The sequence below is a fragment of the Streptomyces sp. NPDC037273 genome (assembly GCF_055603625.1).
The window spans coordinates 1-94,153 of the sequence record NZ_JBVJVO010000005.1 but is presented as its reverse complement, the minus strand read 5'-3'; the positions used below and the strand labels follow the sequence as shown (position 1 = coordinate 94,153).

General features: G+C 69.5%; 92 protein-coding genes, 1 tRNA gene and 5 pseudogenes. 51 read left to right on the top strand and 47 right to left on the bottom strand.

Annotated elements, in window-relative coordinates; all coding sequences use genetic code 11:
- Positions 1-132: 132 nt before the first annotated feature.
- Together ACZ7G1_RS15370 and ACZ7G1_RS15365 are read right to left on the bottom strand one after the other, a co-directional pair.
- Positions 133-1,647, bottom strand: a complete 1,515-nt coding sequence (locus ACZ7G1_RS15370) for a hypothetical protein (protein ID WP_470874752.1) — start codon at positions 1,645-1,647, stop codon at positions 133-135.
- Between the two features lie 131 nt (positions 1,648-1,778).
- Positions 1,779-4,142 (bottom strand): SpoIIE family protein phosphatase, encoded by a 2,364-nt coding sequence (locus ACZ7G1_RS15365; RefSeq protein ID WP_470874753.1) that lies wholly within the window; start codon positions 4,140-4,142, stop codon positions 1,779-1,781.
- Between the two features lie 280 nt (positions 4,143-4,422).
- Between ACZ7G1_RS15365 and ACZ7G1_RS15360 the strand changes: the two genes are divergently transcribed.
- From ACZ7G1_RS15360 to ACZ7G1_RS15345, 4 genes are all read left to right on the top strand, one after another.
- Positions 4,423-5,382 (top strand): MurR/RpiR family transcriptional regulator, encoded by a 960-nt coding sequence (locus ACZ7G1_RS15360; RefSeq protein WP_470874755.1) that lies wholly within the window; start codon positions 4,423-4,425, stop codon positions 5,380-5,382.
- A 330-nt stretch (positions 5,383-5,712) separates the two neighbouring features.
- Positions 5,713-6,792 (top strand): LacI family DNA-binding transcriptional regulator, encoded by a 1,080-nt coding sequence (locus ACZ7G1_RS15355; RefSeq protein WP_470874757.1) that lies wholly within the window; start codon positions 5,713-5,715, stop codon positions 6,790-6,792.
- A gap of 214 nt (positions 6,793-7,006) precedes the next feature.
- On the top strand, positions 7,007-9,046 hold the full coding sequence (locus ACZ7G1_RS15350) for an outer membrane protein assembly factor BamB family protein (protein WP_470874758.1): 2,040 nt from the start codon (positions 7,007-7,009) through the stop codon (positions 9,044-9,046).
- A gap of 29 nt (positions 9,047-9,075) precedes the next feature.
- Entirely contained in the window at positions 9,076-9,912 is an 837-nt protein-coding gene (locus ACZ7G1_RS15345) for a heparin lyase I family protein (protein WP_470874760.1), read from the top strand.
- A 117-nt stretch (positions 9,913-10,029) separates the two neighbouring features.
- Here the strand turns inward: ACZ7G1_RS15345 and ACZ7G1_RS15340 are convergent, their stop codons facing one another.
- The 3 genes from ACZ7G1_RS15340 to ACZ7G1_RS15330 all read right to left on the bottom strand — a co-directional run bounded on the left by ACZ7G1_RS15340 (position 10,030) and on the right by ACZ7G1_RS15330 (position 13,062).
- Positions 10,030-10,239 carry a DUF6243 family protein gene (locus ACZ7G1_RS15340; protein ID WP_470874762.1) on the bottom strand — a complete coding sequence of 70 codons (210 nt, stop codon included), beginning with the start codon at positions 10,237-10,239 and terminating at the stop codon, positions 10,030-10,032.
- Between the two features lie 44 nt (positions 10,240-10,283).
- Positions 10,284-10,697, bottom strand: coding sequence for a cytidine deaminase family protein (locus ACZ7G1_RS15335; protein ID WP_470874764.1), 414 nt, complete (start codon positions 10,695-10,697; stop codon positions 10,284-10,286).
- A gap of 88 nt (positions 10,698-10,785) precedes the next feature.
- Positions 10,786-13,062 (bottom strand): MMPL family transporter, encoded by a 2,277-nt coding sequence (locus ACZ7G1_RS15330; RefSeq protein ID WP_470874766.1) that lies wholly within the window; start codon positions 13,060-13,062, stop codon positions 10,786-10,788.
- A gap of 175 nt (positions 13,063-13,237) precedes the next feature.
- Here ACZ7G1_RS15330 and ACZ7G1_RS15325 point away from each other — a divergent pair, with 175 nt between their 5' ends.
- The 7 genes from ACZ7G1_RS15325 to abc-f all read left to right on the top strand — a co-directional run bounded on the left by ACZ7G1_RS15325 (position 13,238) and on the right by abc-f (position 20,070).
- Positions 13,238-14,410 (top strand): sensor histidine kinase, encoded by a 1,173-nt coding sequence (locus ACZ7G1_RS15325; RefSeq protein ID WP_470874767.1) that lies wholly within the window; start codon positions 13,238-13,240, stop codon positions 14,408-14,410.
- A complete protein-coding gene (locus ACZ7G1_RS15320) occupies positions 14,385-15,047 on the top strand; it encodes a response regulator (RefSeq protein WP_381779677.1) in 663 nt (220 codons plus the stop codon). Before ACZ7G1_RS15325 ends, ACZ7G1_RS15320 begins: the two co-directional genes overlap by 26 nt.
- A gap of 134 nt (positions 15,048-15,181) precedes the next feature.
- Positions 15,182-15,781, top strand: a complete 600-nt coding sequence (locus ACZ7G1_RS15315; RefSeq protein ID WP_470874769.1) for an SMI1/KNR4 family protein — start codon at positions 15,182-15,184, stop codon at positions 15,779-15,781.
- 67 nt (positions 15,782-15,848) lie between these two features.
- Complete coding sequence (locus ACZ7G1_RS15310; protein ID WP_470874771.1) at positions 15,849-16,253, top strand: GntR family transcriptional regulator; 405 nt, start codon at positions 15,849-15,851, stop codon at positions 16,251-16,253.
- Positions 16,250-17,146: an ABC transporter ATP-binding protein gene (locus ACZ7G1_RS15305; RefSeq protein ID WP_470874772.1), complete on the top strand. Its 897-nt coding sequence runs from the start codon at positions 16,250-16,252 to the stop codon at positions 17,144-17,146. Before ACZ7G1_RS15310 ends, ACZ7G1_RS15305 begins: the two co-directional genes overlap by 4 nt.
- Positions 17,143-18,153: a transporter gene (locus tag ACZ7G1_RS15300; RefSeq protein WP_470874774.1), complete on the top strand. Its 1,011-nt coding sequence runs from the start codon at positions 17,143-17,145 to the stop codon at positions 18,151-18,153. The genes ACZ7G1_RS15305 and ACZ7G1_RS15300 overlap by 4 nt, the downstream gene beginning before the upstream one ends.
- 261 nt (positions 18,154-18,414) lie before the next feature.
- Positions 18,415-20,070: a ribosomal protection-like ABC-F family protein gene (gene abc-f, locus ACZ7G1_RS15295; RefSeq protein ID WP_470874775.1), complete on the top strand. Its 1,656-nt coding sequence runs from the start codon at positions 18,415-18,417 to the stop codon at positions 20,068-20,070.
- A 73-nt stretch (positions 20,071-20,143) separates the two neighbouring features.
- On the opposite strand, the gene ACZ7G1_RS15290 is transcribed toward abc-f, so the two are convergent.
- Together ACZ7G1_RS15290 and ACZ7G1_RS15285 are read right to left on the bottom strand one after the other, a co-directional pair.
- The gene (locus ACZ7G1_RS15290) at positions 20,144-21,547 is read right to left on the bottom strand and encodes a sulfatase family protein (protein ID WP_470874776.1); all 1,404 of its coding nucleotides are present in this window, start codon (positions 21,545-21,547) and stop codon (positions 20,144-20,146) included.
- Positions 21,548-21,877: 330 nt separating this feature from the next.
- Complete coding sequence (locus ACZ7G1_RS15285; RefSeq protein ID WP_470874777.1) at positions 21,878-22,447, bottom strand: helix-turn-helix domain-containing protein; 570 nt, start codon at positions 22,445-22,447, stop codon at positions 21,878-21,880.
- A 138-nt stretch (positions 22,448-22,585) separates the two neighbouring features.
- Here ACZ7G1_RS15285 and ACZ7G1_RS15280 point away from each other — a divergent pair, with 138 nt between their 5' ends.
- The 4 genes from ACZ7G1_RS15280 to ACZ7G1_RS15265 all read left to right on the top strand — a co-directional run bounded on the left by ACZ7G1_RS15280 (position 22,586) and on the right by ACZ7G1_RS15265 (position 26,384).
- Positions 22,586-23,365 carry an ABC transporter permease gene (locus ACZ7G1_RS15280; protein WP_470874779.1) on the top strand — a complete coding sequence of 260 codons (780 nt, stop codon included), beginning with the start codon at positions 22,586-22,588 and terminating at the stop codon, positions 23,363-23,365.
- Positions 23,362-24,078 carry an ABC transporter ATP-binding protein gene (locus ACZ7G1_RS15275; protein ID WP_470874781.1) on the top strand — a complete coding sequence of 239 codons (717 nt, stop codon included), beginning with the start codon at positions 23,362-23,364 and terminating at the stop codon, positions 24,076-24,078. The genes ACZ7G1_RS15280 and ACZ7G1_RS15275 overlap by 4 nt, the downstream gene beginning before the upstream one ends.
- Positions 24,079-24,199: 121 nt before the next feature.
- Positions 24,200-25,243: an ABC transporter substrate-binding protein gene (locus ACZ7G1_RS15270; protein WP_470874783.1), complete on the top strand. Its 1,044-nt coding sequence runs from the start codon at positions 24,200-24,202 to the stop codon at positions 25,241-25,243.
- Positions 25,244-25,274: 31 nt separating this feature from the next.
- Positions 25,275-26,384 (top strand): aryl-sulfate sulfotransferase, encoded by a 1,110-nt coding sequence (locus ACZ7G1_RS15265; protein WP_470874784.1) that lies wholly within the window; start codon positions 25,275-25,277, stop codon positions 26,382-26,384.
- Between the two features lie 75 nt (positions 26,385-26,459).
- Here the strand turns inward: ACZ7G1_RS15265 and ACZ7G1_RS15260 are convergent, their stop codons facing one another.
- The 9 genes from ACZ7G1_RS15260 to ACZ7G1_RS15220 form a co-directional block, all read right to left on the bottom strand.
- On the bottom strand, positions 26,460-28,157 hold the full coding sequence (locus ACZ7G1_RS15260) for an ABC transporter family substrate-binding protein (protein WP_470874785.1): 1,698 nt from the start codon (positions 28,155-28,157) through the stop codon (positions 26,460-26,462).
- A gap of 111 nt (positions 28,158-28,268) precedes the next feature.
- Positions 28,269-30,392, bottom strand: coding sequence for a dipeptide ABC transporter ATP-binding protein (locus ACZ7G1_RS15255; RefSeq protein ID WP_470874787.1), 2,124 nt, complete (start codon positions 30,390-30,392; stop codon positions 28,269-28,271).
- The gene (locus ACZ7G1_RS15250; RefSeq protein ID WP_470874926.1) at positions 30,389-31,315 is read right to left on the bottom strand and encodes an ABC transporter permease; all 927 of its coding nucleotides are present in this window, start codon (positions 31,313-31,315) and stop codon (positions 30,389-30,391) included. The genes ACZ7G1_RS15255 and ACZ7G1_RS15250 overlap by 4 nt, the downstream gene beginning before the upstream one ends.
- 7 nt (positions 31,316-31,322) lie before the next feature.
- On the bottom strand, positions 31,323-32,306 hold the full coding sequence (locus ACZ7G1_RS15245; protein ID WP_470874788.1) for an ABC transporter permease: 984 nt from the start codon (positions 32,304-32,306) through the stop codon (positions 31,323-31,325).
- Between the two features lie 295 nt (positions 32,307-32,601).
- Positions 32,602-33,807 carry an alpha/beta hydrolase fold domain-containing protein gene (locus ACZ7G1_RS15240; RefSeq protein WP_470874790.1) on the bottom strand — a complete coding sequence of 402 codons (1,206 nt, stop codon included), beginning with the start codon at positions 33,805-33,807 and terminating at the stop codon, positions 32,602-32,604.
- 181 nt (positions 33,808-33,988) lie between these two features.
- On the bottom strand, positions 33,989-34,663 hold the full coding sequence (locus tag ACZ7G1_RS15235; protein WP_470874792.1) for a response regulator: 675 nt from the start codon (positions 34,661-34,663) through the stop codon (positions 33,989-33,991).
- Positions 34,660-36,003, bottom strand: a complete 1,344-nt coding sequence (locus ACZ7G1_RS15230) for a sensor histidine kinase (RefSeq protein WP_471204144.1) — start codon at positions 36,001-36,003, stop codon at positions 34,660-34,662. Before ACZ7G1_RS15230 ends, ACZ7G1_RS15235 begins: the two co-directional genes overlap by 4 nt.
- Positions 36,004-36,427: 424 nt before the next feature.
- Positions 36,428-36,859 (bottom strand): hypothetical protein, encoded by a 432-nt coding sequence (locus tag ACZ7G1_RS15225; protein ID WP_470874795.1) that lies wholly within the window; start codon positions 36,857-36,859, stop codon positions 36,428-36,430.
- A 290-nt stretch (positions 36,860-37,149) separates the two neighbouring features.
- A tRNA-Glu gene (locus ACZ7G1_RS15220) sits at positions 37,150-37,268 on the bottom strand.
- Positions 37,269-37,442: 174 nt separating this feature from the next.
- On the opposite strand from ACZ7G1_RS15220, the gene ACZ7G1_RS15215 reads away from it, so the two are divergent.
- Positions 37,443-37,904, top strand: coding sequence for a hypothetical protein (locus tag ACZ7G1_RS15215; protein WP_470874797.1), 462 nt, complete (start codon positions 37,443-37,445; stop codon positions 37,902-37,904).
- 38 nt (positions 37,905-37,942) lie between these two features.
- Here the strand turns inward: ACZ7G1_RS15215 and ACZ7G1_RS15210 are convergent, their stop codons facing one another.
- On the bottom strand, positions 37,943-38,344 hold the full coding sequence (locus ACZ7G1_RS15210) for a DUF5958 family protein (protein ID WP_470874799.1): 402 nt from the start codon (positions 38,342-38,344) through the stop codon (positions 37,943-37,945).
- Between the two features lie 436 nt (positions 38,345-38,780).
- Here ACZ7G1_RS15210 and ACZ7G1_RS15205 point away from each other — a divergent pair, with 436 nt between their 5' ends.
- Positions 38,781-39,167: a hypothetical protein gene (locus ACZ7G1_RS15205; protein ID WP_470874801.1), complete on the top strand. Its 387-nt coding sequence runs from the start codon at positions 38,781-38,783 to the stop codon at positions 39,165-39,167.
- Positions 39,168-39,503: 336 nt separating this feature from the next.
- Here the strand turns inward: ACZ7G1_RS15205 and ACZ7G1_RS15200 are convergent, their stop codons facing one another.
- The 4 genes from ACZ7G1_RS15200 to ACZ7G1_RS15185 form a co-directional block, all read right to left on the bottom strand.
- On the bottom strand, positions 39,504-40,241 hold the full coding sequence (locus ACZ7G1_RS15200) for a VOC family protein (protein ID WP_470874803.1): 738 nt from the start codon (positions 40,239-40,241) through the stop codon (positions 39,504-39,506).
- 324 nt (positions 40,242-40,565) lie between these two features.
- On the bottom strand, positions 40,566-40,940 hold the full coding sequence (locus ACZ7G1_RS15195) for a hypothetical protein (protein WP_470874805.1): 375 nt from the start codon (positions 40,938-40,940) through the stop codon (positions 40,566-40,568).
- Positions 40,941-40,956: 16 nt separating this feature from the next.
- Positions 40,957-41,328 carry a hypothetical protein gene (locus tag ACZ7G1_RS15190; RefSeq protein ID WP_470874807.1) on the bottom strand — a complete coding sequence of 124 codons (372 nt, stop codon included), beginning with the start codon at positions 41,326-41,328 and terminating at the stop codon, positions 40,957-40,959.
- Positions 41,329-41,434: 106 nt separating this feature from the next.
- A complete protein-coding gene (locus ACZ7G1_RS15185) occupies positions 41,435-41,740 on the bottom strand; it encodes a hypothetical protein (RefSeq protein ID WP_470874809.1) in 306 nt (101 codons plus the stop codon).
- A 525-nt stretch (positions 41,741-42,265) separates the two neighbouring features.
- Between ACZ7G1_RS15185 and ACZ7G1_RS15180 the strand changes: the two genes are divergently transcribed.
- Together ACZ7G1_RS15180 and ACZ7G1_RS15175 are read left to right on the top strand one after the other, a co-directional pair.
- Positions 42,266-42,853 (top strand): GNAT family N-acetyltransferase, encoded by a 588-nt coding sequence (locus ACZ7G1_RS15180; RefSeq protein WP_470874811.1) that lies wholly within the window; start codon positions 42,266-42,268, stop codon positions 42,851-42,853.
- A 100-nt stretch (positions 42,854-42,953) separates the two neighbouring features.
- Positions 42,954-43,052 (top strand): annotated as a pseudogene (locus tag ACZ7G1_RS15175) (IS5/IS1182 family transposase); the annotation flags it as partial.
- 98 nt (positions 43,053-43,150) lie between these two features.
- Here the strand turns inward: ACZ7G1_RS15175 and ACZ7G1_RS15170 are convergent.
- Complete coding sequence (locus ACZ7G1_RS15170) at positions 43,151-43,897, bottom strand: hypothetical protein (protein ID WP_470874928.1); 747 nt, start codon at positions 43,895-43,897, stop codon at positions 43,151-43,153.
- A gap of 128 nt (positions 43,898-44,025) precedes the next feature.
- Here ACZ7G1_RS15170 and ACZ7G1_RS15165 point away from each other — a divergent pair, with 128 nt between their 5' ends.
- Positions 44,026-44,163 (top strand): hypothetical protein, encoded by a 138-nt coding sequence (locus ACZ7G1_RS15165; RefSeq protein WP_470874812.1) that lies wholly within the window; start codon positions 44,026-44,028, stop codon positions 44,161-44,163.
- Between the two features lie 189 nt (positions 44,164-44,352).
- Positions 44,353-44,667, top strand: coding sequence for a hypothetical protein (locus ACZ7G1_RS15160; RefSeq protein ID WP_470874813.1), 315 nt, complete (start codon positions 44,353-44,355; stop codon positions 44,665-44,667).
- A gap of 470 nt (positions 44,668-45,137) precedes the next feature.
- Here ACZ7G1_RS15160 and ACZ7G1_RS15155 read toward each other — a convergent pair whose 3' ends face one another.
- The 4 genes and pseudogenes from ACZ7G1_RS15155 to ACZ7G1_RS15140 form a co-directional block, all read right to left on the bottom strand.
- Complete coding sequence (locus ACZ7G1_RS15155; protein ID WP_470874938.1) at positions 45,138-45,530, bottom strand: hypothetical protein; 393 nt, start codon at positions 45,528-45,530, stop codon at positions 45,138-45,140.
- Positions 45,531-45,675: 145 nt separating this feature from the next.
- A pseudogene (locus ACZ7G1_RS15150) lies at positions 45,676-46,252 on the bottom strand (helix-turn-helix domain-containing protein); the annotation flags it as partial.
- Between the two features lie 104 nt (positions 46,253-46,356).
- Positions 46,357-46,740 (bottom strand): hypothetical protein, encoded by a 384-nt coding sequence (locus ACZ7G1_RS15145; RefSeq protein WP_470874814.1) that lies wholly within the window; start codon positions 46,738-46,740, stop codon positions 46,357-46,359.
- A gap of 288 nt (positions 46,741-47,028) precedes the next feature.
- Positions 47,029-47,322: a hypothetical protein gene (locus ACZ7G1_RS15140; protein WP_470874816.1), complete on the bottom strand. Its 294-nt coding sequence runs from the start codon at positions 47,320-47,322 to the stop codon at positions 47,029-47,031.
- A 305-nt stretch (positions 47,323-47,627) separates the two neighbouring features.
- Between ACZ7G1_RS15140 and ACZ7G1_RS15135 the strand changes: the two genes are divergently transcribed.
- Positions 47,628-48,020: a hypothetical protein gene (locus ACZ7G1_RS15135; RefSeq protein ID WP_470874930.1), complete on the top strand. Its 393-nt coding sequence runs from the start codon at positions 47,628-47,630 to the stop codon at positions 48,018-48,020.
- A 78-nt stretch (positions 48,021-48,098) separates the two neighbouring features.
- Here ACZ7G1_RS15135 and ACZ7G1_RS15130 read toward each other — a convergent pair.
- The 3 genes and pseudogenes from ACZ7G1_RS15130 to ACZ7G1_RS15120 form a co-directional block, all read right to left on the bottom strand.
- Positions 48,099-49,555, bottom strand: a pseudogene (locus ACZ7G1_RS15130) (catalase).
- A gap of 339 nt (positions 49,556-49,894) precedes the next feature.
- Positions 49,895-50,788, bottom strand: coding sequence for a class I SAM-dependent methyltransferase (locus ACZ7G1_RS15125; protein ID WP_470874818.1), 894 nt, complete (start codon positions 50,786-50,788; stop codon positions 49,895-49,897).
- Between the two features lie 178 nt (positions 50,789-50,966).
- Positions 50,967-51,554: a helix-turn-helix domain-containing protein gene (locus tag ACZ7G1_RS15120; RefSeq protein ID WP_470874820.1), complete on the bottom strand. Its 588-nt coding sequence runs from the start codon at positions 51,552-51,554 to the stop codon at positions 50,967-50,969.
- Positions 51,555-51,645: 91 nt separating this feature from the next.
- Between ACZ7G1_RS15120 and ACZ7G1_RS15115 the strand changes: the two genes are divergently transcribed.
- From ACZ7G1_RS15115 to ACZ7G1_RS15105, 3 genes are all read left to right on the top strand, one after another.
- Positions 51,646-52,023, top strand: coding sequence for a hypothetical protein (locus ACZ7G1_RS15115; RefSeq protein WP_470874822.1), 378 nt, complete (start codon positions 51,646-51,648; stop codon positions 52,021-52,023).
- 295 nt (positions 52,024-52,318) lie between these two features.
- Entirely contained in the window at positions 52,319-53,938 is a 1,620-nt protein-coding gene (locus tag ACZ7G1_RS15110) for an MFS transporter (protein ID WP_470874824.1), read from the top strand.
- 253 nt (positions 53,939-54,191) lie between these two features.
- Positions 54,192-54,710: a DUF2716 domain-containing protein gene (locus ACZ7G1_RS15105; RefSeq protein ID WP_470874826.1), complete on the top strand. Its 519-nt coding sequence runs from the start codon at positions 54,192-54,194 to the stop codon at positions 54,708-54,710.
- Positions 54,711-55,029: 319 nt separating this feature from the next.
- On the opposite strand, the gene ACZ7G1_RS15100 is transcribed toward ACZ7G1_RS15105, so the two are convergent.
- Entirely contained in the window at positions 55,030-55,761 is a 732-nt protein-coding gene (locus ACZ7G1_RS15100) for an NUDIX hydrolase (RefSeq protein WP_470874828.1), read from the bottom strand.
- A gap of 485 nt (positions 55,762-56,246) precedes the next feature.
- Here ACZ7G1_RS15100 and ACZ7G1_RS15095 point away from each other — a divergent pair, with 485 nt between their 5' ends.
- Both ACZ7G1_RS15095 and ACZ7G1_RS15090 read left to right on the top strand, forming a co-directional pair.
- Complete coding sequence (locus ACZ7G1_RS15095; protein ID WP_470874830.1) at positions 56,247-57,308, top strand: hypothetical protein; 1,062 nt, start codon at positions 56,247-56,249, stop codon at positions 57,306-57,308.
- Between the two features lie 105 nt (positions 57,309-57,413).
- Complete coding sequence (locus tag ACZ7G1_RS15090) at positions 57,414-58,613, top strand: peptidoglycan-binding domain-containing protein (protein WP_470874832.1); 1,200 nt, start codon at positions 57,414-57,416, stop codon at positions 58,611-58,613.
- 362 nt (positions 58,614-58,975) lie between these two features.
- On the opposite strand, the gene ACZ7G1_RS15085 is transcribed toward ACZ7G1_RS15090, so the two are convergent.
- Positions 58,976-59,878 (bottom strand): LysR family transcriptional regulator, encoded by a 903-nt coding sequence (locus ACZ7G1_RS15085; RefSeq protein ID WP_470874834.1) that lies wholly within the window; start codon positions 59,876-59,878, stop codon positions 58,976-58,978.
- 192 nt (positions 59,879-60,070) lie between these two features.
- On the opposite strand from ACZ7G1_RS15085, the gene ACZ7G1_RS15080 reads away from it, so the two are divergent.
- Positions 60,071-60,364, top strand: coding sequence for a DUF1330 domain-containing protein (locus tag ACZ7G1_RS15080; RefSeq protein ID WP_470874836.1), 294 nt, complete (start codon positions 60,071-60,073; stop codon positions 60,362-60,364).
- A 318-nt stretch (positions 60,365-60,682) separates the two neighbouring features.
- Here ACZ7G1_RS15080 and ACZ7G1_RS15075 read toward each other — a convergent pair whose 3' ends face one another.
- Complete coding sequence (locus tag ACZ7G1_RS15075; RefSeq protein ID WP_470874838.1) at positions 60,683-61,777, bottom strand: NUDIX hydrolase; 1,095 nt, start codon at positions 61,775-61,777, stop codon at positions 60,683-60,685.
- A 168-nt stretch (positions 61,778-61,945) separates the two neighbouring features.
- A complete protein-coding gene (locus ACZ7G1_RS15070) occupies positions 61,946-63,715 on the bottom strand; it encodes an ATP-binding cassette domain-containing protein (protein ID WP_470874932.1) in 1,770 nt (589 codons plus the stop codon).
- 895 nt (positions 63,716-64,610) lie between these two features.
- Here ACZ7G1_RS15070 and ACZ7G1_RS15065 point away from each other — a divergent pair.
- From ACZ7G1_RS15065 to ACZ7G1_RS15055, 3 genes are all read left to right on the top strand, one after another.
- On the top strand, positions 64,611-64,838 hold the full coding sequence (locus ACZ7G1_RS15065; RefSeq protein ID WP_470874840.1) for a hypothetical protein: 228 nt from the start codon (positions 64,611-64,613) through the stop codon (positions 64,836-64,838).
- 13 nt (positions 64,839-64,851) lie between these two features.
- A complete protein-coding gene (locus ACZ7G1_RS15060; protein ID WP_470874842.1) occupies positions 64,852-65,223 on the top strand; it encodes a fic family toxin-antitoxin system, toxin component in 372 nt (123 codons plus the stop codon).
- 158 nt (positions 65,224-65,381) lie between these two features.
- The gene (locus ACZ7G1_RS15055; protein WP_470874844.1) at positions 65,382-66,074 is read left to right on the top strand and encodes a DUF4241 domain-containing protein; all 693 of its coding nucleotides are present in this window, start codon (positions 65,382-65,384) and stop codon (positions 66,072-66,074) included.
- Between the two features lie 76 nt (positions 66,075-66,150).
- Here ACZ7G1_RS15055 and ACZ7G1_RS15050 read toward each other — a convergent pair whose 3' ends face one another.
- Entirely contained in the window at positions 66,151-67,101 is a 951-nt protein-coding gene (locus ACZ7G1_RS15050; protein WP_470874846.1) for an RNA-binding protein, read from the bottom strand.
- Between the two features lie 356 nt (positions 67,102-67,457).
- Here ACZ7G1_RS15050 and ACZ7G1_RS15045 point away from each other — a divergent pair, with 356 nt between their 5' ends.
- Complete coding sequence (locus ACZ7G1_RS15045; RefSeq protein ID WP_470874848.1) at positions 67,458-67,703, top strand: hypothetical protein; 246 nt, start codon at positions 67,458-67,460, stop codon at positions 67,701-67,703.
- 191 nt (positions 67,704-67,894) lie between these two features.
- Here ACZ7G1_RS15045 and ACZ7G1_RS15040 read toward each other — a convergent pair whose 3' ends face one another.
- Positions 67,895-68,668, bottom strand: a complete 774-nt coding sequence (locus ACZ7G1_RS15040) for a glycosyltransferase family 2 protein (protein ID WP_470874850.1) — start codon at positions 68,666-68,668, stop codon at positions 67,895-67,897.
- A gap of 206 nt (positions 68,669-68,874) precedes the next feature.
- Between ACZ7G1_RS15040 and ACZ7G1_RS15035 the strand changes: the two genes are divergently transcribed.
- Positions 68,875-69,051, top strand: a complete 177-nt coding sequence (locus ACZ7G1_RS15035; RefSeq protein ID WP_470874852.1) for a hypothetical protein — start codon at positions 68,875-68,877, stop codon at positions 69,049-69,051.
- Between the two features lie 374 nt (positions 69,052-69,425).
- Entirely contained in the window at positions 69,426-70,151 is a 726-nt protein-coding gene (locus tag ACZ7G1_RS15030) for a dienelactone hydrolase family protein (RefSeq protein WP_470874854.1), read from the top strand.
- A gap of 54 nt (positions 70,152-70,205) precedes the next feature.
- On the opposite strand, the gene ACZ7G1_RS15025 is transcribed toward ACZ7G1_RS15030, so the two are convergent.
- Both ACZ7G1_RS15025 and ACZ7G1_RS15020 read right to left on the bottom strand, forming a co-directional pair.
- Positions 70,206-70,817 carry a 3'-5' exonuclease gene (locus tag ACZ7G1_RS15025; RefSeq protein ID WP_470874856.1) on the bottom strand — a complete coding sequence of 204 codons (612 nt, stop codon included), beginning with the start codon at positions 70,815-70,817 and terminating at the stop codon, positions 70,206-70,208.
- A 202-nt stretch (positions 70,818-71,019) separates the two neighbouring features.
- The gene (locus ACZ7G1_RS15020) at positions 71,020-71,634 is read right to left on the bottom strand and encodes a hypothetical protein (RefSeq protein WP_470874858.1); all 615 of its coding nucleotides are present in this window, start codon (positions 71,632-71,634) and stop codon (positions 71,020-71,022) included.
- A 326-nt stretch (positions 71,635-71,960) separates the two neighbouring features.
- Here ACZ7G1_RS15020 and ACZ7G1_RS15015 point away from each other — a divergent pair, with 326 nt between their 5' ends.
- From ACZ7G1_RS15015 to ACZ7G1_RS15000, 4 genes are all read left to right on the top strand, one after another.
- Positions 71,961-72,323 carry a helix-turn-helix transcriptional regulator gene (locus tag ACZ7G1_RS15015; protein ID WP_470874860.1) on the top strand — a complete coding sequence of 121 codons (363 nt, stop codon included), beginning with the start codon at positions 71,961-71,963 and terminating at the stop codon, positions 72,321-72,323.
- Between the two features lie 81 nt (positions 72,324-72,404).
- Entirely contained in the window at positions 72,405-72,863 is a 459-nt protein-coding gene (locus ACZ7G1_RS15010) for an STAS domain-containing protein (protein ID WP_470874862.1), read from the top strand.
- An 85-nt stretch (positions 72,864-72,948) separates the two neighbouring features.
- Positions 72,949-73,224, top strand: coding sequence for a hypothetical protein (locus tag ACZ7G1_RS15005; protein ID WP_470874864.1), 276 nt, complete (start codon positions 72,949-72,951; stop codon positions 73,222-73,224).
- 24 nt (positions 73,225-73,248) lie between these two features.
- Positions 73,249-73,578 carry a hypothetical protein gene (locus ACZ7G1_RS15000; protein ID WP_470874866.1) on the top strand — a complete coding sequence of 110 codons (330 nt, stop codon included), beginning with the start codon at positions 73,249-73,251 and terminating at the stop codon, positions 73,576-73,578.
- Positions 73,579-73,732: 154 nt separating this feature from the next.
- Here the strand turns inward: ACZ7G1_RS15000 and ACZ7G1_RS14995 are convergent, their stop codons facing one another.
- From ACZ7G1_RS14995 to ACZ7G1_RS14975, 5 genes are all read right to left on the bottom strand, one after another.
- Entirely contained in the window at positions 73,733-74,479 is a 747-nt protein-coding gene (locus tag ACZ7G1_RS14995) for an amino acid ABC transporter ATP-binding protein (RefSeq protein WP_470874868.1), read from the bottom strand.
- Entirely contained in the window at positions 74,476-75,363 is an 888-nt protein-coding gene (locus tag ACZ7G1_RS14990; protein WP_470874870.1) for an amino acid ABC transporter permease, read from the bottom strand. The genes ACZ7G1_RS14995 and ACZ7G1_RS14990 overlap by 4 nt, the downstream gene beginning before the upstream one ends.
- 10 nt (positions 75,364-75,373) lie before the next feature.
- Positions 75,374-76,249: an ABC transporter substrate-binding protein gene (locus tag ACZ7G1_RS14985; protein ID WP_470874872.1), complete on the bottom strand. Its 876-nt coding sequence runs from the start codon at positions 76,247-76,249 to the stop codon at positions 75,374-75,376.
- A 147-nt stretch (positions 76,250-76,396) separates the two neighbouring features.
- Positions 76,397-77,239, bottom strand: coding sequence for an SAM hydroxide adenosyltransferase (locus ACZ7G1_RS14980; protein ID WP_470874874.1), 843 nt, complete (start codon positions 77,237-77,239; stop codon positions 76,397-76,399).
- Between the two features lie 390 nt (positions 77,240-77,629).
- The gene (locus tag ACZ7G1_RS14975; protein WP_470874876.1) at positions 77,630-77,929 is read right to left on the bottom strand and encodes a hypothetical protein; all 300 of its coding nucleotides are present in this window, start codon (positions 77,927-77,929) and stop codon (positions 77,630-77,632) included.
- Between the two features lie 321 nt (positions 77,930-78,250).
- On the opposite strand from ACZ7G1_RS14975, the gene ACZ7G1_RS14970 reads away from it, so the two are divergent.
- Positions 78,251-80,014: a sulfatase gene (locus tag ACZ7G1_RS14970; RefSeq protein WP_470874878.1), complete on the top strand. Its 1,764-nt coding sequence runs from the start codon at positions 78,251-78,253 to the stop codon at positions 80,012-80,014.
- 159 nt (positions 80,015-80,173) lie between these two features.
- On the opposite strand, the gene ACZ7G1_RS14965 is transcribed toward ACZ7G1_RS14970, so the two are convergent.
- Positions 80,174-80,737 carry a CGNR zinc finger domain-containing protein gene (locus tag ACZ7G1_RS14965; protein WP_470874880.1) on the bottom strand — a complete coding sequence of 188 codons (564 nt, stop codon included), beginning with the start codon at positions 80,735-80,737 and terminating at the stop codon, positions 80,174-80,176.
- 93 nt (positions 80,738-80,830) lie between these two features.
- On the opposite strand from ACZ7G1_RS14965, the pseudogene ACZ7G1_RS14960 reads away from it, so the two are divergent.
- Both ACZ7G1_RS14960 and ACZ7G1_RS14955 read left to right on the top strand, forming a co-directional pair.
- Positions 80,831-81,313 (top strand): annotated as a pseudogene (locus tag ACZ7G1_RS14960) (NAD(P)-dependent oxidoreductase); the annotation flags it as partial.
- Positions 81,308-81,721: an NAD-binding protein gene (locus tag ACZ7G1_RS14955; protein WP_470874934.1), complete on the top strand. Its 414-nt coding sequence runs from the start codon at positions 81,308-81,310 to the stop codon at positions 81,719-81,721. The pseudogene ACZ7G1_RS14960 and the gene ACZ7G1_RS14955, both read left to right, overlap by 6 nt.
- A 90-nt stretch (positions 81,722-81,811) precedes the next feature.
- On the opposite strand, the gene ACZ7G1_RS14950 is transcribed toward ACZ7G1_RS14955, so the two are convergent.
- Positions 81,812-82,879: an Lrp/AsnC family transcriptional regulator gene (locus tag ACZ7G1_RS14950; RefSeq protein WP_470874882.1), complete on the bottom strand. Its 1,068-nt coding sequence runs from the start codon at positions 82,877-82,879 to the stop codon at positions 81,812-81,814.
- A 104-nt stretch (positions 82,880-82,983) separates the two neighbouring features.
- Here ACZ7G1_RS14950 and ACZ7G1_RS14945 point away from each other — a divergent pair, with 104 nt between their 5' ends.
- Both ACZ7G1_RS14945 and ACZ7G1_RS14940 read left to right on the top strand, forming a co-directional pair.
- On the top strand, positions 82,984-84,186 hold the full coding sequence (locus tag ACZ7G1_RS14945) for a M20 metallopeptidase family protein (RefSeq protein ID WP_470874884.1): 1,203 nt from the start codon (positions 82,984-82,986) through the stop codon (positions 84,184-84,186).
- Entirely contained in the window at positions 84,183-85,604 is a 1,422-nt protein-coding gene (locus ACZ7G1_RS14940; protein ID WP_470874886.1) for an MFS transporter, read from the top strand. Before ACZ7G1_RS14945 ends, ACZ7G1_RS14940 begins: the two co-directional genes overlap by 4 nt.
- 57 nt (positions 85,605-85,661) lie before the next feature.
- On the opposite strand, the gene ACZ7G1_RS14935 is transcribed toward ACZ7G1_RS14940, so the two are convergent.
- Positions 85,662-86,021 carry a DoxX family protein gene (locus tag ACZ7G1_RS14935; RefSeq protein ID WP_470874936.1) on the bottom strand — a complete coding sequence of 120 codons (360 nt, stop codon included), beginning with the start codon at positions 86,019-86,021 and terminating at the stop codon, positions 85,662-85,664.
- 226 nt (positions 86,022-86,247) lie between these two features.
- Between ACZ7G1_RS14935 and ACZ7G1_RS14930 the strand changes: the two genes are divergently transcribed.
- From ACZ7G1_RS14930 to ACZ7G1_RS14920, 3 genes are all read left to right on the top strand, one after another.
- Complete coding sequence (locus tag ACZ7G1_RS14930) at positions 86,248-87,084, top strand: LysR family transcriptional regulator (protein WP_471204166.1); 837 nt, start codon at positions 86,248-86,250, stop codon at positions 87,082-87,084.
- A 39-nt stretch (positions 87,085-87,123) separates the two neighbouring features.
- The gene (locus tag ACZ7G1_RS14925; RefSeq protein WP_470874890.1) at positions 87,124-87,726 is read left to right on the top strand and encodes a DUF6000 family protein; all 603 of its coding nucleotides are present in this window, start codon (positions 87,124-87,126) and stop codon (positions 87,724-87,726) included.
- Between the two features lie 523 nt (positions 87,727-88,249).
- Complete coding sequence (locus ACZ7G1_RS14920) at positions 88,250-88,738, top strand: GNAT family N-acetyltransferase (protein ID WP_470874892.1); 489 nt, start codon at positions 88,250-88,252, stop codon at positions 88,736-88,738.
- A 205-nt stretch (positions 88,739-88,943) separates the two neighbouring features.
- Here ACZ7G1_RS14920 and ACZ7G1_RS14915 read toward each other — a convergent pair whose 3' ends face one another.
- Positions 88,944-89,780 (bottom strand): alpha/beta fold hydrolase, encoded by an 837-nt coding sequence (locus ACZ7G1_RS14915; RefSeq protein WP_470874894.1) that lies wholly within the window; start codon positions 89,778-89,780, stop codon positions 88,944-88,946.
- The gene (locus tag ACZ7G1_RS14910) at positions 89,777-90,370 is read right to left on the bottom strand and encodes a TetR/AcrR family transcriptional regulator (protein WP_470874896.1); all 594 of its coding nucleotides are present in this window, start codon (positions 90,368-90,370) and stop codon (positions 89,777-89,779) included. Before ACZ7G1_RS14910 ends, ACZ7G1_RS14915 begins: the two co-directional genes overlap by 4 nt.
- A gap of 173 nt (positions 90,371-90,543) precedes the next feature.
- Here ACZ7G1_RS14910 and ACZ7G1_RS14905 point away from each other — a divergent pair, with 173 nt between their 5' ends.
- The 5 genes and pseudogenes from ACZ7G1_RS14905 to ACZ7G1_RS14885 form a co-directional block, all read left to right on the top strand.
- Complete coding sequence (locus ACZ7G1_RS14905; RefSeq protein WP_470874898.1) at positions 90,544-90,915, top strand: DUF6193 family natural product biosynthesis protein; 372 nt, start codon at positions 90,544-90,546, stop codon at positions 90,913-90,915.
- Positions 90,916-91,465: 550 nt separating this feature from the next.
- Entirely contained in the window at positions 91,466-92,302 is an 837-nt protein-coding gene (locus tag ACZ7G1_RS14900; RefSeq protein WP_470874900.1) for an esterase/lipase family protein, read from the top strand.
- A 263-nt stretch (positions 92,303-92,565) separates the two neighbouring features.
- Positions 92,566-92,787 (top strand): hypothetical protein, encoded by a 222-nt coding sequence (locus ACZ7G1_RS14895; RefSeq protein ID WP_470874902.1) that lies wholly within the window; start codon positions 92,566-92,568, stop codon positions 92,785-92,787.
- A 97-nt stretch (positions 92,788-92,884) separates the two neighbouring features.
- Positions 92,885-93,466 carry a hypothetical protein gene (locus ACZ7G1_RS14890; protein WP_470874904.1) on the top strand — a complete coding sequence of 194 codons (582 nt, stop codon included), beginning with the start codon at positions 92,885-92,887 and terminating at the stop codon, positions 93,464-93,466.
- A 76-nt stretch (positions 93,467-93,542) separates the two neighbouring features.
- A pseudogene (locus ACZ7G1_RS14885) lies at positions 93,543-94,065 on the top strand (IS5 family transposase); the annotation flags it as partial.
- Between the last annotated feature and the right edge of the window lie 88 nt (positions 94,066-94,153).

Genomic DNA, 94,153 nt, shown 5'->3' with positions numbered 1-94,153 from the left:
TTCCACCCCCCCCCCCCCCCCCCCCCCCCCCCCCCCCCCCCCCCCCCCCCCCCCCCCCCCCCCCCCCCCCCCCCCCCCCCCCCAAACCCCCCCCCCCCCCGCCTGTCGTCGTCCTCCGACCGGAGGCGCGGCTCAGAAGCGGAAGCGCGCCTTGATCGGGTAGTGGTCCGACTCACCCGCGTCGGCCGTCACGTCGCAGGAGACGACGGTTCCGGCGGACGGACCGAAGAGGTAGTCGATCTTGATGCTGCGGGTCGCCAGCGGCTTCGTGGCCCGGCCGTCACGGGGCCGCGCGGCCGACAGGCCCTCGTCGCACTCCTTGTCCGCGGCGTAGGCCGAGCTCAGGACGTCCTTGGGGAGGTCGGGAGAGGCGGAGTCCGGCGGGATGGAGTTGAGGTCGCCGCCGTACACGGTCCGGTACCCCGGCTGGGTGTACGCGTGGACGATCTCCTGGAACTTCGCGGCCTGCTCCTTGCGCTTCGACCCGTCCGCGTCGTCCTCCGGCAGGCCGGCGCTGAAGTGAGCCGTGCAGAACTGCAGCGCCTGCGCGGGGAGTACGGCGCAGATCGCGGTGCGCTGCTCCATGCGCACCCACTCGGTGCCGATGGTCTTGTTCTGCGGCGAGGGCAGGTCGTACGAGGTGTACCAGACGTTGGCGTCGGGCACGGCCAGGCCGATGCCGTACGAGCCGCGGTCCTTCCAGCCCGAGGCCGACGAACCGGCGTTGTCACAGGTGCGGGCGGCCTTCACCGAGGAGTTGTCGACGTTGTACTTGATGGGGGCGAACCGTACGTCCCACCCGGTCCCCGTCCTCGATTCCAGCCACGTCTCGATGGGCTTGGCCTGTGACTCGCACATCTCCTGGAGGAAGATCGCGCGGTATTGCTGGGCCTCCGCGGCCGTCCCCAGCCGGTCGGTGATCTGCGCACCGAGGGAGGGGCCTTCCACCCGGTGGTTGCCACAGGCCGAGTTGTGGTTCGCGCAGACGTTCCACGACATCACGCGGAAGTCGGCGGCCGGAGCGGGGGAGGCGGGTGCGGGCCGTCCTCCGGCGTCGGCGGCGTTCTCCTCGCCCAGGTAGACGAGCTGGAACTTCTGCCACGAGCCGACGGAATCGCCGCGGGCCCGCAACAGCCCCGCGTCGCCGCCGGGGTCCTGCACCTCGGCGGTCACGTACTTGTAGCCGTCGTTCGTCGCGGCCTTCAGCGCGTACGTGCCGTCGGCCTGCTTCTCCAGCTGGATCTTCTCCCAGCCGCCGACGGTGGTTCCCCGGGCGCGGAGCAGGTTCTGGTGGGTGCCCGTGTACCCCCGCTCGGTGGTCACGTAGTTCCCGTTCGCCTCCGAACGCAAGGTGGTCGACCACCCCTTGTCGTCGGTGTGCAGCGTGAACTTCTCCCACGACCCCAGGTCCGCGAGCGTCGGAGCCACCTTCCGGGCGCGCAACATGGCTTCCGTGCTGCCCGTGTTGTCGACCTCCACGGACACGTAGAGCCCGCCCGCGCCCACCGACTTGAGCGCGTACTTGTCGCTCGCCGTCACGGGCACCGGCCGCGACTCCACCGCCGCCTGAGCCTGCACCGGCGTCATCGCGATCACCGCGAACAACGCCGAACACAGCACCGCCCATCGGCGCACTGTCTTTCTCATGCCTTTACCTCGCCTAGGGCCGGGAATTGCCAAGCGGCGCACGATACGGCGCGTCGGCGCCCCGGGCAAAGGCCGAGAGCGGTATCCGTCAGGTCCCATGCCCGACTCGGTCCGCCGCGGGACCGGGAGCTTCACCCTCCCGGGAGGGTCTGCTCCGTCCAGATCGTCTTGCCGTGCGCGGTGTAGCGGCTGCCCCAACGGGTCGTCAGCTGGGCGACGAGGAAGAGCCCCCGGCCGCCCTCGTCGGTGGCGACGGCCCGGCGGAGACGGGGCTGGGTACTGCTCGGGTCCGACACCTCGCAGACCAGCACGCGGTCGCGCACGAGGCGCAGGGTGACGGGCTCGCCCGCGTACCGCATGGCGTTGGTGACGAGCTCGCTGACGATGAGCTCGGTGCTGAAGAGCAGCTCTTCCAAGTCCCAGGCCTTCAACTGGGCTTGGACGTGGGCGCGCGCCTCGCTCACGGAGGAGAGATCCGCCGGGTACTCCCAGAACGCGGTGGACTCCTCGGCCACGGCACGCGTGCGGGCCAGCAGCAGGATGATGTCGTCGCCGGGGTTCTCGGCGTGCGGACTCCGCGCCAGGAGGGCGTCGCCGAGGGCGGCCGGCGTCCCGCGCGTGTCCCGCAGCGCGGCCAGGTCCGCCTTCAGGCGTTCCGAACCGGCGGCGGGGTCCCGCCCGAGCAGACCGTCGGTGTAACAGACCAGCGTGGTCCCCGGGGGCAGGGTCACGGTCGTGACCTCGAAGGGGAGGTTCCCGACGCCGAGCAGCGGTCCCGGCGCGAGGGGCACGAAGGACACGTCGCCTTCGGGGGTGATGAGGGCCGGCGGGGGATGGCCGGCCGAGGCCATCCGGCAGGTACGGTCGACCGGATCGTAGACGGCGAACAGGCACGAGCCGCCCACGCTGTCCGGCCGCTCCGCCTCGGTCCGCATGCGCCGGACCAGGTCGTCGAGCCGGGTCAGCAGCTCGTCGGGCGGCAGGTCCAGATCCGCCAGCGTCTGCACCGCGGTGCGGAGGCGGGCCATGGTCGCCGCGGCCTCAAGGCCGTGGCCCACCACGTCGCCGACGACGAGCCCGACCCGCAGCGAGGACAGGTCGAAGGCGTCGTACCAGTCGCCGCCCATGCTCGCCGAATCGTCGGCGGGCAGGTAGAAGCCCGCCGTCTCGGCGGCCGTGCTGCGTGTGGCGGCCGGCGGCAACAGGCTGCGCTGGAGGACGGCCGCCGTCTGGTGCTCGCGGGCGAAACGGAAGGCGTTGTCGAGGGCGGTCGCCGTCCGCGCGCACAGGTCGTGCATCAGCGAGACGTCGCCCTCGTGGAACGGACCGGGCGTGCGGGTGCGGTACACGGAGGCGTAACCGTAGAAGCGCCCGCCTCGGTACAGCGGGCAGCCGAGGCCCGCGTGCATGCCCTCGGGCATGAACCTGCGGACCAGCTCCGGGTCGTCGCCGAGGATCCGCCGGGCGAGCCGGTCGTCCGTGACGAACACGTCGCCGACGATCCTCGCCGCGTTCTCCGGCGTTTCCGTGATGCGTGGCACGGACTCGCCCACCTGGATCAGAGCGGCCGGCCATCCGCCGTCGGCGGCCCGCACCGCCACCCGGCGCGGCGCGGACGCCTCCTGCCCCGGGTAACCGGGCGGCGGTTCGCGGCCCTCCAGTACGGCCTCGGGGTAGTCGACCGTCGCGAAGTCGCCCAGGGCCGGCACGAGCACCCCCGCGAGGTCCCGCGCCACCTCGACCATGTCGAGCGACTGGCCGATCTCGAAGGCCCGGCGGTAGGCGTCGCCGACGTACGGGTCCGATCCCGTGATCCCGGCTGCCTCGACCATGAGGCCCAGCGGCGTGCCGAGGAGGTCGTCGATCCGGAAGCAGGACACCGACAGCGCCGTGGCCCCGGTACCGGGCTCCAGGTCGTAGACGCGGGAGGCCAGCGGCGTCCCCGTCTCGGCGACCCGCTCGAAGGCCGCCCGCGCCGTACCGCTTCCGTCCCGGGCGGTGAGCCGGCCCAGCCAGTCCTCGTCCGCCCCGCGCGGGCGGAACGCCTCCATGGCCGCGTTCGTCCGTACCAGCCGCCCCGCCATGTCGAACTGGGCGACACCGAGACCGTCCTGGGCCAGCAGCGCCCGCGCGATGTCCCGGTCCTGGTCCCAGCCGTCGGACGCGCCGGGCACCAGCATGAGCACGAGCCGTTCGGCCCAGCCGTCCGCCTCCGCGATCCGGACCTCCGCCTCGACGATCCGCCCCGACCGGTGCGGAAGCCGTGTCCGGTACACGGCAGCGGAGGTGTTCCGGTACGTCTCCGCCCCGCCCAGGAACTCACCGGCCGCCCGGCCCGCCACCTCCTGGCCGGTCCAGCCGAGCAACCGCTCCGCGGACCTCGACCACCACACGATCCGGCCGTCCGCGTCGACCAGCGCGGCCGCGACGCCCTCGAGGACGGAGCCGGCCCGCGGACGCGAGCCGTCGCCCTCCGCCAGGTTGCCCGGTCCCACACGCTCTCCTCGTCAGCCAGGGAGTTCCCGCCCCTCCCTGCCAGGATGCGCCCGCTCCACCGGACGGGCACCTCCGGGAGAGCCGTACGCCGGTAAAGCCAGCCGGACCGGCCGCCAACACCCCACGGGAGGCGCGCGCCCTGATGCCGGCACAGCTGCGCGGCCGTTCGCCTCCCGCCGGGCGGACCCGGCGCGCGCCGGGTCCGCACTCTCGGGCTTCGCGGTGGTCCGGGGCACGTGAACTATCTTGGGCGGCAGCGAGACGAGAAGGAGACATGCCGTGGCATCCGGGCAGCAGGCGCGCGCACAGGCAGCCGCGATCACGCCGGGCAGGCGCTCGTCCGAGGCGGAGGCCGGGGCGGCGGCGGGGGAGACGGCCGGGGAGGCGGCTTCTCCCGCCGAGCGGTTGCAAGGGCTGTTCGGCGGACACCGGCTGTCTCCCGGGCAGCGGCGCATCGCCCAGTTCCTGACCGATCACCTCACCGAGGCGGCCTTCCTGTCCATCACCGAGCTCGCGGAGCGCGTCGGGGTCAGCCAGCCGTCCGTGACCCGGTTCGCCTCCTCGCTCGGATTCAGCGGCTACCCGGCGCTCCGCGAGGCGCTGCAGCCCATCGCGCTCAGCGCGGTCGCCGGTGTCTCGGGCGAGCAGGGGGAGCGGCACCGCAACGAGCTCCAGTCGGCGATCGACGCGGAGATCGAGAACCTGACGTCCCTGCGGCGGACCCTCGCCGACCCCGAGCGGATCGTCGGCATCGGCCGCGAGCTGGCCCGGTCCGTCCCCCTGACCGTCGTCGGCCTGCGGATCTCGGTCTCGCTCGCCGAGTACTTCGCGTACGCGGCCCGGCGCATCCACCCCGACGTCCGGGTGGTGACACGCGGCGGCAGCGTCGCCTACGACGGACTGCTCCAGGCCCGCGAGGCGGGCGGCACCTGGGTACTGGCCTTCGCCATGCCCCGGCACGCCAGGGAGACCCTCGCGCTCGTCCGTGCCGCCCGCGGCGTGGGACTGCGCGTCGCACTGGTCACGGACCTCGCGCTCGGGCCGCTCGCCGGCGAGGCCGACGAGGTGTTCACCGTGGGCACCGGCTCGCGCCTCGTCTTCGACTCGTACGCCGCTCCGGGAGTGCTGTCCGCGGCCATCCTCCAGGCCATGGCGGACGCGGATCCGGAGCGCACACAGGCGCGCCTCGAGAAGTACGAGCAGGCGGCGGAGCAGCACGATTTCTTCCTGGACGACTGACCCTCGTGATCATCCGGAACCCGGGGCGATCCAGAATGAAAATTTTCATGCCCTTGCTTACTTGACGGTATATATATTTACTAGAGAGGCCCCAAGGGCCCGAACCGAACATCGAAGGTCGCCCCCTCCTCCTCGGACGTCCCAGATGTTCCGTCGGCCCGAGCCGCGTTCGTCGCGAACGCTCCGCGGTGGCTCCGATCAACCCCTGGGTCGGAGCCGCCGCGCAGGGCCACACCCCCTCGACGCCGCCCGCACCCCACGCAGCTGTTGCTACCTTTCACTTGTCGAGTGAAAGCACATGGCTTCGCTCACGACGAGAGGGGGACGTCGGTGCTGACGGAAGAGCGGCGCGAGATGCTCCTGCGCCTGATCGAGCGCCGGGGGTCGATCAAGGTCAAGGACGTAGCGGAGGAGATCGGTGTCTCCGCGGTCACCGTCCGCCAGGACGTCCGGGAGCTGGCGGCCCGCGGGCTGGTGCTCCGGGTGCACGGAGGCGCCATGTCCTCCACCGCCGCGCAGGCGACCGACGCGACCGGCCCCGCCGCCCCGACGACCCCGGCGCGGCAGGGGGATTCCTTCGGGCTGGTCGTTCCGCCGGGCGCGTACTACTACCCCGAGATCATCCGTGGCGTGCAGGACGCGGCACGCAGGAACGGGGTACGCATCGTCCTCGCGGTCTCCGGCGAGACGCTGGCGGACAACCAGGAGCAGGTGAGGCGGCTGGTCGCGGGAGGCGCCGACGGCCTCCTGCTGATGCCGCGCGCGGGCCTCGAACCCGCGGGCCCGGCCGAGGGATGGCTGGACGAGGTCGACGTACCCGTCGTTCTCGTGGACCGCAGGTCCGGTGAGTGGGGCGGCCGGGTCGAGCAGGTCGCGTCGGACCACGCCCACGGCGCGGGCCTGGCGGTCCGGCACCTCGCCTCGCTTGGGCACCGGCGGATCGCGCTGGTCGCACGGGCCGAGAGCCCCAACACCCCGCTGATCCGGGAAGGTTACGCGGAGACCTGCCAGGCCCTGGGTCTCGCGGCGGGCCCCGAGTTCGCCATCGAGCCGACCGACGGAACGGTGTCGGCCCCATGGCTCGACGAGCTCGCGCGGGCGGTCGAGTCGGGCGAGGTCCGGGCCGCCCTGGTCCACAACGATCTCGACGCCGTCGCCATGGTCGGCCTCCTCCAGGCGCGCGGCCTGCGCGTACCCGATGACCTGGCCATCGTGACCTATGACGACGAGGTCGCGGAGCTGAGCGATGTCCCGCTCACGGCGGTGGCGCCGCCCAAGCGGGCCGTGGGGGAGTGGGCGGTCGACCTGCTGCGCCGGCGCCTCGCCGAGCCGACCGCACCCCTCGCCGAGCTGCTGCTCCGCCCGGAACTGCGCGTACGGAAGTCCAGCGGGACGCTCGCGGAGGGGTGAACGCGCGTAGAGCGCGACGGAGAAGTCGACAGCACATCGCACTCGCTGCTTTCGTTTGCTTTCGAGTGAAGCGAAAGCATTGACGAGGCTGCGTTTACCGGCGAATGATTCCGGTCATCCCGAACCGGGACCGGCCGGTCTCCGCCGTGCACCCCGCACGACGACGGCTCCTCCGCGCTCCGCGTCCCCGCACGACGAACCAAGGAGTTCCCCCATGCCTCACTCCCCATCGGTGAGCCGGCGTCAGCTGCTCATGGCGGGAGGCGCCTTCGGGCTCACCGCCGCCGCGACCCCACTGCTCACGGCACCCGCCCAGGCCACCACCTCCGCCGCCCCCGCCCAGGCATCCTGCGCCACCGTCACCATCACCGACCTCGGCCCCGGCATCGAACAGTTCGCCCTCATGAGCGCGCTCCAGGTCGGCGACACCGTCTACATCGGCTCCCGCAACCTCGAACCGACCCAAGTGATCGCCTTCCACCTGCCCACCCGCACGGTGGTGGCGCAGACCGTCCTCGGCACGGGCCACTCGATCCAGGCGCTCGCCGCCGACTCCACCGGCAGGTACCTGTACGCGGGCATCCTCACCAAGGCCGACGAGGGCAAGCCGAACCTCTTCCGCTGGGACCTCACCACCCCGGACAAGCCCGCCGTGGGCGTCGGCCGCACCGAGGACCGCGACATCCGCGACCTCGCCGTCGCCCCCGACGGCACCGTGTACGCGGTCGGCGGCATCCCCGGCAAGGCCCCCGCGCTGTGGATGTACGACCCGGCCACCGGCAAGGTGACCAAGCTCGGCGTACCCGACCCCAAGGCCACCCTGGCGAGGGCCGTCGCCGCCACCGACACGACCGTCTTCTTCGGCGCCGGCAGCACGCTGGCCGGCGGCGACGGCGCGAGCAAGGCCTCCCTGTACGCGTACGACCGAGCCGCGCGCACCTTCCGGAACGTGACGCCGCCGGAACTGGAGAGGGACCCCAGCCTGCGCGACCTCGTCGTCTCCGGCGACCACCTCGTCGTCAGCACCTCGGGCTCGACCGAGCTCGCCAAGCTCGCCGTGCTGGACCTCGCCGACCTCTCCTCGTACAGCGTGACCCCCACCTCCGGCAAGGTCGTCAAGAACCTGACCGCGAACGGTGACACCGTCCACTTCGCCACCGACACCGGCCTGTTCCGCTACGCGACACGGACCAAGGCCATCAGCGCCGTCGGCTTCGACGGCGACCTCGGCGAGATATGGGGCCTCGACCACGTCGGCGGCACCCTCACGGTCGTCTCGGGATACGGCTTCGTCGGCGAGATCGACCTGGCCACCGGCCGCTCCGTCGTCACCGACCTCGGCCAGGCCGGCGCCCCCGTCACCCCGCAGACCACCATGGGCATAGCCGCCGACCACCGGTTCGTCTACGTCGGCGGCAACAACGGCATCGCCCGCCACGATCTGCGCACCGGCAAGGTGATCAACCTCCGCGCCCCCGGCGAGGCGAAGGACGCCGAAGTGCTCGACGGAGTGCTCTACACCGGCCAGTACAGCTCGCAGGGCATGTGGACGTACGACCCCGTCAAGGGCGGCCAGCCCCGCCAGCTCGCGGCCTTCCCCAGCGAACAGAACCGCCCACTCGACGTCTGCTACGACCCCGTCAACGAACTCCTCCTGGTCGGCGCCCAGTCCGACACCGAGGGCGGCGGCTCCCTGTGGACCTACTCGCCGAAGACGGGCAAGAAGGCCGCGTACATCAACCCGGTCGACCCGACCCAACTCGTGCGAGCCGTCACCACCCGGGACGGCGTCGCCTACCTCGGCGGCGACAACCCCACCACCCAGGGACCGCCCGGCACCCTCGTCGCCTTCGACCCGGCCGCCGGCCGCGAACTGTGGCGCATGGACCTCCCCGCCCCCCTCACCACGGGCACCGCAGCCCTGGCCGTCCGCGGCCGCCACCTGTACGCACTCACCCGCAAGGGCGGATTCCTCGTCATCGACCTCCCCCACCGCCGGGTCGTCCACACCGCCGACCACCGCGCCCTCTGTCCCGGCTTCGCGGCCATGGTCACCAGCCGCGGCCTCGTCTACGCCGTCTCCGACACCACCTTCTTCCGCTTCGACCCCAAGACCTTCGCCGTCACCACCGTCGTCGCCGGAATCAACGGCGCCTGGTACAGCGGCCCCCACGTCAACGCCGACCACCACGGCCGCCTCTACACCATGCGCGGCCGCAACCTCGTCCGCGTCGAAGACAGGCCGGTGCACTGACGATGAGAACCCCGACCAGGCGCTCCCTCATGACCGCCGCCCTCACCGGGACCCTCGCCACGACCGGCCTGGCCACCGCCCGGGCCGGCGAGAACGGCGACATCCCGGCCGCCCCCGACCCCTCCTGCCCCGCCGTCGACGGCCCGTCACCCCTGCTGACCATCGACTACCGGACCGGCACGCTGAACTCCGGCATCCCGAACCTGACCACCACCCACGCCACGGCCGCCGACGCCTCGTACATCGTCCCGTCCGGCCCGGACCACGCCATCGCCCACAAAGTCACCCTCGGCGACCCCGCCTACGTCTCCGACGGAGCCCCACGCAGCGAAAGCGCCACCAACGACGTCCACGAAGGAAAGTTCATCGTCGGCGACGAACAGCGCTACGAGTTCAGCCTGCTCCTCAAGGACTGGCAGCCCTTCACCCCCGGGGACTCCGAGAACGGCGACATCATCTTCCAGGGCAAACACGCCGGCGGAAACCAACCCTCCTTCTACCTCATGACCAAACGCAACAGCATCGCCTTCCGGTCGCCCCTCCTGAACCTCCAGGCCATCGTCGTCACCGACTTCCGCCCCCACATCAACGCCTGGATGCACTTCCGCGTGGACGTCCGCTGGACCGACGACGCCACCGGCTACTACAAGGTCTCCACCCGCCTCCCCGGCGAATCACAATTCACCCCGCGCCAGACCTACGACAACGTGAAGACCTTCCACCCCGTCAACCCAGCCGACTTCGGCTACCTGAAGTGGGGCCTCTACCGCCCCGGCCACTCCCTGGCCAACGGAGACGTCCCGACCCGCATCGTCCACCACGACGACATCCGCATCCTGGACCTCTCCGAGCCCTTCGCGGAATGATCCAGGGAAGCCCCCGCCACACCCCCACAGCCGCTCCACGGCAGCAGGGCCCGGACCGATCACTCCGGTCCGGGCCCTGCCCCACGGCGCCGCCACAGGCGGCAACCGTCACCTCCGTCAGGCGTCGTCGCCGCTCGCCTGCTCGGCCGCCTCGGCCGCGCGTGCCTTCTCCCGCATCTTCCGCACCAGCTCCGCCTTCTGATCAGCCGCGACGCCCCGATCGAAGTTCCGATGCGGCCCGTTGTTCTGCCGCTCGGCCCGCGACAGCCTCTTCCGCTGTCCGCCGCCCTGGCCCACGGGATTGTTGATGTTCTTACTGTCGGTCACGCGTTCTCCCAGTAGACGGTCCCAGCCCCCACCGAGTGTCCTGACTACTCGGCGTCGAGCTGGTGGTCGGCCCAGACATACGTCTCAGGCAGCAAGTCGATAATAGGCACGGATCGCAGCCGGTCGTCCGCCCCGACGATCACCCTGAGCCCGGGAAAGTAGTCGAGCAGCACCTGACGACACCGCCCACACGGCGGCACAACCCCGCGTCCCCGGTCACCCACCGCCACCATGGTCTCCAGCTCGTACGCCCCCTGACCCGCCGCCGCCCCGATCACCACCAGCTCAGCGCACGGTCCCCCCGTGAAGTGATACGCGTTCACGCCGGTCACGATCCGACCATCCTGCGCGCGGGCCGCCGCCGCCATGGTGTGGTTGTCGCCGCGACAACGCGTCCGAGCGACTTCCTCCGCCGCCTGGATCAGCTCGTGGTCGACGGGGTGGTTCTGCGTGGTCATCTTCATCTGCCTTCTTCGGGTGCCAGGCGACGTTCGCCTGTTCGACGAATCCGCGCAAGCGATTATCGGCGGCGGCCGGAAGAGGCAGTTACAGGTCGGCCAGCCGTCGCGGGGCCCCGCCCATGGCGTCCGCGTCGCTGTCGTCGGCGTCGGCGTCGGCGGCGTTGTCGGGGCCGCTGGGAAGGATCCGGTCCAGCCACTTCGGAAGCCACCAGTTGGTGCGGCCGAGGAGGGTCATGGTCGCGGGTACGAGGACCATGCGGACGATGGTGGCGTCGATGAAGATCGCGGTGGCGAGGCCGAGGCCGAACATTTTGGTGGAGGGGTCGTTGGCGACGGCGAAGGAGAGGAAGACGGCGACCATGATGAGGGCGGCCGAGGTGATGATCCGGGCGGTGCGGGAGACGCCGTCGATGATGGCGGTGGCGTTGTCGCCGGTGCGCAGGTATTCCTCGCGGACGCGGGAGAGGAGGAAGACCTCGTAGTCCATGGACAGGCCGAAGAGGATGGCGAAGAGGAACATCGGGATGAAGGAGACGATTGGAACCGTCGCTTCCAGGCCGATGAGTGCGCTTGCCCAGCCCCACTGGAAGACCGCGACCATGATGCCGTAGGCCGCGCCGATGCTCAGCAGGTTCAGGAGGACCGCTTTGAGCGGTACGAGGACCGAGCGGAAGACGAGCAGCAGGAGCAGGAAGGACATCGCCAGGACGGTGGCGACCAACAGGGGGAGGCGTTCGGTGGTGCGTCGGCCGACATCGGACAGGCTCGCGGCGGCGCCGCCGACGTGGGCGCGGGCCGGGCCGGGCCCGATCGCCGTGGGCAGGACGTCGGTGCGGAGCCGGGCGATGGTGTCGGTGGTGGCCTTGTCCTGAGGGCTGGTGGTCGGGAACACCACGAGGGTGGCGATGCCGGTGGCCCGATCGATCTGTGCGGGCGCGACGGATGCGATGCCGGGATCCGCCGAGACCCTTGCGGCGAGCCGGTCCAGCACGCCCGGATCACCGGCGGGGTCCGCGGCGATGACGAGGGGACCGTTGGTGCCCGGGCCGAACCCCTCGGCGACGAGGTCGTAGGCGCGGCGCTCGGTGCGGCTGGTGGGCTGTGAGCCGTCGTCGGGCAGGCCGACGCGGAGGCCGAGCACGGGCAGCGTGGCGGTCAGCAGGAGCCCCGCCGCGCCGATCGCGTACGGCACGGGGTGACGGCTGACGTGGCCGATCCAGCGCCGCCAACCGGCGGGAGCGGCGTCCGCCGCTGTGTCCGGCTGTGATGCGAGTCGGCCCGGCTTCCTGGTCCGCAGGGCCCGGCCGATCCGGCCGGTCCGGGCCAGGCGTGGGCCGGCGGCGCCGAGGAAGGCCGGCAGCAGGGTGACCGACGCGAGCACCATGATCAGGACGACGAGCGAGACGGCGAACCCGCCCACCGTCATGAAGGGCACGTTCGCGACCGCCAGGCCGAGGATCGATACGACGACGGTGCCGCCGGCGAAGACCACGGGCCGCCCCGCCGTGGCGACCGCTCGCCCCGCCGCCTCGCGGGGATCGAGCCCGCGCGCGAGGTACTCCCGGTGTCTGGCGAGCACGAACAGCGCGTAGTCGATGCCCACTCCGAGGCCGACCATGCTGCCCAGGACCGGTGCGAAGGTGGGGACGTCCGTGACCCCCGCCAGTACCGTCATCGTCGCGACCCCGACGGTCAGTCCGAAGACCGCCATGCCGATCGGCAGCGCGGCGGCGACGAGCGAACCGAACGCCAGGAACAGGATCGCGGCCGCGGCGAGGAGGCCGATCAGCTCGCTGACGCCGCCGTCGGGGTCGGAGAAGGCGTAGAAGAGGCTCCCGCCCATCTCGATGCGCAGGGGCAGTTCGGCGCGCAGCCGGTCGCCGAGACTGACGAGGGCGTCGAGGTCGTCGGCCGACAGGCGGCTCTGGTCGGGGTACTGCACCCGGACGATGGCGATCCGCCCGTCGGCCGAGACGAGGCCGCCGCGCACGGCGGTGTCCCCGCCCGCGTCGAGCGCCCCCGCCGGGTCGCTCGTGCCGAGCACGTGCGGCAGCCGCTTCACCTCGGCCTGCAGCCGTGTGAGAGCGGTCCGCGCGCCGTCGTCGAAGAACGTCGCACCACGGTCGAGGGGGGTGACGACCACTTGGGCGGTCATCCCCTCCTGGCCGGTTCCCGCCCGTTCGATCAGCTCCGCGGCCCGCTGGGAGTCCAGTCCCGGAGCGGTCATCGAGTCCGCGGTCCGCCCGCCGAAGGCGACGGCGGCGAGGACGGCGAGCGTGGTGGCGATCAGCCATGCCGCGATCACCCGCCAGGGATGACGGGCGGCGCCTGCGCCCAGGCGCAACAGGGCTTTCGAGAGCATCGGGTCCTCCAACCACCTCGTCGGCCGTCCTTGTACGGCCGCCGATACCGAGGCTCGTCGCCACCGCGCTCCGCGACATCGGCCCGCGGGCCGCGGATCCTTCGTCCCCGGGGCGGAGTGACGACCCGTCCTTTCGGCCGATGCGCGGCACGCCACGGTGTCTAGGCTGGGAACCGTGCTCCGAGACGACCTGCGAACCCTGTGGACCGAACCCCGGCCGCCCGACGCGCCCGCCCGGGTGTGGCGGGACTGGGCGCTGCTCGCCGCCGGCCTCGCCGGTGTGGCGCTGGAGGCCACCCTGCGCGAGCACGTCGTATGGCGGCCGGTGGCGGTGGTGTTCGCCGTATGGCCGTGGCTGCTGCTCCTGTGGCGCCGGACCCGCCCGCTGACGATGGTGACGCTGGCGTTCGGCTCGGTGGTCCTGCTCCCGGTGGCCTCGCTCGTCGCCGCACCGAGCGAGCCCGTCGGCCTGTACACCAGCGGGGTCGTGCTCGTGCTGGTGTACGCGCTGCCCCGGTGGGGCTCGGGACGCGAGATCGTGCTGGGCGGCGCGGTGATCCTCACGGCCGGCGTGCTGTGTTCCGTCGCGGACGAGACCCCGTTCCTCGAGAACGTCGTGGGCCTCGCCTTCCTGCTGCTGCCCGGCGTGATCGGCGCCGCCGTCCGGTTCCGGGGGACCGCTCGCGACCGGCAGTTGGAGCAGGTGCGCTCCCGCGAGCGCGAGCAGCTCGCCCGGGAACTGCACGACACGGTCGCCCACCACGTATCGGCCATGGTGATCATCGCCCAGGCAGGCCGGGTGCTCGCGGACGCCGACCCGTCCGCCGCCGTCACGGCGCTGGAGGGCGTCGAGGAGGAAGGGGCGCGCACGCTGGAGGAGATGCGCGCCATGGTCGCCGCGCTGCGCGACCGCGGGGTCGGCGCCGAACTGGCGCCCCCCGCCGGAGTCGCGGATCTGGAGCGCCTGGTGCGCACTCCGGGCGGCCGCCTCAAGGTCGACCTCGGGCTCGACGGCGAACTGGACGCGCTGCCCCCGGCCGTGGACGCGGCCGTCTACCGGATCGTGCAGGAATCGGTGACCAACGCGCTGCGCCACGCGGTCGACGCGACCGAGCTCGTCGTCCGGGTCGCCGCGGAACGGCACACGGTACGGGTGAGCGTGCGCGACAACGGCCGGCGCACCGGCAAGGGCCGCGACGGATACGGACTTACCGGACTGCGCGAGCGCGCGACCCTGCTCGGCGGCACACTACAAGCCGGCCCGGGTACCGACCGGGGCTGGCACGTCGACGCCGAACTGCCGAGAGCGAGGAGCCAGAGCGGTGTCCATTCGCGTCCTCGTCGCTGACGACCAGACGATCATCCGCACCGGGTTGCGGATCATGCTGAACGCCCAGCCCGGCATCGAGGTGGTCGGCGAGGCCGCCGACGGACACGAAGCGGTCCGTCTGGCCCGCGAACTGCGCCCTGACGTCTGCCTGTTCGACATCCGCATGCCCGTACTCGACGGGCTCGAAGCCACCCGGCTGATCGCCGGCCCGGGCGTCGCCGACCCCCTGGCCGTGGTCGTCATCACCACCTTCGACCTCGACGAGTACGTCTACGGCTCACTTCGTGCCGGCGCCCGCGGATTCCTCCTCAAGGACACGGGACCGGACCTCCTCGCCCAGGCCGTCCGATCAGCCTCCGACGGCGAGGCGCTCATCGCGCCCAGCGTCACCGTCCGTCTGCTCCAGGCCTTCGCGGACCTCCCCGCCGGCCGCCCCGTCGCCCAGCCCGTCTCCCCGGTCACCGCCCGCGAGGAACAGGTACTCCTCGCCGTCGCCCGTGGACTCACCAACACCGAGATCGCCGACGCCCTGCACATCAGCCTCAGCACGGTCAAGACCCATCTGGCCAGCCTGATGGCCAAACTCGGCGCCCGCAACCGCGTCGAGATCGCGATGTGGGCCTACGAAACGCGCCGCATCCTCCCCGGCACCTGAACGGGGCGCGAGGCCACCCGCCCCCGGGGGCCCCAGGTCGTACAACCTTCCGTGCTCTCACCCGGCGAGCGACTCGGACCTCGTCACCTGACCCGGCCGATAGATTGGCGGCACGCAACAGAAGAGATCCTCCGATGGACTCCCGCATATCGCGCATCCGCTCCAAGCTGGCAAGGGCACCGTACGAGGCGCGGCGCAGCTACTCACACGGGGCCGAGCGCCACCAGTTCCGCGTCGGTCCGCGAACGAGCGCCGCGCGGGCGGACGAGTTCGAGCGTGAGCACCGCATCGTGCTGCCGCCCGCCTACCGAGAGTTCCTCGTCGAACTCGGCGGCAGCGGCGCCGGCCCCTTCTACGGTTTGCTGCCGTTGGAGGAGTGCGGGCTGTTCACCATGGACCGCCGGCCCCCGGACGGCACGCCACGCGGCTTCCACCACGTGAACCATCCGGACGCGCAGCCAGGAGACCGGTTCCTCCACGTCGTCGAGATGGGCTGCACCGACCTGTGCCTGATCGCCGTGACCGGCCCCCTGACCGGCCGCATGCTCACCGGCAACGCCGACGGCTTCTGGCACCCGAACGTCTCCTCGGCCCCGGATTTCCTCGGCTGGTACGAGCGCTGGCTCGACCACCTGCTTGCCGGCAAGGACAACCCGGCCCTGGGCCTCACCTCGCCACCCGTCGTCGCGAGCGCCCTCGGGGGTCCTCGGGCCACGGCACGCGGGACTCGGTGACCGTACGTACTCCAGACCCTTGCCGAGCCGCCGACCCAGAGGTCTATAGTGCTAGGCAACTAGATAAATGGAGGAACTGGTGATTGAGTTCCACCTGAACAGCCGGTCCGGTCTGTCCCCGTACCAGCAGCTCGTTCAGCAGGTTCGGCATGCGCTGCGGCTGGGGTTGCTGGGGGAGGGGGACCGGCTGCCGACGGTGAAGGAGGTGGCGAAGCAGATGGCGGTCAACCCGAACACGGTGCTCAAGGCGTACAGGGAGCTGGAGCACGACGGTCTGGTGGCGGCGCGTCCCGGCGTGGGGACGTTCGTGACGCGGACGTTGGCTGACGGCACGCTCGCCGCGCAGGGGCCGCTGCGGAAGGACCTGCAGCGGTGGCTGACGAAGGCCCGGCTGGCCGGGCTCGACGACGAGAGCATCGAGGCGCTGTTCGTGAGCACGTTTCGTGATGCCGCGGGGGAGGACGTAGCGTGAGCGCTGTCTTGCGTGCCCAGGGGCTGGGCAAGAGGTACAAGCAGCGCTGGGCGCTGCGGAACTGCGACCTGGACGTTCCGGCCGGGCGGGTGGTGGGCCTGGTCGGCCCCAACGGCGCCGGCAAGTCGACGCTGCTGAAGCTGGCCTCCGGCATGCTGACCCCGACGGCCGGCACCATCGAGGTGTGCGGTGGCCGCCCCGCGGAGGGCGTGGAGCAGCTGGCCAAGGTCGGTTTCGTCGCGCAGGACACCCCGGTCTACGCCGGGCTGAGCGTGGCCGACCACCTGGATCTCGGCAGGCGCCTCAACCCGAACTGGGACGACGCGGTGGCGCGTGACCGGATCCGTCGCCTCGGCCTGGATCCGAAGCAGCGGGCCGGCAAGCTGTCCGGCGGCCAGCGCGCGCAGCTCGCCCTTACCCTGGGCATCGCCAAGCGACCGGAACTGCTGATCCTGGACGAGCCGGTGGCGGCACTGGACCCGCTGGCCCGGCGGGAGTTCATGCAGGACCTGATGGAGGCCGTCGCCGAGCACGAGCTGAGTGTCGTGCTCTCCTCGCACCTGGTCTCCGACGTGGAGCGGACCTGCGACTACGTCATCGTCCTGGTCGACTCCCGGGTGCAGGTGGCCGGCGACATCGACGACCTGGTCGCCGGCCACCACCGGCTCACCGGGCCGCGCCGGGACCCGAGCACGCTCCCGGCGGCGCAGCACGTGATCACCGCCAGCCACACCGAACGCCAGACCACCCTCCTGGTGCGCACCGACACCCCGATCCATGACCCGTCCTGGACGGTGAGCCCCCTCGGTCTTGAGGACATCGCCCTGGCCTACATGACCCGGCCCGCCGATGCGGAACGCGACACCCGACCCGCACTGGAGGTCATCCGATGATCTGGCTCACCTGGCGCCAGTTCCGTACCCAGGCCGCCGTGATGCTCGCCGCCGTCCTCGTACTCGCGGCCACCCTCGTGGTCACCGGCCCGCAACTGGCCGACCTCTACCGCACGGCCGGCAGCGGCCTGGTGGACCAGGTGTCGAGTGCGGACCAGACGCTCTACTACACCGGTCTGCTGGTCGTACTGGCCGTGCCGGCGATCATCGGGATGTTCTGGGGCGCCCCGCTGATCTCCCGCGAACTGGAGACCGGCACCCACTACCTCGCGTGGAACCAGGGCGTCACCCGCACCCGCTGGCTCGCGACCAAGCTGGGCATCGGCGCGGTGGCCTCCATGACCGCCGCCGGACTCACCAGCCTCGCGGTGAGCTGGTGGAGCAGCCCCATCGACCGGGCCGTCAACGGCGGCGGCGCGACGGACACGTACTTCCCGCGACTCGATCCGATGGCCTTCGCCGCCCGCGGTGTCGCCCCCATGGCCCACGCCGCCTTCGCGTTCGTCCTGGGCGTCGCGCTCGGCCTGGTCATCCGCCGCACCCTGCCCGCGATGGCCACCACCTTCGCCGTCTACGCCGCCGTCCAGATCACCGTGCCGATGTGGATCCGCGCGCACCTCGCCGCCGCGGAACGGACCACCCTGCCGATCGCGCCCGACGGCGCCCCCATCAGCGTCCAGGACGGTGCCAGGCAGATCGTCGCCCACCTCGAAGACGTACCCGGAGCCTGGGTCACCTCCCAGCAGACCGTGAACGCCGCCGGCCAACCGGTCTCCGTCCCGTCCTCGTTCGCCGACTGCCTCCGCACCGAATCCGGTCTCCCCAGCCTCGAGCGGGTCGACCGCTGCGTCGCCGACCTCGGCTCTGTCGGCTACCAGCAGCAGCTCACCTACCAGCCCGCCGGGAACTTCTGGCCCCTCCAGTGGGCCGAAACCGGCCTCTACCTCGCCCTCGCCCTGGCCCTGGCCGGCTTCTGCGCCTGGTGGATCCGCCGCCGAGTGAACTGACCCCGTCCGTCCCGCCACGGGAACCCTCGCGGCGCACCCGGAGCACCTCGGCGGCCGGCTCGAACCGGCCTGGCGCTGGTGGGCGGCGGGCGACGTCAAGCCGGTCGTTGGGCACCGCGCGCGCCGTAATTCCATTGAGGCGAGACGACTCGTCTTGTTACGGTGCGGGCATGGCTTCCTACTTCTTCGTCTGAGTCCGGGCACGGCCCCTGCCGCCGTTTCTGCTGCCCGTAGACCCTTCGGACACCCAGGGAAAGCTCCATGCGCGATCGTGCTCGTACCACCCTGCCCACCAACACCGGCCCCGATGTGGCTCAGCTGACTCTCAGGTCCGTCACCAAGTCGTATGGCACACGGACCATCCTCGACCAGGTGTCCTTCACCGTCCGGCCAGGGGAGAGAGCGGCCGTCATCGGTGAGAACGGCTCCGGCAAGTCCACCTTGCTGCGGCTGCTGGCCACGGCCGAGAAGCCGGACGCCGGGGAGGTCACCGTCCGCTTCCCCGGCGGTGTCGGACACCTTGCCCAGACCCTCGACCTCGACGCCGACCGCACCGTGCGGGACGCCGTCGACCTTGCCCTGAGCGAACTGCGCGACATGGAGCGAAGGCTCCGCGCGGCGGAGGAGTCCCTCGCCGACGCGTCGGACGACGAGCTCGCCGCGTACGGGGAACTGCTGATCGCCTACCAGGAACGCGGCGGATACGAGGCGGACGCCCGGGTGGACGCCGCCATGCACGGGCTCGGTCTTGCCCGGATCGGCAGGGAGCGCCGGCTCGGCTCACTGTCCGGCGGCGAGCAGGCGCGCCTCGCGCTCGCCTGCGTCCTCGCGGCCGCGCCCGAGCTGCTGCTCCTGGACGAACCCACGAACCACCTCGACGCGAGCGCCGTGCGCTGGCTGGAGGACCACCTGCGTACCCACCGCGGCACGGTCATCGCGGTGACGCACGACCGCGGCTTCCTCGAGCGCATCGCGACCACGATCCTCGAGGTCGACCGGGACGAGCGCACGGTGCGCCGGTACGGCGACGGGTGGGCCGGATACCGGGCCGCGAAGGCCGCGGCCCGACGGGGGGCGGAGCAGCGGTACGCGGAGTGGGTCGAGGAGGTGGCCCGCGCGGAGGAACTGCTGGAGGCCGCCGGCCGGCGGCTGGCCGTCACCGGCGGCGATCCGAAGCAGGGCTTCGGCAAGCACCGCCGCTCCAGCGAGGCGAAGCTCGGCGGGCAGGTGCGCTCGGTGCGGGAGCGCCTGGAACGGCTGCGGCGCGACCCGGTGGCGAAGCCGCCCGTACCACTCCGTTTCACGACGGCGCCGGCCCCGACGGGCGACGGCCCGACCGAGGGCAACCTCGCCGAGCTAGACGACGTACGGGTCGGGCAACGGCTCTGCCTGGACGGGCTCCTGGCGATCGAGCCTGGAGCGCGTCTCCTCGTCACGGGCGCGAACGGCGCGGGCAAGTCGACGCTGCTCCGCGTCCTGGCGGGCGATCTGCGGCCGGACTCCGGCACCGTGCGCCGCCCCGCCCGGACCGGCTACCTCGCCCAGGAACTGCCCGTGCGCCCCACGCGACTTCCGCTGCTCGCCGCCTTCGCCGCCGGGCGGCCCGGGCTGCCTGACGAGTACGCCGAACAGCTCCTGTCCTTGGGCTTGTTCCGCGAACAGGATCTGCACGTCCCGGTCGCCGACCTGTCCGTGGGACAAAGGCGTCGGCTGCAGCTCGCGACCCTGGTCACCCGCCCCGCCGACCTCCTCGTCCTCGACGAGCCGACCAATCACATCGCCCTCGACCTGGTCGAGGACCTGCAAGCGGCGCTCGCCGCGTATCCAGGGGCGGTGGTCGCGGTCTCGCACGACCGCGACTTCCGCGCGCACTTCGAAGCCGAGCACCTGGAATTGAACGGCGGCCGCAGACACTGACAGGGAGAGCGGTGCGGGGCGACCGGCACCCGTGCCTCGCGACACGGATACCGGTCGGCAGCACCGATACGGGTCAGACGACGCGGTCGGCGGCGAGCTGAGCGGCCAGGGCGGGAACGCCGAGGGCCTGCTCCTGGGCCGGAGTGGCCTGGTAGAGCTTGTTGGTCAGCTGGTACGGGTCGTTCGTCAGGTCGTAGTACTCGCGGAACTTCACCTGGCCGGTGCCGGTCACGGTGCCATTCGCGTCCGTGGTCAGGTCGTAGTACTCCGTGTACTGCTTGTCCTTGGCCACGTACGAGGACCAGGTGGGCGCCCCACCCGTGCCGGCGCCCTGCTTCCACCACTCCACCAGCAGGTGGTCACGGCTGTACGAGGAGAGCAGGGACGTGCCGTCCTGCGGCGCGCTCGGCGTGATGCCCGCCGCGTCGAGGACGGTCGGCGCGATGTCGATGTTCGCGACGACCCGGTTGTCCACGGTGCCCGCACCCAGCCCGCCGGCCGGCCAGGAGAGGTAGAACGGCACCTCGTGCGCCGGCCGGTAGGGCACCGACTTGGCGGTCCATCCGTGATCCGCCCAGCTGAAGCCGTTGTCGCCGATGTAGATGACCAGCGTGTTGTCGAGCTGCCCCAGCGCCTGGAGCTTGTCCTTGAAGGCCTGTACCGCGTCGTCGACGGAGAGCAGCGTGCGCAGCTGCTCGGCGCGGATGGTGCGGCCGTCGGCGAGCGTACCGGTGGCGTTCTTGATGTAGCCCGGCTTGTCGCTGCGGTCGCTCTCCGGGACGGAGGGGCGGCCGTTCCAGTCCGGGACGACCGCGTCGGCGTACTTCGCCTCGGGTGTGCGCGGACCGTGCGACGCGTACGGCGTGACGTACGCGAACCACGGCCGGGTGTCGGTGGCCGCCTTGTCGAGGAAGTTCAGCGTGCGGTTCTTGACGATGGTCGTGGTGTAGCCGTTGATCGTCTGCACGGTGCCGTTGACGTTCCACTGGGCGTCGACGTACCCGGGCTGCAGGAGCGCGAACTCCTCGAAGTGCGGCGGGTTGTCCGCCAGGGTCCACGAGTTCAGGTACTTGCCGAACAGGCCGGTGCGGTAGCCCGCCTGCTTCAGGTACTTCTGCAACGTGGTGCTCTGGTCAAGGGCGTGAGACGCGCCGTTGTTGCGGACGCCGTGGTTGTGGGCGTACCGGCCCGAGAACACGCTGGAGCGCGACGGCGAGCACAGCGGGGTGGTGACGTGCCCGTTGCTGAACTTCACCCCCTGGTCGGCCAGCCACGCCACGGTCTTGGGCAGCGCCCACTCGGTGTGCTTGGGCTGGTCGTCGGTGACGATCAGCAGGATGTTCGGGCGGCCGGCGGCAGCGGCCGGACCGGCAGCCGCGACCTGCGCGAGCGCGGGTACGGCGGTCGCGGCGGCCACGGCGGCCGCCCCGCCGAGAAAGCCTCGTCGACTCACTGCGGGACGTCGGTTCACACTCATGATGTCCATTCCTCCTGGGTGCGTCTGCACAGGGGGCACCGCGAACCGACGGACCGTGTGACGGTCCGTCGGCCGCGTCGCGGAAAGAGGGGAAGAGACGGGAATCAGGCGGAAGCGCCAGGTGGGGATCCCGTGGGGGGAGAAGGCGCGATCAGCGCGCCGAGACGACCGAACAGAGGGCGCTCGCCACACGCCCCTGGTCGACGTGGCGGCGCGCAGTGAGGATTCCTGCTGCCATGGTCACGACAGTAGGGGAGTGCCAACTCCGTTTCCATGTACGGCAGATGAAAAGGGTGACGCGGGTGACGGAGAGCATCCGCCTCGTCGGGCTCAGGTGTTGGAGATGACCAGCAGGGTCCGGGCGGCCGCCGGTCCCGCCAGGCGGCAGCGGTGCGGGACCTCGCCCCGGTGGTGGGCGCTCTGGCCGGCGCGCAGGGTCAGGGGTTCCTCGCCCTGGACCTCGAGGACGATCTCGCCCTCCAGGACGTAGAGGAAGTCCTCGCCGGGGTGCTCGAACCAGCCGCGCTCGCCCAGGCCGGGGGCGAAGTGGTGCTCGTACGCCTCCATCACGGAGCTGCGCCCGCCGGGGATGAGGACCCGGGCGGTCTGGCCCGCGGCCTCGTCCACGCGGATCACCTGGGGGTCGCTCTCGTGGCTGACCGTGCCCGGGCGGGTCGGAGGCCGGAGGAAGGTGCCGGGGGTGACGTCCAGGGCTTCCGCGATGCGGTAGATCGAGCTGAGGCTGGGCGTGGTGAGTCCGCGTTCCAGCTGGCTGAGGAACGGCTGGGAGAGGCCCGAGCGGGTGGCGAGCACGGCCATGGAGACGCCGCGCTGCTTGCGGAAGGTGCGGACCACCCGTCCGACCTCGATGGCTTCGGGCGTGGGTTCGGGTCGAGACACGCAGGTGAACGTACCGCATCGCCCGTCAGGGCCCGGGAGCGCCGGTGACGTTTCATGCCGCCGCAACACAGCCTTCATAAGCGTCGTCAATTATTGACCTCGCTTATGAAAATCGTGCGTCCAGCGAGGAGCTGCCCCGTGAGCACCACCCCCTCACCACCCCGCCGGGCCCCCGGCAGGCTCGCCCCGGCCCTGGGTACGGCAGCCGCCCTGCTCACGTTCTGGTACCTGCTCGCCCGATCCGGCGCGGTCGCACCGGGCCTGCTGCCCACGCCCGGCCAGACCGCGGCCGCACTCGCCGACAGCGCCCGCAGCGGAGTCCTCGCCGACGACCTCGCCGCAAGCCTCACCCGCGCCGGACAAGGCTTCGCCCTCGGCGCCCTCGTCGGCGCGGCACTCGGCTTCGCCACCGGCTACCTGCCGCGACTCTCAGCCGCCGTCACCCCGCTCGTCTCCTTCCTCCGCCCCATCCCGGCCATCGCGCTCGTACCCCTAGCGACCGCCTGGTTCGGCATCGGCGAGACCGCCAAACGCCTCCTCATCGCCTACGCCGTCCTCCTCGCCGTCTGGCTCTACGTCCACGACGGAGTCAGCCGCGTACCCGGCACCCACCTCAGAGCCGCCCGGTCACTCGGCGCGCCCCTGCACCGCCGCTTCACCGAAGTCCTGCTGCCCGCCGCCGCCCCCGCACTCCTCGCCGCCCTGCGGTACGGCGCGTCCGTGGCGCTCCTCGCCCTCGTGGCCGCCGAACTGGGCGGCGCGGACAGCGGGCTCGCGTACCGCCTCCAGGTGGACGGCCAGTTCCTCCGCGTCGACCGCATGTTCGCGGGCCTGCTCGTCCTCGGCCTCCTCGGCGTCGCCGTCGACCTCCTCCTCGCCGCCGCCGGCCGCCGGATCGTCCACTGGAGCACCTCATGAGCCTCGACGTCCGCCTCGAAGGCCTCTCGGCCCACTACGGCGACACCCGCATCCTGCAACGCACCGACCTCGACCTCCCCGCCGGCTCCTTCACCGCACTGCTCGGCCCCAGCGGCTGCGGCAAGTCCACCATCCTCAACCTCGTCGCCGGCTTCGTACGCGCCTCCGAAGGCACCGTCACGGCAGGATCGACCCCCGTGCGCGGCCCCGGCGCCGACCGAGGCGTCGTCTTCCAGCACTACGCCCTCTTCCCCTGGCGCACCGCCCGCGGCAACGTCGAATTCGCCCTCAAACGACTCGGCCTGCCCCGGGCGGAATGCCGCCGCCGCGCCCTCGCGGCACTCGCCGAAGTTGGACTCGCGGACGGCGCCGAGAAGTACCCCGCACAACTCTCCGGCGGCATGCAGCAACGCGTGGCCCTGGCCCCCGCCCTCGCCGCCGAACCCGAAGTACTCCTGATGGACGAACCCTTCGGCGCACTGGACGCCCTCACCCGCACCCGTATGCAGGCCCTGCTCCGGGAACTCTGGCAACGCCGCGGAACCACCGTCCTCTTCGTCACCCACGACATCGACGAAGCCCTCGCCCTCGCCGAACGCGTCATCGTCCTCGGCGGCACCCCCGGCCGCATCCTCGCCGACCACCCCGTACCCCCCGGTCCACCCGACCAGGACCTACGGGCCCTGATAGCCCGCCACCTCGGCTCGGACTGAGACCCACCTCCGACCCAGGACGCCCCCGGGCCACCGCCTGGCCTGCCCACGCGGCCCCACGCGCCCACCCCTGCGCACCCTTCCTCCCCTCCCCGCCTTCCCGTCCCTGAGAGGACACCCCATGCCCAGTCCCACGCCCACTCCCAACCCCAGACCCCGCCCGCTGGCCACCCTCCTGCTCGCCGCCCTGCTCGCCGCGCTCACCGCGGCCTGCGGAACCGGCTCCGCCACCGATGCGGGCGCCGGCGCCGGATCCGGGGCCGGCGGCCGCCCCGCCGTCTCACTCGCCGCGAGCGACTACCTCGGCGGCGCACCCGTCTATGTGGCCCAGGAACGACGGCTGTGGTCCGCCGAGGGCGTCGACGCCACGGTGACGACCCAGCCCACCGGCAGGGACGCCCTGAACGCCGTCCTCGGCGGCCAGGCCCAGCTCGGCGTCGTGGGAGACCTGCCCGCGGTCTCGGCCGCCCTCGGAGGCCGAGAGCTCCGGATCGTCGCCGACCTGTCCCGGTTCTCCGACTGGCGGCTCCTGACCCGGACCGATCGCGGGATCACCGGCTTCGGCGCCCTGAAGGGCCGTAAGGTCGGAGTCCCGCAGGGCACGAACGTCGAGTACGCCCTCTCGCGGATGCTCGCGTCGGCACGCCTGACGGCAGCCGACGTGACCGTGGTCAACCTCGCCCCGAACCAGATCACCTCGGCCCTGGCTCGCGGCGACATCGACGCCGGCGTCACCTTCCCCAGCTTCTACGGACCCACCCGCACCACCCTCGGCGACCGCTACGCCGAACTCCCCTTCACCGGCTACACGGCCCGGACGCTCCTCGTGGCCGGCCCGGGCGCCGACGAGGCGAGCACCACCGCGGTCCTCCGCGCCCTGCGCAAGGCCCAGGACGCGATCGCCGCGGACGCGCCGGCTGCCCGCAGGGCCGTACTGGCGCAGTCCAAGGGGGCGCTCCAGGCCGAGTACGTGGACGCCTTCCAGCCCCGCTACCGCTACGGCGCGTCCCTCTCGGCCGACCTGCTGGACGACCTGACGAGGGAAGCCGGCTGGGCGAAGGCCGCCCAGAACCTGCCGGGTCCGGCCGACCGGACCACGCTCCGGAAGCACCTGGACCCGGCGCCTCTGACGGCCGTCGACCCGGCCGCCGTCACCCTCCGCTGAAGCCCGCCCCATCCCACCCCAGGAGATCCCCATGACCGTCGACCAGAACACCCTGCGCCGCCGTGGCGTCGGCCTGATCGCCCACGACCCCGCCCGCAGCTACGGCGGCTACACCCTCTACACGCCCATCACCAGTGCCGGCGAGATCCATCTCGTCGACATCGAAGGCCGTCCCGTCCACACGTGGACCTCGCCGCACCCGCCGGGCCGCCAGGCGCAGCTCCTGCCCAACGGGAACCTCTTCTACGCCGCGAAGGACACCAGCGGCCCGACGCTCTTCCCCATCTGGGACGTCTACCACGGCGGAATCTTCCAGGAACTGGCACCAGACTCCACGGTCGTCCGTGAGGCCCGGCACCCCTTCCACCACCACGACGCGTCGATCCTGCGCAACGGCAACCTCCTCATCACCGTCGTCGAGCCGCTCGACCCGGTCGACGCGGCCCGTATCCAGGGCGGCATCCCCGGCTCCGAGGCCGAGGGCGGCGTGATCTACGGGGACGTCGTCTACGAACTGACCTGGGACGGGCGCGAGGTCTGGCGGTGGGCGGCCATCGACCACCTCGACCCGGCCGACTACCCCCTCAACCCGCACTTCGCACGGGAGCACTGGCCGATGGCGAACACGGTCAACGAACGTGCGGACGGCTCGATCGTCGTCGGCTTCCGCAGCGCCTCGTCCGCGATCGCGATCGACCGTGCCGACGGCTCCGTACTGTGGCACATCGGGCCCGACACCCTGGCCCAGCAGCACCACCCCCACGAGCTCCCCGACGGCAACATCCTCGTCTTCGACAACGGCACCTACCGCGACACCACCTCGGTCCCGTACTCCCGTGTCCTGGAACTCGACCCCCGTACGGGCAAGGAGGTCTGGTCCTACCAGGACAACCCGCCGCAGAACTTCTACAGCCCCTACATGTCCAGCGCCCAGCGCCTCCCGAACGGCAACACCTTCATCGCCGAAGGCTCCTTCGGCCGCCTCTTCGAGGTGACTCCCAGCGGCGATGTGGTGTGGGAGTTCGTCGTCCCGCAGTTCCGCTCCTTCGGCGACGGCGTGGGCCTGGAATCCTCCGCCGGCGCCCAGAACTCGGTCTTCCGCGCCTACCGCTACGGCGCCGACCGGTTCCCCTGGCTGTAAGCCACAGGGCCGCACCGGTGTGAATCCGGTGCGGCCCTGCGTATCTGGGGGGAGAGGGACCGGTGGGTCCCGGTGCTACTTCTGCCAGCCCACGGTCTCCGGCAGGGGAGTGCCGAAGATGGTGGCGCCGACGTTCGCGAGGCCGTTCTTCACGCCGTAGATGGACGGGCCGCTGAACAGGGGCAGGTAGCCGTACTGGGCCAGCGCCTTGCGTTCGACGGCGTTCGCCTCGGCGGTCTGGCGGGCGGGGTCGGAGATCGCCGAGACGGCGTGGATCTCCTTGTCCAGTTCAGGGCTGCCGATGCCGACGAGGTTGGAGCCGCTGTCGGTGCAGTAGAACTCGCACAGGTAGCGGGCACCGAACGGGTCCGGGGCGCGGTTGCCGACGAGGAAGATGTCGAAGCTGCGCTCGGAGAGGATGCGGGCGAAGTCCGCCTCCGTGGAGTTCTTCAGACCGACCTGGATGCCCACCTGCTTCAGCATCTGCACGAGGGCACCGGCGGTGGCCTTCTCCAGCGGGTCGTCGCCGCGCAGCGTGTACATGACGGTGAGCTTCTTGCCGTCCTTCTCGCGGATCCCGTCCCCGCCCGGCTTCCAGCCCGCGGCGTCGAGGGTCTTCTTCGCGGCCTCCGGGTCGTGCTTGACGACGGCGCCGACGTTGTCCGAGTAGCCCTTCTGGAAGCTGAAGAGCAGCAGGGAGCCGGGCAGCGGCTCGCTGTAGTCGCCCAGGCCCTGGAACTGGATCTTGGCGATCTGGTCCCGGTCGATGCTCTCCAGGAGCGCCTTGCGCACCTGGACATCCGTGAGGTTGGGCGACTTCGCGTTGACGTAGAAGGAGTACGCGAAGGGGCTGCCGCCCTGGCGTATCTCAGTGCCCTGGACGCCGGAGAGGCGCTTCAAGCCCTCGGCGTCGCCGGCGGAGGTGTAGTCGATCTGGCCGTTCTTGAACGCGTTGGCCGCGGCGTCCGACTCCAGGTTCACGTAGACGCGCTGGTCGAGCTTGCCCTTCTTGCCCCACCACTTGGGATTGCGTACGAAGGTCAGGTCGCCGCCCTGCGCGTCGAACTTCCCGACGGTGTACGGCCCCGCCCCCCACTCGGGGTGGACCTTCTTCACGTACGCCTCGTTGTACCCGGCGACGGTGGCGGCCTTCGGGTGCAGGAACGTGGTGAACAGGCTCGACCACCAGGGAGCCGCGCCCTTGAAGGCGATGACCGCCTGCTTGTCGTCCTTGCCGCGGGTGACCGAGGTGATCTGGCTGTAGCCCTCGGTGTCGGATGCGTTGTACTTCTTGTCCTTGCCGTTGTTGGCCTGCCAGGTCGCCTTGACGGCCGTCCAGTCGATCGGCGTGCCGTCGTTGTAGGTGGCCTTCGGGTTGATCGTGAGGACCACCCGCTGGTTCCCGCCGGTGACGTCGACCTTCACGTCGCTGAGGTAGTCAGGGTTGTACTGCACCTCGCCGGTGGGGGAGTACGTGATGACGTCCGGGTTGTACCAGAACCAGACGCGCTTGGCCGTGAGCGTGGCGTTGGCGTTGAACGGGTTGCCCTGGTCGTCGATGGTGCCCGCGGTGGTGTACGTCCCGCCGTCCTTCAGGCCGTCGTAGGACTGGGGGTTGTAGTCGAGCTTCGCCGAGGCGGCGGCGGGCTTCGCGCCCTTCCCGGGGGCGTTTCCGGTACCCGACGTACCGGAATTCCCTCCGCTGCAGGCCGAGACGGCGAGGGCGAGGGCCGCGGTGAGCGCGGCGGCGGGGACGGCGATTCTTGATCGCATGGCGGGGTGGATCCTCATTCCTTCATGGGGTTCGCCGGCACCGTGGGTGACGTGCCGGTGAGGGGATGTACCGGCACCGCGGGGTCGCGTGCCGGTGAGGTGAGTCCGACGTCAGCGGGCGTGACAGGCGTGCTGGTGGCCGGAGCCGGACTCCGCCGGTCCCAGGACGGGGCGACGCGTACGGCACCGCTCCCGCAGCCCGTCATCGGCCAGCCGGAACAACGGGCAGCGGTCGACGAACACACAGCCCTGGGGGAGGCGGGAAGCGCTCGGCTGCTCGCCTTGGAGGACGATCCGCTCGCGGGAGCGCTCGTGCCGGGGGTCGGGCACCGGGACCGCCGAGAGCAGGGCCTCGGTGTACGGGTGCCGGGGGTTCTCGAACAGCTCCTCGGTGGTGCCGGTCTCGACGATGTGCCCGAGGTACATGACCGCGACGCGGTCGGCGAAGTGCCGCATCACGGCCAGGTCGTGCGCGACGACCAGGTACGCGAGCCCGAGCTCCCGCTTGAGCCGGGCGAGGAGGTTGACGACGCCCGCCTGAACGGACACGTCCAGCGCCGATACCGGCTCGTCCAGGACCACGATCCGGGGCCGGGTCGCCAGGGCACGGGCGATGCCGACACGCTGGCGCTGCCCACCGGACAGGGCCCCGGGGAAGCGGTCCGCCACCGAGGAGTCGAGGCCGACCATGCCCAGGAGTTCGGCCACCCGGTCCCGTACCGCCGCCGCCTCGACATTGACGGCCCGCAGGGGTTCGGCGATCAGCTGGTCGACCGGGAGGCGAGGGTCGAGGGACCCCATGGGGTCCTGCATGACGATCTGCACCGCGCCGCGGAGCTCGCGCAGCCGGTCGGCGGACACGGGCTCGGAGACGTCCGTGCCGGCCACCTCGATCCGGCCGCCCTCCGGCGCCTTCAGCCGGAGGATCTCGAGGAGCGTGGTGGTCTTGCCGCTCCCGGACTCGCCGACAAGCCCGAGAGTCTCACCGGCCCGCACCTCGAAACCCACGTCGCTGACTGCGTGGAGCGTCCCGACCCGGCGCTTGAGGAACGCGCCCTTGGTGACGGGGAACGTCTTGGTCAGGCCGGACACCCTCAACACCACCTCGCCCGCCGAACCGTCCCGCCCCACGCCGCCGCTGGCGTCTACGGACTCCACCGAGACCTCGGGGACCACCGGACCCGGGAACAGCCCGTCGGCCGACAACCGGCCGTCCGCGATCTCCTCGGCGCGTACGCAGGCGACGTGCCCGTGCCCGGCGACGTGCGTCGCCGCGGGCTCCTCCGTACGGCAGGCGTCGAGCACGGCGGGGCACCGCGCGGCGAAGGCACATCCCGCCGGAAGCGCCACCATCGACGGAGGCTCCCCGCCGATCGGCACCAGCGGGCGGCCCTTCGCGGTGTCGAGGCGGGGCACCGCGCCGAGCAGCCCGATCGTGTAAGGCATGGTGGGCCGCCGGAACAGCTCTTCGGCGCCCGCCCGTTCCACGATCCTGCCCGCGTACATCACGGCGACCTCGTCGGCGTATCCGGCGACCACACCGAGGTCGTGCGTGATCAGCACGACCCCCGCGCCGGTCTCGGCCTGCGCGGCCCGCAGCACGTCCAGGATCTGCGCCTGCACGGTCACGTCCAGGGCGGTGGTGGGCTCGTCGGCCACGATCACCGACGGCGCGTTCGCCATGGCCAGGGCGATGACGACGCGCTGACGCATCCCGCCGGAGAACTCGTGCGGGAACGACCGCGCCCTGCGCTGCGGTTCGGGAATGCCGACCAGATCAAGGAGCTCGACCGCACGCCGCCACGCCGCCTGCTTCGTCAGGCTCTGATGCACGCGCAGCGCGTCGGACAGAAGACGGCCGACCGAGAAGATCGGAGTCAGCGCGGACAACGGGTCCTGGAAGACCATGCCGATCTCCTTGCCCCGCACCCGCGACAGCCGACGGTCGTCCAGACCGACCAGGTCACGGCCGCCCACCAGCACCTCGCCCGACACCCGGGCCGTCGGCGGAAGCAAGCCCATGACACCCATCGCGGTCGCGGACTTGCCCGAACCGGACTCGCCGACGATGCCAAGGGTCCGCCCCGGCATCACGTCGAAGCTGACACCGCGCACCGCCTCGACCGTCCCGGCCTCGGAAGGGAACGAGATCCGCAGGTTCCGCACCGACAGGACTGGGGCCCGTACGGCGTCGTGCGACGGCGACGAAGGGGCCGGTATGAGAGTGAACGTCATCGTGCCCCTCCCGAGGCCGCCGATACAGAGGTGGGGTCGAGGGCGTCACGCAGCCCGTCACCGATGAGCGTCATCGACACGGTCAGCAGCACGAGCAGGCCCGCGGGGAACGCGAACAGCCACGGAGCGCTCGTGATGTTGCCGGAGCCGTCGGCGAGCAGCGTGCCCAGCGACACGTCGGGGGTCCGGACCCCGAACCCGAGGAACGACAGCGCCGTCTCACTGAGCACGGTCGCGACCACCCCGAGCGTCAGGTTCACCACCAGCAAGGACCCCAGGTTCGGAATGATGTGCCGCACGACGATCCGCCACGGCCGCACACCCATGAACTCCGCGGCCAGTACGTAGTCGCGCTCCCTCAGCGATGTCGACAGCGACCAGACCACCCGGGCGGTCGTCATCCAGCCGAACACGGTCAGCACCAGGATCAACACCCGCCAGTCACCGGCGAGCCGGTGCGACACCAGGGCGAGGATCAGGAACGACGGCACCACCAGCAGGAAATGGATCACCGCGAGCGTCAGCTTCTCCACCCTGCCACCGAAGTACGCGGCCCCGGCCCCGATCACCGCCGCCAGCACGATCGTCAGCACCGACACGCTCACCGCGATCACCAGCGACCGCTGCAGACCGTGCACGACCGAGGCGTACACGTCGTTGCCACCCTGGTTCGTGCCGAGGTAGTGCACCGAACTCGGCGGCTGCGTCAGCGCCGTGAAGTCCGCGTACGTGTGAACGAACGGCGAGAACATCCCCCCGAACACGCTGAACAGCACCAACAGGACGAACAACGCCACCCCGAACAGCGCACCCCGATTACGCGCGAACCGCCGCCCGTACAGCCGCCAACCGCGCCGTCGCCGAGCCGCGGACCCATCACCACCACCACGAACAGCCGCCTCGCCCGGAGACGTCACCTCGATCGTCACCTCAACTCACCCGCACCCGGGGATCGAGGACCACCACGGCGATGTCGGCGAGGATCGCGCCGATCGCGGTCATCGCCGCGCCGAACGCCGCCACCGCCACGGCACCGTGCACGTCGTTCTTGCCGATGGTCTGGATGAAGTACTGACCCATCCCGTTCCACCCGAACACGGTCTCCGTGATCACCGCCCCCGTGAAAATGGCAGGGATACCGAACGCGACCGAGGTCGCCGTCGGGATCAACGAGGCCCGCAACGCATGCCGGCGGATCGCCTGCGCACGCGTCAACCCCGTCGCACGCGCGGTCCGCACATAATCCGACCCGATGGCGTCCAGAAGCAGCGTCCGCTGGGTCAGGTGATACCCCACATACCCCAGCAACGTCAGGCTCAGCGTCGGCAACACCAGGTGCTGCACCCGGTCCGCCACCGTCGGCAACAGCCCCTCCACGGTCGGGGACTTCTCGCCCGCGACGTACAGGAAACGCCACCCCAAGCCCTGGTTCAGCCAGATCCCTACCAGCACCACGCCCAACGCGGCGACAGCGGTCGGTACGTTGAACAGGAACACCGACACCAACTGCCACGCCCGGTCCCACCAGCCGTACTGGCGCGACGCCGTGGACACACTCAGCGCCACACCGATGAGCACCGACAGCAACGTGGCCGCGGTCACCAACTGCCCGCTGACCAGCACCCGGAACCCGATCTCCCCGTTCACCGAGGCCCCCACCGGGGACTTCCCCCAGTCGAAGTGCAGCACCACATCGCCGAACCAGTTCCACCACCGCTCCACCAGCGGCACCCGCGGATCCAAGTTGTACGGCGCCAACGCCTGATCGATCTCCGCCTCACTCCGCACCGGCCGCGTGCCCGTGTAGTTCGCCCTCGGATCGAGGAACCACGCGGCCAGCACGTACGTGACATTGGTGGCGACCACGATCATGGCCAGCCACCCGACCGCCTTCCGCACCACATGACGGATCACGACCCCACCTCCCCGACCGTCGGTCCGACGGGGGCGAGAACAACCTCGGCGGTGTAGGCCGCACGGCGGGCCGGCGGGGGTGTGCCGGTTCTGAGCATGACGTGACGCGACTTTCTGAGGGGGGAACGCACACGGCCCGTCCAGGCACCGCCGTGCTCACAATGAAGTGCCAGACCCCCGCCCCTCCGATCCGGAGGGCGACAAGGCCTGGCGACACATCATTCTGTGATCACGAATCCCCTGACAGGAACCATTCCCAGGCCCCTGACATGCGATTGCAAAGCGCGCGTCACAATCAACCCCGATGGGCGTCCCTGGTGAGGAAGTCCAACAGGATCTGCCGGCTGGTCTGCGACGTGAGGCTTCCGTAGGCGTCGTCGAAGGCGTGCTCCGCGAAGGGCAGCCGCTCGACCTCGGTGTCGACACCCTGCTTCCTGAGCGCGTCGCCGAGATCGGTGACGGTCTCGGGGCGGGCACTGCGGTCACGGTCGCCGACCACCAGCAGGGTCCGCGGCAGACCGGGCCGGACATCGGAGGTGGGGGACACCTCGCGGTAGCGGTCCGGGAACTCCTCGGGCGTCCCGCCGGTGAACATCTCCGCCGCCTCGCGGGTTCCGGCCACGTCCTCCTTCCACATCCGCGTCACGTCGGTGCCGGGGTAGAAGCCGACCACGGCGGCCGGAGGCTCCGGCGCGGTGCCGTCGGAAGCCTTGATGGTGCCGTTCTGGAGGCGGTAGGCGGCGTTCATCGCCAGGGTGCCACCCGCCGACATGCCACCCAGCGAGATCCGCGAGCGGTCGACGCCGTACTCCCCGGCGTTCCTCTGCACCCAGCCCAAGGCGGACACGAGGTCCTGAGGAGCCTTGTTCCAGGTGGGGCGGTCCGGTCCTGCCAACCGGTAGTCGACCGCGAACACGGCCACACCGTGGTCCGCCAGCCAGCGGCCGGTGCCACGCAGGTCGCTCTTGTCGAAGGTGTGGAAACCCCCCGCGTGGGCCAGCACCACCGCCGGCGTCCTCTCGCCACCCTCCCGCTCCGGCAGGTACACATCCACCCGCAGCGGCTCGCCTCCGGGGCTCGCATACGTCCTCGTCACGTCCGGCCTCACCGCCGGATAACCGAGCTCGGTGACCACCTGACCGAAGGAAACGTCCACTCCGGCCTCCCGCGCGGCCCGGAACTGGATCGCACCGATCACCAGCGCTCCCAGAGCGCACACCGTCGTGACGACGGTGACCACGCGCCCCCACCGCACCAGCCCGGCACGCCAGGCCAGCGCGGCGAGGACAGCCGCCCCGACACCCACCACGGCTATGTGGAACGGATACTGGCCACCGAGGACCGGCCCGATCACCCCCACCTTCGGGATGGCCGGAAAATACGCGCCCAGGACGATGGCCAGGACCAGGAACGCCAGGAACGAGGCCAGGACGGCGGAAACGCCCCCCAGCATCCGGACCAGCAGACTGGACACTGGGGCCGGGCGTGCGCGGGTGGTCATGGTTGAGCTCCTGTGCGGGCACATGGGGCGGGGTTCCGCCCACGGGCCTCCCAAGGTAGAAACCGGCCACCCACATCAGCCTCACACCGCGGAACCAACTCTCGGCATGGCTCTCAGGTAGGGGGCCCGTCGGAGATCCCATCGGACATCCCAAGGGAGACCGCGCACCCCACGCGCTCACTCACAGATGGGTGTGGCCGGGCGTCACCAGCCCCGTCTCGTAGGCGAAGACGGCCGCCTGGGTACGGTCCCGCAGCCGGAGCTTCTGAAGGATGCTGCCCATGTGCGTCTTGACGGTCTGCTCCGCGACCACGAGCTCGCCGGCGATCTCCGCGTTGGACAGCCCCTGCGCGACGAGCGTCAGCACCTCCGTCTCACGGTTCGTGAGTTCCTCGATCCGCACCTGGGCAGGCGGCCTCGCCGACGTACTCAGCCGCGAGAACTCGGTGATCAGCCGCTTGGTGATCTCCGGGGACAGCAGCGCCTCGCCCGCGGCCACGATCCGCACCGCTTCGGCCAGCTCGACCCCGGAGGCGTCCTTGAGAAGAAACCCACTGGCACCGGCACGCAACGCCTCGTACACGTACTCGTCGAGGTTGAACGTGGTCAGCACCAGGATCTTGCTCGGCAGGTCCGTCTGCCGCGTGATCTCGCGGGTGGCGTCGATCCCGTTCATCCCGGGCATCCGGATGTCCATGACGATCACGTCAGGACGTAGCTCTTGAGCCTTGGCTACGGCGTCCAGCCCGTTCACAGCGGTCGCCATCACTTCGATGTCGGGCTGGGCATTGAGCAGTACCGAGAAAGCCTCACGGACCATCGCCTGGTCGTCGGCGATCATCACTCGGATCGTCATGCGCTGCGTTCCTTGTCTGGCCGTGCTGTGGAGGAGGGTGGGCTGCTGGGGGTCGTACGGCTGCTGGGGTTGTTGGGGTTGCTTGAAGTGCTTGAACTGGTCGCGCCGGCTGAGGTGGTCGGGCTGGTCGCGCCGGCCGAGGTGACGGGGCCGGCTGGGTCGGCAGGCACCGGCAGCAGCGCCGCCACCTCGAATCCACCATCGGGCGCGGGCGCGGCGGAGAGCTCCCCGCCGAGCATCGCGGCCCGTTCGCGCATGCCCAGGACGCCGTGTCCGGCTCCCGGTGAGGACTGGTCGACCCGGCGACCAGGGCCGTTGACGACCCGCAGATGAACAGCGGCAGGGGAGTAGGTGAGCTCGACGCGAGCCGAAGCACCAGGCGCGTGACGCAGCACGTTACTGAGCGCCTCCTGCACGATCCGATAGGCCGACAGCTCCACGCCCTCCGGCAGCGACCGGCGAGCCCCGCTGGACACCGCCGTCACCTCCAGCCCGGCCCTGCGCACCCCGGCGAGCAGGTCGTCGAGCTGTTCCAGCGTCGGTTGCGGAGCCTCGGGAACGTTCCCCTCGGGATGCTCCTCGGACCGCAGCACCCCAAGGAGACGCCGCAGCTCCGCCAGCCCCTCCTTGGCACCCGCGCGAATGTCGGCCAGCGCCACGACCAACTCCTCCGGCGGATTCGCGACGCGATACGGCGCGGCATCGGCCTGTATGGAGATCACCGACATGTGGTGCGCGACCACATCATGCAACTCACGCGCGATACGCGCACGTTCCTGCAATACGGTCCGATGCGCACGCTCCCGCGCAAGAGCCGCCTCCTGCTCCGCGAGCCGCGTACGTACCTCCCTGACCCCACGCACCCCGACCGCGACCGCCGCAACGGCCGCGAACTCCACCAGCACGATCACGATGAACCGCCAGGGGCCGATCCCGCCGCCCCACGCCTGCAACCCGAACAACACCGCGGCACTCAACAACAAGGCCTCGACCATCACCCGCGTCCGGTTCCGCAGAGCCACCAGCAGCACGATCCCGGCGTGCACGGACCACGCCCACCCCAGATACGCGCCGAAGGCCGAGCCCAGCGAGAACACCGGCAGCATCACCAGCGACAGCCACCACACCGGCACCGGCCACCGCAACGCCGGCACGAGCAGCGCCGCATGCACCATCCCGACAGCCCTCATCGAGATGTCCTCGGTGCCCCAGACCGCCGCGAACCCCGCCACCGCGACGACCCCGACCCACGGCAGCCACCGCAACGGCCTCGGCCCCGTCATCGCCGGCACGGGCTGCGGCTCCAGCGTGAACAGATCCATCCGCACAGCGCCCAGCACCTTCCGTACGGTGCCCAGCGCTCCGCGCACTACCCCTCCGCCGACCCTGTCCATCCGCTCAGTATCACCCATATTGTCCACCGGCCGGCTCCCTGCCTGTCATGGAGAAAACCCAGCTGGGAAGCCATCCCCGCGCCCGCCGGAGGAAGACGAATCAGCGTTCACCCGGCCATGAAGATATGCGTCGAACCTGCCGGTACGCCTCACCCTGCAGAGCCGTCTTTCCGTCTGGCTCTCAGGTATGACGGCGTCGCGCGACCAGCCGCTTCAACGGGAGCGTGAGACCGACGCAGTGCCGCCCCTTCTCCACTCTTACCCATACGGCGCCGGGCCTTCGTTCCTGTGGAGGACCTCAGCGTCGTTCCCCGAGTTCACTCAGACCGCAGCGCGGGCTTCTTCGCCCGACCACGTCCGAACTCGTTGTTCAGCCCTGCTGCCTGCGCTCTAACCAGGCGGTGACGTCACGTCGGAACTCCCGGTCTTTGTAGACGTCCTCCCTGGCGAGCCACTCCAAGTCGCGTAGGACCCCTGGGGAATGGGCGGGTTCGCGTACCGCGTACACGCCTACACCCGATTCATACGTGTCGGCCAGGAGCCAGACGCTGTTGTCCAGGGCCAGCATGGCGAAGCCAGGGTGGCCGGCGCGAATGCCGAGGAACGAAGCCGCGCCGGCCCCCATGATGTCCCACCGGTCCAGCAGACGGACCCGGTGCCAGACACGCACCCTGTGCCGCAATCGGCGGTCTACCGCGGCGGTCCAGGTGCCCCTGGGCAACATCACAAGGAATTCGCGATTCTCATCGAGCAGGCCGGCGGACATGGCGAGGTCGTACCAGCCCTCGTTGAGCCGCTCCACGAGTCGCGGGTCCCCGTACTCGACGAGGAAGAAGCCGAAAACTCGCTCTCGTTCGTACCCGAGGACATGCGGTATCGCTGAGGCCGGAACTGCGTCCGGTATCACCTCGAGCCCGGCTCGTAGCAGCGGTCTGAGCACCTTGCGATACCTCTCCTGCCGCCCCACCCCATTACCTCCCCCGTCAACCCCATGACCTGTGCGGCTTGATCGTGCCGCACTCAGCCGATGGCCAAGATCCACCGGACAGGTCCTAGCCCGCGGCCACCTGGGCCCCGACCGCAGTTCGGCTGCGGTGCCGACGGGATTCGAACCCGCGGACAGATAAGAGCAGGTCCGCCCCGTCTCCGTCAGTCGCCGCGAGAGGGACCTCTCCCGCGTCGATCGCAATGGGCCGCTCTGCCACGGCACCGCAACCTGCGGGAATGCGCGCACTCCCGCTGCGACTCAGGGTAGAGACACCGTTATCCGCGGACCAATCCTTATCTGGCACGTCACAGAGAGCTCTCCACCACGGATGCACAGACGTTGTGCTCCGGCGCCGCTTCGAACGAGCGTCCTCGCCGCGCACTGGGACAATCACAGGATGCCCAACAACAAGATCCGCTTCGACTGCCGGCGCCGCGGCGATGACGGTCCCCTCGTAGTCGTCCCGTACATCGACGGAGTACCGCTCACCGACCTGATCGACAGGTTCGAGATCGCGGCCGAAATGAAGCCCGCCGGCGACGCCTACGGCGGCCTGATCCCGGAATTCTTCCGCTTCGGCCCGATGCGAGACCACTTCCTGGGCCGATCCGCCGGCGCACCAGGCCCTAAGACACCTGTCCTCGGCTGTGAATGCGGCGAGTGGGGCTGCTGGCCCCTCATGGCCCGCATCACCGCGACGCCGGACTCCGTAACCTGGGACGCCTTCGAACAACCGCACCGCAAGAACCGCGACTACACGGCCTTCGGCCCGTTCCGATTCGACCGACACTCATACGATGACGCCCTGCGGTCCCTGAGCGCGGCGACCGGATCCGACGCAGACGACACGCGCGTATGAACACGGCCGTTGGCAGAGGAGAGGTCAGAGGATTCCCATCACCCTCCGACGACAGCCAAGTTGTGCCACCAATGACCGCATCCACCAGAACAGAAGCGCTCGCGACGACGCTCGTCCGCGACACCCAGCACCGCGACCAACAGCCGAAACGCCTTGCGGCGCTCATCGACCGGGAGAAGGCCGGCGATCTTCCCCAGCTGCTGGTCGATCGGGCCGCGAGTGATCAGAACCGCAGGCGTGTGCGTCGGCCGCAGCCCGGCCCGCCGGATGCTCTCCCGCCCGTCCTCCGCGACGACGCGGGCCTGCACGCAGTGATGGACCAGGTAGCGCAGCACGTCAGCCTGCTCCTCCTGACCGAAGGAGTCGAACCACTCAACGCCCTGTGCCATTGGGCGCAGGCCCTGGGCCAGCTCGTTGAGGATGATGTCTCGCCCGTTCATGAGCACCTCTCGCGGTCCAGCGACACGGAGGCCCTACGACCCTCGCCCCGATCGGGCGGCCTGACGAATCGCCGATCCCGGCCCGTCACAGGCGTCCTAGACGTCCTAGACGTCCTAGACGTCACAGAATCACGCTAGAAGTGACGCATTGCCGCATCCTGGCAACTCTCTCAACCCTCACGACACCCTCTTCGTTTCTCCGACGCGCCTAGGATGCGCTGCCGTGGGGGCGCCGAGCAACGCGACAGCAGGAGTTGTTCTGGTCGACGGCTGCACTCGTGTGTGGGTGGAACGCGACCCGCGGCTCCTGGCGGGCCTGCGCGACCGTACGCGGAGCGGCGGCGGCAGCCCCTGGTGGCGACGTGCCCTCTGGTACGTCCTCCTTGGGCTCCCTCTGGCCGTCTGGCTGCCAGCGAATCCCCGATATCTCGGCCCTGTGGCCTGGTTGCTGCTGCCGTTGGGCATCGCCTTGCTACGGCTGTGGGCGGTGATGGCCGAGCTGGACCTGCGATGGGGGATGCGGCGACGAGGCATCACGGTACGAGCCTGGTTCGAGCCCGACCCGGACAGCGAGGCCACCAGCGCCTACATCGTGCACTTCCACGCCCTGGAAGGCCGCGAGGTCACGACGCACGGGCAGGTACGAGGCCGCCGGGACGAGATCCGTTACGACCCACGGGATTCCTCGCGCGTGATCGCCCCGACCCGCGTCGCCGGGCTGGGGATCGTACTGGCCGCATTCCTGGCGACGGGCATGTGGGGTGTTGTGTGCGTCGTCCCAGCGGTGATGTGGCTGATCAGGGTGCTGGGACTGCCGTTCTAGGGGACTTGGCGGCGACGGACTGCCCACTCCGGCTGACCACGCACGTGCCAACCGGGGGCGTACACGGACTCGGCGACCGCGGTGAGCGCGTCGAGGTAGCGCTGACGTGCCAAGGGTGGGACGAACCGTCCAGTGTGGTCGATGGTCGGCGCCGCCGCCGTGGGTCCGGTGCCCGTACGAGGACCGGAACCCACGACAGCCCGCCTGTCATCCTCCAGGCGGCCGATGACGCGCGCCGGATGAGCTGTCACGAGTCCTCCCTACCTCCCGTGGCCCGCGCCGACGCCACACAGCGGTAGTCGCCGACCCACCTCCGCTGGGAGACGTGACTCCAGCTCAGCGAGGGCTGAGGACGCAGAATTCGTTGCCCTCCGGATCGACCAGGATCGTCCAGGCGATCGAGGACTGGTCGATACCGGGATCGGTGGCGCCCAGGGCGCGCAGTCGGGCTGCCTCGGTGGCGATCTCGCCACCGGCGTAGGGGCGCACGTCCAGGTGGACGCGGTTCCACACGGTCTTGGTGTCGGGGGTGCGGACGAATTCCAGGTAAGGGCCGACGCCGGCGGCGGAGCGCATGCGCGCGTGGTCGTCGGCGACCTCGTGCACGGTCCAGTCCATCGCCTCGCCCCAGAACCGGGCCATTTCTCGGGGGTCGGCGCAGTCGACGACCACGGCGGCGACCGGCCCGGTGTCCTGGTAGATCGGCCGGGGCTCCAGAACGCAGAACTCGTTGCCCTCCGGGTCGGCCATGACCGTCCAGGGGACGTCGCCCTGCCCCACGTCGGCGAGCGTCGCCCCGAGATCCTTCAGGCGGGCGACCAACTCGGCCTGGTGGTCGGGCGAGGTGGTGGCCAGGTCAAGGTGCACCCGGTTCTTCACCGTCTTGGGTTCCGGGCTCGCGATGATGTCGATGCAGATGGCCTCGGGGGCGGGGTAGGAGAAGCCCAGGGGTTCGAGGTTGGTCACACCCGGCCCCTCGCTGTCGATACCCCAGCCGAGTGCCTCCGCCCAGAACCGGCCGAGCGCGGAGTCGTCCAGGGCCTTCATGTTGATCTGCACGAGTCTTGTTGCCATGCCCCAGATCCTAGGAGTTTCCGCCGGTCAGGGGGCGTAGCGATCACCCGGACGTTCACTCGGCGCCCGCCCGCGCTCCCGCCCCCGCCGCCCTGGCCCGCAGCACGGCAGCGAGTACGGGAATGTCGACACCCCCGTGGCCCCGCAGCGCCACAAGGACGATGCGGGGCCACGAGCGCGGAACTGTGTCACGTCACAAGGACGATCCCGGACCTCGGCGGCGTACCGGGACCGGGCTGGGTACTGGTACCGGGACCGGGACGGGTGCCGGTCCCGGGGCCTCGATGGAGAAACGATCCCCCTGGAGGGGTGATTCGCCAGCCGTCAGTCGCTGATGGTGTACCAGTCGGAGTTGGACTGGTACTCGGGGACCGGACCGGCAGCCGGGTTGGTCAGGATGAGACGCCCACCGCTCTTGCCGCAGTTGCTGTCCGTGTACCCGCCCACGGCGACATAACCCTTCCACCACCAGCCGGACAGGTAGTTGTCGACGCCGGGAGTGGAGAAGCAGCCCTCGACGTACTGGCCGTTCTGGTTGGAGCCGGCGATCGACACGGAGTACACAGTGCCGAGCCGGTCGTGGAAGTTGATCTGCTGGCCGTTGCTGCCGGCGAAGGCCGAGCCGGAGCCGAGACCGACGGCGGCGGCGCCGAACAGGGTGACCGCACCGGCCTTGGCGAGGCGTGAAGTGATGCTCATGAAAAGACTCTCCCGTTCAGTTGCTGAAAATGGTCCAGTCGCTGGACTGGCTGAGAGGAACCCAGACGGAGCTGGAGAAAGTGACGTTGCCGGTGGGCCTGCCATCGCCGCCACAGCCACCGCTGTAACCGGTGACCTCGACGTTGCTGGTCCACCACCAGCCACTCCAGTAGTTGTCCCGGCTCGGGCTGTCGAAGCACCGCGCCACGCCCTGACCACCCTGATTGTGGCCGTCCACCCACACCGAGTAGGTGTTGCCGACCCGGTCATGGAACGCGAGCTGCTGGCCACTGCTCCCCGCGAGCGCGGACCCCGAGCCGACCAGCACGAGGGACGCGACCGCGGCAAGCATGCCGACGGCGGCCCCCGTCTTCCTGCGGAAGTTCATACGTGTTCCTCAGTCGACGACGCGAAGCCCCGAAGGCGAAGTCGCGAGGACGAATCCCGAAGGCGAAGTCCCGAGGGCGAGGGCGAGGGCGAGGGCGAAGGCCCGATCACAGGTCGTAGATCGTGTACCAGTCGGACCCCTGGGACACGGGGATGTCGAACGTCTCCGGGCTGGGCTCGATGGCCGTACCGCCGCACCCGCTCTCCGGGTACCACGTGATACGAACCTCGCCCTTCCACCACCAGCCGTACAGGTAGTTGTCGGTCTTGGGAGTGTTGTAGCAGCCCGCGACGAGCTGCCCGTTCTGATTGGTCCCGTACACGTAGATGGAGTAGACGTCGCCACGCTGGTCGTAGAACCGGATCTGCTGGCCGTTGGTCCCGGCGAACGCAGCCCCAGAGAAGCCGAACACGCTACCGATGGCCAGCGCACCGACCGCCACACCCCGAGCGACTCGTGCAGACACAGACATACGGACATCCTTTGCAAAAGGTCGGACACACGAAGCCACCCAGACCGATCCTCACCACCCGACCGGCCCCACAAGGCCCCCGCCAGAAAACCTACGCACCCCCAGCCCCCCACCCTTTGCCCCCCGCGCACCCTTCCTTGACGATCCGCGCGCCCACCCCCGTGCGCCCGGAGGCCCCCTGCCCCGACACCCGGCGCCGGCCCGAACCCCGGCACGCACCCCACCGCGAGCACGGGCTACCCGGTCCCGACTCCCTCGTCGTGCCGTGGGCAGGCTTCCCATCGCGCTCACCGTGAAGGACCCTCGCCGGCCGCGCCTGCCTGCAGGGGTGCGGCGGTCTTCGAGGGGCAGTGGTCTCAGGGGTCCGGAGGGCGGTACAACCTTCGCGGCATATCACCTTGCCGGGTCGCAGGCGGCGACCTATCGTCGGCCCGCATCGCATCGCATCGCATCGCATCGCATCGGATGGCATCGCTCGCACCGGTCCTGAGTCGAAGGCTGTTGATGTCTCTTCGTCCCGCAGTAGCCCATGACGCCGCCTTCCTCTGGCGCATCCTCCTCGAGGCCTACAACTGGAATGGCGAACATCGCTTCACAGCGCAGGATTTGGAGGCCAATCCAAGCGCCGCGCGCTACCTCGCCGACTGGCCTCGCCAGAACGACTTCGGCGTCATCGCAGAAACCAGCGCCGGCGAACCGATCGGCGCGGCCTGGGCACGGCACTTCTCGCAGACCGAGCCCGGATACGGCTTCGTCGCCGCGAACGTCCCCGAGCTAACCCTCGGCGTCCTGCCCGAACACCGCGGCCACGGCCACGGCCGCACCCTGATGGAGGCACTGATCCTGGCCGCCGCCAGCAGCCGCCCGACCCCGCCGGCCCGACTCAGCCTCAGCGTCGAGGACGGCAACCCCGCAGTGCACCTCTACACCACCCTTGGCTTCGCCCGGGTCGGGCGCACCGGCGACTCCGACACCATGGTTCTGGACGTCCAGTCGGCCGTCACACGACTGAGAGGTCCTGGCAAAGGGGTAGGGCGTGGCATGGACGCCTAGGCCATCTCGTCTGGATCATCTAATCGTTCGTCTGAACGTGCCGTTGACTGTCGCCCAATGGGCGTGATTCGAGCCGTTGTTCCCTGATCGGACGCCGCGCCGGGCGGCCGCTGACGCGCCCGCCTTCGACCGCGAGGCGTACAAGCAGCGCAACACTGTCGATCGATCGCCAATCAACCGCTTGCAACAGCAGCGGGGGCATCGCCAGCCGCTACGAGCAGACCGCCGCAACCATCCACCTCGCCCTTCGGACTCTACGTCGCCAGCCTCTCCGTCTTGGCCCGCCAGGCCGACGACTCAGGAGCAGGAGCGAACCGCATCGTCCCAGGCGCCAGGGCTGCGGTAGTTGTTCTTGTGACCCGTAGCAAGGACGTGGCGCAGTTCGGCAACGTGCTGGGTGTTCGCGGGGAGATCGAGCCGACTGAGGAAGGTCAACGCGGCAGCCGGCTCCAGATCGCCGTAGACGTCGTGGAAGCTCGCCAGTAGGCCGCGAAAGACGGCCGAGTGAAGGGCAGGAAGCCGCATGGCGGTGCGGTACGTAGGCTCCTTCACCGTCCAACGCACCGGTCCCGAACACTCCAGAACCCGACGCGCTCGGCGGAGCAGGCCGTCCGATCGCTCGGCCACCACCCGGTCGATGTCGTTACCGAGAACCTCCGCGAAGGCCGTCTCGGACGTGGCGTGGTCCTCAAACCAGTCCACCCACAGCGAGTAGGTGATGGCCTCGGCGTCCCGGTCCGCCTCCAACCGCTGACGGTAGCCGTCCCACAGCACATCGGCCGGCAGGGGACCCTCCGCGCTCTCGTTCGCGAACCGGATCTCGCACGTGACCCAGTACTCGTCGAGAAGGTCCAGCAACCCGAAAGCCAACCGCACCTGATCGGCCGCATCCATGTCTTCGGCGAACACATCACCGGCCCAGGAGTGCGCCACCTGGTTGGCCGTGAGCACCACGTCCGGCTTCCTGTCCCTCACCCACCCGTCGCGCACCTGCCTGACGCCCTGATCAGCCAGCCAACGCCGCGCTGCCTCCTCGGCCTGCATCTCCACTCGGCAAGTATCACCGGCCTCGCAAGACCCGAACGAATCGGCTCGCCCTGCCGTAAGCGCGCAACCCTCCGGGCCATAGCAGAGTCTGAGAGGGAAATAGGATCGTCGAAAGAAGGCTGCCCGTGGACGAGGTCCTGGTGACGGTACTGAAGTGGGCTGCTCGCGGCGTTACGCTCGCCGTCGACTACCTCAACCTGCGCGCTGTCTACGAGCAGCTGCGACGCGACGTTCGAAAGAGCCGTCGCCAGCGTCCAGCGTGAAAGGTCTGGTCAGAGCCACTCGTTGAAGGCTTCGACCCGTACTGTCGCTTCGTGTCGCACGGCGGGTTTGTCGTACCTGGTAGCGATGGCACGGAGGCCACTGAGTTGGTTGTCCCGTACGCGACCGTGTGCCGCTGCTTGTAGTCGTCTTCGTCGAACCCCGGCGACCGGCCGCCTCGCGATCTGCGGTTGAGGGCAGGCCCCGGGCTGGCTCTGCGCTCGCCGCTGGAGCTTCCGGGGCTGACGCAGGAGGAGTTCCTCGTCCAGCAGTTCACCTGCTTCGGCCGGGTCGTGGCGGTCGGGCGGCCGGGTGAAGAGCTGCCTTTGCTCGGTGCGCAGCGGGCCTATCTCCCCCTGGACGGCTGGAAAGAGACGGTGAGCGAGCTCATCGAGGGTGCCCAAGTGGTCCTGCTGAACGCCGCACCGGGACCGGGCACGGTCTGGGAGTTCACCGAGGTACGCCGCAAAGCCGATCCCCGCCGGCTTCTGCTTCGCGTCTACTGAACACCTGCGGATTACGACACCTTCCGTCGCGCAGTCGCCGTCGAGGAAAGCGACCACCCGGCGAACGGGAACGAGCACAGACAGGGGAATGGCGACTATCCGGAACTGCCGGACCTTCCCGACTACGTACTCTCGAACCCGAGCACAGGACGGCAGTGGAACTTCCCGCAGAGAGGAACTGTCGTCTTCGACGAGAACTGGCACCCCCGCTTCATACCGTTCGACCTGTCCGTCCCCTCAATAGGCTGGGTGTGGACCATGCGCCGGGTCATCTGCGACGAACTGGAGCCGGTGACAGGCCCCTTGTCCCGAGTCCCAGGCCTGAAGGCCCGATTACACTCATGACGAGCAGACCTGGGCAAGATCCCGTTATGGCGCCTGCCAGCTGACCACTCCTCGGCCGAGAGAGCGATCACCAGGTCATCACCAGTCACCAGGTCATCACCAGGCCATTACCGGGTCATCGCCAATCACGCGTTCTCCAGAGCCCGGATTACGTGGTCCAGCTCGTCCGGCATAACCGCGATCAGTACAGACCCCTGAGACGAATCGCACTCGACGATCCGGGACCCCGGATTAACCGCCATCGCCTCACGCACTGACGGCGAACGCACCCCGGCCTGACACAGATCAGCCGGCAGAACGACTTCCTGCTTGCCAAAGGTAGGCGTCCAGGTGAGGGGACCGGCACCGACCTGCAGACGTCCCGCCTTCCAGCGAGCCCCTTGGGCCGACCACTTGAGCATGCAAGGCACCCCGGCGGGCTTCCCGGTGTCTATCGCGGTGGACCTCTGCTGCCGCTTTCGGCGCATCAGCCACCCAACGAGGGCCGCAGCGGCCACAGCAATCGTCAGTTCGATCATTCACCCATTCAAGCAGCCCAGGAATACGGGCGGAGCGCGTCGCTAAGCGTTGTCCGGCAAATGATCTACGGCGTGCTGGATGGCCTGGGCCTTCCTCCGCCACCCGGCGAGGGCTGCGGGCGCCGTCCGCGCGGGCGAGGTTGCGCAGGCGGGCGATGCCGACAATGGCGTGGTGGACGCCGTGGCCTTTGAGGCGGCAGTCGCGGAGAGTCCGATTACCTCTCGGGCTACCTACACGGCCTTTCAGGTCTGCATACGGTGCGGGCGAAGGTGTGCTCGACGCGGGCTCGAACCTTGCGGTGGGAGGCGTTGTGTTCCTCTTTCCAGGCCAGGAACTCGACCTGGCCGGGTTCGCGGTGGTGAGGGATGACCAGGCCGGTGCCCCGGTAGACGCCGTCCACGATCAGGACGGTGTCCTTGCGGAACCGCCGGCGCTGCTGCGGCGCGAGCAACGGCCCGAGACTTGGTTGATGATGCGCTCGGCGGCCGACTACGACACCCCGAACAGCGGGCCGAACTGGCGCAGGGTGAGGTTGGTGCGTCAGTACGCGGGGACCAGCAAGGCCTGGGGTCCTCCAAGGGCAGGCTCCAGGGTCGGCCTTTGCGGACCGGATCAGCGCCCTGGCGCTGCGGCGCGGTGATCAGCTTGTCGCACTGCCGCGCGCTCAGCCTGGTGAACGGGCTATCCAGCGCTGCTGCGGCGCCGTGATCACTCCAGTCACGGCGAGATCCTCACACTGTTCCCGCCGGTGTTGACGCGCTGATCACTTCCTAGCCAGGCATGGACCCTTGGCTGCGGGTCAGGGGATCAGCGCTCTTCCCGGGATCAGCGCTCCTCCCACTCGGTGCGGGCGAGCTCCGTGTTCGTCCGGACCAGGTCCTCGTCGTCCTCGATCATGAACAGCGAGTACCGGCCCGTTGCGTCCAAGGCGTCGAAGACCCGGTGGGCCCATGCGTCCGAGTCCGACTGATTGGCGGTGACCCGGGCCGGATGGGAATGGTGCGGCTCGTCCAGGTCTGGCGGCACGGCGACCCAGCAGCTCAGCCAGTGCTCGTTGTCCCCCCAGGTGAAGGAGGGGGATTGCCCGTCGGTGTCACAGTAGAACTCGATACCGAAGGCCGCTTGGAGGTCGGTCCGCACGGCGTCCGCGAGTGTGGCCCCAGGGGTCTGCGGCTGCCGGAAGCCGGCGTAGATGTCGTACTCGCTCAAGATGATCAGCCCCAGCCGACGTCGAAGGTCTCGTCGTAGGAGTATCCGATTAGTCACACCTGGGTGAACTCACGCGAGCCTCCTGTGGTGCAGAAGAACGTGTCGAGCCCCTTTTTAGCTTCCCGCCCACGGCCCACGGCCCACGCACATCCGCACCGCCTCAGAGATCGGTTACGGGACAAGCGTTAGAAGGAGGGTGTCCTGGCCCTTCAGGAACACCTGCTGAGCGTCGCTTGGTCCTCCCCAGGAGTTCGTGGCACCCCCTACAAGCCCCTGCTCCCCACACGTCTATTGCCGTCGATAGACCAGGACGTCGGTCGCCCCGTCGATCAGCGCCCAGCCTCCCGCGCAGATCAGCACGACCGTCGACAGCAGTACGACGACGGGTCCCGCCCAGAACACACCGGCAATCCCGATCATGGACCCGAGAAATCCCGCCCAGTAGGTGAGGTCTCGCAGTGGCGGATGATTCTCAGCGGTCTGCCACCATTTGCTCGCTGCCCAGAACGCCACGCCGAAGATCATGAAGATCGCCACGCCGGGCAGTCCGATATCCCGGCCGGCGTCGATCATCAGCCACACGCCCATGACGAGAGCCGCCAGGCCGTACCCGGCCTTCCCTACTCCGACCCGTACACGCGCCCGCCCGGACATCAAAGCCCCCCACCGTGTTCGAACCGCTCTCCCTGCTCGCAGGATTCTCCGCGACACAGTCACCATCCGGGAAGACGTACTGGCGCGATCAGGCTGACAGGTCTGGTTCGATCCCACCCGGACGGGGCAAAGGTGCGAACTGCCAGTCGACGTCCCAACTCGCCTACTGAGCAGGTCTGCTGCACTTCTAAGCCTCCTCGCGGCTGGGCTCAGGTGGGAGGATCCACAGCGTGATGGGATGGACGCACGACACCCCGCGCTGGGCGGTCATATCGGCCTGCGTCATCGCAGCCGTCCTACTCTTCGTCGGCGCATCCGCGCACGTCACCGACCTTCTCAGACACGGTCTGCACCCATATGACTGGGCACCGGGCTGGCTCAACCTCTACTGGTCGTCGCTGGCGCTGTTGGACGCGCTCGCCGCCGCGCTGCTGATCAGAGGGAGGCGCCGAGGAACCGACCTCGCCTGCGCCATCATGACGACCGACCTAGCCGCCAACTGGTACGCGGTCTACGGCATCCAGCACAGCAACCTCGCCGCTCAGCCTGGCCTTCAGCGTCTGACCGTCTTTGCCGCACTCGTCCTGGGAACGGCACCGTTCATCCGACGGCACCTCAGTAAGTGAGACGACGTCTCCGTAGGAGCGCTGGGCGGCCCTCCGATCCGAGGCGGGGACGGTCAGATCTCGGCATCATGGCGGCCTCTATGAGGCCTGCTTGGCGCGGACGCCTTCGGTAATGCGTTTGCCGAGGGTCGCGTCGATGTTGGTCCAGTACGTGAAGGCGCGTTCCAGGACGGGCTCGGTCACGCCGTCGAGGAGGTGGCCGACGACGTTGCTCACGAGCCGGGCGCGGGCGGCGTCGTCCAGTACCTCGCGTACGAGGGTGCCGGGCTGGCCCCAGTCCTCGTCTTCCGGGCCGTGACGTAGGCCGTCCGGGTGATCTCTCCGTCGGCCGTCCAGCCGGGCGGAGTGTCGTAGCGGTCGGTGTCGGCGGCCGGACCGCCCTTGGAGTTGGGTGCGTAGACGGGGTCGGAGGTCTTGCGGTACGCCATCGCGCCGTCCTTCGAGTACGTGTGGACGTCGACGACGGGGCCGTGACCGGAAGCTGCTGGTAGTTGGCGCCGATGCGGGCCCGGTGCGCGTCCGCGTACGAGAAGCGGCGGGCCAGCGGCATGCGGTCGGGGCTGGGGCCGATGCCGGGGACGAAGTTGTTCGGTTGGAAGGCGGCCTGTTCGATCTCGGCGTGGTTGTCGGTCGGGTTGCGGTCGAGTGTCATGCGGCCGACGGGGATGAGGGGGTTGTCGGTGTGGGGCCAGACCTTGGTGAGGTCGAACGGGTTGAACCGGTAGCCGGCCGCGTACTCGTACGGCATCACCTGGACGTGCAGCGTCCACGACGGGAAGTCCTCGTCCCGGATGTGCTCGAACAGGTCCCGCATGTGGAAGTCCGAGTCGGTGCCGGCCAGCCGGTCCGCCTCGTCCTGGGTGGGGAACGCGACGCCCTGGTCGGTCTTGAAGTGGTACTTCACCCAGAAACGCTCGCCGGACGCGTTGATCCACATGTACGTGTGGGAGGTGTAGCCGTTCATGTGACGCCAGGACCGCGGGATGCCGCGGTCGCTCATCAGCCAGGTGACCTGGTGCGCGGACTCCGGCGACAGCGTCCAGAAATCGAACTGCCTGTCATGGTCGCGCAGATTGCTGTCCGCACGCCGCTTCTGGGACCGGATGAAGTGCTGGAACTTCATCGGATCCTTGACGAAGAAGACCGGCGTGTTGTTGCCGACCATGTCGTAGTTGCCCTCGGACGTAGAGAACTTCAGCGCGAAGCCCCGCGGATCCCGCCACGTGTCCGGGCTCCCGCGCTCCCCGGCCACCGTGGAGAAGCGGAGGACCAGATCGGTACGGGCTCCCGGCTGGAACAGCGCGGCCTTGGTGCAGCGGCTGACGTCCTGGGTGACCTCGAAGTGGCCGAAGGCTCCGCTGCCCTTGGCATGCGGCTGACGTTCCGGGATCCGCTCCCGGTTGAACTGCGTCATCTGCTCGATCAGGAAAGCATCCTGGAGGAGGATCGGACCGCCAGGCCCACAGTGAGCGAATGCTCATCGCTCTCCACCGGGCCCCGGAGTCGGTAGTCGTCGTGGGTCGGCTCTGGGTCATGACTCTGCTGCCTTTCGCCCGCCCTCTGCCCGTTCGGCGTAGGCCGCTACCTGAGGCCATGGCCCGTCCGCACTGTTTACAGCGCTCACATTTCTCGGAGGATGAAGGCGCTACACGCAATGGGGGAATCGCGAGGTGCGAGGTGGGTGTGAGGTCGGCGCTCAGCCGACCAGCGTCGGCGGCTGTGTCGAGAAGACGACTCTTCCGGCGGGGCACCGCCTCATGGACGCGGCGGCCACACCGGCGAAACCCCCACCGACGACTGGGCCGACCGGTGACTTGAACTTCCCGGAGGCGCAGCGGCTGCCCGGCAGGCAAGCCGGGGCGGCTGGCCGGTTCTCAGGCGCGGCGGGCGGCCCAGACGCTGCGCTCAGTGCGTACGGCGAGATCTTCGCGGTGCAGGAGACTGTTCGGGCTGCTGGTGTCGAGGGGCTCGTCGAGGGCGGCGAGGTCCTCGGGGCTGAGGGCGGAGGCGGCTACGCCTCGGATGCGCTGCAGGCTGCCGTAGGCGTAGCGGCTGATCGCTGCGTTGCGCGCGCCTTCGATGTGGGCGGTGATGGTCCGCTCGGCCTCGATGGTGAAGCCGGCGGTGGTCAGCATCGGTCCCCAGTCGGCCCCGCGGTGCGGAACGTGCTCGGAGTGGAAGCTTTCGGTCGCGGCGTGGGCGCGTTCTTCGAGACCGGGCCGGCTCTCGGGAGCATGAGTGGGCAGGAAGCGGGGATAGCCCGCGAGCTCGACGATGGCGAACAGGCCGCTGGGGGCGAGGAGGTCGCGGACGCTGGCCAGGGCATGGTCGGGGTCGGCCATGTGGTGCATCGAGGCCGAGGCCCACACCAGATCCGGTGTGCCGAGGTCGGGCCAGTGGCTGGCGTCGAGGTCGGCCTGAACGGTCCGGATGCGCTCCTCGACACCACGGGCGCATGCCTTCTCGCGCAGGAACCGGAGGTGTCCGGCCGAGGTGTCGACGGCGGTGACATGCGCCTCGGGGAAGCGTTCGAGGAGTGCGAAGGTGCCCGCGCCGGTGCCGCAGCCCAGATCCACGATCTGCCGGGGCTCGCTCATCACCGGCAGCCAGGCGGTGATGGACGCTATGTGCTCGGCGAGCACCTCGGCGTCCAGGTCGAGGATCTGCGCCTGACTACCATCGCTGTGCTCGTCGCGGTGGGCATGCTCGCCGTGGGGGTGGCGACTGCTTTCGCCATGGTGGGGGAGGTGCTGATGCGTTTGGGTCATGTCGGCACCGTACGACTGTCATGCGCATACGGCACGATCTCTTGCTGCATGCGCAAGAAGATGGTCTGGGGTGCTGCCTGCCACGCAACATCGCTCACCTTGCCCATGGGGTCTCCGGCGCGACCGTACCTCGCTGGTCGCTGGTCGCTGGTCGTTGGGTGAGGACGGGGGTGCCGCCTCAGTCAGCCTCCGAGCCGTCCGTGCCGGCGGCCTTCTGGTGGCCGCGACGGGCGTCGCGGTCGAAGATGCCCATGATTTCGCACGGTCCGCCCTCGGCGCCGATGGCGTGCGGCGTCATCGTGGGGAACTCTGCGGCCTGGTTGGTCTCGATACGAAACCGCCGGTTGCCGAGCATGAGGATGGCCGTGCCGGACAGCACGACGAGCCATTCGCGGCCGGGGTGGGCGCGCATACGGGCGGGGTTGTCGGGCGGAGGCGCGGTCAGCCGCTGGCGCATGACGGTCATGCCGGGGTCGCTCTTGATCGGCCAGCGCATCAGGCCGTGCTTGCCGTCGATCATCGGGCTGACGACCACCTTGTCGGTGGCGTTCTCCACGAGCTGGTCCAAGGTGGTGTCCAGGGCGCGTGCGAGGGTGACGAGCTGGTCCAGGGCGAGGCGGCGCTGACCGTTTTCGATGCGGCTCAGCGAGGACTGGCTGAGGTTGGCGCGAGTGGCCAGTTCCTCCAGGGACCAGCCCTGCGCGACGCGCAGCGCGCGGATCCGTTTGCGTACGAGGCTGTCCAGCTGCCCATCTTCTTGCGTCATGGGCAAGAGTATATGCCTCTTATGCAAGGAGGGCTTAGCGTCGAATGCGGCTGGTCAAGTGCGGGGACCACGTACGACGAAAGGGCGCGACATGTCTGCGCAGACTTCCCAGCACGAGAGCGACGAACTGCCCATCGAGACCGCAGACGTCGTGGTGATCGGCGGCGGTGGTGCCGGCCTGAACGGCGGGCTGATACTGGCCCGCCCGCCCGCCCGCCCGCGCCGCTCGGACGCAGTGATCGACAGCGGCACCCCGGGCAACGCCCCCGCGGCAGCCATGAACGGCTTCATCGTCCTGGACGGCACCCAGCCGTACGAGAGCATGGGCCGCCGTTTCGCCTCCGCCACGGCCGGTACCACCGAGGCCGCTGGCGTGTCGGTGGCCGGCATGCCACCGACCTCACTACCCAGCTCGGCGCCGCTGCCGCGGCCGGAGCCCCGGCCAGCTCCCATCCCAACGCCCTACTGACGACCGCGGACACCGATGCCGCGCTCGCCGCCGCACACGCGAGTACCAGCTGACACCAAGCAGAAGGCCACCGGCTGAGGCGTAAGCCTTCCAGCTGAAGAACCGCGCGGCGCCCCCAGCAGTCCGCCTGTCACGCCCCCGCAGTCCACGCGGTGAGCTGGAGCTGAACCCCCACTTCGCCGACCTGGCGACCGGCCCCGCCCCGGCCACCTGCGGTGATCAGAACCCTCATCTCCCCGACCTGGCGACCGGCCCCGCCCCGGCGCTGATCCTGCATGCCCTGTGGAAGGAAACCATGAGTACCAGTCAGCCTCCCCAGGCAGCGGCCCCATCGGCCAACGGCGGCGAAGGGGCGCCGGACGCGCGTCAGCTCCGTACGATCCTGATCGCCGTCTCGATCGCGGTGATGGCTGTCATCGCCTCCGTATCCGGGCTGAACGTCGCCCAGACCCACATGGCCGTCGAGTTCGGAGCCTCACAGAACACCGTCCTGTGGATCATCAACATCTACACCCTCACCTTGGCGGCTCTGCTCCTGCCGCTTGGCGCGATCGGTGACCGACTGGGCCGCAAGCCCATGCTGATCACCGGACTGGTCGTCTTCGGCGCAGCCAGTGTGCTTGCCGGCGTTGCCCCGTCGGCCGCCGTGATGGTCGCCGCGCGCGTGGCCGCCGGCGTCGGCGCCGCGATGATCATGCCGATCACCCTGGCCGTCATCACCTCCACCTTCCCCGAGGAGGAGCGCGGCAAGGCGATCGGCGTGTGGACCGGCGTAGCCGGAGGCGGCGGCGTCCTGGGTATGTTCCTGTCCGCCCTGCTGGTCGACGTCGCCGACTGGCGCTGGATGTTCGTCCTGCCCGTGGTCCTGGTCGTCGTCGCGCTGGCGTTGACTCTGAAGTCGGTGCCCAACTCCCGCGAGCGCTCAGCTCATTCCTTCGACGTCATCGGCGCACTGCTCTCCACCGTTGCCGTGATCGGTCTCATCTTCGTCCTCCAGGAAGGCCCCGAGCGCGGCTGGACCGATTCAGCAACCCTGCTCAGCCTGGCCGTCGGACTCGTCACCACCACCGCCTTCGTGGTCTGGGAGCTCCACCGCCGCGACGCATCTCTGCTCAACGTCCGCCTCTTCCGTGAGCGCGGCCTGGCCAGTGGCTCCATCACCCTGCTCGTCGTCTTCGGCGTCCAGGCCGGGATCGCCGTCGTCCTTTTCCCGTTCTTCCAGGCAGTCCTCGGCTGGTCGGGCCTGCTGTCCACGGTGGCGATGATGCCCATGGCCGTCATGATGATGACGACCTCGGGCCTGGCCCCGAAGCTGGTAGCCAAGATCGGCGCCCGCTCCACCGTGACTGTGGGCATCGCCCTCTCCACCCTCGGCCTCGCGCTGATGGCCCTGCTCGTGTCCGTCGAAGGCGGCTACCCGTCCATCCTGGCCGGGATGCTCGCCATGGGCATCGGCATGGGACTGTCGATGACACCCTCCACCGAGGCCATCACCAACTCACTGCCCCGCGCCAAACAAGGCGTTGCCTCAGCCCTCAACGACGTCACCCGCGAACTGGGCACCGCCCTGGGCGTCGCCATCCTCGGCGCACTCCTGGCCAACGGCTTCCGCGACGCCATCGACAACAAGCTCGACGGCATCCCCAGCCCGGCCGCGAACACCGCACGCGAAGGCATCGCGAACGCCATCGAGGCCGCCCCCACCACCGGCAACCGCGCCCAGGACCTCGTCCACGCCGCCCAGCAGTCCTTCGTCGCCGGCTGGCAGCAGGCCATGTGGGTCGGCACCGCCATCATGGCCGCCCTTCTCCTCTACGTAGCCCTGCGCGGACCACGGAACACCACACCCCTCCGGCCCGACACCGAGGCAGCAGCACCGGAATCCGGGCCCGCGGAGCGCGTCACAGCCCGCTGACCAAGCTGCAACCCACGCGGACGAAGCGCGAAGCACGATGCCGGCCGCACGGCGGACGCCGTCGGGCGCACAGCGACCGCGCAGTGTGCCCGACGGCGGCGGAACATGCCGCCCGAGCACAACCCTATTGCCCCCGATCACATACAGGAGATACGTCAGCCCGTAGCAGACGCAGAGAGCCTGAGGCGCCTCCAACCTGCGCGAATGGCTGCTCGAGAGCCGGCCACGGAGAGCTGATCGATAGGATCTGCAGGTGATATACGAGTCTGCAGTCCAACTCTCGGAAGCGGAGTACCGCGAAGTCTGGGACCGTTTCGATGCGGCGTTCGCCTTTCGCCCCGGCATGAACCCGTCCAAGTGGCCAGCGATCAAGGAGCCCGTCGACTCCGTGACCTGGAGCTTGGCCGCGTTGGACGACGACCCCGACTACGAGCGACTCGACCGGCTCGTCGAGGTGGTCCAGCGAGGTCTTACCGCTTGTGTGCCCGGGCAAGGCACGCTGTTCGCACTGGACTGGCAACACGCATCGTTCCGCTTTTCGCCACATCTCCTGCGTAGCTCCGAACAGGAACGGTGGCCGCTGAGCCCGTACCCCGATGGCGACTACTACATCTACCTGTCGGAGGACTTCCTGACCGGGAGCTTCGGGCACCCCTGGGAAGAGTCGCTGTGCCTGTTCGGGCAGGGGCTCCTGGAAGTGGTAGCGGCGGAAATCGATGACATCCTGGGCGCTCCGATCCGCAGGTCCGGCCGGCGTTCGCATCGCGCCTAGCGCGGCGATGGTCTCGGGAACGGGTCAGAGCCCGATCCGAAGTGGCTCGCCAAATGGCGCCTGACGGCCTTCGTTTGCCGGTGTATCTCGTTGCATGGGGGGCGTGCACCCGTGGCCCAGCGGGGGCGGAAGCGACGGGAGAGTTCCGTGCGGGGCAGATCGTCTGCGTCCTGCTGGAGCTGCCACGACGGACGGGAGTGGTGAGAGGACCACGGCTACGGACCTTTGCCGCCCCGCGGACCTCCGTGCCGGTTCCGGCCCCGGTTACGGAAAGCCGGTCAGAGGCGTTGAGTTCGACCGCAGCACCTGGCCTCTGACATCAGGACCCGAAGAACCGATCGAGCACCTGAGGCAAGTAGTCCGCGATCGGACCGAGTCCGTCGGCAGAGGCACGGGCGCGTACGAAGGCGAGCGCGTCGAGTTCTGGCGCGTCGCCGTGGCTGGCCTGCGCGGCGGGAAGGTCCGTCCATGTCCGCCGCACTTCTGCGGCGGACATGGACGGGCAGAGGAAATGGAAGCCGAGGCTGCCGAACCGGTGTCCGCGAGTGAGCCCCCACAGCGTCAGTTCCCTGTCGGCAACGAGGATGCCGGTCTCCTCGGCGAGTTCACGCGCGGCGTGCCGGCGTAGCACCTCCGTGTCCAGGGGCGTTCCGGAGGGTGGCGGTTCGGCTGCGCCGCCGGGGAGAGTCCATCGGCCGGGGGCTGCCGTCGTGGCTGATCCACGTCCGATCACGAGTCCTTCGTCGGTGAGGAGGAGGGCAGTGACGAAGACGGACCCGGGAACCTGCTCGGGCGGCCGAAGCCGGCGCAGGGCCCGGGAGCGGTACGTCATCGGTGCCCATCGGACCACCAGGCCGCCCGATGCGGGCTGATCGACCTTGAGGCTTGCGACGAGGGGGCCGTCGAACGTGGCCGGGTTGTGGGCCCGCGTCTCCTCCCAGAGGCGGTCCACCTCGCTTCGTTCCCACGGAGAGAGCACCGGCGGAGCGTGCTCGACAAGCGTGAGGCCGATGGGATCGAGGAACTCGGCGGGCTGGGGCGGACTGGTCACGGACCTCCTTGGCCGATGTCGATTCCGGAACTCGTCGACGGGGTGTTCATCGAGTGCCAGGGGCGCCGGGCTGCGGTACGAGGAGGGAAACGCGCACTGGCCAACGGCGCCAGCCGCTCGCCGGCTCCCACGCACTACTGTCGTCGATCCCCGTCAGAGCCGGCGTGAGGGTGACGCTCAACCATGGCACAGCGTCCGCGCGGTAGGAATCGCCGGCGGGTTCGTTGCCGTGCTGGTCGGCCAGGCTGAACCCGCCATCATCATCACGTCCGGTTGACGCTGCGTTAGTCCAGGGGCGAGAGGCGAATCGTCTTCGCGTGTGGGAGCATGGGAATAGGAGATTGCGATGATTCCATCGTAAATGAGCTACACTCCGCCGCCGCGAGGCTCTTCCGGCCTACTCAATGGCAGTGGAGTGATAGCGCCTTCATTGTCCGCGTGGCCTACCCTTGCGCCCCGTCGTCTCCGGAGGCGGGAGGACTCACATGCCTCTGTTCACCGGCGCTTACGCGAACCCCCTTGCATCGTCCGCCGAACCGACGATGCGATCGGTCTTGAATGCGAGTCGGCAGACGTTGTCACTCGCAGGGGCTCCGAATGTCAACAATATGGCCATGATCGTTGTTGTGCTCACAGGGTACGAGGGCACACTTGACCATCCGTGGGCGGCGTTCCGAGAACAAGAAGAGCATTACTCGGGCAGCATGCTGAAGACCGCTGCGATGTACGCGGCATTCGACCTGCGGGCGAGTGCCGACCAGCTGGCCTCCGACGGCGGATTGACCACGTGGCCCCAGATCGAGGCAGCTCTTAAAGCTCAGTTCAATCCGGAGATTTCCACTCACACGCCGTTGCTGATCAGCGGCTCCACGGTGTTGAAGCCCGAGGATAAGACCAGGAAGCCAGACTACTCCGCTGTTCTCCAACTCGGCACGGGTCCGGACTTCGTCGTTGACTTCACCCAGGCGCAGAAGAACGCGTTCGAAAACATGATGGTGGTGCAAGACAATCCTGGCGCCACCACGACGATCCACGGTCTGGGCTACCCGTACCTCAATGGCAAAATAGCCGACGACGGATTCTTCGACGGATCATCCAAAGGGGTGTGGCTGGCCGGCGACTACGCCAAGATATGGCGTGCCGCACGCATTCCGTGCGTCAACGACTTGGACACCGCTCAGGGCACCACCGTATGGGATATGGCGAAGCTGATGACCCTTCTGGCGGACGACAGGCTTGTCGGACCTCTGAGCAGTCGCGACATGAAGGGCCTGATGGCACGGGCAGGTAACTTTTTCCACCAGACCACCCCGCCGATCTGGCCCACGAACGGGCGGTTCATCGCCAGCCACGGCAAGGTAGGAATAGGGCCACTCAAATCCAACAAGACTGTCTTCTCGGAATCCCTTATCGTCCGTGACACGGTGCGCCACCTGGAATTCGTTGTCGTTTGGCAGAATGTGATTCAAGACGGGCAGACACGGAGGCAACTGTTCGAACCAGTCGCAACGATGACAGAAGCAGCAATGAATGCGTTCGTGCCCTAACGGTGGCTGTCGAAGAAGCGAGTCCGGTCGCTGTTCCGCCACTTTTGGAACGGCATTCGGGCCCGGGGAGTTTCGTGTCGACCGTCACGGAATCAGGGAGGAATCGTGACGCCAACGGCCCACGTCTTTCTGGGAAGGACCTGCGATGGTGGTGTCAGTTCGGCGATGCAACTCAGGCTTACAGCCGCCGAAGTAGGCTTGACTGCCATCTACAGCCTTTCCGGATTCACCGGCACGATCAGCGAGTGGGCGGGGCTTCGTCAGAGCCACGGCGCGGCGCACCCAGGTGGCCAACACACCAATGGGGACGCACTAGACGTCAACTACGAGTCCAACCCGTACATCGTCGTCCGCACACCCACCTCGGTGGGCGGGGTTGTCTATGGTGGCGAGGCGCCAACGCCACCAGCCCCGCCCGCGAACGCCCTGCGGATGATGCGCCTGCACGCCACTGTGGTGTTCGACCGGGCCGTGGCGTTTCTCACCAGCTCGTCCTCTGTGGCGAGTATCGGCGCCAGAGCCCCTGGTGAGACGACCTTGAGTGTCTTCCAGCGTTTCGGTGTCGCGTCCAACGCGTTGAGCCGCTACCTACAACTCGTCTTCAAGCCCACCGTACCGGCCACGTTCGTTCCGCCGCCGCGCCTTATCCGCATCCCGGTTGCCAATGCGTTCAGCGCCTCCAAGGCGACCCTCCTCGCTGGCATTCCCGCCGCGGAACGGTGGCCGGACACCGTGGCCGTGTCGAACATCTCCGCAGTCCTCACCGACCCGGCCTTCGCGGCGAACCACCCTGGTTGGAGTACCGACGTCGACTTCTGGTTCACCCAGATACTCCGGGACTACGAGGTCGCCCGGATCCCCCTGCAGTTCGGTCCCGTGGCGCTGGCACCGGCCAGCACACGGAACCCGGCGAATGGTTTTCTCGACCTCCGCCACGAGGTGGTTGTCGCCCTGGCGAGCGACCCGCCCCTGCCGACCATGCGCTGGGGCGTCTGCGACTTCGGCCCCGCCGAAAGCGGCGACGTCATGCACTTCGACCTGGCAGCCCGCATACCCTCAGGTTCGGCCGGCCCCATCCCGCCAGACGTTCGCATCGACGTCAACACCACTGCGGGCATCCAACAAGCCCTCGGATCCCTGGGATTCGACGCCGGCAACATCACCGGCGTTCCAGGCCCCCAGACCGCCACCGCCGTCAACGCCTTCCGCGCCAGCCGCACCCCACCCATGCCTGCCGGTGGGATCGACCAGAATCTGCGCAACGAGATTGCTGTGGCCCTGACGCGTGCGGCCATTCCCTCATAAATCGCTGCTGTTCGAACGCAACGCTCGGAGGTTGAACCTCTCGTAGGGTTCGAGGGCAGGGGACAGGGCACTCGCGTCACATCGCACCGCCGACGACATGATGCAGGTCATCCGCCACACTAGGCCCGGCACTGCCAAGTACGGGGTCCTGCACAGTGGGGGCGTCGAATCTGGTGACGAGCCCCGGGAGGCCGCCCAGACGGCATTGACCTCAAGCCCGAGGCGATCGCCCACGTTCTACGGGGGAGCCGATAGCGCTGGCTGGCTGGCGGACAGAGGGAGGCAAGACGCGGTTCGGCCCCTGCGGTCGTCTGACACCTGCGACGGGCCGCAGGCGTCCGTCTCGCTCGACCCCTTGCGCGTCAGTCGGTCAGCCAGTGCAGCTCGTCCGCCAGGGCTTCGGCGACGGCGCGGATGCGGCGATGCAGCGGCGACTGGTCCCGTGGGAGGACCAGGTGGATCGACATGCGCGGCGCGCCCCGTAGCGGTCGCCAGGTGAGGCCGGCCGGTTGTGCCGTGGCCGCGGCTTCTCCGGCCGGGGCGAGGGTGGATCCGTCGAGCAGGTCGCGTTGAGACAGGTCGAAGGAGACCGCGGGCGTGTGGAATCGGGGGTGGGGTCGGGTGTCTCGGAACAGGGCGGACAGCTGATCGTGGACGACGGGGTTGGTCGCACGTTCCGGGAGTCGCAGCGGGTAGGCGGCCGCGTCTGCGATCTCGATTTCCGGGTGTTCGGCCAGTGGATGGTGCTGCGCCAGTTGCACGCCGACGCGTTGACGCCGTAGCAGGAACCGGCGCACGTCGCGGCCCGGTTGTTCACCGCGGGTGATCCCGGCGTCGATGCGGCCATCGGCGACCGCGGGGGAGATCTCCGGTGTCGCCATCGGGACCGCGCTGACCTCGAGTCCGCTGATGCCGCGAACCAGCCGGTCCACCAGGGCCGGTGTCGTCTCGGCCCCGGTGCTGAGGCTGTATCCGATGCGTAGCGTGCCCAGTTCACCGGCGGCCGCGCTCCTGGCGGTGTCCCATGCCCGGTCCAGCGCCGCCAGCGCGGGAGGCGCGGACTCCGCCAGGGCCGTACCGGCCGTGGTCAGTACGACGCTGCGCGTGTTGCGCACCAGCAGAGCCGTACCGAGTTCCGACTCCAGTCGGCGCATCCGGGCGCTGAGTGCGGGCTGCGCGATGCCGATCCGTGCGGCTGCGCGGGTGAAGTTCAACTCCTCCGCGAGCACCAGGAAGTACCGAAGGCTCACCGTATCTGGAGCCATGTGCCCCTTCCCCCCGCCGATTGATAACGATCCGTTCTGAGTCTATGTCGAACCGGTCTTTCCCTCGATCGCACTTCGAGCTCTAACCTCCGCGTAGGACAGTCTAATTGCCCGTAGGGCCCGTATCCGAGAGCGATCTACTTGAGCGTCAATGAGCAGTCGGTCGTGTCCGGCCGAACACAGGAGGTATCCATGGCTAAGGGCTACTGGGTCAGTGTCTACCCCGCCATTTCCGACCCTGAGATGCTGACTTCCTACAACAACCTGGCCGGTCCGGCTGTCCAGGCTGGGGGCGGGCGCCTGATGTCCCGTGGCGGTCGAGTCGTTGCCCACGAGGCCGGAATCCCTCAACGCGTCGTTCTGATCGAGTTCGACAGTTTTGACCGGGCCGTCGCGGCATACCAGAGCGAGGCATACCAGAAGGCTCTGGTGGCCCTCCCCGAGGGCTTTGAGCGCGACTTCCGCATCATCGAAGGCATCGACTGACCGGAGGCCCAGCCGACGCTGAGCCTCCGTCACCTGGTGCGGAGCTCATGGTGCTGAGCGACAGCTCGCGAGACGATTTCGCAGCGAGTCTCCGCGTCCCGATGGCCGTCAGGGTCCTGGACGGCCTGGTCCTTGTCGGGCGCCCCTCATGCACACGCCCGCGACCCGCGCCGGCACGGGGCCGCGCCGGTGCGACGGACTCCCGGCCACCAGACCGGCGGCCCCGCCGGGGAGATCATCTGGAACCTCCCGATTCAGGTGCGTGCGAAGCCAGAAGGCAGCAGGAGCAGGACGCCTCGCCAGCGTAGGGGCCGGGCCCTACCAGGTGGTCGGTGCGGTGAGTTCGGTGACCGGCCGGCGTACTGCCTCAGGGATGCCGAGGTGCTCTCGGGCCTGATGCGCGACGGCTAGCTGTTCGGCAGCCGGCGGACCCCAGTCGAAGAGCTCCAGGGCCTGTTCCGGCGTGGCCAGGATCCGGGTGTACGTGTTGCCTGTGGCCGGGTCGGGCTGCGTCTGGCCGATACCGGTGAGGGCCGCGGCGTAGCGGGCGCGGACGTAGGGCTTGATGGGGTCGGAGAGGTAACCGAGGAAGAGGGGGGTGGCGAGTTCGGCTTGAGCCTCCTCGTGGGCTTCGCGGCGCAGGGTGGTGACGAGGTCGTCCTGGTCATGGGGTTCGGGGGTCCCGCCCGGTAGGCACGCGGCACCGGTCTCAGCGTCGAGGAGGACGAGGACGCGACCGTCCGGCGCGAACAGCCAACCCCAGGACTGGCAGACGTCGAGGCCCTGTGGGATAGGGGCGGGGTGGAACGGGAGGTGGTGCTCCGCCCTGGCGGTGCGCAGGGCTCCTGCCTGATCGAGAACCGTGGGGGCGAGCGGGGCGCCGTTCTCCAGGAGCACGACGCCTGCGGAGTCGATGCGTGCGCGGAGCGCCGACAGAGCACGACGGGCGTCACTCGGAGCCATCAGGTCCGCCAGGCGGGCCGGCTCGACGAACTCGACGCTCTCGATCTCGCGTTCCGGCAGCCGGATGGCCGCGATCTGTTCGTCATCCCAGGTGCCGCCGTCGAACACGTAGAGGATCTCGCCGGGAAACCGCATGGCGGCCGGCGCATTGGAGCCGTTACGGGAGACCCAGTCGACGGCCAAGCCCCGGTCGACGACCGCGTCGACGCCGAGCTCCTCCTTCAGCTCACGGGTGGCAGCACGGGAAGGGGCTTCACCGGCGTCGACGGCTCCGCCGGGTAGGAGGCACGTGGAGAGGTAGTCGACGTGCTGGATCAGCACCCGGCCTCGGCGGTCGGTGATCAGCACGGAGGTGCCGGCCCATAGTGCGGCCGAGGCGCGCAGGGCACCGTATGCCTCGTCGGTCATCGAGGTACCGGGCAGGTCCTCAGGGGTGGATGTCGTCGTCATTTCGCTCCGTTCGATGTTGTCGGTGCCCTCTGGGGGGGAAAGCAGCGACCGGGAGGCTCGGTCGTCCGGTCGTCCGGTCGTCCGGTCGTCCGGTGGTCTGGTGGCTCCGTGGCTCCGTGGCCCGAGGCCGGCGGTCCGGTGGCCGGGTGATCTTGTGGTCCGGGGTGGTCAGCGATCCTGGGACAGCCGGAGCAGCTCAGCGAAAGTTCCGCCGCCGTGGGCGAGGTCGTCGTACCCGCCCTGCTCGGTGATCCGGCCGTGTTCCATCACGATGATGTGATCGGCGATGCGGGTGTTTTCCAGACGGTGGGTGACCACGATCGTGATGCGGTCGGCGGCAATGGCTTTGATCTGCTCGAAGATCTGGTGCTCGCCGCGAGGGTCCATCTGGGAGGTGGGCTCGTCGAGGATCAAGAGCCCGGGCCGGCGGTACAAGGCCCGGGAGCAGGCGATTCGCTGCCACTGGCCGCCGGAGAGCTCCGTACCGCCCCACAAATCGCGGGCGAGGAGCGTGTCGAGGCCTGCGGGGAGGTCTTCGATGGTGCCGCGCAGGCCGACGGCGTCGATCGCTTCCCACACGAGGTCGTCGTCGGGGGTACGGGGCTGGCCGAGCGTCACGTTCTCGCGGACGCGCAGCGGCCACTGCGCGAAGATCTGCGGGACCAGGCCGGTGTGTGCCCACAGGGCGGCGGGGTCCATCACGGCGAGGTCGGTGCCGTTCCAGGTTGCCGTGCCCTTGTCCGGCAGGTAGATGCCGGTCAGCAGGCGGGTGAGGGTGGATTTTCCGGAGCCGTTGGCTCCGACGATCGCGAGGATCTCGCCTCGTCGCAGGGTCAGGGAGACACGGTCGACGGCGGGCTTCTCCTTCCCCGGGTACTGGTAGACGACCTCGTCCAGGCGGATCTCGTCGACCGGTGCGGTGAGACCGTTCGGGCCACGCCGGGGTGCGCGGTCCGTGGCGTCGTCGAGGAAGGTCTGCATGTCGCCCAGGTACAGGCTGGTGTGGAAGACGGCGGCACCGTTGACGACGACCTGGGACAGGGCGGCGAGCGTCGTCTGCACGGCGATGACGGCCGTGGCGGCGACGGCCAGGTCGATCCGGCCCGACAACGCCAGCCATGCCAGCGCGCCCCACGTCGCCATCAAGAAGGCTCCACCGGCCAGCGCGGACAGCAGGGAGATCCACAGGGTCCGCGGCGCGGCGGCCAAGGTGCGCCGGTCGCACCGCTCGGACAGGGCCCGGTACCAGTAGACGAGGTAGTCGGTCATCGAGTTCGCGCGGACCTCGTCGCCGTACTTCGACTCGGTCGCCCACCAGCGCATCATGCCCCGCACGTTGCGGTCGGCGATGTTGCCGTAATGGATCTCGTAATCGACCCGCGCGCTCAGGACGGCCCCCACACCGGCAGGCATGACGGCCAGCAGGAGCAACGGCAGCATCAACGGATTCAGCACCGACAGCACACCCCCGGCACTGACCATCCGGATCACCGCCGACACGAACCGTTGCGCGTCCGTCACCATCACATGAGTCCGCGACACCCCCATCTCGGCCGCCTCCCGGCGATCCGAGAACCCGTCCTCCGCGTACGCCACCGCCTCCACCCGGCACACCGCCTCCACCAGCGCCGAGTCCATTTCGGTCGTCAACCGAGGCGTGATCCGTCTCCCCGCATACGCCGCCACCGCCCCCGCCGTACGAGCCAGCGCGGCTGCCAGCGCCACCACCAGCAGCGCCGGCAGCGCACCGCGCAGCCGCTCCCCGGCGGAGCCGGTCCCGAGGACGGGCTCCATGGCGCGGGCGGTGGCTGTCAACAACACGGCCGCCGAGACGCCCGTGACCAGTTGGCAGCCGACGAGCAACTGCGCAGCCCACGGGTCGGTCCGCCAGGACAGCCGTGCGATCCGGCCGAGCACGGCCGGAATCTGCGCGCACATCCTCCGGAAGGAGACCTCGGCGAGCGGATTGATGGAGTACTGCCCGTTGTACTTGATTTCCGCGGGCGGGGGAGGCGGCGAGGGAGGGGTGGATTTCTGCTGCTCGTTCGTGGAGGTCGGAGTCAACGGCGGGTCCTCCTGGACGGTCGTCCTGCGTGGTCGTGAAGCTCAACGACCGCACTCCGATATCGAACTGGTGTATTTCGGTCTCGGTCGGAACCCCGAGATTCCGCGTGTGTCGGAGGGTGGCGGGTGCATCGACCCGTCTCCCACAACATGCCTATGGAAAAGGGTGGTTGGCCGAAACGCCGACGGCGGTGGCTTGGGCCTGGGCGTGGCGCGTTGGGGCACGATGGCCCGCTCCCGTCTCGTACAGTGCGAACCTCCCGCCCTCCCCGCATGCCTTCGCTGGAGTCGGGCCGTGGCGAACGCTGATGGCGACCTTCCGAGGTCCCCTTGCGTCGTTCATCGAGCGGTGCCCGGACGAGGCCGCGACAGTTAGACGTGACATTGGTTGTGGCGGCGGTAGGCGAGGTCCCGGAGGAAGAAAGTGTGTTTCGCCGGATTTGGCGAAGCCGGCGCCGACTGGGCTCCGTCTTCCCTAACGTCGCAGGTCGCGAAGATGCCCCCGTACCCCCGTACGCGTGGAAATGCCCCGATACCAGCCAGGCCGGGATGCCCGGCGCAATCAGGGAGGCCCCCCGCCCCCTCGCCGTTCGGGAACGGACCTCTCTGACCGGCGGTCGTCGAAAGGGCGCCGGGGAGGTGCCCTGCGCCGGAACAGCGGAGGCTTCGGCTGTGATGCCGACAGTCACAGCGACGCCTCTCCGTCGAAGTGGAGTCTGTGAGGCCCCGTCCCCTGCCGCACCAGACGGCCAGCCGCTACCTTGGACCCATGGCACGGGAAATCCGCATCGAGATCAGCGACGAGGCGTACGAGGCACTGGAGCGCGTCGCGGCGGAGAGGCACGTCCCGGCCGAGGACTACGCGGGGCGCGTCCTGGACGCTGACCTGACCCGCACACGTTTCGTCGAGGGCGCCCGCTCCTTCGTCGCGCAGCACGGCCAGGCCTTCGCGAAGCACTTCGGCCGCCCGGCTACTTCCAGCGCCGACGCCGCCTGACCGGGCCGCTTCCATGTTCCTTCAGATAGACCTGTCCTGGTTGCTCGACGTCGCCCAGCAAGAGATTCCCGGTGACCCGGAGATCTCCGACTGGGGCGCCCTGGAAGCCGCCCGCGCCCGCCATGCCTTCCGCGTCATGGACACCCCCGTCTACGAACATCCACACCACCGCGCCGCCGCACTCCTGGAACAGCTCGTCCGCGTCCCCGCCCTGGAACACTCCAACGAGCTCTACGGCGTCGTCGTGGCCGCCGCCTACCTCCACGCCTGCGGCTCGACAGTCAGCGTCTCGGCGGAGGAGGCCATCGACCTGGTCGAGCGGATAGCCGCAGGCACCGTCGACGTCCGCCGGGTGGCTGCGGTGTTGAAGGAATGGACTGGCTGACGGGACGCTCGCGCCGGTTGGCGTTCGGGACGGCTGTCCGGCCTGCCGATCCCGGGAGAGTCGTAGCGGTCCGCGGACGCTCGCGCTTGGGTGCCTGGCAGCGGGTCGAGGGTTGCCGATGTTCGTTGACAGGATGATCCGTGTGGGATGGGGGTGCCATGGCGGGGGCTGGGCCGGAGAGGTCGGCGTACCTTGAGGACGTCTTCACCGTGGGGAATTGGCTGGGGGCGCGTTCTGATGATCCACTCGTTCCCGTAGCCGTGGTGGAGGTGGCCGTCGTGGCCTCCGTTCGAGTGCCGAGCGGTCGGCTCGTGGTGGACACGCCCTGGCCGGAGGATCGAGCGCCGCGCGAGCTGGCGGAGCGGATTCCCGCGGGAGCGTACGAGGTGGAGGCGGCCTGGGTCGAAGCTCCCTTCGTGTTCATGGGGGAGTACTTTGACGGCCGGGAGTGCGCGGCAGTCCGCCTGCGGGTACGCGATGAGCCGGTGTTCGTCTGGGAGATGGCCCTCGGCGTGGACGATGAAGCCGACAGGAGTCTCATGGGCGGCGAGGTTGGGTTTGATACGGACACAGCGATGGGCTCATTCGCCGATGCTGCGAGCTGGCAGACCTTGACCGAGCCGTTCCGGCGCATCTGGGAAGAGTGCGAACGGAATCCTGGCGTTGTTCTCGGACGTGACACCGAAAGCCTGCGCTCGGGCGAGTTCGAGAAGGTGAGCGTTGACGCCGGCCGAGCGGACCTGCTCACCTACCCCGCGGAGGAAGGCGTGACGGTCGTCTGGATCGGGCGCACTGGGGACGGTCAAGTGGCGACCGTAGCCGTCGCTCCGAGTCTGTCGTGGATGGAATAGACAATCCCCCAACGCTCAGACCCCAGTGGAGCCTTACCGAGCGTGCGCGCCTACTGTCCGTACCGCGCGAGCCCGCTCACCATCGGGCGCCCAGTACGCCGTCGCCGTCGGGTAGGGCGGCGGGCAACAGTGGGTGGCGTTCGTCGAGTGACAGGGGCAGGGCGCAGGCGGCTCTCGCGTTCGCCACGTGGGCGGCGAGCTCCCGGTACTCGGTGTCGTCGACGATCGCCTGGGTGATCGTCCCGTCCGTTGTCTCCCAGACGAACTCCACCGCTCCTTCCTCGGGCAGCGAGGCGAGGACCTCGCTGACGTCGGGGTTCAGGTCCGGCCATACGGTCAGCAGGGAGCGCGGCCTGAGACGGGCACGTACCGCGTCGACATTTTCCTCCGTGAGGCGGTGCCAGCGAGCGGCGTTACGAACGTAGCCCTCCTCCAGAAGTGCCGTGCGGTGTGCGGCCAGCATCGAACGAAGGCGCGCCCAGAACGCCTCATCGGCTACCTCTGTCACGTCCGCTTCCTCTACCTCCATGGCGTAGGGCGAGGCCGCCACTGCTTCCGGGAACAGCCCGAGTCCTCGAGTGCGGGCCACGGCATCCGGGCAGGGTTGGTCGCTGCATACGTACACGTACTGGTCCCATCCGACATGCACCGCGAATCTGTCCCCCGCTTCCAGCCGGCACCAGGCACCTTGATCACGGAGCATGGCGCGCACCAGCTCCAGAGCCAGCCGAAGGGAGACCTCCGCCCCGTCGTGGTAGCCGGTCAGGTCGGGCGGGAAGAGCCCGCCGAGACCATGTCCGGCAACCGAAGGCTCCCCGCCGAAGTGGACGGAGCCACTGACCGATGGCTCCCGGATCTCCAGCCGGTCGATGCCGGAGGCCTCCGCGAAGGCGGCGATCGCCGCGAGGTACGCCGCCTCGACGGGCCCGTGGTCACTGACCGTGTCCTCGGCGCCGACGTAGTAGCCGTGCCCGTCCCGGTCGGCGGGATCGTACTTGGTGATCCGGTGTACGAAGGCTGGCGGCACGCTGCTCCTCGGGCGGAGAGGGGAGGCTGCCAGCCTAGTCCTCGGTTCCTCGCCCAGGTCGGGCCGTCTCAGTGGACCCGTAGGACGAGCAGATCCCGCAATCAGGGAAAATCGGATGATCTCCGGATGGATGGAGTGCTTAGGTGCAGCAACTACTGGCGGCGCGTGTGAGTGGCCTCCACTAATCGAACAGAGGTACGGTTTTGATGTGCGCGACAACGACACCACCGTCCCCCAGCGGCTTCCCCGACGACCTGAGGGACCTCCAGGCCCGCCTGCACCGAGCCCGCGCTGAGCATCAGGCGCTGGCGCGGACGCTGCCGTGGTCGGTCGAGCCGATGCGAGGCTGGCCTCCCGTGAAGCATCCCCACACCGGCGAGCTGACCGGCGGCAGGGAAGCGTCCCCCGGGTACACGCCCGAGCAGCTGGCCGAGGACGCCCGGCTGCGCGCGCTTGTACGGGACCTGTCGGGTCAGGTGTCCACCCATCCGTACTGGGCCATGCTCGAGCGCGGCCCGAACGTGGTGGACGCCCGTACCGCACTGAAGTCCCACCCCGATGTCCCTGTCGCCGGCCGGCCTGCACCCGCCGAAGCGGCGTGAGCGGAGGGTGGCCGCTATGGAGATGGCGATAGCCGAGCGGCCGGAGACGGTGCGCACGCGGCGTGACGCTAAGCCAAGAGGGTCCCGGCACTCCAGGTCACAGCGGATGCTGTGGTCGCATTCCGGGATCTTCCGGATGAACAGGCTTCGTGCGGCCCTTACGCCCAGTGCGTGCACCCGGCGCATCGCCCCTAGATCCGCGAGTTGCGCAGCGACTGCCACACAGCGCCGGCCAGTGCGCGCGTGGCCCGGGGGACGGATAGTCCCTCGTGCTCGCGGTACAGCTCCCAGTTGTACGGCACCAGCGAGAGCTTGTTCGAAGACAGGGATCCCGCTTGGTGAGCCCGGTAGACGGCGAGCGGCTCGGGCAGGCCGCGTGCGTCGGCGCCGTCTCGCATGATCGACAGCCAGAGGGCGTAGTCCTGGCGCTTGCGCATGTCGGGCATGAGTCGTGTGCCGAGGGCGTTGCGGTCGTACATGGCGGTGAGGGCGCCGATGTAGTCCCGTACCAGCATCGCGCGGTAGTCCACGTGCTCCCGCGCGCGGACCACCCGGCCGTTCGGAACGAAATCGGCGGCCTCGCCACCGTAGTCGGCGTCCATTTTGTAGTACGAGGTGAACGTGAGGGGCACACGGGCCGCGGCGGCGAACTCGACCTGCCGTTGGGTCTTCTCGGGAAGCCACAGGTCGTCGCTGTCGAGAAAGGCTACGTAGTCTCCCCGGGCCCGTTCGATGGCGAGGTTACGTGCCCGGCCGGCGCCGCCCTGTTCCGGGGCCGACTGCGGCTTGACGCGGTCGTCCTGGCGGGCGAACTCCATGAGCAGGTCCATGGAGGCATCTGAGGACTTGTCGTCGGTGACCAGCAGCTCCAGGTCGCTGTGAGTCTGCGAGAGAACCGACCGCACGGCTGCGCCGAGCGTAGCCGCCGAGTTGTATACGGGCATCACGACGGACACCAGGGGCACAGTACTTCTCCTTCTCCGGCCGTAGACGACGCTCATTCAAGCACTCAAGCCTTGGGGAGAACGTGGGGGCGCCGCCGGTGACCCGGCCGCCTGCCTGTGGTCCCGGTAGGTCGACCTCGCCGACCTCGTCAACAGCCGGCCCGCATGCGCGGGCCGATCGTGGTTCAGGTTCACACCGTCGGTGGTCAGATCCAGGTGTAGTTCAGATGGATCTTGCGAGGAGGCGGGGTAGGGCCGGGACGGGTGACACGCTGATCCATGACCCACAGCAGGTCCCCGCCTTCCGTCAGAGCGGTGTCGAGGCCGAGTTCCTCGGCCAGTTCCCGGGCAAGGGCGGTGTCGAGGTCTTCCCGTCCTCGACGTTGCCGCCGGGCGTCGCGTAGTGGACGGAGTCGGCTCGGCTCGATCGCGGCGGATGAGAGCGACGTCGTCGCCGCAGAACACAAGCCCTGCGGTCCGGATCTTGATCGCGGAGAACGCGGAGAACGCGGAGATCGCGGAGATCGCGGAGACGGGGTGGGCTTCGGGGCGTACGTCATGACCGTCAGTATCTCGATGTGCGCGGGGTGCGGGTGGGCCTTGCCTCGGCTCCGTATGCCCGGCTCCCAGGGTGGCAGGTGTGCAGCAGGCCGGGCTGATCTGCGGACCTTGAGGTGGCTGGCCGTGGTTTCTGTTGCGGTCAGAGGGGCGTCCGTGCAGTTCCGCCAGTGGTGAACCCGGGCCCGACCGTATCCGCCGATCAGTAGCGTCGTGTCTCATGACGACGATTACCACGCGCACGGTCGAGTACCTGGCCGACGGTCTGACGATGGTCGGGCACCTCGCGCTCCCGGCCGGTAGCGAGCGCCGGCCCGCAGTGCTGCTGGGACCGGAGGGCACGGGGCTCAGCGACGTCGAACGCCGTCGGGCCGACGCGCTCGCCGAACTGGGCTACGTGGCGTTCGCCTTCGACATCCACGGCGGACGCTACTTGGGTGACCCCGAGGAGATGCTGGCCCGTTGCATGCCGTTGCTCGCCGACCCCGACCGGATGCGGGGCATCGGCCACGCGGCGCTCGATGTGCTGCGCGCCGAACCGCGAACCGACTCCGACCGGATCGCCGCCGTCGGCTACGGCACCGGCGGCGCCATCGCGCTGGAACTCGGGCGCGACGGCGTCGACTTGCGCGCGATCGCGACCGTCAACGGGCTGATCACCGGCCGGGCGGACGAGGCGGCGCGTATCCGCTGCCCGGTGTGGGCCGGCGTGGGGTCGGAAGACCCGATCATGCCGCCCGCGCAACGGGAAGCGTTCACCGCCGAGATGCAGGAAGCGGGCGTCGACTGGCGCCTCGTCGTCTACGGCGGCGCCTTGCACGCCTTCCACCACCCGACGGTCGACCACACAGTGCTCCCCGGCGTCGGACACCACCCACGGCATGCGCAGCGAGCCTGGCATGACGTCGTCGGCCTGCTCGCCGAGTGCCTGCCTGTAGTGGAGTGACTACTCAGTGGTGGAAGCGGTGCTGAGCTGCTGCGGCTGTACGTGGGCTGGTCGCTACGCCGGCTCGACACCTGCCTGACGCACGACTTCCGCCGTGGCCGGCCAAGCCCCGCGACCCAACAGATCGAGGACGAGTGCGGCGATGTTCCAGGCATCGTCCTCGCCGCGGTGGTGACGTCCCTCGAGCGGCAGTCCGGCGATCTGAAGGGCGTGGTTCATGCCCGGTTTCCGGCGAAGCCCGTAGGCCGTGGTGAAGACGGCCTTGGCGTTGGTGTGGGTGCGCTCGGTCGGGTAGCCGAACGGGTAGGCCACGCCGTCCGCCTGACTCTGCCGAGCGAATTGCCGACGGTCGTACTCGCCCCAACTCGCCCAGGGGCGCTGCCCAGCCTCGTACTCCTCGACGAGGATCCGGCAGGCCTCGGCGAAGGAGACGCCCCGGTTCACCTCGGCTTGCGTCAGTCCGGTCAGCTCGGTGCAGAAGTCGCTGACCGTCGACCGGACAGGGCGGACCAAGACACGGTGCCGGGACACACGGCGCCTGGCCGTCACGTCCACGACGGTGAGACCAATCTCGATGATCTCGTTCACCGATCCGGGCGGCGGCTGCCCGTCCCAGCAAGTGGCTTCCACATCAATGACGTTGAGGAGGGCGGGTTCGTGGCGCATGAGGCTGAGGGTAGGGAGGCTCGCGCGGTTCCAGCACCACAATTTCCTCCTGTGCACCCGCCGACACCAGCATCGCTGACTTGGCATGGCCGCCGGGGGCCGAAAGCGGGAAGAACGATCCGGACCGGGGCGTGCTGGCCGCATCGAGTGGGTGGCTTGGGGCTGACTCCTGCTGGCCTCGGCGTTTGGGAGGCCGGGCGCGTCAGCGGTCGGTGCCGCTGTCCGCGACCTCGGCACGCAGGGCATCCGCCATGCGCTCCTCGACGACGCGGGCGACGGCCCAACAGGCCGCCGCGTCCAGCCGCTTGTACGTGGCCTCCGGGCGCGCCTCCACGACGGCAGCGGTCTCCTCAGGCCCGGTAGTGACGCGGACCTGCACGAGGACCAGCGTGTCCGACGGGCCGTGAACGGTCAGGTCCAGGGTGCCGTGGCCGAACGCGGTGATCTCGTTCACTCGGAGGACGGGGTCCTTCTCGACCTCGTAGCGCACGCTGTCCGTGAGCTGGAATGCGGTCCTCCCTGCGATGGCGGGTATCCGCACCTCACGGACGCAGGGCAGGGCCACGGCTTCAGGGCTGAGAGCGACCCCGTACCGTCGGGCGGTGCGGGCGGCGTTCACCGCTGTGGAGGTCGAGAGCACGGTGGCGAAGGCGAGGGCGCCCGCAGCGCCTGCGGCCAGGGCTTGGGGGGCGGTCTCACTCCAGGGCGTGCCGTCGCCCAGGACCAGGGCGGCAGTCATGGCCGCCGCGAGCACCGTGCCGATCGCCAGCGCGGGCAAGGCCAGTCGGCGGACGACCGCCAGCCAGTAGCCGAACATCAATTCGTTCCTCTCGCATGGGGAAGTCGCACCATACGATGCTCGGCGCCCGTTGATTCTGCCGGTGCCCTGGAGGTATCGGCCGACGAGGCCCCGGCGTGCGTCCCCGCTGGGTGGCCCGACCCCAGCCGAGGGATGTCGATCCATCGGCATGCGCCTGGCTGGCCTTCCAGGATCGCCCGATCGAGTCGGCGCCGGTGACACGCCGGGTCGAGCCCGCCGTGGGCCGGCGGCATGGGCGCGCACACGTCGGTTACGGACGGTGATTACCAGAACTCGGATTCCGGTCTGGCGAAACGCGAGTCGCAAAACCTACAATTTCGGACATGGAATCAGTGGAGCCGCGTACCAGCTGGACGTTCGTCACGCACCACGCCCGGATCCTTGCCATGATCCTTCGCGATCCGGAGATCCGGCTGCGGGAGCTGGCCGAGGGTTGCCGGCTCACCGAGCGGGCGGCCCAGGCCATCGTCACGGATCTGGAGACCGCTGGTTACCTCACCCGGGAGCGCCACGGTCGCCGGAATCACTACGAGGTCACGCCCGGGACTCTCTTTCGCCACCCGGCCGAGGGGCACCACGAGATCGCGGAGCTGCTACAGCTGCTGGTCGACCTCGAGCACACGGCCGACGCGGAATCACGCCCCACCGTGGACGGTGATCACCATGAGCGCCACACACACGGCTGACCCGCCCAGGGCGACGGCCTCGACGCACCGCCCCCGCCCGTATCGCCAGTCCTTCCTCTTTGGGTAGCGAAGGGACAGGCCATGACCACACTTCCCGCACCTGTGACCCTGACGGCCGCAGAACGTGTCAGCGAGATCCTGACCCCCTCCCTCATCGCCGTGGAGTTCGAGGCGGGACCCCAGCGAGTGCTGGCCCGCGTTCGCGGCGAGATCGACATGGACGACGCCGACGGGCTGTGCCAGGACCTCATCGCGGCCCTGGACTCCAGCGGCTCCGGGCTCGACATCGACCTGTCCGGCGTCACCTTCTGTGACTGCTCGGGCCTGGACGTCCTGCTCCGGCTGAACCTGCTCGCGCAACACGCGGGGAAAACCCTCGCGCTGACGGCCCTCAGCCCGCAGGTCGCCCGCCTGCTGCAACTGACCCACACCCACGGCGCCTTCACCATCCACGCTCATCCCGCGCCCGGCACCGGCGCGCGGGCACCAGGAGATCGGAAGATGCCCACCCCGTCCCGGCCGCCAGACATCCGCAGGTGACAGCGTCCCGCGCCCTGCCGCGGCCAGACACCGAGCCCCGCGGCAGTGAGCAGCGTCTGTCAGAGAAGTACGGGAGGAAGGAATCATGCTGATGCGGTACGCGGTCGAGGAGGACGTCCTGCACCTGGCACTCCCGCACGACCTGGGCGTACCCAGCCGGGCGGCGGCCGCGGTGCAGGTCGAGACGCTTCTGTTCACCCACCGCCCGCGCCGTGTACGGATCCAACTGTCCGCGCCTGACCCCTCACCGGCATCGCTCAGCGTGCTCGCCAGGGTCCGTCGGCTGTGCGAGGGGCTCGGGATTCCGTTGACCGTCGTCGCCACCATGCCCAGCCCGGCGCGCAGTCCGGCGGCGGCGTAGGGGGCGGCAGAGTGGGGGTACGTCATGGACCACGACCTGCTCGACACCGTCCACATGGTGCTTAACGCCGCCGGGTACGGCCCCGACAGCGGTCTGCGCCTGCAAGAACACGCCTATGGAGTCATCGTCACCTGGCCCGCCGGCCACCTCGTGCGGACCACCCTGCGCGCCCACGCCGCCGACGCCGACCTGACCGCCCTGGCCGAGCTCTCCCGCATCCGAGACGCGGTCGCCACCGCCATCACCGCTGTCCTGCGGCAGGCAGGCCTCACGGCCGTCTCCCACCCGGACGGCTTCATCCTCACGGCCGTCTCCCACTCCGACGGCTTCATCCTCAACCCACGCCCACCGTGAACAGCAGCGTGCCGAGGACGACCCCCGCAGGACGCCGGGCCCGTATGTGCCGTGAACCGTCGGCGGCTGAACTCCCCTCCCCCCCCCGCACCCATTCAGCCGCCGACACCAACCCACATCACCCAGCCCCCCACCCCCACCCCCACATCACGTACTACGAGGAGCGGTCGAGGGCGCGTGCCAGGAAGCGCTGGGTGGCCCGTTCCCGGGGAGCGGTGAGGACCTGTTCGGCGGTGCCCTGCTCGACGATCACGCCGTCCTCCAGGAAGCAGACCTGGTCGGCGACGTGCCGGGCGAAGTCCATCTCGTGGGTGGCCATGAGGATGGTCAGGCCGCGCTGTTTGAGGTCCGCGACGACGTCCAGGACCTCGCCCACGAGTTCGGGGTCGAGGGCAGAGGTGATCTCGTCGAAGAGCAGTAGCTCCGGTTCGGTGGCCAGGGCGCGGGCGATTGCGGCGCGTTGCTGCTGTCCGCCGGAGAGCCGGTCGGGGTGTTCGTGTGCCTTGTCGGCGAGACCGAGCCGGGACAGGAGTTCGCGGGCGTGGGCCTCGGCCTGTTTGCGGGGCACGCCGTGGACCTGGCGGGGGGCGAGGGTGATGTTGTCCAGCACGCTCAAGTGCGGGAACAGGTTGTAGGCCTGGAAGACGATGCCGATCCGCCGGCGGGCGACGTCGGGGTCCAGGCGGGGGTCGGTCAGCTCGCTGTCGCCCAGGTGTACGGTGCCGTCGTCGACGGTCTCCAGGAGGTCCACGCACCGGAGCAGCGTGGACTTGCCCGAGCCCGAGCCGCCGATGAGGCAGACGACCTGGTGCTCGGCGACGTCCAGGTCGATGGAGCGCAGGACCAGGCGCGAGCCGTATTGCTTGCGGACGCCGCGGATGCGCAGCAGGGGCCGGGTCATCGGCTGGCCCCCGCCCAGGTGCGCTGCGCGGCCCGCCGCTGGAGCCGGTCGGCGAAGCGGGTCAACGGAATGGTCACCGCGATGAACAACAGAGCCGCTCCCAGGTACGGGGTGTAGTTGAAGTCGTAGTCCGCCCTGATCTGCGCGGCCCGCAGCGCCTCCAGCGGACCGAGGACGGCGACCAGCGCGGTGTCCTTCTGCAGTGCGATGAAGTCGTTGAGCAGGGGCGGGAGCACGTTGCGCACCGCCTGCGGCAGCACCACGTACCGCAGGGTCTTCCGTTCGTTGAGGCCGAGGGCCCGCGCGGCGTTGCGCTGCGCTGGGTGCACCGAGTTGAGTCCGGCCCGGAAGACCTCGGCGACGTAGGCGGCGTACGAGAGGACCAGGGCGATCACGCCGAGCACCCAGGGCTGGGACGGGGTGCCCTGCAGCTGTAGGGCCGGCAGCCCGAATCCGACGAGGAAGACCAGCAGCAGGGTCGGTACGCCGCGGAAGACGTCCACGTAGACGGTCGCGGCCAGCCTCAGCGGCTGAAGGCCGGGCGCGCGGGTCACCCGTACCAGGGCGATCAGGAGACCCAGGACGAGGATCAGGACCTCGGCGACGACGAACATCTGGATGTTGAGCCAGAAGCCTTCGAGGAGCTCGGGGAAGGCGGCCCGCAGCTCGGCGCCGTCGAGGAACAGACTGCGGACGCGCTCCCAGCCCGGCGAGGCGACCGCCGCCACCCCCAGCGCCACCAGGGCGAAGACGGTGCACAGGGCGGCGATCCAGGTCTGGCGGCGCTTGCGGGTACGACGGAAACGTTGCCGCTCCCGCTCGTGCTCGCTGGGCTGGTAGGTGTCGTCCGACGGCGGCGACACGTCGGTTTTCGTGAGTTCCACAGCCGGCCCGCTACTGCTTCAGCTCGGGGACGTTCGCCGAGGCGGACAGCCACTGCTGGGTGAGCTTGGCGATCGTCCCGTCGGCCTTGAGGGCGCTCAGGGCCTGGTTCACGCAGGAGGTGTACCCGCTGTTCTTCGGCAGGAGCAGGCCGAACTCCTCAGGGGTGCCGCCCGCGTAGCCGAACTGGCCGACGATCTTCCCGTTGTCCAGCTCCGCGCCGGCCAGGTAGAACACGGTCGGCAGATCGGTGACGATCGCGTCGATCTGACCGTTCGTCAGAGCCGTGACCTCGTCCTTGGTGGTGTTGAAGACGCTCGGCTTCTGCGAGGGCTTGAGCTGGTCGAGCACCGCCTGGTAGCTGGTCGTCGCGACCTGCACACCGATCTTCGCGTCCTTGAACGCGCTCAGGGACCCGGCCTTCGCGAACTTCGAATCGTCCAGGGTCAGGATGGCCTGGTTGGCCGTGTAGTAACTGGTGGAGAAGTCAACGGCCTTGGCACGCTGCGGGGTGATGGAGATCTGGTTGATGTCGAAGTCGTACGCCTTCGCCCCGGGTGCGTAGGAATGCGCGAAGGGCTCGACGACCCACTTCACCTGGTCCTTCGCGAAGCCCAGCTTGCCGGCCACCGCGTAGGCCACCGCGCTCTCGAAGCCCTTGCCGTTGGACGGGGTATTGCTGTCGAACCACGGCTCGTAGGCCGGGGAGTCCGTCGCGATGGTCAGCTGGCCGGACTTGTGGAGACTCGGGCTGCCGGTCGTGCAGTCGGCGGCCTTGGCGGAACCGGCGGCACCGGGGGTGCTCTGCGGCTGGGGCGCGCAGCCGGCCGCCACGAGGACGACGGCGGAGGCGGCGGAGGCCGCGAGGGCTATTCGAGTACGGGACATCAGGGGGTCCTTCGAAAGAGGGTGACGGGACAAGCGGAAAGGGGAGCCGAAGGGCGAGCCGAAGGGCGAGCCGAAAGGGCGAGCCGAAAGGGCGAGCCTAATACGGGAGCCGCAAGGAGGGAGCCGTGCGGTGCGTTCAGCCGTACGTCAGCTGGTGAGCTGGAGCTGGAAGACCTGGTCGCCCTGGCGCAGACCGAACACGTCGGCCGCGGAACCGCCGCGGACCACCAGCTCGGCGAAGCCGACACCCGAACTCCCGACCGTGATGCCGGGCTCGCCGAGCGGGACGTCGGGAAGCCGGTCGTAACATCGCACCTCGACGTCTCGGCCCTCGCGCCGGTTGTGCACGAGCAGGCCCTTCGCGCCGTCGTAGCCGGGCAGCTCGACGGCCGGCCGGTCCAGCTTGCAGTTGCCGAAGTTGTCCACGACGGCGATCCGCACGTCACCCGAGACCGGCTGCTCCACCGCCAGGGCCTGCGAGGGAACCGCGTGCCCGTCGGCCAGCCAGCGGGCGAGCAGCGGCACGTACCAGAGGCTGCGGAACTGGGTCCGCACCATCTCCTCGACCTCGGCCGGCGCCAGCTCGGCCCAGTCGTCGGCGGCCGCCTCCAGCACCTCGCGGACGTCGGTGACGTGCACCTCCTCCAGTCCCAGGTAGGCCGCCAGCGGAGCGAGCACCCGGTGGTTCAGCGTGCTGATGACCAGGTGGTCCCCGTGCCGGAACCAGCAGAACGGCACGCCGTTCGGCCAGTGCCCGTCCCTCGGCGCGATGTTCACGAGGACCACCACCGGCTGGGTGGGCCCGCCGATCAGGTCCGTGGAGCGGAGCAGGTCGAGCAGGGTGAGGGCGGCGGCGCCCTCCGGGTCCGGTCCCGTCAGCGGCAGGACGGTCGGCGTCGCGCCGAAGAGGGTGGCGATCCGGGTGGACTGCCGGGCCAGCGCGTTGGGGTCGGCACAGTCGGTGAGGGAGACGACCGGTAGACGGGTCATGGCGGTACTTGCCTTCTGTCGAGAGGTTCGGGGGTCCGGCGGCGAGGGGCTCGGAGTTCGGACGGCCCGGCAAACAAAAAAGGACCCTCCGTTTCCGGAGGGTCCGTCGCATCCTGTGCGCACACGGCTTCGCTAGCGAAGCGCCTCCGAGGTTCGGGGCATCATTCGCATCATGGCGAGGCTGGCGGTGTGCTGCATGGGCGGGACGTTAGCACTACGCGAGCGCGGTGTGGACACCCTGTCCACAGAATGGACAGACGGTCGGCCGTCCGGAGCCATCGGCCACGTGAGCGCCGCACCACCTATGCCGCTCGCCGCCGGGCTCCGGTGAGGCTCGGCATGATGGCCCGCAGCTTCTCCCTGGCCTCTCTCGGCGCCGCTTCCTTGGACTTACGGGTACTCGCAGGGTCGATCATTCGGTCGCGATAGGCGGTGACCGCGAGGTTCGCTTCCGAAGCGCCACTCGCCCCGTCCTGCAGCATGCCGAACGGTCCACAGCGCCGCCACGCGCTGGGCCTCGGCCGCGATCTGCGCGGCCTCCCGCGCTGCCGCCGCCTGGTCTCGGCCGCCGTTCGCCTGGATCTTCGCGCCGATGACGCTGCCGAGGAGGCCGCCGACGATGGCGATGGCGGCGACCAGGGCGGCGAAGATCTCCTCGTACTCTTCGAAGTAACTCCATAGTCCGCTCACCGCCACATCATGACGAACTGCCCCTGAATGCCGCAGGGTTACGCCGGCACTCCGCAGCCGGCGGCGCCGGGCGGACAGCGCCGGGGCGACGTCACCCTCGGAGCTCGGCACCCGGCCGCGGACCGGGCTCGTGTGAACGGTCCGTTTCGGGCTTCGGCGATGCGTTGACCTTGCCTCGGCTCGCGCATAGGAATGACCGCACCAAGGAAACTTTGCGAGGTCGATCCGCGCGGGGGCCGGCCGGATGCGAAGGTCGACCAGCTGACCGGGGCGGGACGCGAGGCACTGACCGCCGTGTCAGACCGAAGGGAACTACCTCCGATGCGGGCCATCATGGTGATGTTCGACAGCCTCAACCGGCGGATGCTGCCGCCGTACGGCGGCGACTGGACCCACGCCCCGAACTTCTCCCGGCTCGCCGAGCGTTCGGTGACCTTCGACAACGCCTACGCGGGGTCGATGCCGTGCATGCCGGCCCGCCGCGAACTGCACACGGGCCGCTACAACTTCCTGCACCGCAGCTGGGGACCGCTCGAACCGTTCGACGACTCGATGCCGGAGCTGCTGAAGCGGAACGGGGTGTACACGCACCTCGTCAGCGACCACCCGCACTACTGGGAAGACGGAGGCGCCACCTACCACGGCCGGTACAACTCCTGGGAGTTCTTCCGCGGCCAGGAGGGCGACCCGTGGAAGGGTCAGGTGGCGGACCCGGAGATTCCCGAGGACCTGAAGCGGATGCGCTCGGCCATCTACCGCCAGGACTGGGTCAACCGCCCGCACATGGCGACCGAGGACCGACACCCCCAGACGCTCACCTTCGACGCAGGGCTCGACTTCATCCGTACCAACCACGCGGAGGACCGCTGGTTCGTGCAGATCGAGACCTTCGACCCGCACGAGCCGTTCTTCAGCCACCAGCGGTACAAGGACCTCTACCCGCATGCGTACGAGGGGCCCCACTTCGACTGGCCCGACTACAAGAGGGTGGTGGAGACGGACGAGCAGGTCGCGCACGCCGGGTACGAGTACGCCGCCCTGCTCTCCATGTGCGACCGGTCTCTGGGTCGGGTGCTCGACGCCATGGACGAGTACGGCCTGTGGGACGACACGCTCCTGATCGTCAACACCGACCACGGCCTGCTGCTCGGCGAGAAGGGCTGGTGGGGCAAGTCCGTCCAGCCCTGGTACAACGAGCTCGTCCATCTGCCGCTGTTCGTCTGGGACCCCCGCTCCGGCGGCGCGGGCCGGCGGAGCGACGCCCTCGTGCAGACCATCGACCTGGCACCGACACTCCTGGAGTACTTCGGCGTCGGCATCCCGGCCGACATGCAAGGGACCCCGCTCCCCGTCGCCACGGACGAGGCCATCCGCGAGGCGGGCCTGTTCGGCATCCACGGCGGGCACGTCAACGTCACCGACGGCAGGTACGTCTACATGCGCGCGCCCGTCGCCCCCGACAACACCCCCTTGGAGGAGCACACCCTCATGCCGACGCACATGCGCGGCCGCTTCACCCCCGCCGAACTGACCGGCGTGCAGCTCCGCGAGCCGTTCGGCTTCACCAAGGGCGTCCCCACCTTGCGGATGCCGGGACGCACCTTCGTCAACCCGTACCACCACGGCAGCCTGCTGTTTGACCTGCACGACGACCCCGAACAGCTCGCCCCCCTCGTCGACGACGCGGCTGAGCTGCGGCTCGCCACCCTGCTGGTGGACCTGATGCGGCGCAACGAGGCCCCGGCGAGCCAGTACGAACGGCTCGGACTGCCTGCCGAAGGGGCGGTGGCCGACAGGCACCTGCTCGTACGGGCCCAGCGGGGGCAGGCGGAGAAGGCCGCCGTCCCGCTGCCCCGCGCCGAAGACTTCCCGAAGGGCCGGCTGTCCCTGCACACGCCGCTCGCGGCGCTCCTCCAGGACCCGAAAGCCGCGGAGGTCGTCGAGCGGCACCTGCCCGGCATCGCGGACTCCGAACTCCTGCAGTTCCTGGGCCCGACCCCCCTGCTCGACATCGCCGCCATCGTCGGCCACGCGGTGCCCGCCGACCGGCTCCGGCCGATCGCCGACGAGCTCGCGGTGCTCTGAGGCGGCTGTCTGGTGGCGCTCTGAAGCGCGGCCCTGAGACGGCGGTCTGAGACGGCGGCCTGTGAGGGCGCTTCGAGGCGGTGCTCCGAAACAGCGCTCCGAGGCGGCGGTGGGCTCCTGCCGGCGGAGCCTCCGGCCCCCCGGCCGCCACCGCTCCGGCTACTTCCCGGCGAGCCGCGCCTTCTTCACCCTGTTGCCACAGGTGTTCATCGAGCACCAACGGCGATTCGCCCCGCGGCTGCTATCGAGGAACAGGCCGGCGCAGCCGGGGCCTTCGCACGCCTTGATCCGGTCGCGGTCGGGGCCTCCGAGTACGTGGATGGCGTCGGCCGCAAGCACGCCGAGCGCGTCCGGTACCGGGGCCTCCTTGCTGAGGTTCCAGACCGCGAGCCCGTCTGCGTCGAGCGCCGGCCTGGACTGTCCTGCGGCGGCGGCCCTGTTCAGGATCGCCGCGTCACAGGAACCGGGTCGTTGGGCGGAAGCGACTGCCAGCCCGGCACGGTAGATCGCTTCCCTCAGGGTGAGCGCGTCCCGGAGCTCGGCGGGTGAGACGTCGGGGACGTCGAGGCCCGCGGCGTGCAACCAGAGCTTCAGCCGACTGTGGCCGGAGAGCCGCTCGTGGGGTGCTTCGCCGTCCCGGTCGCTCACCGTGGCAGTGAAGCGGAACGCCAGCACCTCGTTGTCCAGCCGGAACAGCTGACGGGCCTCCGGGGTCACTTCCACGGTCACCACCTTCCGTACCACCAAGCACTACTACCTGAACCAGCTTAGCCGGTTCGACAGGGGCGGCGACCCACGCCACAATGGAACCGTCTTAGGCGGTTCATGAGTGGAGGTTGCGTGATGGGCGAGGTCGCAGTCATCGGGCTGGGCGGAATGGGGCGGGCGATCGCGCGCAATCTGGTGCGGGCCGGCCACGAGACCGTGGTCTGGAACCGTTCGGCCGGGCCCGCGGAGGAGCTCGCGGAGGCGGGCGCCCTCCGCGTCGCGTCCGTCTCGGAGGCCCTGCGGTGCCCGGTGGTGTTCTCGGTCCTGTCCGACGACACGGCCTTCGCGGAGGCGTTCCTCGACTCGGGGGTACTTGGCGAGGCCCGGCAGGGAGCGGTCCACGTCAACATGGCCACGGTGAGCGTCGACCTGGCCCGTCGTGCCGCGGACGCGCACGCCGCGCACGGGATCGGCTATGTGGCGGCCCCGGTGTTCGGCCGGGTGAGCGTCGCGGAGTCCGGAGCGCTGAACGTCCTCGCCGCGGGGGAGGCCGAACTCATCGAGCGGGCCCAGCCGTTCTTCGACGTGATCGGGTCCCGCACCTGGCGCCTCGGCGAACTGCCCGAGCAGGCCAACATCGCCAAGATCCTGGGCAACTACCTGATCGCCTGCGCGATCCAGTCACTCGGCGAGGCGGTCAGCGTCGCCGACGCGGCCGGCGCCGACCTGGCACAGTTCGTCGAACTCCTGGCCTCGACGCTCTTTCCCGGCCCCGTCTACTCCGGATACGGGTCGATGATCGCGCAGCGGACGTACCAGCCGGCCGGGTTCTCCACGGCACTCGGCCGCAAGGACCTCCACCTCGCCCTTGAGGCGGCGGCCGGCCAAGGGGTCCCCCTCCCGATCGGCGAACTGCTCAGAGGCGTATTCGACCAGGCGATCACCGACGGCGGCGCGGCCGACGACTGGGCTGTGATCGCCGAACAGCAGCCGCGATGAACCCCACTGCTCGCGCGGCCGTCGACACGCGATGCCCAGTGCCGGCCCCGAAGCCGGAGAGGCGGAGCGCCCGGATCCCAGGAGCTTTGCCTAGCCCCGGCTGTTCGCTCCGGCCGTGCGGACATCCAGAGGGACGCCGCCGATGCGGTAGCCGTGTTCGTCGAGGAGGTGGCCGCTGAGCTTGAGCGGCCACAGTGCCACGGCCCGGTCGGTGATCTCCAGGCCGGGAACGCGCTGGGCGAGCCGTACCTCGAAGCGCTGCACGTCGGTGAGGGACTTCACCCAGGCGATGATGAGGATGTTGTTCCGGCCGGTGACGCCGGCGCACAGGCGTACTTCCCGGGCCCCGGTGACTCCGCGCGAGACACGTTCCAACTCTCCCGCGGTCGCGCGCCCCCACTGGATCACGGTCACCGGCCACTCCGAGAGGGGGCGGGCGACCTCGCAGCGGGTCTGGAGCATGCCGGCGGCGAAGAGGCGGCCGAGTCGTCGGCGGACCGTGTCGGGGCTCGCGCCGCAGGCGTCGGCGAGCGCCCGGTAGGTGGCGCGGCCGTTCATGGAAAGGGCGGCGACGAGGGCGTGGTCCAGGTCGGTGAGCGGGAAGACGGGTGTCCCGGTGCGGGCGGTCTCGGTGGCGGCGAGGCGGGCGATCTGGGTGCGGTCGAGGGCGCGCAGCCGCCAGCGGCTGCCCTCTGCGTAGACGGTGCTCGCGAGGTGGGTGCGGCTGGCGATGACGCCGGGCATGGCGCCGATGCCGCGGGTGATCCAGTGGGTGAGGGCCGTCAGGTCCGGTGCCATGACGGTGAGCAGCAGGTCGCGGTCTCCGCTGACGTGTTCGACGGCGGTGACGTGCGGCAGCTGGGCGAGGGCCTGGGCCACGGTCAGCAGACTGCCGTTGGCGCAGTCCACTTCGACGAAGGCGAGGAGTCCCTGTCCTGCGGAGGCGAGGGCGGGGGACGGGGAGCAGCTGATCCATGCGGCGCCGGCTTCGGTGAGCCGCTGCCAGCGTCGAGCCACGGTGACGGCGTCTAGGCCGAGTACGGCGCCGATCTCGTTCCACCCGGCCCGTGGGGCGATCTGCAGCGCGTGCACCAGGGCCTGGTCGACGTCGTCGAGCGCCCTGACCGCACTATGCCCGTGCGCGGAATACTGCGTCAATCGATGCCCCTTGCGTGATTCCTGCGATTGAGGGTCGGCGGGGTGGTGAGCACTTCAATCTTGCCCCACCGAAGGCCGGAACCGAACCAGGAGGTTGACGCAGCATGTCCGTACTGGAACGCGCCAGGGAACTCCAGCCCGATCTCGTGCGGCTCCGCCGCTCGCTCCACCGCGAGCCGGAGCTCGGTCTGCAGCTGCCGCGTACACAGGAGAAAGTCCTCGCCGCGCTCGACGGTCTCCCGCTCGACATCACGCTCGGCCGCGAGCTGACCTCCGTCACAGCCGTCCTGCGAGGCGGCCGTCCCGGCGGGGCGGTCCTGCTGCGGGGCGACATGGACGCACTGCCGGTGGAGGAACTCACCGGGGTGGAGTACGCCTCCGAGGTGGCCGGCCGGATGCACGGCTGCGGGCACGATCTGCACACCGCCGGACTCGTCGGCGCGGCGACACTGCTGGCGGACCGCAGGGAAAGCCTCCACGGCGACGTGGTGTTCATGTTCCAGCCGGGCGAGGAGGGCCACAACGGCGCGGGCGCGATGATCGACGAAGGGGTCCTGGACGCGGCGGGCAAGCCGCTCGATGCGGCCTTCGCACTCCATGTGTCGGCCAACCGACTGCCGGGCGGCTGGATCACGTCGCGGCCCGGCACCGTCATGACGGCGTCCGACGTCCTGCGGGTGACGGTGCGGGGCGAGGGAGGGCACGGTTCGGCTCCGCACCATGCCAAGGACCCGGTGCCCGCGGTCTGCGAGATGGTCACCGCGCTGCAGAACTGGGTGACGCGCACCTTCGACGTATTCGACCCGGTGGTGGTGACCGTGGGCCGGTTGCATGCCGGTACACAGCAGAACGTCATCCCGGACACGGCCGAGTTCGAGGCGACCGTACGCAGTTACTCGGAAGCCAACCACGAGCGGCTGGCCCAAGGGCTGCCGCGCCTCGTGCGCGGGATCGCGGCCGCGCACGGTTTGGAGGCGGACGTGGAGTACCAGATGCTCTACCCGGTCACGATCAACGAGCCGGCCGCGACGGAGTTCGCCCTCGAGACGGCACGCGACCTCTTCGGCGCGGGCGAGGTGTGGCACGCCCCGCAGCCCGCCAACGGTTCGGAGGACTTCTCCCTGGTACTGAACAAGGTGCCCGGCGCGATGCTGATGGTCGGCGCCGCACCCGAGGGCGCGGACGTGGAAAAGGCACCGCAGAACCATTCGCCGCGGGCCGTGTTCGACGACCGGGTGCTCCACCGCCAGGCGGCGCTGCTCGCCGAACTCGCGGAGCGGCGACTCGCCGCAGGAGCGTCCGCATGAGAACACCGGGCGGGACGGTGAAGACGGCGGCGCCCCCGGTCACCGCCGTGGTCGGTCTGCTGGTCGTCTTCGAATTGGTCAGTGGCTTCCTCCAGGGATCGGGCCCGGCACTGGTGCCCGCCGTGCAGGACTGGCAGTCCATCAGCGCGTCGCAGGCGCAGTGGTACATGGCGGTCCAGTTCCTGGCCGCCGCGGTGGGCGTACCGGTGCTCGGACGCCTCGGCGATCTGTACGGCCACCGCCGACTGCTCCGGATCGCGCTGCTCTGCATCGCGGCGGGCACCATCCTCGTGGCCCTCGCACCCAATCTGACGGTGCTGCTGGTCGGCCGTGCCCTCATGGGCCCCCTGGCGGCGCTGCTGCCGCTGGAGATCGGTCTCGTACGGGACCGGCTCGACCTCGAGGGCGCGCGGCGGGCGGTAGCACTCCTCGTCGGCGCGCTCACCCTCGGCTCGCTCCTCGGCCACGCCCTGGCCGGCCCCCTGCTCGAACTCACCGGCGGGATCCAGGCCACGCTCTCCGTCCTCGCCGCGATCGCCTGCGCCTGCATGGCCCTCTCGCACAGCGCGATCCCCGAGTCCCGGACCCGCGCCCCCGGCCGTATGGACTGGGCAGGAGCACTCCTGCTCAGCCTGGCCCTGCTGCTGTTCCTCGGCACGACGGCACGCGGCCAGACATGGGGCTGGACCTCACCGCTCACCCTCGGCGGCCTCGTTCTCTCCCTGTCGCTGCTCGCCTGCTGGATCCGGCTCGAACGGACCCGGCCGCACGCCCTGGTCGACGTCCGGGCAGTGGCCCACCCCCGGTCCGCGCCGCACTACGCCTCCGGGTTCGTCTTCGGCGCCGTGATGCTGGGCGGTCAGGCCGTCAGCATCTCGTACCTTGCCGCGTCGACAGCCGACGAGGGATACGGCTTCGGCCTCACGTCCTGGGCGATCAGCGCCTGGGGCGCCGTCCCCCACCTCCTCGCCTTCACCGGCGCGAGCCTCGTGGCCCGCGTGGCGGCCCGCACCGGCTACCGTCGCGTCCTGCTGCTCGCCTTCACCCTGATGGCCTCCGGCAACGTGGGGCTGATCGCCGGCCACACCACACTGCCCCTGTTCGCCCTTGCCTCCGCCGTCGCCGGCTTCGGCATGGGCCTGGCCCTGGGCGGCCTGCCCACACTGATCGCGGAACGCAGCACCCCGGACCGCACCGCGAGCGCGACCGCCGTCTACAACAACCTCAAAACCCTCGGCGGCAGCCTCGCGGGCGCGGGCTCAGCCGTCGTCCTCGGGTCCCTGGTCACCGGAGACACAGACATCCCAGCGCTCTCCGCCTACCTGACGATCTGGGCACTCAGCGCGCTGCTGTGCCTGGGCGCGCTCACACTCCAAGTCCTGACCAACCGTGAGACGACACCCCACGTGCGGCAATGAATCGCCCCTCAGCCACTCCTCCGCACAGCGACGCGGGCACGCCACCCGGGCGCCCTGTCACAGCCCGGTCGCCAGCCACACGGTCACGACCGCGGTGGTGGCGAGCCCGATGTTGAGTGCGATCTGTCGGTCCTTGCCGGTCAAGTGGACGGCGATCGCCCCGGCCTGGAGGAGTGCCAGGCCGCCAGCCGCGGCGAGCGCCAGCGGGGGAGCGATGCCCGTCAGCGGCGGCAGGACCAGTCCGGCCGCGCCGAGGACTTCGACCGTTCCCAGCGCTCTGAGGGCGGGCAGAGGCACGCGGTCGACCCAGGCCATCATCGGCCGGAGTTGATCGCGACTGCGGATCACCTTCAGCGTGCCCGCGTAGGCATAGAAGAGAGCGAGCGGTCCCGCGACGATCCAGTAGGCGACGTTCATGATTCCCATTCATCGGTTCCCGGTTCCCGGTTCCCGGTTCACGCGAACCGTGGACTTTGGTGTGCGACGCGAGGACGGACTCGGCGGCGGGGTCGGCCTGCGGCGCCTCGGCCTGTGCTTCCTCGGTCATGCTCACCAGTGCACCGCCGGAGGCCTGCCGGTGTCCAAGACTCATCCCGCACCCCCGATACCTTTTGGGTATCGTTGCAGTGTGGAGCTACGCACCCTGCGCTATTTCGTCGCTGTCGCCGAGGAACTCCACTTCGGCCGGGCAGCCACCCGACTGCACATGAGCCAGCCACCGCTGAGCCGGGCGATCAAGAAACTCGAGGCCGATACCGGCGCCCAGCTGTTCACCCGCTCACCCACAGGCGTCACGCTCACTCCGGCGGGCGCGGTGCTGCTCGACGAGGCGCGAGCCCTGCTCGATCACGCCGACCGCGTCCGCGCACGCGTGAGCGCGGCGGCCGGCGCCGCGACCATCACCGTCGGCATCCTGGGCGACGGCACCGACCCGGGAGTGACCAGGCTGGCCGCCGCCTACCGCCGAACCCACCCCGGCATCGACATCCACATCCGCGACACCGACCTGACCGACCCCACCTGCGGCCTGCGCACCGGACTGGTCGACGTCGCCCTTACCCGGGCGCCGTTCGACGAGACCGCCCTGACGGTACGCGTACTCCGAACCGATCCCGTCGGCGTGGTCCTGCGCGCCGACGACCCGCTGGCCCGCCGTGACCGACTGCACCTGGCCGAACTCAGCGAACGCCGCTGGTTCCAGTTCCCTCAAGGCACCGACCCGACCTGGCAGTCGTACTGGAACGGCGGCACGCCGCGCGAAGGCCCAGTGGTGCGCGCCGTCCAGGAATGCCTCCACGCCGTGCTGTGGAACGGCACGGTCGGCCTGGCCCCGCTCGGGCACGACCTACCGGCGGAGTTCGCCGTGGTTCCGCTGGTCGACATGAAGCCGAGCCCTGTGGTGGCGGTGTGGAACGAAGGTGACACCAACCCGTTGATCCGATCCTTCATCGAGATCGCGACAGCGGCATACCGTCAATGAGCCTGGCCGATCGACTGGGCCTCCGGAGAGGATGGGACGGTGATCCGCTACGACACCGAGATACAGGCCCTGTACCGCCGTTACTGCCTGCCCGCGCGCCGCTACCTGAAGCTCGGCGGATCAGTACTTCGCATGCCGCGCGAGGAGTACGAGCCGTTCGCTCGTCACCTGGCCGCTGACGCGAGGTCGGTCACCGACGCCGAGCTCACCATCCTGCTCGAAGGCAGCTGGCGCGAGCGGCGAACCGCAGCATGGTTCATTGCGGTCTCGCGTCGTGACCACTTCCGTGACCGCCTGGGAGGGCTGCTGCTGCAGAGCGAGGTCTGCTGCGCGGGTGGGGCCTACTGTGTAGCGCTGGCGAGCTTCGGCACCGCGCGGGACGCCGACCTCCTCGCCGCTTACCTGGATCGCTACCTGCGTCGACCCGACCTCGCCTACGACCAGCCGACCGCCATGGGCGCCCTGGCGTACACCGCCGCAGCCCTGCACAGCGACCGGGCCGACCACTTCCTCCAAGAGGGCGGCCTGTGGCATCAGTGGGTCAAGGACGCGCCCCACATGCACGACGACGCCGACATCTCCGGCTACCTGGGCGGCATTCGCCTCGCCTGCGCCGTCGTAGATGAATGCGCAGGCTTCTGACCCCTCCCATGACGTTGTCCGTTGCGAAGCCGCCGGCTCAAGGTCACCGACGTGGCACCCTCTCTTACGCCAGCGGCCGTGGAGCCTCTGCCAGAGGCGGAATACGTGTGACCGTTCTGCCGGAAGGCCTTGGCTGGTACGCCACTGCCGTGTGCGAAGACCCGTGGACCGGTGGAGAGCACCGGGTCTCCATCACCTGTTCCAACGGTGGGTCCCGTAACTACGGGACGGTCGGGCCTTGGAGGGCTTGGAACGTACCCTCACGGGCGGACTGCCCCTCGGGCTGCTGGCTGACCAACTGGCGCTACTCGACACGAGATTGAGGTCTGTCCCTCAACGTCGTTGCGGTTGCCGGGCGCGGGCCTGCCGACGGCGACGACGAGCCGAACATTGGGGCAAGCTGCCGCAGGGGCAGATTCGTGCGCCAGCGGGCGGGGGCCGGTGAGTCAGTCAGCCGATCTGGGGAAACAGTTTTGCGCCTCGTGTGATCGGCATGGATGCTGGCTCGCCGGAGGTAGTGAAGATGATCGACGTCGTGCTGAAGCTGTCAGCCCGTGACTTGGTGCACGCCGACCTGGCGGCATGCGGGTGGGCAGGGTCTGACCATCACCTGGCGGGTGTTGCCGAGCAGTTGGAACGTGCCCGGATCGGTGAGGTCGACTACCTCGTGGTGTGCCCCGCAACCGACATCCCGGTGGCGAAAGGCGGCGTCGACTACCAGGTCAAGGACGGTGTCGACACTTTGTGGCAGCTGGCTGTCCACCCGGCTTTGCAGTCGTGTGGGATCGGCACGTTCCTTGTCGAAGCCGCAGAACTGCGGATCAGGAACCGAGGTCTGCGGCAGGCCGAGCTGGGTGTGGAGGAGGGCAACCCGCGGGCACGTGCACTGTACGAACGGCTGGGATATGTCGCGTACGACCGTCAGCCGGACTCGTGGGACCAGCAAGCCCCTGATGGAACGTTGCGCCGCTACGAAACGATGTGCACGTTGATGCGGAAGCAACTCGCGTAGGCTCAGTCATCTTCACAGGATCTGCGGCGGACGCGTTGTCCCAGGTCACGTGTCATCGGTCCGGGCTCCGTCCTCCAGGGCGTCGCCCACGGTGGAGCCCCCCGTCCTCAGGCGCGGCTAGAAGCTGTGGGTGCGGAACGGTTCCTCCGCACCCAGCCCCCACCATCGAGGCTGGGCAGGGGCGACGGGCGAGTCTGGTGTGTGGTCAAGCCTGCAGAGCCTCTCGGAGGAGCTGTCCGAACTCGGTGGGGTGGGTGGTCAGTCCGGTGTGTCCGCCGGGGAAGTGCTGGAGTCGCGCGCCAAGGCGTGGTGCCAGCAAGGCGGCTGGACGGTAGGGCAGTTCGCCGTGTGAGTCCGTGCCGCACGCGAGGACGAGTCGGTCGGCCAGCGACTCCAGCCGCTGGATGTCAGGCGTGTAGGACATGAAGCTCGGCACGATGCGTCCGACGAAGTACGGCAGGTTCGCCATGGTCTGCTCGGCCCGGGCCGCGGCTTGGGGCGGAAGCTTGGGTGCCGGAGCCGGCTGGGTGTTGTCGCCGTCCTTCTGCAGGCCGGCTGCGAACACGGCCATCGCCGGCATGAGCCCTTCTTCCTGCAGCGTGGCCTGTACGCGTGCGATGAGCGCGCGGTGGTCGGCTGCGTCGGGCAGGACCTCCACGAGCGGCGGCTCGTGTGCCACGAGCCGTGCGACGCGTTCGGGGCGGGTGGTGAGCAGGTGCAGGGCGATGATCGCGCCCGAGCTGGCGCCGAAGATCCGGGCGGGCTGGCTGGGTGACAGCAGCTCCAGGATGCGCAGCGCGTCGTCGGCGTGCTCGGACACTCGCTGGTCGGCTTCGGGGTAGTCCAGCGTGCTGCGGGACATTCCGCGCGGGTCGTAGGTCGCGACGGTGTAGTCGGCGGCCAAGGCGTCGGCGATGCCGTCGAAGGAGGCCGCGCCGCCGGCTCCGCCGGGGATCAGAAGCAGGAGCGGGCCGTGGCCGCGCACTTCGTAGTGCAGGGTCGCGCCTTCGACGCGCAGGTTGCCGATGGTCGGGACGGTCATGCCGGGTCTCCTTCTCGGGACGGGGGCCAGTGCTCCAGGAGGGTGTGCAGCGCGTCGAGCGCGCGGACCCAGGATTGCTGCGGCGAACGCTCATGGGCGAAGCCGCCCGCCGCTTCCAGCGCGACGAAGCCGTGGAACGTGCTGCGCAGCAGCCGGACCGCGTCGGTCAGGTCGGGTTCGGCCAGGCCGTAGCCGCGCAGCATGCCGTAGGTCAGCTCGACCGCCCGGCGTGGTCCGGGCGCCGTCGCCGCCAGTTCTGGGTCGATCTGGATCGGGGTCTGTGTCGCGGCGTAGCGGCCCGGGTGCTCGTGTGCGTACTCCCGCCACGCGTTCGCGAAGGCGACCAGAGCGTCTCTGCCCGACCGCCCCACGGTCGCCTCCGCGATCCGGATGGTCTTCTCGTCAGCGGCCAGCAGCGCGATCCGTCCCCGCAGGTCCTCCAGATTGCGGACGTGCGTGTAGAGGCTGGCGTCCTTCACGCCCAGCCGCCGCGCGATCTGCGACATGGTGACCTGGTCGAGCCCTACCTCGTCCGCCAGCTCGGCACCCGCGATCGTGACCCGCTGTGCTGTCAGCCCTGCCCGCGCCATGCGTCCTCCCAGATCCTTGGGCCTCTAGTTTTAAACTAGGGGTCCTAGGAAAGCAACTACACCAGGCGTGAGTGGGTGGCGGGGCGGCAATCTGAGGCGTCAGCGGGGAAGTCCGACCGCCGGGATGGTGGGTGGGGTTTGGCGTGGCCGAGCTCGGACGCCATGATCACGGGATGGCTGAAGAGACGGTTGTCGAGAAGACCTGGCGCGGAATCGTGGAGGGGCACCCCGGGGCGCGGCGCGGAGAGCCGGCGGTGATAGCGGCGGCCTACGCCGAACCTCGCCTACGGGCCCTGTACCCGTTCCCGAGCCACGGGGCGCTCAGCTTTCACCGGAACACGCAGTACCCGTGGAGCAACGACCTGCCGTACATCGTGGGTGACGCGCACTCGTGCATCGTCTACGCACCGCTGAGCGTGGGTGGCACCCTGGGCGCGTCTCTGACGCCGCAGGAGGCGGCCGCGTTGGTGGTGGCCTGTTTGCCCGAGGACTGCGGGCCGGCCTTCGAGGGACCCTGGCCCCAGCTGGACCACCCAGTCAGCTGAGCCGGTCGCGCAGCTGCGGGGCCGGCCAAAGTCGCCGAGACCGACCACCCTTCGATGAGACCGGTCGATGGCCCCGCGTCCGCGGGCAAGACCCTCGCCGGGGCCGCTTGCAGCCCGACTGGCCGAGGCCGCTCGCTTCCCCTCCGTACGAGGATGGTCCCCGCGTCGACGAGGACCGCCTGTTACGGCCGGTCGGGGTGGCCCGCGCTGTCGAGCCGGTTTCCATGCCTTGCCGGAAGCCAAGGGGGCGCGGGCGGCATAGTGCGCGGGAGCGTGTCGATGTGGCCTCGGGCATGGTCCGTAGTGGCGCTGTGCGAAGGGGCCGATTCGGCCATCTCGTTCGTACCCGTCTCGAACTGATCACCTCTCTTGGATACTGCCGCTATCCAATCGACGGAGATTGTTCTTCAAAGGGGGACTCGTGAAGCGATCGGTCTTGCACCTATCCAAATACGTCAGTGCCGTCTGCGCCGCCGCAGCGACGGTCTTGGTCACCTCCACCACGGCGGCAGCGGAAACCGGCCCCGAGCAGGACAATTTCCTTCCCGCCATGGTCCATTCCATCCTCCACCTCGATATCGACCCGCCGGGTGCCAACGACTGGAACTGCCGTCCCAGCGCCGCCCACCCGCGTCCGGTCGTCCTAGTCCACGGCACCTACGAGAACCGCTACAACAACTGGTCCCGGATGTCTCCTGAGCTGAAGGCTGAGGGCTACTGCGTCTACGCCCTCGACTTCGGCGACACCGACGACGCCGCGGTGGCTCTCGCTCCCACCGTCAAGGGCTACGGAGACATCGAGGAGTCCTCCAAGGAACTGGCCGCCTTCGTGGACAAGGTGCTCGCTGCCAGCGGCGCCGGACAGGTCGACCTGGTCGGCCACTCCCAGGGCGGGACCCTCTCCCGCTGGTATCTCAAGGCCGACGGCGGTGCGAACCCGGCCGACCCCTCGAAGAACAAGGTCAAGAAGGTCATCCAGCTCGGCGCGACCAACCACGGCACCACTATGAGCGGCATCTCGACCCTCTCCGACAAGCTCGGGATTCTGGAACCCGGCCAGGTGACCGTGGGGAAGGCAGGAGTCCAGCAGTACGAGAAGTCCGACTTCATCAAGGAACTCAACGCCGACGGCGACACCGTCCCCGGGATCGACTACACCGTCATCGCCACCAAGTACGACGAGATCACCACCCCCTGGCAGAGCACGTTCATGACAGCGGGCCCCGGAGCGACCGTGCAGAACATCACCCTCCAAGAGGGCTGTCCGATCGACCTCTCCGCCCACCTCAGCATGTCCTACAGCCCGCGCGCGATCGGACTTGTCAAGCGGGCCCTGGACCCCGCGGCCCCGGCAGCCCCCTGTGTACTGAGGGCGCCTGCCTTCTGATTCCGGCCCCAATGCCCCCAGATGAAGCCTCCTCGCCACCGGCTGGGCCGACAGTCCGGGTGGTGAATGAGCCGCCCAGAGGCAGTAAGGAGAAGGCAGGGTGTACGGGGGGGCATGGCCACACGCCAGGGTTGGTCGCGGCGCGCCGCGCCCTGCGCTCGTGAGCCGGTGACCACGCCTGGTCCGGGGGAGAGCCCGCGGGTTCACTCGTGGTGGCCGTGAGCGAACCCTCGTACGGCCGTCTGTGAGTGGGGCGGTGCACTGTGAGCGTCTGGTCCTTCCACTGCCCCATCCCTGCTTCCCTGCACCCGCAGGTGGCCCAGGTCGAGTCCGAGGCCCTGGCCTGGGTCCAGTCCACGGACTACTTCGGTGTGCCGGCCGCGGCTGAGCGGATCGTCGCGACGCGCAGTGCGGAGTTCTTCGGGCGTATCTCTCCTGCCGCGCCCCCGGAGAGGCTGGGGGTCGCGGTCGCCTGGACTTACTGATGGTTTCAGAATGAACGTGGGGCAGGCCACGGACAGACAGCAGCACGCTGTTCACCGTGGTGCCGACACGTCAGTGACAGTCGCTATCGTCCGTGCCATGACCTCAAGTGATCACCTGCTCGACCTGATCCAGAACACCCCAGAGATCGATCTGCTGCTGAGGTCGTCGTTCGGCTTCGACATCCATCGGAGGCACTCTGGCGAGGGCTTGAGGCTTGCCTCGGGTGCGCCGATGGAGGTGATCGCCGGGGAGTCCGCCGGTGGGGCCTACTTCCTCTGCACCGAGCAGGACGGTCGCCGACCGGTTGTGTACGCGAGTTCCGAAGGGGAAGGCGGTCTACTCGCCGATGATCTGGGGGAAGCGCTGGAGATCATCATCGGGCTGGAATGGCACGACTGCCTCACGTTCTCGGGCGGTGGCGATGTCGAGGTCATGCAGGTGTCTGCTCGACACCTTGAACGGTCCCGCAACAAGTACAACCCGAACATCGACGACGAAGCTGCCCAGGTGGCCGCAGCCCTGTCGCTGCGTATCGTGCCTGTTACTGACCTCGTCATCCGGTTGCATGCAGCCGCCTCGAAGACCGAAGCGGACTACGTCGTGATCGACGAGGACGGCCAGGAGTTCGGCCCATTGTTCGGCGAGCACGTGGAACCTCGCCACGGAGGCTGGCGCTGAACCCCTCCAGCGCCGCCGACCGCATCAATCGGCGTCGCTGTCCATGCCTGATAGGGCGTCGGGCAGACTCTCCGACGTGCCTGCCGATCTCGTGCCAGACGATCTCTGGGAGCGCATAGCCGCGCTTCTCCCCCCTCAGCCTGCCCGACGCCATCGCCACCCCGGACGGCTGCCGGTGTCGGACCGCGTCGCGCTCGCCGGCATCATCTACGTGCTCCGGAAGGGCGTGGCCTGGCGCGATGTTGCCGCCCAGGTCGTTGGCTGTTCGGGGGTGACCGCCTGGCGTCGGCTCCGGGACTGGACTGAGGCTGGTGTCTGGCCCCGCTTGCACGAGGTCCTTCTCGCCGAGCTGCGAGCAGTGGGTCTCCTGGAGATGGACGACTCGGCGATCGACGGCTCACACGTCAGGGCACTCAAAGGGGGGGGCTCACACCGGACCTTCGCCGGTCGACCGGGGTCGGCCGGGCAGCAAGCACCACCTGATCGTCGACCGGCACGGCACCCCGCTCGCCGTCACGCTGACCGGCGGCAACCGCCACGACGTCACACAGCTCCTGCCGCTCCTGGAGGCGATCCCACCGATCCGGGGCGTGGGGGGGGGGGGGGGGGGGGGGGGGGGGGGGGGGGGGGGGGGGGGGGGGGGGGGGGGGGGGGGGGGGGGGGGGGGGGGGTGGGGGGGGGGGGGGG

Excerpts from the sequence above, each read along its gene's own strand:
- ACZ7G1_RS15370 (WP_470874752.1), bottom strand. The coding sequence starts at position 1,647 with ATGAGAAAGACAGTGCGCCGATGGGCGGTGCTGTGTTCGGCGTTGTTC.
- ACZ7G1_RS15350 (WP_470874758.1), top strand. The coding sequence starts at position 7,007 with ATGCCTCACTCCCCATCGGTGAGCCGGCGTCAGCTGCTCATGGCGGGA.
- ACZ7G1_RS15345 (WP_470874760.1), top strand. The coding sequence starts at position 9,076 with ATGACCGCCGCCCTCACCGGGACCCTCGCCACGACCGGCCTGGCCACC.
- ACZ7G1_RS15335 (WP_470874764.1), bottom strand. The coding sequence starts at position 10,697 with ATGACCACGCAGAACCACCCCGTCGACCACGAGCTGATCCAGGCGGCG.
- ACZ7G1_RS15330 (WP_470874766.1), bottom strand. The coding sequence starts at position 13,062 with ATGCTCTCGAAAGCCCTGTTGCGCCTGGGCGCAGGCGCCGCCCGTCAT.
- ACZ7G1_RS15315 (WP_470874769.1), top strand. The coding sequence starts at position 15,182 with ATGGACTCCCGCATATCGCGCATCCGCTCCAAGCTGGCAAGGGCACCG.
- ACZ7G1_RS15310 (WP_470874771.1), top strand. The coding sequence starts at position 15,849 with ATGGAGGAACTGGTGATTGAGTTCCACCTGAACAGCCGGTCCGGTCTG.
- ACZ7G1_RS15300 (WP_470874774.1), top strand. The coding sequence starts at position 17,143 with ATGATCTGGCTCACCTGGCGCCAGTTCCGTACCCAGGCCGCCGTGATG.
- abc-f (WP_470874775.1), top strand. The coding sequence starts at position 18,415 with ATGCGCGATCGTGCTCGTACCACCCTGCCCACCAACACCGGCCCCGAT.
- ACZ7G1_RS15290 (WP_470874776.1), bottom strand. The coding sequence starts at position 21,547 with ATGAGTGTGAACCGACGTCCCGCAGTGAGTCGACGAGGCTTTCTCGGC.
- ACZ7G1_RS15275 (WP_470874781.1), top strand. The coding sequence starts at position 23,362 with ATGAGCCTCGACGTCCGCCTCGAAGGCCTCTCGGCCCACTACGGCGAC.
- ACZ7G1_RS15270 (WP_470874783.1), top strand. The coding sequence starts at position 24,200 with ATGCCCAGTCCCACGCCCACTCCCAACCCCAGACCCCGCCCGCTGGCC.
- ACZ7G1_RS15265 (WP_470874784.1), top strand. The coding sequence starts at position 25,275 with ATGACCGTCGACCAGAACACCCTGCGCCGCCGTGGCGTCGGCCTGATC.
- ACZ7G1_RS15260 (WP_470874785.1), bottom strand. The coding sequence starts at position 28,157 with ATGCGATCAAGAATCGCCGTCCCCGCCGCCGCGCTCACCGCGGCCCTC.
- ACZ7G1_RS15255 (WP_470874787.1), bottom strand. The coding sequence starts at position 30,392 with ATGACGTTCACTCTCATACCGGCCCCTTCGTCGCCGTCGCACGACGCC.
- ACZ7G1_RS15240 (WP_470874790.1), bottom strand. The coding sequence starts at position 33,807 with ATGACCACCCGCGCACGCCCGGCCCCAGTGTCCAGTCTGCTGGTCCGG.
- ACZ7G1_RS15235 (WP_470874792.1), bottom strand. The coding sequence starts at position 34,663 with ATGACGATCCGAGTGATGATCGCCGACGACCAGGCGATGGTCCGTGAG.
- ACZ7G1_RS15215 (WP_470874797.1), top strand. The coding sequence starts at position 37,443 with ATGCCCAACAACAAGATCCGCTTCGACTGCCGGCGCCGCGGCGATGAC.
- ACZ7G1_RS15210 (WP_470874799.1), bottom strand. The coding sequence starts at position 38,344 with ATGAACGGGCGAGACATCATCCTCAACGAGCTGGCCCAGGGCCTGCGC.
- ACZ7G1_RS15200 (WP_470874803.1), bottom strand. The coding sequence starts at position 40,241 with ATGGCAACAAGACTCGTGCAGATCAACATGAAGGCCCTGGACGACTCC.
- ACZ7G1_RS15195 (WP_470874805.1), bottom strand. The coding sequence starts at position 40,940 with ATGAGCATCACTTCACGCCTCGCCAAGGCCGGTGCGGTCACCCTGTTC.
- ACZ7G1_RS15190 (WP_470874807.1), bottom strand. The coding sequence starts at position 41,328 with ATGAACTTCCGCAGGAAGACGGGGGCCGCCGTCGGCATGCTTGCCGCG.
- ACZ7G1_RS15180 (WP_470874811.1), top strand. The coding sequence starts at position 42,266 with ATGGCATCGCTCGCACCGGTCCTGAGTCGAAGGCTGTTGATGTCTCTT.
- ACZ7G1_RS15170 (WP_470874928.1), bottom strand. The coding sequence starts at position 43,897 with ATGCAGGCCGAGGAGGCAGCGCGGCGTTGGCTGGCTGATCAGGGCGTC.
- ACZ7G1_RS15155 (WP_470874938.1), bottom strand. The coding sequence starts at position 45,530 with ATGATCGAACTGACGATTGCTGTGGCCGCTGCGGCCCTCGTTGGGTGG.
- ACZ7G1_RS15135 (WP_470874930.1), top strand. The coding sequence starts at position 47,628 with ATGGGATGGACGCACGACACCCCGCGCTGGGCGGTCATATCGGCCTGC.
- ACZ7G1_RS15125 (WP_470874818.1), bottom strand. The coding sequence starts at position 50,788 with ATGACCCAAACGCATCAGCACCTCCCCCACCATGGCGAAAGCAGTCGC.
- ACZ7G1_RS15120 (WP_470874820.1), bottom strand. The coding sequence starts at position 51,554 with ATGACGCAAGAAGATGGGCAGCTGGACAGCCTCGTACGCAAACGGATC.
- ACZ7G1_RS15115 (WP_470874822.1), top strand. The coding sequence starts at position 51,646 with ATGTCTGCGCAGACTTCCCAGCACGAGAGCGACGAACTGCCCATCGAG.
- ACZ7G1_RS15110 (WP_470874824.1), top strand. The coding sequence starts at position 52,319 with ATGAGTACCAGTCAGCCTCCCCAGGCAGCGGCCCCATCGGCCAACGGC.
- ACZ7G1_RS15095 (WP_470874830.1), top strand. The coding sequence starts at position 56,247 with ATGCCTCTGTTCACCGGCGCTTACGCGAACCCCCTTGCATCGTCCGCC.
- ACZ7G1_RS15085 (WP_470874834.1), bottom strand. The coding sequence starts at position 59,878 with ATGGCTCCAGATACGGTGAGCCTTCGGTACTTCCTGGTGCTCGCGGAG.
- ACZ7G1_RS15080 (WP_470874836.1), top strand. The coding sequence starts at position 60,071 with ATGGCTAAGGGCTACTGGGTCAGTGTCTACCCCGCCATTTCCGACCCT.
- ACZ7G1_RS15075 (WP_470874838.1), bottom strand. The coding sequence starts at position 61,777 with ATGACGACGACATCCACCCCTGAGGACCTGCCCGGTACCTCGATGACC.
- ACZ7G1_RS15070 (WP_470874932.1), bottom strand. The coding sequence starts at position 63,715 with ATGTGCGCGCAGATTCCGGCCGTGCTCGGCCGGATCGCACGGCTGTCC.
- ACZ7G1_RS15065 (WP_470874840.1), top strand. The coding sequence starts at position 64,611 with ATGGCACGGGAAATCCGCATCGAGATCAGCGACGAGGCGTACGAGGCA.
- ACZ7G1_RS15060 (WP_470874842.1), top strand. The coding sequence starts at position 64,852 with ATGTTCCTTCAGATAGACCTGTCCTGGTTGCTCGACGTCGCCCAGCAA.
- ACZ7G1_RS15055 (WP_470874844.1), top strand. The coding sequence starts at position 65,382 with ATGGCGGGGGCTGGGCCGGAGAGGTCGGCGTACCTTGAGGACGTCTTC.
- ACZ7G1_RS15035 (WP_470874852.1), top strand. The coding sequence starts at position 68,875 with ATGGATCTTGCGAGGAGGCGGGGTAGGGCCGGGACGGGTGACACGCTG.
- ACZ7G1_RS15030 (WP_470874854.1), top strand. The coding sequence starts at position 69,426 with ATGACGACGATTACCACGCGCACGGTCGAGTACCTGGCCGACGGTCTG.
- ACZ7G1_RS15025 (WP_470874856.1), bottom strand. The coding sequence starts at position 70,817 with ATGCGCCACGAACCCGCCCTCCTCAACGTCATTGATGTGGAAGCCACT.
- ACZ7G1_RS15020 (WP_470874858.1), bottom strand. The coding sequence starts at position 71,634 with ATGTTCGGCTACTGGCTGGCGGTCGTCCGCCGACTGGCCTTGCCCGCG.
- ACZ7G1_RS15015 (WP_470874860.1), top strand. The coding sequence starts at position 71,961 with ATGGAATCAGTGGAGCCGCGTACCAGCTGGACGTTCGTCACGCACCAC.
- ACZ7G1_RS15010 (WP_470874862.1), top strand. The coding sequence starts at position 72,405 with ATGACCACACTTCCCGCACCTGTGACCCTGACGGCCGCAGAACGTGTC.
- ACZ7G1_RS15005 (WP_470874864.1), top strand. The coding sequence starts at position 72,949 with ATGCTGATGCGGTACGCGGTCGAGGAGGACGTCCTGCACCTGGCACTC.
- ACZ7G1_RS15000 (WP_470874866.1), top strand. The coding sequence starts at position 73,249 with ATGGACCACGACCTGCTCGACACCGTCCACATGGTGCTTAACGCCGCC.
- ACZ7G1_RS14995 (WP_470874868.1), bottom strand. The coding sequence starts at position 74,479 with ATGACCCGGCCCCTGCTGCGCATCCGCGGCGTCCGCAAGCAATACGGC.
- ACZ7G1_RS14985 (WP_470874872.1), bottom strand. The coding sequence starts at position 76,249 with ATGTCCCGTACTCGAATAGCCCTCGCGGCCTCCGCCGCCTCCGCCGTC.
- ACZ7G1_RS14980 (WP_470874874.1), bottom strand. The coding sequence starts at position 77,239 with ATGACCCGTCTACCGGTCGTCTCCCTCACCGACTGTGCCGACCCCAAC.
- ACZ7G1_RS14970 (WP_470874878.1), top strand. The coding sequence starts at position 78,251 with ATGCGGGCCATCATGGTGATGTTCGACAGCCTCAACCGGCGGATGCTG.
- ACZ7G1_RS14945 (WP_470874884.1), top strand. The coding sequence starts at position 82,984 with ATGTCCGTACTGGAACGCGCCAGGGAACTCCAGCCCGATCTCGTGCGG.
- ACZ7G1_RS14940 (WP_470874886.1), top strand. The coding sequence starts at position 84,183 with ATGAGAACACCGGGCGGGACGGTGAAGACGGCGGCGCCCCCGGTCACC.
- ACZ7G1_RS14935 (WP_470874936.1), bottom strand. The coding sequence starts at position 86,021 with ATGAACGTCGCCTACTGGATCGTCGCGGGACCGCTCGCTCTCTTCTAT.
- ACZ7G1_RS14920 (WP_470874892.1), top strand. The coding sequence starts at position 88,250 with ATGATCGACGTCGTGCTGAAGCTGTCAGCCCGTGACTTGGTGCACGCC.
- ACZ7G1_RS14915 (WP_470874894.1), bottom strand. The coding sequence starts at position 89,780 with ATGACCGTCCCGACCATCGGCAACCTGCGCGTCGAAGGCGCGACCCTG.
- ACZ7G1_RS14910 (WP_470874896.1), bottom strand. The coding sequence starts at position 90,370 with ATGGCGCGGGCAGGGCTGACAGCACAGCGGGTCACGATCGCGGGTGCC.
- ACZ7G1_RS14905 (WP_470874898.1), top strand. The coding sequence starts at position 90,544 with ATGGCTGAAGAGACGGTTGTCGAGAAGACCTGGCGCGGAATCGTGGAG.
- ACZ7G1_RS14900 (WP_470874900.1), top strand. The coding sequence starts at position 91,466 with ATGGTCCATTCCATCCTCCACCTCGATATCGACCCGCCGGGTGCCAAC.
- ACZ7G1_RS14890 (WP_470874904.1), top strand. The coding sequence starts at position 92,885 with ATGACCTCAAGTGATCACCTGCTCGACCTGATCCAGAACACCCCAGAG.